At 53.5% G+C, this 115,343-nt stretch carries 100 protein-coding genes, 1 tRNA gene, 1 other RNA gene and 3 pseudogenes (2 of these 105 cut by a window edge); 45 read left to right on the top strand and 60 right to left on the bottom strand.

Annotated elements, in window-relative coordinates; all coding sequences use genetic code 11:
* Together groL and AC5TBW_RS08150 are read left to right on the top strand one after the other, a co-directional pair.
* On the top strand, positions 1 to 505 hold the 3' portion of the coding sequence (gene groL, locus AC5TBW_RS08155; RefSeq protein ID WP_495511573.1) for a chaperonin GroEL. It extends 1,139 nt beyond the left edge of the window; only the last 505 of its 1,644 coding nucleotides appear in the window; its start codon lies off the left edge, out of view; its stop codon occupies positions 503 to 505.
* A gap of 179 nt (positions 506 to 684) precedes the next feature.
* Positions 685 to 1,419, top strand: coding sequence for an RNA methyltransferase (locus AC5TBW_RS08150; protein ID WP_495511572.1), 735 nt, complete (start codon positions 685 to 687; stop codon positions 1,417 to 1,419).
* 62 nt (positions 1,420 to 1,481) lie between these two features.
* Here AC5TBW_RS08150 and AC5TBW_RS08145 read toward each other — a convergent pair whose 3' ends face one another.
* On the bottom strand, positions 1,482 to 2,828 hold the full coding sequence (locus AC5TBW_RS08145) for a Na+/H+ antiporter family protein (RefSeq protein WP_495511571.1): 1,347 nt from the start codon (positions 2,826 to 2,828) through the stop codon (positions 1,482 to 1,484).
* A gap of 188 nt (positions 2,829 to 3,016) precedes the next feature.
* On the opposite strand from AC5TBW_RS08145, the gene AC5TBW_RS08140 reads away from it, so the two are divergent.
* The 5 genes and pseudogenes from AC5TBW_RS08140 to AC5TBW_RS08120 all read left to right on the top strand — a co-directional run bounded on the left by AC5TBW_RS08140 (position 3,017) and on the right by AC5TBW_RS08120 (position 6,396).
* Entirely contained in the window at positions 3,017 to 4,225 is a 1,209-nt protein-coding gene (locus tag AC5TBW_RS08140; protein WP_495511570.1) for an MFS transporter, read from the top strand.
* Complete coding sequence (locus AC5TBW_RS08135; protein WP_495511569.1) at positions 4,222 to 4,347, top strand: hypothetical protein; 126 nt, start codon at positions 4,222 to 4,224, stop codon at positions 4,345 to 4,347. Before AC5TBW_RS08140 ends, AC5TBW_RS08135 begins: the two co-directional genes overlap by 4 nt.
* A gap of 26 nt (positions 4,348 to 4,373) precedes the next feature.
* Positions 4,374 to 4,823: an ion channel gene (locus AC5TBW_RS08130; protein ID WP_495511568.1), complete on the top strand. Its 450-nt coding sequence runs from the start codon at positions 4,374 to 4,376 to the stop codon at positions 4,821 to 4,823.
* 31 nt (positions 4,824 to 4,854) lie between these two features.
* Positions 4,855 to 5,862: pseudogene (locus AC5TBW_RS08125) on the top strand (cation:proton antiporter domain-containing protein); the annotation flags it as partial.
* A gap of 111 nt (positions 5,863 to 5,973) precedes the next feature.
* Positions 5,974 to 6,396 (top strand): NAD-binding protein, encoded by a 423-nt coding sequence (locus AC5TBW_RS08120; RefSeq protein ID WP_495511933.1) that lies wholly within the window; start codon positions 5,974 to 5,976, stop codon positions 6,394 to 6,396.
* Positions 6,397 to 6,414: 18 nt separating this feature from the next.
* Here AC5TBW_RS08120 and AC5TBW_RS08115 read toward each other — a convergent pair whose 3' ends face one another.
* A complete protein-coding gene (locus AC5TBW_RS08115) occupies positions 6,415 to 6,594 on the bottom strand; it encodes a hypothetical protein (protein WP_495511567.1) in 180 nt (59 codons plus the stop codon).
* A 201-nt stretch (positions 6,595 to 6,795) separates the two neighbouring features.
* Between AC5TBW_RS08115 and mntR the strand changes: the two genes are divergently transcribed.
* On the top strand, positions 6,796 to 7,272 hold the full coding sequence (gene mntR / locus AC5TBW_RS08110) for a manganese-binding transcriptional regulator MntR (protein WP_495511566.1): 477 nt from the start codon (positions 6,796 to 6,798) through the stop codon (positions 7,270 to 7,272).
* A gap of 12 nt (positions 7,273 to 7,284) precedes the next feature.
* Here mntR and AC5TBW_RS08105 read toward each other — a convergent pair whose 3' ends face one another.
* From AC5TBW_RS08105 to AC5TBW_RS08095, 3 genes are all read right to left on the bottom strand, one after another.
* The gene (locus AC5TBW_RS08105; protein ID WP_495511565.1) at positions 7,285 to 7,962 is read right to left on the bottom strand and encodes an RES family NAD+ phosphorylase; all 678 of its coding nucleotides are present in this window, start codon (positions 7,960 to 7,962) and stop codon (positions 7,285 to 7,287) included.
* 11 nt (positions 7,963 to 7,973) lie between these two features.
* Positions 7,974 to 8,372, bottom strand: coding sequence for an antitoxin Xre-like helix-turn-helix domain-containing protein (locus AC5TBW_RS08100; protein ID WP_495511564.1), 399 nt, complete (start codon positions 8,370 to 8,372; stop codon positions 7,974 to 7,976).
* 92 nt (positions 8,373 to 8,464) lie between these two features.
* Positions 8,465 to 9,223: a DUF3750 domain-containing protein gene (locus tag AC5TBW_RS08095; protein ID WP_495511563.1), complete on the bottom strand. Its 759-nt coding sequence runs from the start codon at positions 9,221 to 9,223 to the stop codon at positions 8,465 to 8,467.
* Between the two features lie 610 nt (positions 9,224 to 9,833).
* On the opposite strand from AC5TBW_RS08095, the gene AC5TBW_RS08090 reads away from it, so the two are divergent.
* The 4 genes and pseudogenes from AC5TBW_RS08090 to AC5TBW_RS08075 all read left to right on the top strand — a co-directional run.
* The gene (locus AC5TBW_RS08090; protein WP_495511562.1) at positions 9,834 to 10,193 is read left to right on the top strand and encodes a hypothetical protein; all 360 of its coding nucleotides are present in this window, start codon (positions 9,834 to 9,836) and stop codon (positions 10,191 to 10,193) included.
* Positions 10,194 to 10,255: 62 nt separating this feature from the next.
* Positions 10,256 to 10,714, top strand: a complete 459-nt coding sequence (locus tag AC5TBW_RS08085) for a hypothetical protein (protein ID WP_495511561.1) — start codon at positions 10,256 to 10,258, stop codon at positions 10,712 to 10,714.
* Between the two features lie 274 nt (positions 10,715 to 10,988).
* Complete coding sequence (gene ftsH, locus AC5TBW_RS08080; protein WP_495511560.1) at positions 10,989 to 12,836, top strand: ATP-dependent zinc metalloprotease FtsH; 1,848 nt, start codon at positions 10,989 to 10,991, stop codon at positions 12,834 to 12,836.
* Positions 12,837 to 12,913: 77 nt separating this feature from the next.
* Positions 12,914 to 12,997 (top strand): annotated as a pseudogene (locus AC5TBW_RS08075) (transposase); the annotation flags it as partial.
* Between the two features lie 202 nt (positions 12,998 to 13,199).
* Here AC5TBW_RS08075 and ffs read toward each other — a convergent pair.
* The 3 genes from ffs to AC5TBW_RS08060 form a co-directional block, all read right to left on the bottom strand.
* An RNA gene (gene ffs / locus AC5TBW_RS08070) (signal recognition particle sRNA small type) lies at positions 13,200 to 13,296 on the bottom strand.
* A gap of 54 nt (positions 13,297 to 13,350) precedes the next feature.
* Positions 13,351 to 13,427, bottom strand: a tRNA-Met gene (locus AC5TBW_RS08065).
* Between the two features lie 99 nt (positions 13,428 to 13,526).
* Positions 13,527 to 14,465, bottom strand: coding sequence for a choline ABC transporter substrate-binding protein (locus AC5TBW_RS08060; RefSeq protein ID WP_495511559.1), 939 nt, complete (start codon positions 14,463 to 14,465; stop codon positions 13,527 to 13,529).
* A gap of 204 nt (positions 14,466 to 14,669) precedes the next feature.
* On the opposite strand from AC5TBW_RS08060, the gene betI reads away from it, so the two are divergent.
* From betI to AC5TBW_RS08005, 11 genes are all read left to right on the top strand, one after another.
* Positions 14,670 to 15,290 (top strand): transcriptional regulator BetI, encoded by a 621-nt coding sequence (gene betI, locus AC5TBW_RS08055; protein ID WP_495511558.1) that lies wholly within the window; start codon positions 14,670 to 14,672, stop codon positions 15,288 to 15,290.
* A gap of 25 nt (positions 15,291 to 15,315) precedes the next feature.
* Positions 15,316 to 16,785, top strand: a complete 1,470-nt coding sequence (gene betB, locus AC5TBW_RS08050) for a betaine-aldehyde dehydrogenase (protein ID WP_495511557.1) — start codon at positions 15,316 to 15,318, stop codon at positions 16,783 to 16,785.
* A gap of 9 nt (positions 16,786 to 16,794) precedes the next feature.
* Positions 16,795 to 18,468 carry a choline dehydrogenase gene (gene betA, locus AC5TBW_RS08045; RefSeq protein WP_495511556.1) on the top strand — a complete coding sequence of 558 codons (1,674 nt, stop codon included), beginning with the start codon at positions 16,795 to 16,797 and terminating at the stop codon, positions 18,466 to 18,468.
* Between the two features lie 229 nt (positions 18,469 to 18,697).
* Entirely contained in the window at positions 18,698 to 21,184 is a 2,487-nt protein-coding gene (locus AC5TBW_RS08040) for an acyl-CoA dehydrogenase (RefSeq protein WP_495511555.1), read from the top strand.
* 263 nt (positions 21,185 to 21,447) lie between these two features.
* On the top strand, positions 21,448 to 22,545 hold the full coding sequence (locus AC5TBW_RS08035; RefSeq protein WP_495511554.1) for an ABC transporter ATP-binding protein: 1,098 nt from the start codon (positions 21,448 to 21,450) through the stop codon (positions 22,543 to 22,545).
* On the top strand, positions 22,538 to 23,638 hold the full coding sequence (locus tag AC5TBW_RS08030; protein ID WP_495511553.1) for an ABC transporter ATP-binding protein: 1,101 nt from the start codon (positions 22,538 to 22,540) through the stop codon (positions 23,636 to 23,638). The genes AC5TBW_RS08035 and AC5TBW_RS08030 overlap by 8 nt, the downstream gene beginning before the upstream one ends.
* Entirely contained in the window at positions 23,631 to 24,518 is an 888-nt protein-coding gene (locus AC5TBW_RS08025; protein ID WP_495511552.1) for a carbohydrate ABC transporter permease, read from the top strand. Before AC5TBW_RS08030 ends, AC5TBW_RS08025 begins: the two co-directional genes overlap by 8 nt.
* Position 24,519: 1 nt before the next feature.
* A complete protein-coding gene (locus AC5TBW_RS08020) occupies positions 24,520 to 25,416 on the top strand; it encodes a carbohydrate ABC transporter permease (RefSeq protein WP_495511551.1) in 897 nt (298 codons plus the stop codon).
* Positions 25,417 to 25,428: 12 nt separating this feature from the next.
* Positions 25,429 to 25,701: a DUF2160 domain-containing protein gene (locus tag AC5TBW_RS08015; protein WP_088701628.1), complete on the top strand. Its 273-nt coding sequence runs from the start codon at positions 25,429 to 25,431 to the stop codon at positions 25,699 to 25,701.
* An 83-nt stretch (positions 25,702 to 25,784) separates the two neighbouring features.
* On the top strand, positions 25,785 to 27,551 hold the full coding sequence (locus AC5TBW_RS08010) for an ABC transporter substrate-binding protein (RefSeq protein WP_495511550.1): 1,767 nt from the start codon (positions 25,785 to 25,787) through the stop codon (positions 27,549 to 27,551).
* Between the two features lie 123 nt (positions 27,552 to 27,674).
* Entirely contained in the window at positions 27,675 to 29,318 is a 1,644-nt protein-coding gene (locus tag AC5TBW_RS08005; protein WP_495511549.1) for a glycerol-3-phosphate dehydrogenase/oxidase, read from the top strand.
* Positions 29,319 to 29,390: 72 nt separating this feature from the next.
* Here the strand turns inward: AC5TBW_RS08005 and AC5TBW_RS08000 are convergent, their stop codons facing one another.
* The 5 genes from AC5TBW_RS08000 to AC5TBW_RS07980 all read right to left on the bottom strand — a co-directional run bounded on the left by AC5TBW_RS08000 (position 29,391) and on the right by AC5TBW_RS07980 (position 35,727).
* Complete coding sequence (locus AC5TBW_RS08000) at positions 29,391 to 29,615, bottom strand: hypothetical protein (RefSeq protein WP_495511548.1); 225 nt, start codon at positions 29,613 to 29,615, stop codon at positions 29,391 to 29,393.
* A 498-nt stretch (positions 29,616 to 30,113) separates the two neighbouring features.
* A complete protein-coding gene (gene glpK, locus AC5TBW_RS07995) occupies positions 30,114 to 31,601 on the bottom strand; it encodes a glycerol kinase GlpK (RefSeq protein WP_495511547.1) in 1,488 nt (495 codons plus the stop codon).
* Positions 31,602 to 31,712: 111 nt separating this feature from the next.
* Positions 31,713 to 32,471: a DeoR/GlpR family transcriptional regulator gene (locus AC5TBW_RS07990; RefSeq protein ID WP_495511546.1), complete on the bottom strand. Its 759-nt coding sequence runs from the start codon at positions 32,469 to 32,471 to the stop codon at positions 31,713 to 31,715.
* A 126-nt stretch (positions 32,472 to 32,597) separates the two neighbouring features.
* Positions 32,598 to 34,535, bottom strand: coding sequence for an SLC13 family permease (locus AC5TBW_RS07985; protein ID WP_495511545.1), 1,938 nt, complete (start codon positions 34,533 to 34,535; stop codon positions 32,598 to 32,600).
* Between the two features lie 214 nt (positions 34,536 to 34,749).
* A complete protein-coding gene (locus tag AC5TBW_RS07980) occupies positions 34,750 to 35,727 on the bottom strand; it encodes an NADPH:quinone reductase (protein WP_495511544.1) in 978 nt (325 codons plus the stop codon).
* Positions 35,728 to 35,943: 216 nt separating this feature from the next.
* Here AC5TBW_RS07980 and AC5TBW_RS07975 point away from each other — a divergent pair, with 216 nt between their 5' ends.
* The 3 genes from AC5TBW_RS07975 to AC5TBW_RS07965 all read left to right on the top strand — a co-directional run bounded on the left by AC5TBW_RS07975 (position 35,944) and on the right by AC5TBW_RS07965 (position 39,108).
* Positions 35,944 to 36,699 carry a glycerophosphodiester phosphodiesterase family protein gene (locus AC5TBW_RS07975; protein WP_495511543.1) on the top strand — a complete coding sequence of 252 codons (756 nt, stop codon included), beginning with the start codon at positions 35,944 to 35,946 and terminating at the stop codon, positions 36,697 to 36,699.
* Between the two features lie 47 nt (positions 36,700 to 36,746).
* A complete protein-coding gene (gene nfo / locus AC5TBW_RS07970; protein ID WP_495511542.1) occupies positions 36,747 to 37,604 on the top strand; it encodes a deoxyribonuclease IV in 858 nt (285 codons plus the stop codon).
* A gap of 88 nt (positions 37,605 to 37,692) precedes the next feature.
* Positions 37,693 to 39,108 carry an amidase gene (locus tag AC5TBW_RS07965; RefSeq protein ID WP_495511541.1) on the top strand — a complete coding sequence of 472 codons (1,416 nt, stop codon included), beginning with the start codon at positions 37,693 to 37,695 and terminating at the stop codon, positions 39,106 to 39,108.
* A gap of 71 nt (positions 39,109 to 39,179) precedes the next feature.
* Here the strand turns inward: AC5TBW_RS07965 and AC5TBW_RS07960 are convergent, their stop codons facing one another.
* On the bottom strand, positions 39,180 to 39,614 hold the full coding sequence (locus AC5TBW_RS07960) for a hypothetical protein (RefSeq protein WP_495511540.1): 435 nt from the start codon (positions 39,612 to 39,614) through the stop codon (positions 39,180 to 39,182).
* A gap of 296 nt (positions 39,615 to 39,910) precedes the next feature.
* Here AC5TBW_RS07960 and AC5TBW_RS07955 point away from each other — a divergent pair, with 296 nt between their 5' ends.
* The gene (locus AC5TBW_RS07955) at positions 39,911 to 41,629 is read left to right on the top strand and encodes a proline--tRNA ligase (protein ID WP_495511539.1); all 1,719 of its coding nucleotides are present in this window, start codon (positions 39,911 to 39,913) and stop codon (positions 41,627 to 41,629) included.
* Positions 41,630 to 41,744: 115 nt separating this feature from the next.
* A complete protein-coding gene (locus tag AC5TBW_RS07950) occupies positions 41,745 to 42,269 on the top strand; it encodes a transglycosylase SLT domain-containing protein (RefSeq protein WP_495511538.1) in 525 nt (174 codons plus the stop codon).
* Here the strand turns inward: AC5TBW_RS07950 and AC5TBW_RS07945 are convergent.
* From AC5TBW_RS07945 to AC5TBW_RS07930, 4 genes are all read right to left on the bottom strand, one after another.
* Entirely contained in the window at positions 42,266 to 43,270 is a 1,005-nt protein-coding gene (locus AC5TBW_RS07945; RefSeq protein WP_495511537.1) for a PqqD family protein, read from the bottom strand. The genes AC5TBW_RS07950 and AC5TBW_RS07945 overlap by 4 nt on opposite strands.
* A 36-nt stretch (positions 43,271 to 43,306) precedes the next feature.
* Positions 43,307 to 43,486 carry a hypothetical protein gene (locus tag AC5TBW_RS07940; protein ID WP_495511536.1) on the bottom strand — a complete coding sequence of 60 codons (180 nt, stop codon included), beginning with the start codon at positions 43,484 to 43,486 and terminating at the stop codon, positions 43,307 to 43,309.
* Between the two features lie 46 nt (positions 43,487 to 43,532).
* Complete coding sequence (locus AC5TBW_RS07935) at positions 43,533 to 43,856, bottom strand: hypothetical protein (protein WP_495511535.1); 324 nt, start codon at positions 43,854 to 43,856, stop codon at positions 43,533 to 43,535.
* Positions 43,857 to 43,946: 90 nt separating this feature from the next.
* The gene (locus AC5TBW_RS07930) at positions 43,947 to 44,105 is read right to left on the bottom strand and encodes a hypothetical protein (protein WP_495511534.1); all 159 of its coding nucleotides are present in this window, start codon (positions 44,103 to 44,105) and stop codon (positions 43,947 to 43,949) included.
* An 88-nt stretch (positions 44,106 to 44,193) separates the two neighbouring features.
* Between AC5TBW_RS07930 and AC5TBW_RS07925 the strand changes: the two genes are divergently transcribed.
* From AC5TBW_RS07925 to AC5TBW_RS07910, 4 genes are all read left to right on the top strand, one after another.
* Positions 44,194 to 44,874 (top strand): cupredoxin domain-containing protein, encoded by a 681-nt coding sequence (locus tag AC5TBW_RS07925; protein WP_495511533.1) that lies wholly within the window; start codon positions 44,194 to 44,196, stop codon positions 44,872 to 44,874.
* A 50-nt stretch (positions 44,875 to 44,924) separates the two neighbouring features.
* Positions 44,925 to 47,270: a bifunctional diguanylate cyclase/phosphodiesterase gene (locus AC5TBW_RS07920; RefSeq protein ID WP_495511532.1), complete on the top strand. Its 2,346-nt coding sequence runs from the start codon at positions 44,925 to 44,927 to the stop codon at positions 47,268 to 47,270.
* Positions 47,271 to 47,408: 138 nt separating this feature from the next.
* On the top strand, positions 47,409 to 48,194 hold the full coding sequence (locus AC5TBW_RS07915; protein ID WP_495511531.1) for a DUF3034 family protein: 786 nt from the start codon (positions 47,409 to 47,411) through the stop codon (positions 48,192 to 48,194).
* A gap of 10 nt (positions 48,195 to 48,204) precedes the next feature.
* Positions 48,205 to 48,666 (top strand): group I truncated hemoglobin, encoded by a 462-nt coding sequence (locus AC5TBW_RS07910; protein WP_495511530.1) that lies wholly within the window; start codon positions 48,205 to 48,207, stop codon positions 48,664 to 48,666.
* Here the strand turns inward: AC5TBW_RS07910 and AC5TBW_RS07905 are convergent.
* The 4 genes from AC5TBW_RS07905 to AC5TBW_RS07890 all read right to left on the bottom strand — a co-directional run bounded on the left by AC5TBW_RS07905 (position 48,650) and on the right by AC5TBW_RS07890 (position 51,304).
* Entirely contained in the window at positions 48,650 to 49,798 is a 1,149-nt protein-coding gene (locus tag AC5TBW_RS07905; RefSeq protein WP_495511529.1) for a GGDEF domain-containing protein, read from the bottom strand. The genes AC5TBW_RS07910 and AC5TBW_RS07905 overlap by 17 nt on opposite strands.
* Positions 49,795 to 50,304, bottom strand: a complete 510-nt coding sequence (locus AC5TBW_RS07900) for a hypothetical protein (RefSeq protein ID WP_495511528.1) — start codon at positions 50,302 to 50,304, stop codon at positions 49,795 to 49,797. The genes AC5TBW_RS07905 and AC5TBW_RS07900 overlap by 4 nt, the downstream gene beginning before the upstream one ends.
* A 218-nt stretch (positions 50,305 to 50,522) precedes the next feature.
* Entirely contained in the window at positions 50,523 to 50,645 is a 123-nt protein-coding gene (gene ccoM / locus AC5TBW_RS07895; protein WP_008956688.1) for a cytochrome c oxidase subunit CcoM, read from the bottom strand.
* A gap of 140 nt (positions 50,646 to 50,785) precedes the next feature.
* Complete coding sequence (locus AC5TBW_RS07890) at positions 50,786 to 51,304, bottom strand: FKBP-type peptidyl-prolyl cis-trans isomerase (RefSeq protein WP_495511527.1); 519 nt, start codon at positions 51,302 to 51,304, stop codon at positions 50,786 to 50,788.
* A 126-nt stretch (positions 51,305 to 51,430) separates the two neighbouring features.
* Between AC5TBW_RS07890 and AC5TBW_RS07885 the strand changes: the two genes are divergently transcribed.
* The gene (locus AC5TBW_RS07885; protein WP_495511526.1) at positions 51,431 to 52,792 is read left to right on the top strand and encodes an AmpG family muropeptide MFS transporter; all 1,362 of its coding nucleotides are present in this window, start codon (positions 51,431 to 51,433) and stop codon (positions 52,790 to 52,792) included.
* Positions 52,793 to 52,811: 19 nt separating this feature from the next.
* On the opposite strand, the gene AC5TBW_RS07880 is transcribed toward AC5TBW_RS07885, so the two are convergent.
* Together AC5TBW_RS07880 and AC5TBW_RS07875 are read right to left on the bottom strand one after the other, a co-directional pair.
* Positions 52,812 to 54,629: an SEC-C metal-binding domain-containing protein gene (locus tag AC5TBW_RS07880; RefSeq protein ID WP_495511525.1), complete on the bottom strand. Its 1,818-nt coding sequence runs from the start codon at positions 54,627 to 54,629 to the stop codon at positions 52,812 to 52,814.
* Positions 54,630 to 54,735: 106 nt separating this feature from the next.
* The gene (locus AC5TBW_RS07875) at positions 54,736 to 55,977 is read right to left on the bottom strand and encodes an ABC1 kinase family protein (protein ID WP_495511524.1); all 1,242 of its coding nucleotides are present in this window, start codon (positions 55,975 to 55,977) and stop codon (positions 54,736 to 54,738) included.
* Between the two features lie 209 nt (positions 55,978 to 56,186).
* Here AC5TBW_RS07875 and AC5TBW_RS07870 point away from each other — a divergent pair, with 209 nt between their 5' ends.
* Positions 56,187 to 58,103 carry a DNA topoisomerase III gene (locus AC5TBW_RS07870; protein ID WP_495511523.1) on the top strand — a complete coding sequence of 639 codons (1,917 nt, stop codon included), beginning with the start codon at positions 56,187 to 56,189 and terminating at the stop codon, positions 58,101 to 58,103.
* 109 nt (positions 58,104 to 58,212) lie between these two features.
* On the opposite strand, the gene AC5TBW_RS07865 is transcribed toward AC5TBW_RS07870, so the two are convergent.
* Positions 58,213 to 58,827 carry a TetR/AcrR family transcriptional regulator gene (locus AC5TBW_RS07865; RefSeq protein WP_495511522.1) on the bottom strand — a complete coding sequence of 205 codons (615 nt, stop codon included), beginning with the start codon at positions 58,825 to 58,827 and terminating at the stop codon, positions 58,213 to 58,215.
* Positions 58,828 to 59,067: 240 nt separating this feature from the next.
* Here AC5TBW_RS07865 and AC5TBW_RS07860 point away from each other — a divergent pair, with 240 nt between their 5' ends.
* A complete protein-coding gene (locus tag AC5TBW_RS07860; RefSeq protein WP_495511521.1) occupies positions 59,068 to 60,015 on the top strand; it encodes a homocysteine S-methyltransferase family protein in 948 nt (315 codons plus the stop codon).
* A 110-nt stretch (positions 60,016 to 60,125) separates the two neighbouring features.
* On the opposite strand, the gene AC5TBW_RS07855 is transcribed toward AC5TBW_RS07860, so the two are convergent.
* Positions 60,126 to 61,031, bottom strand: coding sequence for a LysR substrate-binding domain-containing protein (locus tag AC5TBW_RS07855; protein ID WP_495511520.1), 906 nt, complete (start codon positions 61,029 to 61,031; stop codon positions 60,126 to 60,128).
* A gap of 118 nt (positions 61,032 to 61,149) precedes the next feature.
* Here AC5TBW_RS07855 and AC5TBW_RS07850 point away from each other — a divergent pair, with 118 nt between their 5' ends.
* Complete coding sequence (locus AC5TBW_RS07850; RefSeq protein WP_495511519.1) at positions 61,150 to 61,851, top strand: FMN-dependent NADH-azoreductase; 702 nt, start codon at positions 61,150 to 61,152, stop codon at positions 61,849 to 61,851.
* A 55-nt stretch (positions 61,852 to 61,906) separates the two neighbouring features.
* Here the strand turns inward: AC5TBW_RS07850 and AC5TBW_RS07845 are convergent, their stop codons facing one another.
* The 12 genes and pseudogenes from AC5TBW_RS07845 to AC5TBW_RS07790 all read right to left on the bottom strand — a co-directional run bounded on the left by AC5TBW_RS07845 (position 61,907) and on the right by AC5TBW_RS07790 (position 70,097).
* A complete protein-coding gene (locus AC5TBW_RS07845; protein ID WP_495511518.1) occupies positions 61,907 to 62,227 on the bottom strand; it encodes a DUF1330 domain-containing protein in 321 nt (106 codons plus the stop codon).
* Between the two features lie 66 nt (positions 62,228 to 62,293).
* On the bottom strand, positions 62,294 to 62,929 hold the full coding sequence (locus AC5TBW_RS07840; RefSeq protein ID WP_495511517.1) for a LysE family translocator: 636 nt from the start codon (positions 62,927 to 62,929) through the stop codon (positions 62,294 to 62,296).
* A 77-nt stretch (positions 62,930 to 63,006) separates the two neighbouring features.
* A complete protein-coding gene (locus AC5TBW_RS07835) occupies positions 63,007 to 63,468 on the bottom strand; it encodes an AAC(3)-I family aminoglycoside N-acetyltransferase (RefSeq protein WP_495511516.1) in 462 nt (153 codons plus the stop codon).
* 43 nt (positions 63,469 to 63,511) lie between these two features.
* Positions 63,512 to 63,997: pseudogene (locus tag AC5TBW_RS07830) on the bottom strand (VOC family protein).
* A 187-nt stretch (positions 63,998 to 64,184) separates the two neighbouring features.
* On the bottom strand, positions 64,185 to 64,697 hold the full coding sequence (locus AC5TBW_RS07825; protein ID WP_495511515.1) for a DinB family protein: 513 nt from the start codon (positions 64,695 to 64,697) through the stop codon (positions 64,185 to 64,187).
* A gap of 16 nt (positions 64,698 to 64,713) precedes the next feature.
* The gene (locus AC5TBW_RS07820; RefSeq protein WP_495511514.1) at positions 64,714 to 64,953 is read right to left on the bottom strand and encodes a hypothetical protein; all 240 of its coding nucleotides are present in this window, start codon (positions 64,951 to 64,953) and stop codon (positions 64,714 to 64,716) included.
* Positions 64,954 to 65,022: 69 nt separating this feature from the next.
* Positions 65,023 to 66,402, bottom strand: a complete 1,380-nt coding sequence (locus tag AC5TBW_RS07815) for a S8 family serine peptidase (protein WP_495511513.1) — start codon at positions 66,400 to 66,402, stop codon at positions 65,023 to 65,025.
* A gap of 105 nt (positions 66,403 to 66,507) precedes the next feature.
* Entirely contained in the window at positions 66,508 to 67,314 is an 807-nt protein-coding gene (gene map, locus AC5TBW_RS07810) for a type I methionyl aminopeptidase (protein ID WP_495511512.1), read from the bottom strand.
* Complete coding sequence (locus AC5TBW_RS07805) at positions 67,307 to 67,513, bottom strand: ParD-like family protein (protein ID WP_495511511.1); 207 nt, start codon at positions 67,511 to 67,513, stop codon at positions 67,307 to 67,309. The genes map and AC5TBW_RS07805 overlap by 8 nt, the downstream gene beginning before the upstream one ends.
* Positions 67,514 to 67,598: 85 nt before the next feature.
* Positions 67,599 to 68,501 (bottom strand): CHAD domain-containing protein, encoded by a 903-nt coding sequence (locus AC5TBW_RS07800; protein WP_495511510.1) that lies wholly within the window; start codon positions 68,499 to 68,501, stop codon positions 67,599 to 67,601.
* Positions 68,502 to 68,555: 54 nt separating this feature from the next.
* Positions 68,556 to 68,957: a DUF2784 domain-containing protein gene (locus tag AC5TBW_RS07795; RefSeq protein ID WP_495511509.1), complete on the bottom strand. Its 402-nt coding sequence runs from the start codon at positions 68,955 to 68,957 to the stop codon at positions 68,556 to 68,558.
* 276 nt (positions 68,958 to 69,233) lie between these two features.
* Complete coding sequence (locus AC5TBW_RS07790) at positions 69,234 to 70,097, bottom strand: hypothetical protein (RefSeq protein WP_495511508.1); 864 nt, start codon at positions 70,095 to 70,097, stop codon at positions 69,234 to 69,236.
* A gap of 378 nt (positions 70,098 to 70,475) precedes the next feature.
* Between AC5TBW_RS07790 and AC5TBW_RS07785 the strand changes: the two genes are divergently transcribed.
* Positions 70,476 to 71,063 (top strand): NAD(P)H-dependent oxidoreductase, encoded by a 588-nt coding sequence (locus AC5TBW_RS07785; protein WP_495511507.1) that lies wholly within the window; start codon positions 70,476 to 70,478, stop codon positions 71,061 to 71,063.
* A gap of 123 nt (positions 71,064 to 71,186) precedes the next feature.
* Here the strand turns inward: AC5TBW_RS07785 and AC5TBW_RS07780 are convergent, their stop codons facing one another.
* From AC5TBW_RS07780 to AC5TBW_RS07765, 4 genes are all read right to left on the bottom strand, one after another.
* Positions 71,187 to 72,515 (bottom strand): HlyD family type I secretion periplasmic adaptor subunit, encoded by a 1,329-nt coding sequence (locus AC5TBW_RS07780; RefSeq protein ID WP_495511506.1) that lies wholly within the window; start codon positions 72,513 to 72,515, stop codon positions 71,187 to 71,189.
* Positions 72,516 to 72,524: 9 nt separating this feature from the next.
* The gene (locus AC5TBW_RS07775; protein WP_495511505.1) at positions 72,525 to 74,462 is read right to left on the bottom strand and encodes a calcium-binding protein; all 1,938 of its coding nucleotides are present in this window, start codon (positions 74,460 to 74,462) and stop codon (positions 72,525 to 72,527) included.
* Positions 74,459 to 76,207 carry a type I secretion system permease/ATPase gene (locus AC5TBW_RS07770; RefSeq protein WP_495511504.1) on the bottom strand — a complete coding sequence of 583 codons (1,749 nt, stop codon included), beginning with the start codon at positions 76,205 to 76,207 and terminating at the stop codon, positions 74,459 to 74,461. The genes AC5TBW_RS07775 and AC5TBW_RS07770 overlap by 4 nt, the downstream gene beginning before the upstream one ends.
* A gap of 88 nt (positions 76,208 to 76,295) precedes the next feature.
* Positions 76,296 to 82,286: a peroxidase family protein gene (locus tag AC5TBW_RS07765; protein ID WP_495511503.1), complete on the bottom strand. Its 5,991-nt coding sequence runs from the start codon at positions 82,284 to 82,286 to the stop codon at positions 76,296 to 76,298.
* A gap of 687 nt (positions 82,287 to 82,973) precedes the next feature.
* Between AC5TBW_RS07765 and AC5TBW_RS07760 the strand changes: the two genes are divergently transcribed.
* Genes AC5TBW_RS07760 through AC5TBW_RS07745 form a run of 4 tightly spaced genes read left to right on the top strand, consistent with a single transcriptional unit; the run spans position 82,974 to position 89,543 of the window.
* Positions 82,974 to 84,608 (top strand): GAF and HD-GYP domain-containing protein, encoded by a 1,635-nt coding sequence (locus tag AC5TBW_RS07760; RefSeq protein WP_495511502.1) that lies wholly within the window; start codon positions 82,974 to 82,976, stop codon positions 84,606 to 84,608.
* A gap of 44 nt (positions 84,609 to 84,652) precedes the next feature.
* Positions 84,653 to 85,426, top strand: coding sequence for a 3',5'-cyclic-nucleotide phosphodiesterase (locus AC5TBW_RS07755; RefSeq protein WP_495511501.1), 774 nt, complete (start codon positions 84,653 to 84,655; stop codon positions 85,424 to 85,426).
* Between the two features lie 8 nt (positions 85,427 to 85,434).
* A complete protein-coding gene (locus AC5TBW_RS07750) occupies positions 85,435 to 86,769 on the top strand; it encodes a tetratricopeptide repeat protein (RefSeq protein ID WP_495511500.1) in 1,335 nt (444 codons plus the stop codon).
* A gap of 11 nt (positions 86,770 to 86,780) precedes the next feature.
* Positions 86,781 to 89,543, top strand: coding sequence for a FecR family protein (locus AC5TBW_RS07745; RefSeq protein WP_495511499.1), 2,763 nt, complete (start codon positions 86,781 to 86,783; stop codon positions 89,541 to 89,543).
* Between the two features lie 14 nt (positions 89,544 to 89,557).
* On the opposite strand, the gene AC5TBW_RS07740 is transcribed toward AC5TBW_RS07745, so the two are convergent.
* From AC5TBW_RS07740 to AC5TBW_RS07725, 4 genes are all read right to left on the bottom strand, one after another.
* Entirely contained in the window at positions 89,558 to 91,738 is a 2,181-nt protein-coding gene (locus AC5TBW_RS07740; RefSeq protein WP_495511498.1) for a CHASE2 domain-containing protein, read from the bottom strand.
* A 443-nt stretch (positions 91,739 to 92,181) separates the two neighbouring features.
* Positions 92,182 to 92,673: an arsinothricin resistance N-acetyltransferase ArsN1 family B gene (locus AC5TBW_RS07735; RefSeq protein ID WP_495511497.1), complete on the bottom strand. Its 492-nt coding sequence runs from the start codon at positions 92,671 to 92,673 to the stop codon at positions 92,182 to 92,184.
* 47 nt (positions 92,674 to 92,720) lie between these two features.
* Positions 92,721 to 93,347 (bottom strand): LysE family translocator, encoded by a 627-nt coding sequence (locus AC5TBW_RS07730; protein ID WP_495511496.1) that lies wholly within the window; start codon positions 93,345 to 93,347, stop codon positions 92,721 to 92,723.
* A gap of 230 nt (positions 93,348 to 93,577) precedes the next feature.
* Positions 93,578 to 93,760 (bottom strand): hypothetical protein, encoded by a 183-nt coding sequence (locus tag AC5TBW_RS07725; RefSeq protein WP_495511495.1) that lies wholly within the window; start codon positions 93,758 to 93,760, stop codon positions 93,578 to 93,580.
* A gap of 135 nt (positions 93,761 to 93,895) precedes the next feature.
* On the opposite strand from AC5TBW_RS07725, the gene AC5TBW_RS07720 reads away from it, so the two are divergent.
* Both AC5TBW_RS07720 and AC5TBW_RS07715 read left to right on the top strand, forming a co-directional pair.
* Positions 93,896 to 94,651, top strand: a complete 756-nt coding sequence (locus tag AC5TBW_RS07720; protein ID WP_495511494.1) for a phosphatase PAP2 family protein — start codon at positions 93,896 to 93,898, stop codon at positions 94,649 to 94,651.
* A 216-nt stretch (positions 94,652 to 94,867) separates the two neighbouring features.
* Positions 94,868 to 95,398 carry an invasion associated locus B family protein gene (locus AC5TBW_RS07715; RefSeq protein WP_495511493.1) on the top strand — a complete coding sequence of 177 codons (531 nt, stop codon included), beginning with the start codon at positions 94,868 to 94,870 and terminating at the stop codon, positions 95,396 to 95,398.
* 468 nt (positions 95,399 to 95,866) lie between these two features.
* Here AC5TBW_RS07715 and AC5TBW_RS07710 read toward each other — a convergent pair whose 3' ends face one another.
* The 3 genes from AC5TBW_RS07710 to AC5TBW_RS07700 form a co-directional block, all read right to left on the bottom strand.
* Positions 95,867 to 96,229 (bottom strand): hypothetical protein, encoded by a 363-nt coding sequence (locus AC5TBW_RS07710; RefSeq protein WP_495511492.1) that lies wholly within the window; start codon positions 96,227 to 96,229, stop codon positions 95,867 to 95,869.
* Entirely contained in the window at positions 96,213 to 98,810 is a 2,598-nt protein-coding gene (locus tag AC5TBW_RS07705; protein ID WP_495511491.1) for a CHAT domain-containing protein, read from the bottom strand. The genes AC5TBW_RS07710 and AC5TBW_RS07705 overlap by 17 nt, the downstream gene beginning before the upstream one ends.
* Before the next feature lie 372 nt (positions 98,811 to 99,182).
* Positions 99,183 to 99,812: a hypothetical protein gene (locus AC5TBW_RS07700; protein ID WP_495511490.1), complete on the bottom strand. Its 630-nt coding sequence runs from the start codon at positions 99,810 to 99,812 to the stop codon at positions 99,183 to 99,185.
* A gap of 924 nt (positions 99,813 to 100,736) precedes the next feature.
* Here AC5TBW_RS07700 and AC5TBW_RS07695 point away from each other — a divergent pair.
* On the top strand, positions 100,737 to 101,336 hold the full coding sequence (locus AC5TBW_RS07695; protein WP_495511489.1) for a tyrosine-type recombinase/integrase: 600 nt from the start codon (positions 100,737 to 100,739) through the stop codon (positions 101,334 to 101,336).
* Positions 101,337 to 101,480: 144 nt separating this feature from the next.
* Here the strand turns inward: AC5TBW_RS07695 and AC5TBW_RS07690 are convergent, their stop codons facing one another.
* From AC5TBW_RS07690 to AC5TBW_RS07675, 4 genes are all read right to left on the bottom strand, one after another.
* Positions 101,481 to 103,211: a hypothetical protein gene (locus AC5TBW_RS07690; protein WP_495511488.1), complete on the bottom strand. Its 1,731-nt coding sequence runs from the start codon at positions 103,209 to 103,211 to the stop codon at positions 101,481 to 101,483.
* Positions 103,208 to 104,947, bottom strand: a complete 1,740-nt coding sequence (locus tag AC5TBW_RS07685) for a hypothetical protein (protein ID WP_495511487.1) — start codon at positions 104,945 to 104,947, stop codon at positions 103,208 to 103,210. Before AC5TBW_RS07685 ends, AC5TBW_RS07690 begins: the two co-directional genes overlap by 4 nt.
* A 496-nt stretch (positions 104,948 to 105,443) precedes the next feature.
* Positions 105,444 to 105,605 carry a GNAT family N-acetyltransferase gene (locus tag AC5TBW_RS07680; RefSeq protein WP_495511486.1) on the bottom strand — a complete coding sequence of 54 codons (162 nt, stop codon included), beginning with the start codon at positions 105,603 to 105,605 and terminating at the stop codon, positions 105,444 to 105,446.
* 513 nt (positions 105,606 to 106,118) lie between these two features.
* The gene (locus AC5TBW_RS07675; protein WP_495511485.1) at positions 106,119 to 106,244 is read right to left on the bottom strand and encodes a LysE family transporter; all 126 of its coding nucleotides are present in this window, start codon (positions 106,242 to 106,244) and stop codon (positions 106,119 to 106,121) included.
* Between the two features lie 1,123 nt (positions 106,245 to 107,367).
* Here AC5TBW_RS07675 and AC5TBW_RS07670 point away from each other — a divergent pair.
* Positions 107,368 to 108,288 carry a ketopantoate reductase family protein gene (locus AC5TBW_RS07670; RefSeq protein WP_495511932.1) on the top strand — a complete coding sequence of 307 codons (921 nt, stop codon included), beginning with the start codon at positions 107,368 to 107,370 and terminating at the stop codon, positions 108,286 to 108,288.
* A gap of 57 nt (positions 108,289 to 108,345) precedes the next feature.
* Here AC5TBW_RS07670 and AC5TBW_RS07665 read toward each other — a convergent pair whose 3' ends face one another.
* The 7 genes from AC5TBW_RS07665 to AC5TBW_RS07635 form a co-directional block, all read right to left on the bottom strand.
* Positions 108,346 to 108,972 (bottom strand): glutathione S-transferase family protein, encoded by a 627-nt coding sequence (locus AC5TBW_RS07665; RefSeq protein WP_495511484.1) that lies wholly within the window; start codon positions 108,970 to 108,972, stop codon positions 108,346 to 108,348.
* Positions 108,973 to 109,169: 197 nt separating this feature from the next.
* Positions 109,170 to 110,078 carry a 3-hydroxyisobutyrate dehydrogenase gene (gene mmsB / locus AC5TBW_RS07660; protein ID WP_495511931.1) on the bottom strand — a complete coding sequence of 303 codons (909 nt, stop codon included), beginning with the start codon at positions 110,076 to 110,078 and terminating at the stop codon, positions 109,170 to 109,172.
* A 21-nt stretch (positions 110,079 to 110,099) separates the two neighbouring features.
* Positions 110,100 to 111,215: an enoyl-CoA hydratase/isomerase family protein gene (locus tag AC5TBW_RS07655; RefSeq protein WP_495511483.1), complete on the bottom strand. Its 1,116-nt coding sequence runs from the start codon at positions 111,213 to 111,215 to the stop codon at positions 110,100 to 110,102.
* 38 nt (positions 111,216 to 111,253) lie between these two features.
* Positions 111,254 to 112,408: an acyl-CoA dehydrogenase family protein gene (locus tag AC5TBW_RS07650; RefSeq protein WP_280106561.1), complete on the bottom strand. Its 1,155-nt coding sequence runs from the start codon at positions 112,406 to 112,408 to the stop codon at positions 111,254 to 111,256.
* Positions 112,409 to 112,604: 196 nt separating this feature from the next.
* The gene (locus AC5TBW_RS07645; protein ID WP_495511482.1) at positions 112,605 to 113,597 is read right to left on the bottom strand and encodes a branched-chain amino acid ABC transporter permease; all 993 of its coding nucleotides are present in this window, start codon (positions 113,595 to 113,597) and stop codon (positions 112,605 to 112,607) included.
* Positions 113,598 to 113,599: 2 nt separating this feature from the next.
* Complete coding sequence (locus AC5TBW_RS07640; protein WP_495511481.1) at positions 113,600 to 114,487, bottom strand: branched-chain amino acid ABC transporter permease; 888 nt, start codon at positions 114,485 to 114,487, stop codon at positions 113,600 to 113,602.
* Between the two features lie 80 nt (positions 114,488 to 114,567).
* Positions 114,568 to 115,343: the 3' portion of an ABC transporter substrate-binding protein gene (locus AC5TBW_RS07635; RefSeq protein WP_495511480.1), read on the bottom strand. Its footprint extends 448 nt past the window's final position; 776 of the gene's 1,224 nt are visible here — the last part of the coding sequence; its start codon lies off the right edge, out of view; the stop codon is at positions 114,568 to 114,570.

Below are 115,343 nucleotides of genomic sequence, written 5' to 3'. Positions count from 1 at the left end.
CGTCGGTGCTGCCACCGAAGTGGAAATGAAAGAGAAGAAAGCCCGCGTTGAAGACGCTCTGCACTCTACTCGTGCAGCCGTTGAAGAAGGCGTTGTACCTGGTGGCGGTACCGCACTGGTTCGCGTCATGGCGAAAGTACAAGGCCTGACCGGTGACAACGAAGACCAGAACCACGGTATCAACATGGCGCTACGTGCGATGCAATCACCGCTGCGTCAAATCGTTGCTAACGCTGGTGAAGAGCCCGCCGTTGTTATCAACCGTGTGAAAGATGAAACTGGCAACTTCGGTTACAACGCACAAACGGGTGAATTTGGTGACCTGTTCGAAATGGGCGTTCTGGATCCGGCTAAAGTTACCCGTACTGCGCTGCAGTCCGCTGGTTCTGTTGCTGGTCTGATGATCACCACCGAGTGCATGATCGCTGAAGATCCGGAAGAGAAAGAAGCTGGCCCTGACATGGGTGGCATGGGCGGAATGGGTGGTATGGGCGGCATGATGTAATGCACCCTGAGCCCTCTGCTCAAGACTGCTAGCGATTAAGGTAGTCACCAACAACCCCGCCTTGTGCGGGGTTGTTGCGTTTTTGTGAGTCGTTAGACCCATTGCCTCCGTCCCATTGCGCAGAGCTAACGTGGTACTATCAGCGCGATTTTTATAAGGCTATAGGGCGAAATCAGCGCATGTTGCAGCATATTCGTATCGTACTCGTTCAGACCTTCCACCCGGGCAATATCGGCGCTGCGGCGCGCGCCATGAAGACCATGGGCTTAACCGAGCTGGTGCTGGTCAACCCACGCATGTTTCCTGATGAGGAAGCGACTCGCCTTTCCGCAGGGGCCACTGATGTTCTGGACAATGCACGGGTAGTGACAACACTGGAGGAAGCGGTTAACGACTGCGTTCAGGTGGTTGGTGCCAGCGCACGCTTGCGCAGCCTGCCCTTGCCCCACTTTGACGAACCCGATGAGATGGCGGCAGACGTTATTCAGAACGCACAAACAGCGCCAGTGGCACTGGTGTTTGGACGCGAGCGTTCCGGGCTGACCAAAGATGAGATCCGCTGCTGCACGCATCAGGTGAGTATTCCCGCCAACCCAGATTACGGCATTCTAAATTTATCCCAGGCGGTGCAGATACTGGCTTATGAAGTACACCGTGCCTGGCGTAAATGTGAGGATAGCGGCTTTGCTTATCAGCGCCCGCTAGAAGCAACGCCGCCTAGCCGCGAACAGTTCTTACACTTTCAGGCGCACCTGGGCCGCTTAATGCAGGAGAGCGGCTTTTTAACCCAGCCCCATGCCCGCACCGAAGAGCAGCTTCAAGCCCTCTTCGCCCGCGCCCAACCCAGCCGCAAAGAGCTTTCGCTACTGCGAGGACTATTAAGCGCGTTTGAAAGCCATCTGCCTAAACAGTAAAGTATTGAAAAGCAAAAAAAGGGACAACAACGTTGTCCCTTGTTAGTTTTGCACGTTCTCACTTACAGCATCATCGCCGCTAGCCAGCCAAAGCCTACTAATGGAATGTTGTAGTGCAGAAACGTCGGCACCACGCTGTCCCACATATGATCATGCTGACGATCAACGTTTAGGCCCGATGTTGGCCCCAAGGTTGAGTCTGACGCCGGGGAGCCCGCATCACCCAATGCTGCTGCGGTGCCGACCAACACGACGGTGGCCATAGGCGAAAAGCCAAACTGTACCGCCAAGGGCACAAAAATCGCCGCAATAATCGGGATGGTTGAGAAAGACGAGCCAATGCCCAGGGTAATAAATAGCCCTACCAGCAGCATTACTAATGCGGCTAAGCCGCGGTTATCACCGAAAAGTGCAAAAGCCCCCGATACCAATGCATCAATTTCACCGGTAGTTTTCATTACCTCTGCAAAGCCCGCCGCAGAAATCATGATAAAGCCGATCAGCGCCATCATGCGCATGCCGCTGGTAAATAGATCGTCAGCTTCACGCCACTTAAAGATGCCGCCCATTGAAAGCAGGCCAATCCCTACCAAACCACCCAGTATCATTGAGCCGCTATAAAGCTGAAGTCCGAGTGCTGCGACAATCGCAACCCCCGACATCACAAGCCCCAGCATATGCGGCTTGGCGGGCTTATGGCCTTCACTAACGTTGGCGTTAGCGATATCTTCGGCTTGGTATTCACGCGGGCGACGGTAACTCCATAGCAGCGCAACGATTAGCCCTAGCGCCATGCCCCCGACCGGTATGGCCATGGCCATCGGCACCATGCCACGGGTAATCTCCAAACCTAACGGTTCGCCAGCGCTATTTAAGTTTGCCAATAGAATATCGTTTAGAAAAATCGCCCCAAAACCTACCGGCAGCAGCATATAGGGCGCGGTTAGACCAAAGGTCAGCGCACATGCCACCGCGCGACGGTCGAGCTTCAAGCGGTTCATCACGGTTAGCAGCGGCGGAATCAGCACCGGTATAAAGGCGATATGTACCGGGATAGCATTCTGCGAAGAGATAGCCACCAACAACACAGCTGTTAGCAGCAGCATTTTGACCCGCGCCTGATGCGTGGCAGTGGTTTCTTTACCTAACAGAGTTATCAATCGGTTTGCCAACATGTCCGGCAGCCCCGAACGGGAAATAGCTACCGCAAATGCCCCTAAAGTAGCGTAAGCCAGTGCCACTTGAGCCCCTCCGCCAACGCCTTCATTAAATGCATCCAGCGTTTGCTCAAGCGATAACCCACCCACTAAACCACCGACTAAAGCGCCCACCACAAGCGCGAATACTACTGATACACGGGCTAGCGACAGGAACACCATCACCAGTACCGCAAGAATTACTGCATTCATGAAGATCCCTAGAGCTATTGAGAGGTCATTAAAGGCGAAGGGAGCGGATTTTAGCAGATTAAAAATGCAAAACTAACATCACCCACCGATTCTAGAGATTACTCTTGGCATGCTATTTGGCAGCTTCTAAAAGCGTACAACCCATGCGATAGTGACTCGACTGTTAGCCTGCCAATAAAGAGAACACCATGGCTCTCGTCCGACATCACTCGCTACTGCTAATTATTTTAGGAAGTTTGGTTATTTCGACGGCCATGGGCTTACGCCATGGCTTCGGCCTATTTATGGAGCCGCTGAGCAGCGACTTAGACTGGGGACGCGGCGTGTTTGCTTTTGCGCTCGCGTTGCAAAACCTAGTGTGGGGCTTGTCACAGCCTTTTACCGGGGCTCTGGCTGACCGCTTCGGTGCCACTAAAATCATTGTCGTTGGCGGCTTGCTGTATGGGCTGGGGCTACTGTTCATGAGCCTCTCAACCTCGGTGTTGGGGATGACTCTCAGCGCCGGACTGTTGATAGGCCTAGGTTTATCAGGCACAACGTTCTCCGTCATTTTGGGCGCTGTTGGCCGCGCGGTAGCACCCGAAAAGCGCAGCATGGCCATGGGGATTGTGAGCGCCGCAGGCTCGTTTGGTCAGTTTGCCATGTTGCCCGGTACGCTTGGTTTAATCGAATGGCTAGGCTGGGCGGCAGCACTTATGGCCATGGCGGCCATTGCCACTATTATTATTCCACTGGGGGCCATGCTACGCGACAAACCTTCGGCCAAAACCGCCTCCGATTTAAGCCTAAAAGACGCCCTTAATGAGGCAGCGGGCCAAAAGGGTTTCTGGCTGCTCTGTTTAGGCTTTTTTGTGTGTGGTTTTCAGGTGGTGTTTATTGCCGTACACCTACCCGGCTACCTGTTTGATAACGGTCTTGCCGTTCAGGTAGGAACAACGGTGCTGGCCTTAGTGGGTTTATTTAACATAGTTGGCACCTATACCGCAGGCTGGATGGGCGGCATTTGGTCCAAGCCCAAGCTGCTAACCTGGCTCTATTTGGTTCGCGGCGTGGTGATTACGGCGTTTGTTTATTTGCCGTTAAGCCCTATAAGCGCTTATGTATTTGGTATCTCCATGGGGTTACTATGGCTCTCCACTGTTCCGCTAACCAATGGCATTGTGGCTTCGGTATTTGGTGTGCGCCACCTCTCCATGCTGGGCGGCATTGTATTTCTATTTCACCAGTTAGGCTCTTTTATGGGCGTTTGGCTTGGCGGCTATTTTTACGACCTTACCGGTCACTACAATACAGTATGGCAAATTGCTATCGTTCTCTCTGTGGTGGCCGCTGCGCTGCATTGGTTTATTAGCGAGAAGCCGCTAGAGCGCTCGCAGGCAACAACGGTGACCCCATGACAATCCATCATTTGCTCAAGCTAATGGCAGCCCTTCTGCTGCTTATCTTTTTATTGCTCGCCTGGTGGGGATGGCAGCACGCGGATGCCAACTTGCTGCTTCTAGGCACACGTTTATGCTAACGAGCAAAGGTTGATAACTTGTTAAGATGACTATTCCTTACCCTGAGCATATCGCCGTGGTGGTAACCACTTTTGTTACCGTGGTCATTGCGGTGCTGCTTCACTATGAAGCCCTGTGGATTATCTCGCGCCAAATAGAAAAATCTCGAAGACCACATCGGCAACGCATCCTAGTGATGGCGTTTGGGGTATTAATGACCCACATTGTCGAAATTTGGCTATTTGGCATCACTGGCTGGTGGCTTACCGAGCAATTAAGCATTGGTGCTTTACATGGTTACGACAGCTTCAACATCCTTGACTATATCTTCTTCTCTGCGGTGACCTATACCACCGTGGGTTATGGCGATATATATGCCATTGGGCCGGTACGTTTTCTCTACGGCACGTTAGCTTTGACAGGCTTTGTATTGATCACTTGGTCAGCATCGTTCACTTTTATAGAAATGCAAAAGCACTGGCGAGTTGGAAGATAGTCGGCTCTATTGCATATTCTAGGGACCCAGCATGTTTGAAGTGGTTATTCTATCGGTAGCGTTTATCTTTGGTATCGCCGCACGCCAGCTAAGTTTACCGCCACTCGTGGGGTTCTTATCAGCAGGGTTTGCACTCAATGCCTTTGGTCCCAGTATTGGGCTCCCAAGTGATGCGGGGCCACTGCTTGAACACCTTGCCCATTTGGGGGTTCTGCTACTGCTGTTCACCATTGGTCTTAAACTCAATATCCGCAGCTTGGCAGAACCCGTTGTACTGGGGAGCGCCTTTATACACTTGACAATTACCTGCCTGTTGTTTACCTCTGGTTTTGTCATTTTCCTATCGCTACCCCTGGATAAAGCAATCCTGCTGGCCACTGCACTGTCTTTTTCAAGCACCGTATTAGCGGCCAAGGTACTCGAAAGCAAACGCGAATTACGTGCCCTACACGGCCGAATTGCGATTGGCATTCTGATTATTCAAGACCTGGTGGCTTTAGCGGTTCTCAGCATCTATAGCGGTGATTCCCCTAGCCCCTGGGCTGCGCTGGTATTTTTGGTGCCTCTATTCAGGCCAGTACTTTATTGGCTTATGAACGCGGCGCAGCACGATGAACTATTGGTGCTGCTAGGCGCTGTACTGGCGATTGCCGTTGGCGGCATGGGCTTTGAAGCAGTGGGATTAAGCTCAGAAGTAGGAGCCCTGGTCATGGGCCTGCTGCTGGCCAAACACCCACGCGCGCAAGAATTATCTAAGGCGCTATGGGGGCTGAAAGAAGTACTGTTAATCAGCTTCTTTCTACAGATAGGCATGGCCGGCTTACCCGATAAAGAAGCACTTCTATTTGCAGTCATCCTGGCTATTCTGCTGCCACTTAAAGGAGTGCTGTTTTTCGCCCTACTGATTGCTTTTCGCATCAGAACACGCAACGCCTTTCTGGGTGGATTGAGCCTGACGGCTTATAGTGAGTTTGGCCTGATTGTAGCTGCCAGCATTTTGCAAGAGTGGCTTGTTCCCTTGGCAATTACCGTTGCCTTGTCGTTTGTCATCGCCGCACCGCTGAATCGCGCTGCCCACCAGCTTTTTGATCGCTGGGAGAAACGCCTGTTACGTTTTGAGCGGTACGCACGACATCCTGACGAACAGCCAGTGGATTTAGGTAACGCCACCGTCTTAGTGCTAGGCATGGGGCGAACCGGTAACGCCGCCTACGACTTTTTTACCGATAAAGGCTTGTCTGCCGTGGGAATCGATTCAGATCCCAATAAAATCAATACTCAACGGCATGTTTTTTATGGTGATATCGAAGATGTGGGATTTTGGCATCACCTGCCTATTGCGCAAATAACCGCTGTAACGCTGGCCACGCCGGAACTTGAGAGCAAGCTTATAGCCACTCGCGAACTGCGTAAAGCAGGCTTCACTGGGCACATCATTGCAGGAATTCACTTTCAAGATGAAGCCGAACCGCTGCATACCGCTGGAGTAGATCAAACGTATTTGCTGATGACCGGTGCTGGCATAGGTATTGCCGAGAAAACCTGGGAATGCCTGCAGTCACCGCCGCTTTAAATGCTTAAGTACGCAATACTAACCCATTTGACGATGGCGCCAAAAACGCATCAGCACCACATGGACGACGTGATGGCGGGCTCCCGGCATGTTGTGAGTCACCCTAATCACCGTTCGCCCGGCTAAGCGCTCGCGGGCCAATACCTCTATAATTAACCGGCCTCCGTCTGAGCAGTAGCCATCGCGGCGCTTAGCCACAGCGTTAGGCTCATGGCCATACAAAGATTGCGCTTGTTCATTATTACCCTCCCTTATTGCGTTACCTATCAGTAGACGGCATCTCAATAACAAAGCTCTGTGCAAACAGTTTAGCCTTGGCTAACAATTATGCTCAAAAATAGGCTACTATCCCACGTACGATCCAATGATTATTACCACTGCTTCCGATATAATTCGCCAATGACTGATTTTAATCCGAACGCTTCATTGACCACCCCAAGCATTCCTGGCGATGCCCTGCCTCCCGTGGAGCAGCATGCTCAACAGTATGCAACGGTGCGCAATGCCCACGAAACCGAACTGATCGAAGACTACGTTGAGTTAATTGGCGACCTGCTGGCACACCGCGGCGAAGCGCGCGCGGCGGACATCGCCAACCGTATGGCGGTCAGCCAGGCGACGGTTTCAAAAATGATTCGGCGCTTAAATGAGCTGGAGTTGGTCACTAGCAAGCCCTATCGCTCGCTGTTTCTCACCGAAACGGGGCAAAAAATGGCGGAAACGTCACGCGCCCGCCACGATATCGTGCTGCACTTTTTGCGCGCCCTTGGCGTGAGAGATGCTACTGCACGTATTGACGCTGAAGGCATGGAGCATCATGTGAGCGATGAAACCCTCGCCATCATGCAGCGCTTTACAGAGCAGCAACACAACTAACCCCGCGGCTCGTCATCGGTGGGAAAAACGCAGATGATTCACTTGAGTAATGGCGCCGTTCCAAATCATTTCCAGATGAGTGGTTTGGATAATGTCAGCCACACAGCTTGGTGTCATTAGCGCCCAACAGTTTGCATTAAACTTGCGAACAGAGTGGTAGCGAAGCCCAACCCCACACCGGCGTATGTCGGCACCGAATGGCTGCGAGGTTGAGTAATCATCGAGCGTATAAATAGCATGCTCAATAGGTAAAACGAGCGCATCGTAAAAACCACCCTGATCAAAAATGGCTTTTAAACCACGAAAGACGAACCGTTCGTAGTGCAATTCTGGCACATTTTGCCAATACACCTGCTGGTGATACTTTACTTCGGCAATCGCCGTTTCAAGCGTATCGGCAAAATAGAGCACGCCAAAACTGCCATCGCTAAAGCGAGAACCCTGCGGGTTTACATGGGTAAAAGGCGCAACCGCATATGAGCACCCACGTATTCCAAAAGGAATTTGCTCCGGTGGTAGCAGCGCTAAATTACCCACTTCATTTTGTAAACGCGGATTGGTTAATGCCTGTAGCGCATGGAGCGCGGCAAACTCTTCAGCGCTCGCCACATCATCGAATAGGTCAATCGGCGGAAACTTACTATTGACTAAGCGATAACCGGTGACGTTTCCAGGGGGCAGAGTCTGCAAATCAGCGACCTTTACCACTGGCTTCCCCGCAGGCTATCGATACGCTTAAAGGTTTCGTAGAGCGCCGCAAAATCACCGGAGCCGATAATTTCGAGCGGCGTGCGGCCATTAAAGTAGGGATTGTGATTCATCAAGTTGACGAACCCATAAAGGTTTTCTGGGTTATCAAATATCATCCGCAGCGCAGCGTGGATGTTGAGTAAGTAGCTGATCCGAGTTAGCTGGTCGCTATCTAATTTGATCTCGACAAGATCCCCCCGCCGGGCACGCGAGTAAGTGCTATGCGAAACGCGCAAAATCGCTTCACCCTGCTCGCCAGATGCTCGCCACTTATCCAGAATGCGCACAGCCGCTTTCAAGCCTGCCGCCGCGGCTGCCCTGTTTTGGGAAATGTCGTGTGCCGTTTGCATAGCTACCCTCTTAGCCTTCACTCTTCATCCACAGATACTAGTTGAATAAAAAAGTATCTGCAAATACATTGGCGCAGCTTTTACTAATAGGGTCAGCCTCCCAACACTTTTGCGGGCATACCCAAACGACCTATGCCCGGTAGCTTCACAGCCGGTCGCATAACGTCGATACCAAAGCTCAACCCTAAGAGATTGAGTTCAATACCCTCCTCCCGCGCCACCATTAAGCCTACCACCCCACCCAATGAGAGCTGATAACCGGTACCGCTGGGCGCAGCCGCAAAAACGCCATTGAAAATATAGTCCTTGCCGATAGCAGTCACCGGGAGCGTCACCTCAAAACCGGGTACTTCGCGTATTACCCAAGCGATAAAGCTATTGCTATTCGGCCCAGGCCATACGCGATATAAGTGGAATTGGGGATAGCCTGCGGCGGCGGACTCTATCTGCGGTATCATCTGAGCAGCGGCATCACCACGATAGTCAGCCAGCAGTGTAGGCGGATTGCCAAACCAAGCCCGATCAGGCGTATCGATGGAAGAGACCACCGTAGGGCGGCGCCAGCTCAGCACTTGATGAAGTCGATAGCTATCGGCGTTTTCCGCCTTGGTCGCAATCCATATATGCTCGCCAAAAGCCCCGCGCCAGTTATAAGCACGAGCGGAATAGACTTGAACCACGGCTTCAGAACTCTCCGCGGGATCTGGCGCTATGCCAGCGGAAGTGCGATCAAGCGAGGACCAGTGTCCATCGATTACGACTTGGTTACTGGCCAATAACCAGACAGGCCCCATTAACAGCAGCGCTAAAAGCGCCGCGAGGCTCACCAGCCATCGCAGTAGCATTTTCATTGTGAGCTCTCCGTTCACCAAAGTTAGCTGGAAATTTCATCGAGTTCATGGTGTTAATTGCGGGGGGGAAGGTCACAAAGTGCTGCGGTTATTCTATGAATCCAGAAGTAATCGGGCACCTCAGTATGAGAGCAAGCTCATTTCCCATAATACCTGTCATTTTTTTATATCGATATTGAAAATATCAATATCAGCTAAAATATGATCACCTTTATAATTAACCGATCATCCATGCTTTATCACTACAGCACTAAGTAGAGCTCTAGCTCTTTAAGATAGCATTTTCAAAAACAACTAGGTATAGCACTCTTAGAAGCAGCACTCACCTTTAAAACAAGCATCCTATTCATAAAAAATTTCAAGCTATAAAGCTGTCCACGGTCAAGTTTTTTGCGTGCTCATCTCATCTATACTACTTGAAAGTCATTGCTGGGCTCTAGCTTACTGTCTGTATAGGAGTAATAAACCAACGGTGTCGGCTGACCCATGTAATCATGATTTTCAACAATACGATTCAATAATAATCATAATATTCAACTAGTTGAAAAAGACAATATTACAATGACATTAAAACTGTCTATAGGGTCTTATCTTCAAAGAGGACAAGAAAATGATAACGTCAGATCTTACAAAACACCCTTTGCAAGCGCCCGTCACAGAAAATTTGCTCGTTTTGTGGTCTCAACCTTGGATGGAATCCACTAACACTGCGATCAAGTTACAGCGTATCTGGTTAGAAACACTGAATGACGCAACGCGTCACGAACTCGATTTCTTTTCAACCGTGACGATTTCCTGCGGCAAGCTGACAAGTTACATGCTGGGTCTTGAGGGTCTGCTAACACCTTCCTCTATGGCGTCCTGCTATCACGAAATCACGGGTGATATGACGGAAGCAACTTTAAAACGCGTGCGTAAGGTATCAAAGCTCAGCGATGACTTAAGAGAACGCATTTGGTGTGAAATCTAAAGATTCAGCCCAGTATCGCATCACTTTTTACAACAAGAGCCAACCTGAGCTAGGCAAAGGGCATGACGGTTGAAACCATCAAAGACATACTGGAACTGACCCGGCGGTTGCATGCCAACCTGGCCGATAAACTGAAGTGCGCCGCAAGGGACGCCCAGCAAGAAAAGCTTCACATGTTATTTGACTATCTTTCCCAACATGAACAAGAGCTTAGCCGGGTCATAGCGCTGAGTGAGAAAGATGCCGAGAAAGCCGCGCTCCAAACGTGGTGTGCAGAATATTTTGACAAGCAACCTTTCAAGCTTGAAACATTGGGAAATTTAAACTTTGCCAACATGAATGCTGGCGAAGTGATGCGATCTTTATTAGCAGCACATGAACGCATCATTGATCTATATCGCTATTTATCAACGCGGGCTGAAGCATCGTCCTCTGAGGAATTATTGAAAGGCCTCCTCGCTTTAGAGCAACATGAAATCATGCGCATGATAAGAGACATGGAAAAATTGGAAGATCTTTAGTCACAGCCACGATGTTCAGCGTTGATGTTGTTTGATCTTGCTCAGACTGCAGTAATGGCATAGCGCGCCCGTCGCTCCGATTAAAACAAGTGTGAGCATAACGCGATTTGTATCAATGTATTAGATGTCATATACCGATCAATCTCAACAGAGCAACTTACTAACCAACATTAACGGATACATCATGTCTACTCAGGAAAACAGTGGCGCTCTGAATAAAGATCTTGATGATCAGGCGCTATAAAGCCTTCTAGAAAGCCGCATTGAGGTTAGCATGGACAAACGTTACCAAGCATATATCCTCTTTTTTATTTTCGCCTATATTTTTGTCCTGTTGGCTCAGGATTTCATTGCGGAGGGGCGTTCCTACGAACCGATTCCCTATTCCGAATTTCGTCATCATCTTGAGCAAGGCCTCATCAACACGCTGGATATTAGTTCAGAGCGGATCAAAGGCACCTACAATACGCCACTCTCCGACGGTACTACTGGCTTCACCACCTATCGCATTGACCCGACCTTGGCCAATGAACTGGACCAATACGATGTCACGTTCAATGGCGCGCCTAGTAAGTCATGGCTGACCTCTCTACTTTCTTGGCTCTTGCCATTCCTGCTTTTGTTCGCTATCTGGGGATTTTTCCTGCGCCGCATGGTATCAAGTCAAGGAGGCCTCGGCAGCATGATGACATTGGGCAAATCGAAAGCCCGTGTTTATGTTGAGACTGAAACCAAGGTGACCTTCGCCGACGTGGCTGGCATTGACGAAGCCAAGGACGAACTCAAGGAAGTCGTGGCCTTTTTGCGCGACCCGCAGCGTTACGGTCGGCTAGGGGCTCACGTGCCGAAGGGCATACTTTTGGTCGGCCCACCAGGTACCGGCAAGACGCTGCTGGCTCGTGCCGTGGCTGGCGAAGCCGGCGTTCCATTCTTTTCGATTTCAGGGTCCGAATTCGTAGAGATGTTCGTCGGCGTGGGGGCTGCCCGAGTACGAGACCTCTTTGACCAAGCTGCAAAAGCCACACCGTGCATCATTTTTATTGATGAACTAGATGCGCTTGGCCGCGCCCGAGGGCTGGGCATGCTCGGTGGCGGTCATGACGAAAAGGAGCAGACCCTCAACCAGCTATTAACTGAACTAGATGGCTTTGATACCTCATCCGGGATTGTACTTCTGGCTGCGACTAACCGTCCCGAGATCCTTGATCCTGCCCTACTACGTGCAGGACGCTTCGACCGTCAAGTCTTGGTCGATCGACCCGAGCGTCGGGGACGTATTGACATTCTCAACGTACATCTCAAGCACCTAAACAAGCTAGCGTCCGATGTCGATGCCGAGCAGATAGCCGCCCTGACCCCAGGATTTACCGGTGCTGATCTAGCCAACCTAGTCAATGAGGCGGCTCTACTAGCCACGCGCCGTGATGCCGATGCGGTGACACTAAGCGATTTTACACTCGCCGTAGAACGTATCGTTGCAGGACTAGAGAAGAAAAGCCGCGTGCTTAATGAACATGAGCGACGCGTGGTAGCGCATCATGAAATGGGGCATGCTCTCGTCGCCGCTTCGTTGCCTGGAATGGACCCCGTACACAAAATCTCTATCATTCCACGTGGGGTTGGCGCCTTGGGCTACACAATCCAGCGCCCCACAGAGGAGCGTTTCCTGCAAACGGTTTCCGATCTGAAAAGCCGCATGGCGGTGCTGATGGGCGGTCGTGCCGCCGAGCGTATGATCTTCAACGAAATCTCCACTGGAGCGGCTGATGATTTGGCTAAGGTTACCGATATTGCCCGTAGTATGGTCACCCAATTCGGGATGAGCGAGGAAGGCGGTCAAGTCATTTATGAGGAAGACCGACAAGCCTTTCTAGGCGACAAATTTGGTCTCGCAAAGCCCAAGAGCTATTCCGAGGAAACCGCCCGTGAAATCGATACCGCCATACGCAGGCTGGTCGACGACGCTTTTGACAGCGCCACCCAGATCCTGACCCGCCGTCGTAAGGTACTGGAGACCGGCGCCGCCATGCTGCTTGAGCGCGAAACGCTGACCGCCCAAGACTTTCCGCCCATTGGAGAAGTAGCAGAAATAGCTGATAGGCCAGCGACGGACCGAATATAAATGACTCTCGCGACGCCCCCGCCTGTTTGAGTAGCGCTTCGCTTTTGAGGCTTATCCCATGGGTAAGGAGACTGGACATTAAAAAGCGTTTCAGCGAAGAACAGATCATTGGATTCCTGGGCGAAGCAGAAACGGGACTGACAATTAACGAGCTATGTCGTGAACAAGACTCAAACGTAGCGGGTTCAAAGGGGTATAAAGCAATCAAAGCCGAAACAGATGCTTCTTGCCGAATTAATGCTGGGGAAGGTGCTTACTGGAGGGGCGTAATGAAAAAGCGCCGAAAAAAATGAGGTTTATTTAGTGGGGAATTATGCCGAGCATACATACATAATAGGTGAGAGCGTCAACAAATGGAGGCGGCCCCAAAAGCCACATCCCGGCACACGCAGCCACCACTACCGTTGCTCCCTTCCGGGCCTGGCGGGGTTCGCAGTTTAGCGTTGCGGGAGGACCTAAGGGGCCACCATAACGGCACGCTCTAGTTCTATAAGTAAGTGCGCTAATGCTGATGTGGTGGCTACGCCCTGATTTGAACAGGGGACCCCATCATTATGAGTGATGTGCTCTAACCAGCTGAGCTACGTAGCCTTTCCCTCATCAACGGGTGCAGATTATGCCTACCTTAATGATGAAAGGCAAGCCGGATACGGCTTGCCCTGCTAGTCAACAATGCGTATCGAATTTGACTTACTGAATAGCGGCGCGCACCGCCTCTGCTCCAGGCTCGCCGTCACGCGTTGTCACGCCCTCCAACCACTCATCCAACAGACCATCGTTGGCTTTCAAGTAGTCTCGCGCAGCATCACGGGGATCTTCACCATCATCCATAATAGCGCTCATTAGCTGGTTTTCCATTTCCAGCGTAAAGGTCATATTGCGTAATAACGCGCCCACATTGGGGCACTCCTCTACGAAACCAGCACGTGTATTGGTGTGTACCGTCGCGCCACCCAAATCTGGGCCGAAATAGTCATCGGCATCCGACAGATAGGCCATTTCGAAATTAGAGTTCATGGGGTGCGGCTCCCAGCCCAAAAACACCATCCACTGCTCATTGGGTACCCGGGCGCTTAGCTCAGCCAGCATCCCCGCTTCGCTGGAATCGATTACCTGCCAATCACCTAAACCGTAAGCATCGTCATCAATCATCTGCTCGATTAGCTCATTACCATCGTTACCCGCTTCAATACCGTGCACGCTGCGCTCAAATTGATCCGCATGCTCTGCCAAATCATTAACCGACGTCACACCCGCATCGTAAACATATTGCGGCACCGCCAAAGTGTATTTGGCCCCTTCCAGATTGGCTACCAAACGCTCGACTTCACCGCGCTCGATGTAGGGGTCGCTAATAGACGCCATTGAAGGCATCCAGTTACCCAGAAAAACATCAAAATCGTTGTTTCGCATACCGGCATAGGCAATCGGTACGGAAACCGTGTCGACACTTGGTTCATAGCCAAGCCCTTCGAGGACTTCACTGGCTAAAGCCGTGGTTGCAGTAATATCGGTCCAACCGACTTCTGCAAAGCGCACGCTGCTGCACTCATTTGCAAAAGCTGCCGCTGGCAAGCCCGCTGCCAGCAATAAAGCACCTGCGTAGCATGAAGAAGTTTTGCTCATCATCGTTGTCCCCTTGATTAGATTGTTGCCCATTACATAGATACGAACACTCAGTAGCTGCCGTGGTCGCAGTAAATAGAAATCTTCAGCGCCTTTTTGTTGATTGAACGTTCAATAAAAAAATGCCATCATTGTTAGGTAATCATGTCTACGACTGGGTTTCAAGCAACGACCCACGTATGGCATTCAACGAATTAGGAGAACGCTGTGCCAAAGGTGGGAATGGAACCGATACGCCGCCAACAGTTAATTACCGCCACCATGGCAGCCATTGATGAGGTCGGTCTGGCCGAAACCACCGTCATGCGCATTGCCCGCCATGCAGGTGTTTCAGCAGGCATTATCAGCCATTATTTTGGTGGTAAAGATGGCCTTCTAGAGGCCACGATGCGGCAAATCCTAACTGACCTTGCGGATGCCGTTGCCGTCCGCCGTCATGCGTTGGAAGACGACTCCCCGCGTGCTCATATCGGCGCCATTATCGAGGGTAACTTTGACCGTACTCAGGTCACCGGCCCTGCCGCCAAAACGTGGTTAGCCTTCTGGGCCAGCAGCATGCATAAACCCATGCTGCAGCGGTTGCAAAACGTCAATGATCGCCGTCTTTACAGCAATTTATGTGACCAGTTTAAACGCGTGATGCCCCGCTCCAAGGCACGTAACGCGGCTCGCGGTCTGGCTGCCATGATTGATGGTTTATGGCTGCGCGGCGCTTTGACACCAGAAGGCCTTGATGCGGAAGAAGCCCGACACCTTGCCCACACCTATCTCGACCAGCTTTTTGCTCATCATGGATACACCAAAACAGAATCCAACATTTACAGCTAATTTTTACACTTATTAGGAGAACTGTATGACCGATCAAAACGTACAGCCACTTTACATTGATGGTCGTCAGGTAGACGCAACTTCAGGCGATACTTTCACCGTTACTAATCCTTTTGATGGCAGCCTGCTAGCCACTATTGGCCAAGCCAGCCAATCAGATGTCAATACGGCTGTTGAAGCCGCTCAGCGTGGCCAGCGTGAGTGGGCTGCAATGACAGGCATGGAGCGTTCGCGCATTTTACTGCGCGCTGTTGCGCTGTTAAGAGAGCGCAATGACGAGCTTGCCGAGCTTGAAACCCGTAACACCGGCAAGCCGATCAGTGAAACCGCTAGCGTAGATATCGTTACCGGTGCAGACGCCCTGGAATACTACGCTGGCCTAGCGCCTGCCATCGAAGGCAGCCAGATCCCATTACGCGATAGCTCCTTTGTCTACACTCGCCGCGAGCCGTTGGGCGTGATCGGCGCTATTGGTGCCTGGAACTACCCGATTCAGATCGCCTGTTGGAAAGCGGCGCCAGCACTAGCCGCAGGCAACGCGGTAGTATTTAAGCCCAGCGAAGTCACCCCGCTTACCGTGATGAAACTGGCGGAAATCTTTACCGAAGCCGGCCTGCCCAACGGCGTTTTCAACGTCGTTCAAGGTGATGGCCGAGTGGGCGTCATGCTCACCGAGCATCCTGGCATCGCTAAAGTCTCGTTCACCGGCGAGGCGGGCACCGGTAAAAAAGTCATGGCTGCCGCCGCCAGCTCGACACTAAAAGATGTGACGATGGAACTGGGCGGAAAATCGCCACTGCTGGTTTTTGCAGATGCCGATCTCGACCGTGCAGCTGATGCCGCCATGATGGCTAACTTTTACTCCAGCGGCCAAATCTGTACCAACGGCACGCGGGTATTTGTTGAGCGCAGCGTTAAAGAGGCCTTTGAAGCCAAGTTGGTAGAGCGCGTCAAACGTATCAAGGCAGGCGACCCGATGGACCCTAGTGTCAATTTTGGGCCGCTGGTCAGCTTTGAGCACCAGGAAAAAGTGCTTTCGTATATTGCCCTGGGCAAAGAGCAAGGTGCTCGCCTACTCGTGGGTGGTGACGACTGGAATACTGGCAGCTTCGCCGATGGCGCCTGGGCCGCACCGACGGTCTTCACCGACTGCACCGACGAAATGAGCATTGTGCGTGAAGAGATCTTCGGCCCCGTGATGTCGGTACTCGCCTTTGATGACGAAGCAGAAGTCATTCGCCGCGCCAACGACACCACCTATGGCCTTGCCGCTGGGGTCTTCAGCGAAAGCCTGAACCGTGCTCACCGCGTTATTCATCAGCTGGAAGCGGGTATTTGCTGGATCAACACCTGGGGTGAGTCACCTTCCGAAATGCCGGTAGGTGGTTACAAAGAGTCTGGCATTGGTCGTGAAAACGGTATCGAGACGCTTAATCACTATACCCAAACCAAGTCCGTACAGATTGAAATGGGCCCGTTTGAGTCGGTGTTTTAAGGAGTTTTTATGTCTCAACCACGCGAATTTGATTACATCATTATCGGTGCAGGCTCGGCGGGCAACGTGCTCGCTACCCGCCTCACCGAAGACAGCAGCGTCAGCGTACTGCTGCTGGAAGCGGGTGGGCCGGACTACCGCTTCGATTTCCGCACTCAAATGCCGGCGGCTCTCGCCTTCCCATTACAGGGTAAGCGCTACAACTGGGCATTCGAGACCGACCCCGAACCGTATATGGACGGCCGCCGCATGGAGTGTGGCCGTGGCAAAGGCCTGGGTGGCTCCTCACTGATTAACGGCATGTGCTATATCCGCGGCAATGCACTCGATTACGATAATTGGGCCAAACAGCCGGGCCTTGAAGATTGGGACTACCTGAGCTGCCTGCCCTATTTCAAAAAGTGCGAAACCCGCGACACTGGCGCCAATAGCTATCATGGCGGCGATGGCCCGGTTAGCGTGACCACACCGAAAGCGGATAATAACCCGCTTTACCGCACCTTTATCGAAGCCGGAAAGCAGGCAGGCTATCCTGAAACCGAAGATGTCAACGGCTACCAGCAAGAAGGCTTTGGCCCCATGGATCGGTTCGTTACGCCCAAAGGCCGTCGCGCCTCTACTGCTAGAGGCTACCTGGATACCGCCAAACAGCGACATAACCTCACCATCGAAACTCACGCCGTTACCGACGTTATTGAGTTTGAGGGTAAACGTGCAATGGGTGTGCGCTATGAGCAGAAAGGCGAAAAACAGCAGGCCTACGCCCGCCGTGAAGTACTCCTGTGCGGTGGCGCCATCGCTTCCCCGCAAATTCTTCAGCGCTCGGGCATCGGCAACCCGGAACTGCTGAAGGAGCTGGGTATCGAGACGGTACACGCCCTGCCCGGCGTCGGTGAAAACCTCCAGGACCACCTGGAGATGTATATCCAGTACGAGTGCAAAGAGCCCATCTCGCTCTACCCAGCGCTAAAGTGGTACAACCAACCCAAGATTGGTGCCGAATGGCTATTCAATGGTACCGGTGTAGGTGCCAGCAACCAGTTTGAATCCTGTGGCTTTATCCGCAGCCGCGATGAAGAGGAGTGGCCCAATCTGCAGTATCACTTTCTGCCCATCGCGATCAGCTATAACGGTAAAAGCGCGGTACAGGCCCACGGCTTCCAGGCCCACGTAGGCTCGATGCGCTCTGAAAGTCGCGGTCGTATCCGTCTGACGTCAAAGGATCCCCACGCGGCGCCCAGCATTCTGTTTAACTACATGGCCAAAGACAAAGATTGGCAGGAGTTCCGCGACGCCATTCGCCTCACCCGCGATATCATCGCCCAGCCAGCGTTTGATAAATACCGTGGTCGTGAGATAGCACCTGGTCCGAACGTACAGACAGATGCAGAGCTGGATGCTTTTGTTAAAGAGCACGCAGAAACCGCTTACCACCCTTGCGGTAGCTGTCGAATGGGCGAAGGTGAGATGGCCGTCACCGATGGTCAAGGACGTGTACACGGCATTGAGGGTCTGCGCGTAGTCGATGCCTCACTGTTTCCAGTGATTCCTACTGGCAACTTAAATGCGCCCACCATTATGTTGGCGGAGAAAATCGCCGACCGTATCAAGGGTCACCAGCCGCTCCCTCGCGCCAGCGTAGACTACTACGTCGCCAACGGCGCACCGGCCAAACGTGCCTGAACATTGAGACCGACTAACGCTCCAAACGCCATGCTTGATTGTCATGGCGTTTTTTTTGCTCGGAACATCTCATTAACGGCGCTAAACATGGCTAAATACTTGCACGAGGCGGCTTTCATCTGCCAATATTCAAACAAGTGTTCGATTAACGGTTTCATTGCCGGTTTTACGACCATATTCACTAACAACAGCTGGCCAACAATAAAGGCCTGAAACAGAGAGAGACACTATGCTCACCCTACTCCTTATCGTGCTCGCCATTATTGGCCTGCTCGTGGTAATGCGTCGTGAAGCAGGCGCCCCTGCCGCGATAGCGGTGCTTGGCGTATTGGGCCTTGTCGGCCTGCTGTTTGACGCGGAAGTAATCGGCGTACTGCTCTTGATTGGCACCGCTGCCGTTGCCGCAGCGGGCTTGCCCACACTGCGTCGCAAATGGCTAACGCCGCGCCTATTCGCCACCTTTAAAAAAGTGGCACCCAAGGTTTCCGCCACCGAGCGCACGGCCCTGGAAGCGGGCAGCGTCTCTTGGGACGGTGAGCTGTTTTCAGGCAAGCCCCAGTGGGAAAAACTGCTCGCCTTTAAAGACGACGGCCTACGCGACGATGAAAAAGCCTTCTTGGCCAATCAGTGTGCGAAAGCCGCGGGGATGTGTAACGCCTGGGATATCGCCCAAGAGCGCGCCGACCTGCCCCAGCAGCTGTGGGACTACCTGAAAAAAGAGGGCTTCTTCGGCATGATTATTCCGAAGGAGTACGGCGGCCTGGGCTTCTCAGCCAAAGCGCAGTCCATGGTGCTGCAAAAGCTTTCCGCCAATGAAACCCTGATGGTCACCGTAGGCGTACCTAACTCCTTGGGCCCTGGTGAGCTTTTGCTTAAATACGGCACCCAAGAGCAGAAAGATCACTACCTGCCACGCTTATCCGATGGTCGCGAGATTCCCTGCTTTGGCCTGACCGGCCCCCGGGCAGGTTCTGATGCCACTTCGCTGCCTGATACCGGCGTTGTCTGCAAACAGACCATTAACGGCGAAGAAGTGATTGGCCTGCGCCTTAACTTCGAAAAACGCTGGATCACCCTGGCGCCTATCGCCACGGTCGTCGGCCTTGCTTTCCGTCTGTTTGACCCTGAAAAACTGCTGGGGGACGAAGAAGATCGCGGCATTACCCTGGCGTTGATCCCTCGCGATACCGATGGCATGGATATTGGCCGCCGTCACCATCCTATCGGCAGCCCGTTCATGAACGGCCCGATTATCGGTAAAGATGTCTTTGTTCCGTTGGATACCATTATTGGTGGCCCGGACATGATTGGCCAGGGCTGGCGGATGCTGGTCGAGTGCCTCTCAATCGGCCGCTGCATCACGCTGCCCTCCGGCGCGACGGGTACCGCACGCTACGCCTTGGGTTGGAGCGGCGGCTTCACCCGAGTACGTCGCCAGTTCAACGTACCGGTTGCCGAAATGGAAGGTGTTCAAGAGCCTCTTGCCCGTATGGCGGCGCTTGCCTATATCTCCCAGGCAACCGTGTACCAAACCGCCAATATGATCGATCACGGCGAAAAGCCTGCCGTGCCTTCGGCAATTCTAAAAAGCCAATTGACCGAGTTCCAGCGCGTGCTGCTCAGCGATGCCATGGATGTTCACGGCGGCAAAGCGGTGACACTCGGCCCGCGCAACTACCTCGGTATCGGTTATAGCGCCAACCCGGTCGCGATCACGGTGGAAGGCGCCAATATCATGACCCGCAACCTGATGATCTTTGGTCAGGGCGCTATTCGCTGCCACCCTTACGTGCTTGATGAGTTGGCCGCCAAAGACGCCAATGACATGAAGGCGTTCGATAAAGCCTTCTTTGGTCATGCAGGCTTGATCTTTGGTAACGCCGCGCGCGCCTTTACCCTGGGCTTTGGCATCGGTAAAGCCAGCGTCCCCTTCGATGGCCCCGCCGCCGCCTATGCGCAGGATATAGCCCGTCTCTCCGCTGGCTTTGGCCTATGTGCCGACGCTGCCATGGCAAGCCTTGGCTCAGCGCTGAAGAAACGCGAAATGATCTCCGCACGGCTGGGCGATGTGTTGTCTAACCTTTACCTAACGTCGATGGTGCTCAAGCAGTGGCAAGCGGGCAGTAAAGTAGAAGGTGAAGAGGCGCTGCTGCACTACAGCTGTCGCTTCCTGCTTCAGCGTGCCGAACAAGCGTTTGTGGAGATTTTTGATAATCTACCCAACCGTGCGCTGGGCAAAACCCTGAGCGCCGTAGTGATGCCCACCGGTCGCCGCTGGAACAAACCTCACGATGACCTGGCCCGTGATATTGCTACGCGTGTATCAACTCATAGTGCCCTACGTACCAAGCTACTGGAAAACACGTGGGACACGGATGACGGTGAACAACGTAACCCGCTGGCGCGCTACAACGCTCTATTGATCGAGTATGATCGCGCCGAGGCGCTTTACCGCACGGTGAACAAAGCCTATGCCAAGGGTGAGCTACCGCAAACAGCACTTCATCCTGAAGCTCGCATTGAGGCTGGCTTGGAAAAAGGCCTTATCAGTGAAGAGGATGCCGCCTTCATGCGCACCTTTGAAGCTGAGGTTCTGGAAATGCTCACGGTGGATGACTTCGCCTATGATGCCTTCGCCAAGAACAAGTCCACACTAATCGATCACAACGGCAAATCTGTTCCTGCACCGAAACAGGCGGAAGAAAACATTAAGTAATACTATATTTTCAGTAAGTTACCTCAACATTAGCCGACTTCTGTGCGACAGGGGTCGGTTTTTTTGTGTTCGCTTTCTACGCCTAAAAGCGTAGTCAGATGGCCTAAAAACGCATTGCAAGTTCGCAAGTGATCAACTAGCCTTTCGTAAACGAAAGCGATTAACCTTATTTAACTGGATTGTTAACAGCATTCTCCGAGAGCGATCCCCAACAGCTTCTCAATATAGCTTTCTCCAATAACAATGACGCTAGCGAGATCGGCATGTCCTTACATTTACAAAATATCGATCACATCGTTAACGGTGTGCCCCATATCAGTGGGATAGACTTAGCCTTAGAGCCAGGATCTTTCAATGTGCTGCTTGGGCGAACACTCGCCGGCAAAACCACCTTAATGCGCTTAATGGCTGGGCTTGAGCCACCCACCCGCGGCAAAATCATTATGGATGGCAAAGACGTTACGAATGTTTCTGTGCGTAAACGCAACGTCTCCATGGTCTACCAGCAGTTTATCAACTACCCCAGCCTCACCGTTTACGACAACATTGCGTCGCCGCTTAAACTGGCCAAACAGCCAAAAAGTGAGATTGAGAAACGGGTTGGCGAAATTGCTGAAATGCTGCATATCGAACACTTGCTGAACCGTTATCCTCAAGAGCTCTCTGGCGGCCAACAGCAGCGTACCGCCATGGGGCGGGCGTTAATCAAAGATGCTGACTTAATTCTTTTTGATGAGCCGTTGGTCAATTTGGACTACAAACTCCGCGAAGAGCTACGTGATGAGTTGCGTGACCTATTTAAAGCGCGTAACTGCATTGCTGTATACGCCACCACTGAGCCCAATGAAGCGCTAGCGCTTGGCGGCAACACTGCCGTTCTTCATGAAGGTAAATTACTTCAATACGGCCCCACCGAGCAGGTCTATCGCGAGCCTAACGGCCGCTTTAGCGCAGAAATGTTCTCTGAGCCGCCAATTAACATCATTCCCGGCCAGCTTACCGAGACCCAAATCACCTTCGACCAAACGTTACACTTTCCCTGCGATGACAAGCTAAAGCGTCTTGAACCGGGTGATTACGACTTTGGTGTGCGCGCTTCCCACCTCACCCTAGAACCGCAGCAAGCCGATGACTTAGGGCTGGATGTACAGGTCGATGTAGCGGAAATTAGCGGCTCTGAAACTTTCCTGCATGTTCACCACGAACACTTCCCCTTAGTGCTTCACTTAGCGGGCATACATCAGTTTAGTGTTAATAAACCTTTGAAAGTTTACTTCCCAATCCACCAACTTTACGCCTTCGACAAACAGGGTCATACGGTCCATATTCCTGCGCGTCAGGGAGGAGCTGCCCATGGCTGAGATCACGTTAAAGGGTCTGGCACACTCCTACGAAAAAACGCCCAAGGGTGAGTCGGATTATGCTATTCGGCAGATGGATCACGTGTGGCATCAAGGCGGCGCCTATGCACTATTGGGGCCATCGGGTTGCGGTAAATCGACTTTGCTCAATATCATTTCCGGCCTGCTAGAACCCTCTGAGGGTGACGTGCTTTTTGACGGCCAGCGGGTGAATGAGCTGCCTCCCGAAGAGCGCAATATTGCCCAGGTTTTTCAGTTTCCGGTGATCTACGACACTATGACAGTGTTCGACAATCTCGCCTTTCCCCTGCGCAATATGAATACCCCCGAGTATCGAGTGAAACCCAAGGTTCTGGAAGTCGCTGATATTCTGGAGCTGACGCCGCTACTGAACCGCAAAGCGAAAAACCTGACCGCGGATGAGAAGCAGAAAGTCTCCATGGGGCGCGGGCTGGTACGCGACGACGTGACGGCCATCCTATTTGATGAACCGCTAACCGTTATCGACCCGCAGCTAAAGTGGAAGCTGCGCCGCAAGCTTAAGGAGATTCACGAGCGCTTCAATATCACCATGATCTACGTGACCCACGATCAGCTAGAAGCGTCCACTTTCGCAGATAAAATCGCCGTGATGTATGAAGGTCAGGTGGTGCAATTCGGCACGCCGCGAGAGCTTTTCGAGCGACCTGCACATACCTTTGTGGGCTATTTTATTGGCAGCCCCGGCATGAATTTTATGGCTGTGGAATACCGCGATGATAACGTCATGTTCGGCTCACAGCCGCTGCCGGTTAGCGAGCCAATGAAACGAGCAGTTGCTAATGCCAGCGCTAACAATATCAAGCTGGGTATCCGCCCCGAATTTATCGCCATTTCCTCAAGCAAACTCGAAAATAGCGTGCCGGTTCAGGTAATCAGCGTTCAAGACTTGGGTACCTACTCGCTACTCACCTTCAAGCTCAACGAACAAACCTTTAAAGCACGCCTGCCCGAAGGCCATCCACCGGTGAGCGAAGCAGCATTTGCGCGCTTTGATGATGCCCAGGTGGCGCTCTATATCGATGAATACTTGGTGGAGGCTGGCCATGAATAACAAAGTACCCAATAACAGAGCCTGGCTACTGGTGCTTCCCATGCTGGTGCTGGTGGCATTCTCGGCCATCATTCCGCTCATGACCGTAGTCAACTACTCAGTGCAGGACGTGCTTGGCCCGAATGCGAGCTTTTTTACCGGCACCGAGTGGTTTAAAAGCATGCTCAACGACGATGCTCTGCAGGCGGCATTTCTGCGCCAAATTTCGTTCTCGTTGATCATTCTGGCCATTCAAATACCGCTAGGTATTGGCATCGCGTTGATTATGCCCAAACGCGGCTGGCAGGCTTCAGCGGTGCTGATACTGATTACTCTCCCTCTGCTAATCCCCTGGAACGTAGTGGGCAGTATCTGGCAAATTTTTACCCGTGGCGATATAGGTTTAATGGGCTGGGGCCTACGTGAGTTAGGCGTCGAATACAATATCACCCGTAATGCAGGCGATGCCTGGGTAACCATCATCTTAATGGACGTTTGGCACTGGACGCCGCTGGTAGCCATGCTGTGTTACAGCGGCCTCCGCTCGATCCCCGAAGCCTACTATCAAGCAGCGCGCATCGACCGTGCGTCGAAATGGGCGGTGTTCCGCTATATTCAGCTCCCCAAGCTCACCAACGTGCTGGTCATTGCTGTGCTATTGCGCTTTATGCACTCATTTATGATCTACGCCGAACCCTTTGTACTGACGGGCGGCGGACCAGGCAGCGCCACCACTTTCTTAAGCCAATCGCTAACCACGATGGCGGTGGGACAACAAGATTTAGGCCCTTCTGCTGCGTTCTCGCTGATCTACTTCCTGGTCATTCTCTTAGTGAGCTGGGTGTTTTACACCACCATTATGAACATGCAGAAAGACAAGCCGCCGCACGGAGGTGCTTAACATGAGCTATCAACTCGAAAACACTCAGCGCGGTGAAAAGTACAACACCATATTCAGCAAGGTATCACCAGCCAAGCGGCGTAACCGAGCCGCCCGTGCGCACTGGCGCTCGCGTATCCTGCTTGGCCTTTATCTGGCGCTAATGATTCTGCCCATTTACTGGCTGATCAATATGTCGCTCCAGACCAATAGTGAAATCCTGGGCTCCATGACGCTATGGCCGCAGAACCTTACTTTTGATAACTATATCGGCATTTTCACCAACTCAAGTTGGTACATGGGTTACGTCAACTCAATGCTCTATGTCGCGATGAATATGCTGATCACCATTTGTGTCGCGCTTCCGGCAGCATACGCCTTTAGCCGCTACACCTTCATCGGAGACAAACATCTGTTCTTCTGGCTGCTGACCAATCTTATGGCACCGCCTGCGGTATTCCTGCTGCCCTACTTCCAGCTTTATTACTCAGTAGGCCTTTTCGACACCCACATTGCCGTCGCGCTGGCTCACTGTCTGTTCAATATCCCCCTCGCTATCTGGATTTTGGAAGGCTTTATGAGCAGCGTGCCCAAGGAGATCGACGAAACCGCTTATATTGACGGCTACAGCTTTCCGCGTTTCTTCGTCAAGATTTTTATCCCCATGATCCGCTCAGGCATCGGCGTCACGCTGTTTTTCCTGTTCATGTTCTCCTGGGTGGAGCTGCTGCTGGCCCGCACGTTGACAGCGACTGATGCCCAACCCATTGGCATGATCATGACGCGCACATCGACCGCTTCCGGAATTGATTGGGGCACCCTGGCCGCTGCTGGGGTACTCACCATCATTCCTGGCATTCTAGTGGTCTATTTCGTTCGAAACCATATTGCCAAGGGCTTTGCCCTGGGCCGTACCTGAGGAGATCTCACTATGTCTTGGATGGTATGGACCGTACCCACCGCCATATTCTTTTCATCGATCGCAGCCATGCTGGCGGGGATGACAATTTGGGAGATTCTATCTCCCACCATAGAGCGTAAAGGGTTTTTACCCATTGCCACCACTCGCGGGGATCGGCTGTTTATCGGACTGCTCTCGGCGGCCTTTATCCATTTGGGAGTGATCGGTTTCACGTCTCTTTCCATTTGGATCGCACTAGCGGTATCAGCCTTATGGCTGCTGGTTTTAATGCGCTGGGGATAGCCCTTGGGGAAATGCCATCAGCGTTTAATCGGTATCAAGGACGGCTAAGCCATCAAGGAAGAACACAACAAAACGAGGTCAACATGCAAAAGCACTACAATAAATCCAAACAGACTAAATTCAAGCTGACGACCCTTGCTGCCAGCTTGCTGCTGGCATCGGGCACGCTGTCAGCGCAAGAAGAGGATACGCGCGCCATCGCTGAACGCTTGGTCGATGAGCACTTCCAAAACTCAACGCTGAGCCGGGAAGAGCAGATCGAAGAGCTGATGTGGTTTGCTAACGCTGCCGAGCCTTTCCGCGGCATGGATATCCAAACAGTGGCTGAAGGCCTCACGACTCACGTTTATGAAAGCGAGGTGCTTGCAGAAGCCTTTAGTGAGCTGACCGGCATTAACCTGACCCACAACATCATCGGTGAAGGTGATGTGGTTGACACCATGCAGAATCAGATGCAGTCGGGTAACAGCATTTATGACGGCTTCGTCAACGACACCGACGCCATCGGCACGCATATCCGCTATGGCACCACCATCAACCTTTCTGAAGCGATGGAGAACGAGTGGGCCGACTATACGTTACCCACCCTGGATTTAGACGATTTTATTGGCCTGCAGTACGGTACCGGACCAGATGGCAGCCTCTTTCAACTGCCTACCCAGCAGTTCGCGAACCTCTACTGGTTCCGCCATGACTGGTTTACCGACCCAGACCTGATGGCACAGTTCGAAGAGCTCTACGGTTACCCACTGGGCGTTCCCACTAACTGGACGGCCTATCAAGATATTGCTGAGTTCTTTACCAAGCACGTCGGTGAAATAGATGGCACCAAGGTGTATGGCCATATGGATTACGGCCGCCGCGACCCGTCGCTAGGCTGGCGTTTCCACGACTCCTGGCTTTCCATGGCAGGCATGGGCAGCCCCGGCGTGCCGTCTGGCAACCCGGTGGATGACTGGGGTATCCGCGTCAATGAACAAAGCCAGCCGGTAGGCGCCAGCGTCAGCCGTGGTGGTGCTACCAACTCGCCTGCATCGGTATTTGCGATGCAAAAAGCGGTTGATTGGCTTCGCGATTTTGCCCCGCCTGAAGCACAAGGCATGACCTTTGGTGAAGCAGGTCCTGTTCCAGCACAAGGACATATTGCTCAGCAAATCTTCTGGTATACCGCATTTACTGCCGATATGACCGACCCGGCCGTTGCCGTGACCGATGATGAAGGCAATCCGCTTTGGCGTATGGCGCCTTCCCCCACCGGCCCGTATTGGGAAGAGGGTATGAAGGTGGGCTATCAAGACGTAGGGGCATGGACCTTCTTTGACTCAACGCCGGAAGATCGCCGCACCGCTGCTTGGCTGTTTGCCCAGTTCACCGTGGCGAAAACCACCTCACTGGAAAAACTCATGCACGGTTTAACGCCGATTCGTGAATCTGACATCTTCTCTGAGCAGATGACCGAAATGGCGCCGAAGCTCGGTGGTTTAGTTGAGTTTTACCGCAGCCCCAACGAGTCCAACTGGACGCCTACCGGCACCAACGTACCTGACTATCCACGCATGGCGCCGCTATGGTGGCAAAACCTTGCACCGGTCATGAGTGGTGAAGTCACACCTCAGGAAGGCCTCGACAAGCTGGCAGCGGACCTGGACAGCACCATGAACCGCCTGGCCCGTGCCAACGTTTTCGACAGTTATGCCCCGGTTCTCAATGAAGAAGAGGACCCGCAGGTCTGGCTGGATCGCGAGGGTGCCCCGAAAGCCAAGCTGGATAACGAAATGCCGCAAGGCACCACGGTTCCTTATGATGAAATGATGGAAGCCTGGATGGCGGCAGGTACACGCCAAGAGTAACAACGCGTATCGCTAACAGGGCGGGCAACCGCTCGCCCTGTTCAAAGGTTTCATTGGCGGTATGCCAGAGCATAAGAGAACACCCACTTAAACGGGGCTATTTATTGGTTAATTGGATGCGCTATGAAACTGCGAAATCGAAACATTGAAAAACTACCCACCGAAACTTTTGATGCCCTGATTATCGGGGGTGGTATTAATGGCGCGGCCTCCGCAGCGGCGCTGGCGGGCAAAGGCGCGAAAGTTGCCCTGATTGATCGCGGCGACTTCGCTGGCAGTACCAGCATGCACTCCTCCAACTTAGTGTGGGGAGGTATTAAATACATGGAAAGTAATGATTTTGCACTCGTTCGCAAACTGTGCAAAAGCCGCAATCACTTGATCAAGAGTTATCCTTCTACGGTGCAGGAAATTCGCTTCCTGACCACTATTTCAAAAGGTTTCCGTCATTCACCTCGCTATCTTTGGGCGGGCACCTGGCTTTACTGGTTGATGGGCAACGGTTTTACCAAACTGCCGCGTTTACTCACGCCCAATAAGATTAAACAGGAAGAACCCATTATCGATATAGAGGGCTCTGTGGGTGGCTTCGAGTACTCCGACGCCTACCTCCACGATAATGACGCACGATTTGTGTTTAACTTTGTGCGTCATGCGCTTAACTATGGAGCTATCGCTGCTAATTACGTCGAATCACTCGGCGCCGAGCGCGAAGGTGATCTATGGGTAACCAAAGCGCGTAATGTCATGGATGGCAGCACCTTTGATATACGAGCAAAAGTCCTCATCAATGCTGCCGGGCCATGGGTGGACCAGCACAATGAGTTGACGGGCCAAAAAACCACGCACCATCATCTCTACTCTAAAGGCATTCACCTCATCGTTCCGCAATTAACTGATTCCCAGCGGGTGCTGGCGTTTTTTGCCGACGATGGGCGACTGTTTTTTGTTATCCCCATGGGCAATCGCACCTGTATCGGCACCACCGATACACATATGGAGCACCCAGAGGTGGATGTCACCACGGACGATATCACTTTCGTGCTGGAAAATATTAATAAGCGCCTGACATTGGATAAACCGCTCACGCCGGAAGATATTATCTCAACGCGCTGCGGCGTGAGGCCGCTTGCGATCAAAGCCGATCAAGGCAGTGACCGTGATTTTTTGCAGCTTTCTCGCAAGCACGTTGTCGATACCAATACCGAAAGCGCCCATATAAGTATCTTTGGTGGCAAGCTTACCGACTGCTTGAACGTCGGTGATGAGATTGCCGAAGAAATGGGTCGCCTTGGCGTTAGCCTGTCAGACCCCAACTTTCACTGGTACGGAGAACCCCCTAACCCGGTGAAGCAGCAGTTTATGGATCAAGCCAAGCGCATGAACTTGGATGCCATGACGGCGCCCACCTCTTCAGAACCGCTCTCTACTCGACTCTGGCGACGTTACGCAGACCAAGCCATTAAAATGCTGGAAGAAATTCGCCAGGATCCCGCTCAGGGCGAAATTTTAATTGAAGGCACAGAGTATATTCGCTGCGAATTAGAGCACGCCCGTGATTATGAAATGATCACCCAGCTCGAAGACTTTCTACGCCGCCGCGCTAAAGTTTCACTCGTCGTGCCTCATGAGCAGTTACGCCAATCCAACGGATTAAAAGAAGCCTGTCGGGTGTTATTTGGCGATGATGCGGATGAACGCTTTAATAACTATTTTGAACAACATAGAGATACGTCTCGTCCGTATACACCCACGGCCAATGTTTAAGTTTTGAAAAGATTAAAAAGCCCCCTCAAGTTAATGAGGGGGCTAAAGGTTAGTTAAGCTAATTTATTTATTTTACTCTTCATCTTCAATACGAAGTTGAGAGTCTCCCGCGAGCACTTCATCCCAGGCTTCTTCCACTGTGCAGCCTGAACGGCTTCCCACTGTGTCGATAACCTCAACCGCATGCTGCAATGACTCACGCTTACCCTTCAGCGCCACGACGAGTCTGGCGAGATCTTGCTTGCTGAAGGAGCTGGCGATACTGTCGGCTTGTTGGCTTAGTTCGATGCAGTTCATTAGTACTACCTCATGGTATGGTCATCCGCTGCCTAACCACCTACTGGTTTAAAAGCAGCCATCTTAATTAACGACGAATGGTGACGTTGCTACTCATGCTGGACCGGATAAGTGCCCAGTTCGGTAACTGCGAAACGGTCACAAGCTTTTCAAGACCTTCGCCCTTAAGCGCTAGGGTAATACTGAAGCGCTATCGTTCTGTAGCAGGGAACAGTTAAGTGATTCGGGATAACGAAGCACCTTGCTGATCCATGGCTTTACTATGGTCCACGGAAGCTATGCCCACAATGCGTCATTGGCCGCAGGCGTGGTTGTAACTCGACTACATAAACACTTATTAAGTGTTAAGTGTGTTAAAGACTTTCATGAGGGGCGCTAAAAGCGAAGAAAGGCGGCCAAAGGTTGAATTGGCCGCCACATTATAAAGAAACGAAAGAGACAATAGATAGTGTGCTTAAGTAGGGGTGCTGCACTGATTAGTTGAATTCAGGTCATTACCTAAGGCGTAGAGCGGACCCTCGACACCGCGTCCAACCAGCCCTGGTAAAGTTGCTCACGCGTGGCTTCATCCATGGACGGTAAAAAGCTCTTCTCGCAGCGCCACAACTGCTCGATGTCTTCCAGGGTTTCATACCAGCCCAGGCGCAGCCCCGCCAAGTAGGCAGCACCCAGAGCGGTCGTTTCAAGAATGGTGGGCCGATCGACCTTGACGCCGAGCATATCGGCCAGAAACTGCATCACCCAACTGTTCTTCACCATACCGCCGTCGACCCGCAAGGTACCTGGAGGCGCTTCCATATCGTCGTTCATACAATGTTGAAGATCGCGGGTCTGATAGCATACCGCCTGAAGCCCAGCAGCCACGATTTCAGCAATGCCCGTATCTCGGGTCAAACCAAAAATTGCCCCACGCGCTTTTGGGTCCCAGTGCGGGGCACCTAAGCCGGTAAAGGCAGGCACTAGATAAACGCTATGGCCGCTGCGAGTTTTCTGCGCTAACGCTTCGGTTTCCGAGGCATCGGCAAACAGGTTCAGCCCGTCGCGCAACCACTGTACCGTTGCTCCAGCCACGAAAATGCTGCCCTCCATGGCGTAAGTTGGCTTGCCATTAAGCCGATAGCCGATGGTCGTTAACAGACGATTCTGTGAAAGCGATGGTGTTTCACCAGTGTTCACAATCATAAAGCACCCGGTGCCATAGGTGCTCTTGCCCATGCCGGGCTGAAAGCAAGCCTGGCCGACTAACGCTGCCTGCTGATCCCCCGCCACGCCCGCTATGGACAGCGCTGAGCCAAACCAGTGCGCTTCAGTGGTACCAAAATCATCGCTGGAATCTTTTACCTCGGGCAGCAGATTGGCGGGTATGTTGAATAGCGTCAGTAACTCTTCATCCCACTCTTGGGTATGAATATTGAACAGCGCCGTGCGTGATGCATTAGTTGCATCGGTCACGTGCTGCTGAGCCCCGGTTAGTCGCCAGATCAAAAAGCTATCTACCGTACCAAACGCAAGCTCGCCTTTCTCGGCTCGCTCTCTTGCGCCCGTTACATTTTCTAATATCCAGGCCAGCTTGGTGGCTGAAAAATAGGGATCAATCAGCAGGCCTGTTTTAGCCTGAACGATTTCAGTATGCCCTTTATCGCGCAGCAACTGGCACAAGTCCGACGTGCGGCGGTCCTGCCAAACGATAGCGTTATAAAGCGGCTTACCTGTTTTCCGGTCCCATAAAAGTGTCGTTTCCCGCTGATTGGTAATGCCAATACCGGCAATTTGGTCAGCGGAAATGGCCGCGTTATGCATAACATCCCGACAGGTCGCAATGACCGTTTCCCAGATATCTTCGGGGTTATGTTCAATCCAGCCGTCGTGGGGAAAGTGCTGAGTGAATTCTTGCTGGGCCACCGCCGCAACTTGACCTTGGCGGTCAAACAGAATGGCGCGCGAGCTGGTCGTACCTTGATCAATGGCGAGTATATAAGAGGACATAACAAGTTCGCTTTGTTGTAGGTTCTTTCGATTTTGTATGCTTGTTTTCGCTTTATTATAATCCAAGGCTACTCCAGCTGCTGACATTGCTCAAGGATGAAACTACCCTTCTCAAGCGATATGCAGCGAGACGTCGTGCTGAGTTAGCAAGCGCTGAATCGACTCAGGTGGCTTCCGGTCGGTAAATAGCGCATCCAGCTGAGCCAGGTTACCTTGCCGAACGACCGGATTACGGTGAAATTTAGAGTAGTCTGCGGCCAGATAAATACGCCGCGAATTAGCAATGATGGCTTGGGCTACCCGCACTTCCTGGTAGTCAAATTCCAGCAGTGAGCCATCCTCATCAATACCGCTGATACCGATAATGCCGTAATCCACCTTGAACTGATTGATAAAGTCGATGGTCGCCTCCCCGATAATACCGCCGTCCCGGGAACGCACCTGTCCCCCGGCAATGATCACGGTAAAATCTTCCTTATGCTGCAAGATAGCCGCAACATTAAGATTATTGGTAATAATCTCAAGGCCCTGATGCTCTAACAACGCTTGAGCAATGACTTCATTACTGGTGCCGATATTGATAAACAGCGAAGAGTGATGAGGAATGTGCTGCGCTAGGCAGCGAGCAATCCGCTCTTTCTCTTCAAGATGCAGCGTTTTGCGCGTGCTATAAGCGGTATTCACCGTACTAGACTCAATGCCCACGCCGCCATGAACGCGACGTACCCTGCCCTCATCAGCCAGGGTATTTAAATCGCGACGGATGGTCTGCGGCGTCACTGCAAAATGATCAGTGAGCTGCTCAATACTCATGTAGCCGTGCTGGCGAACTAGCTCGACAATGGCGTCCTGACGAAATTGTTGATTCATAAGCCCGGCCTGTTCGTTTTTTATTGATATCTGAACGTAATAGGTTAGCAAAATTTTCGAAAGCTAATAGCATTCATCGCCTCCTTCGCTAAGCACTAAATCAATCGGCCGGGCAGTGTCGACGGTTTACAGCGGCCAAACCAAAAGAATGAGTGGAATAGCGACCGCTAGTACCACAAGTGAAAGTGGCAGGCCCAACTTCCAATAATCGCCAAAACGGTAGCCCCCCGGACCTAGCACCAGCGTATTCGACTGGTGACCGATAGGTGTTAAGAAAGCACAGGAAGCGCTTACCGCCACTATCATTAAGAACGGGTCGAGGGAAACATCAAAGCCATTGGCTAGACTCACCGCAATGGGTGCCATCAGAAGCGCTGCCGCAGCATTATTAACCACATTCGAAAGCAGCATAGAGAGTAGAAAGAGGCCCACCATGGTCACGACAACCGGCCAGTCGCTACCAAAGCGTAGCAGCGTGTCAGCAATCAAATCCGCACCACCGCTGGTTTCTAGCGCCTCACCCACTGGTATCATCGCCGCTAAAAGCACTATTACGGGTCCATCAATGGCTTGATACCCTTCGCGTAATGGCAATACCCCGATTAGAAGCGTGATCAATGCAGCGGTACTCATGGCCACAGCGGCGGGGAGTAGATCAAACAGCATGGCGATAATCGCCAGGGCAAAAATGGCAATCGACATGGCGAGCTTGCGTGGCTGCCCAAGGTGCAGTTCACGGCTGGCCAGTGGTAGGCACCCCAACGAGGCCAGGCTGTCTGCAATCTCGTTTTCACTGCCTTGCAAGAGTAAAACGTCGCCGTTCTTAAACCGTATATCCCGCAACCGCTGCTTCAAGCGACCTCCATCTCGCGCCACGGCCACCAGGTGCAGCCCAAACTGATGGTTCAAACGCAGTTGGCGCACGCTGCGGTTAATCATCATGGAATCATTTCGCACTACGGCTTCTATTAGCTGTAAGCCCTCGGTATCCACGGGCTGTTGATCTTGTGCAGGATCTTTCTTCTTGGCTGTATCGGCGTCGTTGGCGGGATGCTCAGCGTCTTTCACTTCTGGATCATCCCCTGAATCCTCCTCCAGTTCAGCAATCGCGCTAAGACCCACTTTGTCTTCCAGCATTTGGAGCTCATCGGGGCCTGCTTCTAATAGCAGGATATCGCCCTCTTCCAAGGCACCGTGAAAGTTGTAACCCGCTCGACGGTTGTCATCGCGAACCACCGCTAACACGGGAATCGTTTCGTCCAGCTCATCACGGAGCTGCTGCAGCGTTAAGCCTTTGGCTTTGGACTCTTCACCCACCTTCAACTCCACCAAATAGTTGGCGGTATCGAACATCTCATCCGTAGAGGCTTGTCCGCTACGCTTGGGCGTCAATCGCCAGCCCACCAGAACGATAAAGGCCAGCCCCGCCAGCGCTACCGCAACCCCCACGGGCGAGAAGCTAAACATACTAAACGCCTCGCCCGTTACATCGCGTCGGTAGCTGGAAATAATGATATTTGGCGGTGTGCCAATAAGGGTTGTCAGGCCACCAAGCAGTGAGCCGAATGCCAGGGGCATAAGTAGTAAAGAAGGCGAGGTATTATGTTCTCGTGCAAGCCGCATGGCCACAGGTAACAGCAGCGCCAGGGCGCCCACATTATTCATAACACCCGACAGTAACACCACGGTGCCGACCAACACTAAAAGTTGCAGCAGCAGGTTCTCGCCCACTTTAAGCACTTGGTTGGCGATAATATCGACCACCCCAGAGCGCTCAAAGCCTCTACTAAGCACCAGCACCGCCGCAACGGTGATCACTGCAGGATGGCCGAAACCGGTAAACGCATTTTCGGCTGGCACAAGCCCAAGCATGACTGACCCCAGCAATGCCGCCAATGCAACTAAATCGTAGCGGAATCGTCCCCATATGAACGCGATCAGCGTCAGGCCAAGTACGATAAACACCAACGTGCTTGGCGAAAGCGCCAACCATTCCAAACCTATCGCTTCAAGATTAAGACTCTCAACACCTGAGCCCTCAGCACTCGCGCCCTCAGCCGACATCCTTTTCCTACTCCCTTGCCACCGCTTGATAGGGGCAGCTTTCGATTAACGCACGCCATGCTTTTGACATGGCCATTTCTGTTGCACATTAGACGTTTACTATACAAAGGTATAGCCCCTGCATATGAACAGCTCCGAAAACATTTCTGCTTTAAATATAAAACAACCCGGCAATGCCGGGCTGTTTAGGGAGTGTCTATAGAGATGAACAGATCTAAGGCAACAGAATAGTCGAGCCTGTGGTTTTGCGGCTTTGCAAAGCGTCCTGGGCTTTGCCCGCCTCTGCCAACGGGTAGCGATTGGCGATATCGATGTTGATCTTGCCGCTTTTAATCATGGCGAAGAACTCTTCACACATCATCTCCAAACGTTCTCGGGTATCGGCGTAACCGTTCAGGCTGGGGCGAGTCACGTAAAGGGCGCCCTTCTGGTTAAGAATGCCGATATTGACGCCATCCACTGGGCCAGAGGCGTTGCCAAAACTGACCATCAATCCACGGGGCTTTAGGCAGTCGAGGGATATTTCCCAGGTGTCTTTACCCACCGAGTCATACACCACATCGCACATATCGCCATGGGTGAGCTCGCGTACACGCTCAGCGACGTTCTCTTCGCTGTAGTTGATCGTTGCCCAGGCGCCATTGGCCATGGCTAGATCCGCTTTTTCCTGGGAGCTAACGGTGCCGATCAATTTAACGCCCAGTGACTTCGCCCACTGGCAGGCAATCGACCCTACCCCACCGGCAGCGGCGTGGAACAGAATAGTTTCGCCACCTTTCAATTCATAGGTTTGGCGCAGTAGATACTGAACGGTTAATCCCTTCAGCATACTCGCCGCGGCAGTTTCAAAATCGATGAAGTCAGGAAGCTTGACCACTTTCGCTGCGGGAAGCGTATGCAACTCTGCATAGGCACCCAGGGGGCCCTGGGCGTAGGCCACTCGATCTCCCACATTCAGGTGCGTTACTCCTTCGCCCACAGCGTCTACAACGCCTGCACCTTCGGTGCCTAAGCCAGACGGCATGGTAGGGGCGGGATAAAGCCCGGTACGAAAATAGATATCAATAAAATTAAGGCCAACGGCTTTATTAGCGACGCGAACCTCACCCTGTCCGGGTTCAGCCGGGGTAACGTCGACCAGTTCAAGAACGTCCGAGCCGCCGGTACGAGCAAATTGGATACGCTGAGACATGTCGATTTCCTTATTAATTATTTAGCGTGTGAGTGATAAGCATGACAGCAGGTGCCGCTATACAAGCGCGTCATGACGTTTAAATCAAGCTAGCACGCTAGTCTTTTTCCTCCCACAAGCTGTTTCACTCATAGGCAGTTGAGTGGTGAAATCTCGCTGTCATCCACCCATGCTAGAATTAATACTCTTTTATCGTCTAAGGCTTAGAGATTTGTCATGACGCATCCCGCTATTCAAGTTCCCGCGCTAATTGCCCACCGTGGATACTCCGCTGCGGCCCCTGAGAACACGTTAGCCGCCGTTCGTGCCGCCCATCAAGCGGGAGCCACTTGGGTAGAGTTGGATGTGCAGCTACTTGGTGATGGCACCCCGGTTATTTGGCACGATGCTGACGTGGCGCGATGCTCAAATGGCCGTGGTGAATTAGCCGCCATGAACTGGTCAACGGCGCAAACGCTGGATGCAGGCAGCTGGTTTGGTGATCACTTTGCGGGGGAGAAAATGCCCAGATTAGAGTCCATGCTAGCACTGCTTAATGAGCTGGAAATGGGCGTCAACATGGAAATAAAGGTCAATAAAGGCCGCGATCCCATCGCGCTGGTTGATCGCGTCTTGCCAGAGATGCTGGATACACTGCCGCCAGAGCGGCTGATTATATCGTCGTTCAATGCCAGCGCGCTGGCTCACTGCCGACAGTTCGCCAACAAGCAACGCCTTGCGCTTGGGGTGCTATTCGGCAGTGTGCCGAAGACCTGGCGGGCACAGTGTGAAGCCATTGAGGCCTTCAGCGTTCACCCTGACTGGCCACGTCTAAAGCACGCACAAGCCGATGCCATGCAGCGCGATGGCTACCAGATACTCTGTTATACCGCCAATGACCCAAGCGCTTTTCATAGCCGCTGGGGGTGGGGCATCGCCGGTGTCATTACCGATGAACCCGCCGCGTTTAAACGCTTTTTAGATAGCCATTGATTCATTCGAGTAATTGAATACATTCAAACACTGACAAGGAGTCTGTTGTGAAATACCTGGGAGCCCACGTGAGCGCCGCTGGGGGCGCAGACCAAGCCGTTCACCGGGCGGTGGAGATCGGTGCCGATGCTTTTGCGCTGTTCACCAAAAACCAGCGCCAATGGAAAGGCAAGCCGCTCACCGATGCTGCGATTCAAGCTTTTCGTGATGCCTGCGCCGAACACGGTTTTTCACCTGGGCAGATTTTACCCCACGACAGCTACCTGATTAATCTGGGTCATCCCGACCAGGAGGGCTTAGCCAAGTCCCGGGACGCTTTTTTAGATGAAATGCAGCGCTGCGAGCCGCTCGGTCTGACGCTGCTTAATTTCCATCCTGGAAGCCACTTAAACAAAATCAGCGAAAGCGATTGTTTAAAGCGCATTGCTGAATCCGTTAATGAGGCGCTGGCGCGTACCAACAATGTCACCGCGGTGATTGAAAACACCGCTGGGCAAGGCACTAACCTCGGCTGGCGCTTCGAGCATCTGGCCGAGATCATCGACTTGGTCGATGACAAATCCCGAGTGGGCGTATGCATCGATACCTGCCACGCATTTGCAGCTGGGTATGATCTGCGCAGCGCGGAAGCCACACAGGCAACGCTCGATGAGCTTGGCAGCGTGGTAGGATTTGAGTACCTGCGCGGCATGCACTTAAACGATGCGAAGAGTAGCTTTGCCAGCCGCGTGGATCGCCACCATAGCCTCGGCAAAGGCAACATCGGCCTGCACGCTTTTACTACCATCATGCAGGATACGAGAATTAGCGATATTCCAATGATACTGGAGACAGTCGAGCCCGAGATATGGGCAGAAGAAATCAGCTGGCTTCGCGCTCAGGTACACACAGCTTCAGGCAAATAATCCCACCTGTGGTTTTTTGCACGACTGGCAATACTTGCCTACCCTTAAACTCCGTTACCCAAGCCCCAGCCCACGTAAGGAGTGTGTAATGAGCGATGCCGATCTAGGCAGTTTGGATGCCCAGGCCTTAGCTCGTTTGTATAAAAGTAGAGAAGCCTCACCGCTAGAAGCGACCCGCGCAGCCCTTGAGCGGATTGACCGCTTCAATCCAGACGTTAATGCTTATGTGCATATCGATGCAGAAGGGGCAGAGTCAGCGGCCAAGGCTTCTGCACGGCGTTGGGGGCAAGGCAAACCGCTAAGCCCCATAGATGGGATTCCGGTGTCGCTTAAAGACCTTACCCAAGTGGCGGGAATGCCGTGTCGGGAAGGCTCGCTAACCTCGTCTAAAGGTTTATGTGAAACCGATGCGCCTCCGGCACGCATGTTGCGCAAAGCCGGAGCGGTCATTCTGGGTAAAACCAACACCCCCGAATTTGGCTGGAAAGCCGTTACCGACAACCGCGTGTTTGGCGCCACGGCGAACCCCTGGGATACAAGCTTAACCCCCGGCGGCTCTTCCGGTGGCGCCGCCGTGGCCGCCGCACTCAACATGGGCGTGCTGCATCAGGGCGGCGACTCAGGTGGTTCGATCCGTATTCCCGCTGCGTTCACCGGGGTGTTTGGCTTCAAACCCACGTTCGGATGGACGCCCCAATGGCCGCCCGCTAAAGAACCCAGCCTTTCACATATCGGGCCTTTAACGCGCACCGTTCGCGATGCCGTGAGTATGTTGAACGTGATCGGCCGCTATGATTATCGCGACCCCTACGCCACTCGCGGGCAGCCAGACTGCTGGGGCGTCGATTTAGATAAAGGCTTAGCCGGACTGAGGATTGGCTTCTCCGCCGACCTTGGCTATGCCAATGTCGACCCGCAAGTCGCCGAACGCGTGCGCGAAGCGGCAGGCAGGTTAGAGGCATTAGGGGCAGAAATAGTCGAGGTAAACCCCGGTTTTTCATCGCCTATCGACACCTTTCGTAAGCTTTGGTTTACCGCCTCTTTAGAGCAGTGGTCACAGATGAACCAGCATCAACGCACCCAACTGGACCCAGGGTTAGTCGCCAATGCCCGCGAAGCGGAACCCTGGAAAGCCGTTGAGCTATTTCGCGCTTTGGCAGATCGTGCGGAATTGACTCAGCGTCTGGAGCACTTTAATCAAGAGTATCATTTGCTGATGACGCCTTCGGTGGCAATACCGCCGTTTGAAATTAATCAGGAAGTTCCACCCGACAGTGATATGCAGGATTGGGAAGAGTGGGCGCCCTTTAGCTACCCCTTCAACCTTAGCCAGCAGCCTGCGGCATCGGTGCCCTGTGGATTTACCGATAACGGTTTGCCGGTGGGCTTCCAGTTAGCTGGCGGTAAGTTTGATGATATCCGCGTACTGCGTGCCTGCAACGCCTATATGGAAGCGCATCCTCCGCGTTTCCCCAGCGTCCCCAATCCGGCTCAGTACGCGTAGCAAATGACGCTGCATAAAAAACCCCAGCCCGACTTTTTGCCAGGCTGGGGTTTAGTAATTCACGCTCAACGTTACATCGCGGAAAGCTTTTCCTCGTCCAGCACGCCCGACATACGCACCATGGCGAGGGCTTCGTCCAGGCTGGCCATCTCTTCGATCATGACCAACTCGCTCTCTAGACTGACCGGCTGGCCGGCTTTCTCAGACAGCAGTTTTTCCAGGGAAGCGACATCCATAGCGTCGTCTAAGTGGTGAACATCGACTGAGGCGCTACTGCGGCCCGGCAGATAGATGGTGCCATTAGAGAAATCCACGGCGTAAGCAATCACCCCAGGAACGATAAAGAACAGTAATCCCACTCCATTGGCAATGGCGATAACGGGGTCAATATCACCGCTCAACTGGCCTTTGCGCTCAGGATGAAAAAGCGTACCGCAACCACTTAATGACACGATGGAAACGCCAACCACGGCGCCTGTCAACCAGCGACGAACTGCTTGATGCATGAAGGTTCCCTCAATCAGAATAGTAACGATAATCGGCCTAACGTATTGTGTTGAAGCATTATTTTCATGTCTGGTTATTACCGACCATCGCACCCAAAACCAACCTAGTTTAGCACAGCCTTGCAAAAGCATAGATGATTTGACGATAAGCACTATTTTGCCGCTTTAAGCGCTAGGCCGTACAATGGCCCCATTCAACGCTAACGGAGCCAACGCGCTGTTGTTTAGCGCTACGTTTTCTACGCTTTGCTTTTTATAAGCACGATTTCTTTTAAGCACAAGGAATGCTCACGCCCATGCGCGCCAGCCAATTATTGATTGCCACTCTGAAAGAAACTCCGGCCGATGCCGAAGTCATTAGCCACCAGCTAATGCTTCGTGCCGGTATGATTCGTCGTTTAACGTCAGGGCTTTATACGTGGCTGCCGCTTGGCCTGCGCACGTTGCGTAAAGTAGAAGCCATTGTGCGCGAAGAGATGAACCGCGCAGGTGCTCAAGAAGTGCTCATGCCCGCCGTCCAACCCGCGGAGCTATGGCAAGAGTCTGGCCGTTGGGAGCAGTACGGCCCGGAGCTGTTACGTTTAAAAGACCGTCATGACCGCGATTACTGCGTTGGCCCGACCCACGAAGAGGTCATTACCGACCTAGTGCGTAAAGAGATTGCCAGCTACAAGCAACTGCCGGTCAATTTCTACCAGATTCAAACCAAATTCCGCGATGAGATTCGTCCACGCTTTGGGGTGATGCGCTCGCGTGAGTTCATTATGAAGGACGCCTACTCCTTCCACCTGGATGAAGCGTCTCTGAAGCAGACCTATCAAGATATGTATGATGCCTACACGCGCATTTTTACGCGCTTAGGGCTTAACTTTCGTCCCGTTATCGCTGATAACGGCTCGATCGGCGGCACCGGCTCTCACGAATTCCACGTACTCGCCGATTCCGGTGAAGACGATATCGTGTTCTCCAACTCCTCCGATTACGCGGCCAATATGGAGAAAGCCGAAGCGTTACCCGCTCCGCTTGGCAGCCAGGCAACCCGTGCCGAACCCAGCGAAGAGCTGCGCCTGATCGATACGCCTGATGCCAAAACCATCGCTACATTGGTGGAACAGTTCGAGCTACCGATTGAAAAAACCGTTAAAACGTTGATGGTTCATGCAGCCGAAGGCGGACTGATCGCGCTGTTAATTCGAGGCGATCATGAGCTGAACGAAGTTAAGGCAGAAAACTTGGCCACCGTCGCTGCGCCGCTAACCATGGCCAGTGAAGAAGAGATTCGTGCAGCAGTGGGTGCCGGTCCCGGCTCACTAGGCCCGGTCGGTCTTAAAATGCCGGTCATTATTGACCGCAGTGTGGCATTGATGAGTGACTTTGGCGCCGGTGCCAATGTGGATGACAAGCACTACTTCGGTATTAACTGGGAGCGCGATGTGGCCCTGCCCGAGATTGCCGATTTACGTAATGTCGTTGAAGGCGATCCGTCTCCCGATGGCCAAGGCACGCTCTCCATCAAGCGCGGCATTGAAGTCGGTCACGTTTTCCAGCTTGGTCAAAAGTACTCCCAGGCGATGAACGCTAACGTGCTGGGTGACAACGGCAAAACCAGCCATCCGTGGATGGGTTGCTACGGTATCGGCGTGACCCGCGTGGTCGCCGCGGCTATTGAACAGAACCACGACGAATCCGGTATTATCTGGCCCAATGCGATTGCACCCTTCCAAGTGGCGCTGGTGCCAATGAATGCGCACAAATCCCAACGTGTTCGCGAGGAGTCGGAACGTCTTTATCAAGCGCTAACCGCTGCAGGCTTAGACGTACTGCTGGACGATCGTGATACCCGCCCTGGGGTCAAGTTTGCCGATCTGGAATTAATGGGCGTACCCCATCGTCTGGTGATTGGTGACCGTGGTTTAGACAACGGTGAACTGGAATACAAAGGCCGCCGGGATAGTGAAGCTACGATGGTGCCTGCCGATCAAATCATCGATTTTTTGTGTGAGAAGTCCCGCTAAGGCGGCAAAGTTTGCCACTGCGCGTCGGGCTATGAAATGTGGCTCGCGGTGGATAATAACGGCACGACGGCCAAGCGTTGCTATCACGCTTAGCGTGCTTTTGCTGGCAACGGCTGTGCCATTAGCAGCACAGCCGTTGCCACCTGCCCTGCGCCCGACCCTCGAATCGGCCAACCAGCAGCATCAAACCGCTCAACAGCAGTGGGCAGCCAGCCAGTGGCGCATGCAAATGGATGCGCCACTGGCGCGTTTTATTGATGATGCGGCCCAACGTCAAACGCTACTCACGCGTATTTACCAAGAAGCCAGGCTCGCAGCTTTGCCGCCGGATTTGGTTTTAGCCTTAATTCAGGTCGAAAGCGCGTTCAAAGCCGATGCCATTTCATCGGCGGGTGCTGTTGGCTTGATGCAAATCATGCCTTTCTGGATCAGCGAGCTTGGGTTACCGATTGACGACCTCACCCACCCGCGGCGCAATCTACGCTATGGCTGTACGATTCTGGCGCACTACCTAGCCATTGAGAGTGGCGACTTTACTCGTGCCTTGGCGCGATATAATGGCAGCTTGGGAGAAACATGGTATCCAGAACGCGTTATGCATGCCTGGCGAGATACTTGGCGCCAGCCTAGACCGCGTTAAGAGGCGTTCGCAGCTGGCTCAATTAAGCCCACGGCTAAGAACTGCCCCAGCAGCTCAGCCATATCGCTGCGTACCTGCTCAAGCGATACGGGCATAAAAAATGCCACTAGCGTTTGGCTTAGCTCCTCGATGGTCAGTGCTTCATGCTGCAGTAATGCCCACGCCGCTCGGCTAGTAACGTTCATACGATGAATCTCGCCACCCTCCTCCACAATCACGAATAGCTCATCGCCTAGAGGGTACTCGTGCGCCGTTGGACGCGCTCGCCAGTGACGCTGGTCGTTTCGATCCAACGCTACAGTCTCAGGCATTGCAGCCGCTCCTGAAGGCAATGTGTAAGTAGCCGGCTGAGCGTGAAGCGCCTCTTTTAGCTCGCGCCCTACAAACGCGGCGGCTTCGTATGCATCTGCATAGCGCAGCAGGAAACAGGGCATGCGCTGCACCAGAGGCCAGAATTTATCAATCAGTTCCTGGTCGGAAAGCATGTCGGCAAAATTCTGCTTTAACAGTTGCCATAACCCTTCTCCATGTTGCAGTGAAGTAAGCTGGGGGCTGGCAACACTGTTATCACGGTCAATCAATATAATGGCACCGACCGGGCACTGCTCTCCGTGGCGGGCCAGCAACGTTTCGTCCAACGCGACATAGCCATAGCGATCATCGCTCGGCCCTCTGTGCCGATGAATAAAGTCCTGCAGCTCGTCTGCAATCGTGGTGGGAAGCGGTAAGCGCAAGCGTGGCGCGACACCCAGCGAAACACCCTTTCCTTGAGGCGTTAGCGCCACCACATCATCACCAAAAACACGGTATCCAGCGGCAGCAAATGCACAGGTCAGCGTACTTTTACCGGCACGGTGAGACTCAGGAAAAATAACTAATTGACCCTCTATCTCAGCCGCACCGCAGTGCAATCCAATGTAGTCGGGATGCTGGCGCAAATAGGCCCCAGACATATCTGCAATAACGCTGCACGCCGTGCTTACCGGGGTTTCGAGCCACATACCACTGGGCAACGCCGGTGCCTGCTGCCAAAACCCCTACTCCTGCTGCCAAACACAGATATCAGGCTTGTTTGACTGGGGCGGACACGGGGTTAGCGGCCAGCCAGGCATGGCAGCCTGAAGAACCGGCAGCAGTGGCTGCGCATTCACCAGACGGATACACGGGCCCAGTCCGGTGAGCGCATAATCAACGGCTTCGGCGTCAGACGTCATCATCGTCTTCACCAGCCACGTGGAAGTAGGCGGCTGAAACGCAGCTCAATCACTCCATCACGCTCCCAACGTGGACGTTCGTCATACCGCTGAGGACGCGAATAGTCGTTGCGTGAATATTCAGGCTGAGAATAATCTGGCCGGTCGTAGTTGGGTCTGGAATAGTTGGGCCGGTCATAGTCGGGTCTGGAATAGTCGGGCCGGTCATAGTTGGGTCTGGAATAACCGGGCCTTGAATGGTCCGGCCGTGAAAAGCTGGGCTTTGAATGACCACGCCTTGAATGATGTTGATGTTGGTGCCGACCCTTAGGGCGAGAGCGCCCTCTTTCATGGGCTTCAGCTTGACCCGTTGAAAGCAGTGTGGGAGCCACATAAAGCGCCGCTGCACCTAGCCCTAAGCTAGCCAATACCTGTCGGCGTGAACGCCGCTGTTTTAGCATTGTGGTGACGTCATCCTGAGTGCTCATATCACTTCTCCGCAGTTATCGAACACCGTTTTCTCAGTATTCACTTTAACCACCGCTTCAACAGAGCGCCACTGATCAGGGCTGCTTTCCCCATTGTTTACTCTTTTTTGCAAGAGTTGGCTTACCGTTAAGCCAAAAGCATGACTTTCTTGCATAATCCTTTCATTATTAGCCTCAACGCAGCGCCAGCAAAACACGTTGCCAATGACAAATATGCCCCCTCAACGTGAGATGCCGACTCCAATGCCAATACAACGTTGCCCTTATGGTGGTTTTATCAGCACATACACCGCTGCGCTCGCTGGGCTGGCAATAACACTCTTTAGCACCACCTCTAACGCTGCGCAGATCACCGTCAACAGCGACGAAGGCTTACCGCTTGAGAATGCCGTTGTGGAGGTCTACTACGACACAGCCGCAGTGGCTAGTCAGCCACAAGTACAGAGTATCTCTCAACGCAATGCGGCCTTTCATCCCAGGGTGCTAACGGTGCCCACAGGCAGCTATGTGGCATTTCCCAATCAGGACACCACACGCCACCACGTTTATTCATTCTCATCGGCGAAAACGTTTGATTTGAATTTGTACCTACAAGAAACACCCCCTCCCGTTCATTTTGAACAGGCAGGGGTCGTCGTACTGGGATGCAATATCCATGACCATATGCAGGCATTTATTGTGGTTAGCAACGCCCCTTACGCAGCGACAACGGACCGAGAGGGTGTGCTTACCCTGCCTGCCTTACCGCCTGGCCAGCATCGCATTCGTGTTTGGCATCCACGCCTTGATGACAGCCAGCAAGTCTGGTGGGAAGGCGTCGTTAGCGAGCCAGACCAACTGGAAGTCCAATTAGAACTCAACGCGCTGCCCCCTCCCGAGCCAACTCTCTCCCCCCTTCAGAAGCGATTTAAAGATGCCACTTAAGTCCCTGCCAGGGTTCAGGAAATGGCGATCAGCCACTTAATGAGGTTGCTATGCGCTTTAGAACGCGACTGATGCTAGTACTGCTGACAGTGGTGATTGTCTCGCAACTCGCCACTGGGGCAGCGTTTCTTCGTGCGACCCAAAACGACGTCATTGCCAAAGGTTCACAGCGTTTAGAAGTGGGCGCCAATGTGTTGGCACAACTGCTGAGTGCTCGCGGTGAGCAGTTAGCCAATAACGTCGCCATCCTAGCTGATGACTTCGGTTTTAAAAGCGCTGTTTCCATCCAGGATACCGAGACTCTCTACTCCGTACTGGCCAACCATGGTGATCGAGCAAAGGCAGACATTGTGCTTCTCAGCGGCCTCGATGGGAATATTTTGGCGAGCAGCCACCACGCGCAAAATAGCCCGATGCCATTCCCGCAGCTGTTGCGGCGGGCACGCCAAGAGGGTTCCGCGGTGGGCGTTGTGATTGCGGAAGATAAGCCGTATGAGTTTGCTCTGCTGCCCGTGCGTGCGCCCAACTTGATTGGCTGGGTGGGTATGGGCTTTTTGATTAATGAAGTGATAACGGGGGAGATAAAATCGCTCACAGGGCTGGATATCAGCGTAGTCAACTACCGGGACAACGGTGAAATCAGCTACCTTGCAAGCTCTCACCGTAAGCAATTAGCGATGCAGCTTATGAATGGCAGCAGCAACGAGCTCATGAAAGGCGAATACTCTTACAGCAGCCAAATGACGCCCGATGCTGAATACCTCTCCTATGCCAGCTCGCTCTATGCTGACGATACCAATCAAACCTACGCACTACTGCAACTTTCCCGTAACGATCTACTGGGTGCCTACCGTTCATTGCAGTGGCAGTTGCTGGGTATCGTTGCATTAATCCTGCTGTTTACCATATTGGTTGCCATGTGGAGCGCGCGGAGCATGAGCAAACCGCTAATGGTACTCGCTAATGCGGCACAGCGGATTGGTCAAGGCGAGCGAGTCACCCACTTGCCTATTGGCGCTGAGCGCAGTGAAACAGGACTTTTAGCCTCGACACTACTCTCCATGCAAAACGATATCGCGCAACGCGAGGCCATACTCCATCACCAGTCCCGACACGATTTACTGACCGATCTACCCAATCGAATCAGCGCCCAGGAAGATATCCGTCTTTTAATCCAAAAGGGCGAACCCTTTACCTTACTACGCCTAGCGATAAATAATTTTCGCGATATTAATGACACCTTTGGCTACGCGCTGGGGGATCATATGCTGGTCACGCTGGCCAAGCGTTTACAGCATTTGCCTGCACCTGAGAACAAAGCCTATCGGCTGGACGGCGATGAGCTGCTGCTACTCGTCAAACAGCCGAGCATTAGCCTTGGTTGCCGCACTCAGCTGTTTAGCCTCCTAAGCCAGCTTATTGACCTGGATAAATCACCTATTACCCCTTCCCTTTCAGCGGGTGAAACCAACTACCCTGATCATGGTGATAGTCCTCAACTCTTATTGCGCCGTGCCGATATCGCGTTAGACATGGCGCGCCGACATCGTCATTCACATCAACACTACCTGGAAGGACAAGACGAGCATCATTTGCGCCAGCTGACGCTTATTCGTGATCTACAGGATGCCGTCGACAATAGCGAGCTGTGGATGGCGTATCAACCCAAGGTAAATAGCCGCACCGGATTAGTGAATCAGTTCGAAGCGTTAATGCGCTGGCGTCACCCGTCACTGGGATTTGTACCGCCGGATGAATTTATAGGGTTAGCCGAACGCTCGGGCAATATTCGGATGCTCAGCCAGTGGATGCTAACCCACGTTTGTGCCCAGCTGCAGATGTGGCAGCAGCGTGGTTATTACCTATCCGTAGCCGTTAACCTATCTGCCAGTGATGTGGTGGATCCGCAATTAGCCACCCACCTAGCGGACCTCCTGGCTCGTTACCAGCTCACACCAGAACAGCTGAGCCTGGAAGTCACTGAAAGTGCGGTGATGCAAGATGTTGATGCGGCCATGGCGACACTGTTGGAACTTAACCGCCTGGGGCTGCGAATCGCGATAGACGACTACGGCACCGGCTACTCCTCGCTGGCACAAATCAAACGCCTGCCGGTTGATGAACTCAAGATCGACAAGTCATTTGTACTGGCCATTGATTCCCAAAAAGATGATTTCACGATCGTCCGCTCAACCATAGAGATGGGGCACAGCTTAGGGCTTCGCTTGGTCGCTGAAGGTGTAGAAAATCACGCCAGCGCCGAGCTGTTAAGTAAGCTCGGATGTGACTATTTACAGGGGTACTGGATTGCCAAACCGATGCCCAGTGACGCGCTTATCGACTGGCTGGACAATTTCGCGCCGCTGGTACTTCCCCGCCCCGCTATATCGCCATGAGAGAACTAACTAGAGAACACCATGACGTTACGCCACCCCCATTCGCCGCATCAGCCCTTTCTACCCCGGCCCTTATGGAAGGGCTGGATTCACCATCTTATGGCCGTCTGTATTGCCACTTGTTTGGCGTTCGCAGCAATGCCAACCCTCGCCGGCAGCCGTATTTTAGGTACCGGCGGGGTCAGTGCGATAGAGGGCGCAGCAGGCGGCGGGTTGTCACCCTGGGCAATGCTATCCGGTACTGTCAGCGAGCAGGAGGTAGGCGTGACCGCTAGCGCTACTCGCGCCTGGGTAGACGACTATCGGCTGACAGTGACTGGCGCCAGCCTGAATATTGCGGATCGTGTTGAAGTCTCAGTGGCTCGACAAACGCTTGATTTAGAAACCCTGGGTGGCGAGCTAGGCCAGGATATTTACGGCGCCAAAGTACGAATACTCGGCGATGTGCTCTACCACCCCTGGGGCATTTGGAGTGCGGGAGTACAGTATAAGCGATTGGTGGATGGCACTATTCCCACCGCCCTGGGCGCCGATGATACGCGCGGTACCGATATGTATCTTAGCGTCAGCAAGCTACTGTTTAGTGCGTTTGCGGGTCGCAATGTGCTGCTTAACGCTACCCTGCGTAACACCGATGCCAACCAGGGTGGCCTGCTAGGCTTTGGCGGCGATCAAGGTAGCCGCTCCTGGGTTGGCGAGGGCAGTGTGGGCATTTTTATTACCCCGCAATGGGTTGTCGGAACCGAATATCGCCAGAAACCCAATAATTTAAGCGTAGCGAGAGAAGACGATTGGCAAAGCCTCTACAGCGCCTACTTCTTCAATAAGCACTTATCGCTAACGGGCGCATGGCTAGATTTAGGCGACATTGCCGGTCTAACCTCACAGCGCGGCGGCTATCTTTCCCTTCAGGCAGCTTTCTAAGCGGAGCGCTATGACCTTTCCTCACAAACTTGACCCCGCGCGACGCTGTTTAATTGCGCTCTCTTTTCTAGCCGTCGTCTTGACGCAGGCAGGCTGTGCTTATCACTCCACACCTACGACGCTCTACGAGCGGCTGGGCGGAGAAACCACTATTGATGCGGTTGTTGAAAATTTTCTGTACCGAATTGCAGATGACGACGATATGGTGGGCTTTTTCGCTAACACGAATATTGTTTTTTTTGCTGACTCACTGGCCAGCAAGCTTTGCGATGTTAGCGATGGTCCCTGCCACTATGGAGGTCCGCCGATGGATCGTGCTCATCAAAACATGGGGCTGACAGACGTACACTTTAATCGCCTAGTGGAGCATCTTGATGCCGCTATGCAGGAAGAAAGTATTGGTCTTGGCGCACGAAACGAACTGCTGGGTAGACTAGCCCCTATGTATGCAGAGGTTATGCGTCTTCAGTAACCTGCCAGCCATCACGCCCCGCCGCTTTGACCCGGTAGAGCGCTTTATCTGCGGCTTCGTACGCTTGGGCGAAGGCATGTTCACCAGCTACAAAACGGCTCCCGCCTACGCTCAGGGTCACGCCTTTTTTGTCAGGGTGGGCGGGGTGAGAAAAACCTGCTTCACGCAACCCTTGAATCAACTGGCGGCAGTAGTTTTTCAGCGTTTCGGTGTCAGGACAGTGAATTAACGCTGCGAACTCATCGCCTCCCAGGCGGTAGAGCTGTGCGTCATCATTGAGCGTTTGACCTATTAGTGTCGCCAGTTGGCGTAAAAGTGTATCGCCTTGTGGGTGCCCATAGGCATCGTTGTACTGCTTGAAAAAATCAATATCGACCAGAATGAGCCCCAGCAACTGATGCTGTTTCGCCAACACATCCTGGTGCAAGGCACTACGATTACCAATGCCGGTTAACGGGTCGCGCATAGCACGCTGCATCCACTCAAATGTTTCTTGCGTAGCATAATCGGTGCGGCGTAGTTGACGCTCATGCAGCCACCAAAACACTAGCCCCATGATAAAAATCAACAGGCTGGAATACGTTAGTACTTGATTATGCTGGCGGGTGCTTTCTGAAAAATCATTAATTGCCATCCCGCGGCGGTCTAGCTGGCTCATCTCAATATGTGTCAAGCACTGAATGGGCCCGAACAGCTCACCTACCGCCGCGACGCGATCAATTTCCCCCAGCTCCAACCACTCTACCAGGCGATTTATATCCCTCAGACTTGGCTCGGCGCACTCATATTGGCGTCGATAGACGTGAACATCGAATAGTCCATAAGCGAGTTCGATGTTAATAAGAGCAGCCTCAATGGCCGCCTGCTCAGACTGGTCGTTCAATAGCTCGGACTGGGCATTTTGCAGATAAATACGCGAACGGGTCGACAATTGCTGACCTGTCAAACTACCGGTCTGGCTGAAGTAAGCCTGTATTTCAGGGTAGACCCAGCGCGACTCATAGACAATCAACACCATCAGTCCTAAAAAACTCATCAAACTCAGTGACAGCCAGGTTAAATAGCGATATTGACGCTCAATAGTACGCGGCTGCATGGATGGCTGAACAGCAGGCTTGATTTTGGATGTCACCACTTCGCCTCTATGCTACGAATCATCCAGATCCAGTCGTTGAAGTCACGAAGGTTCTCAACATCGCGATCGCCCTGCTCATTATAATCACGCTCAACTAACCGAACGGGGCCTCGTGTACGAATAGTTAGCGGGTCGCCATCTTCTGTTGTAATTAAATACCAGCTGGGGTTATCCCACCCTTCCAGGGTAACTTCATAATCGTCCCAGGCGACAAAGTGCAGCGCTGGCGGTATCGCGCCAAACTGATCGATCAAAAAGCTACGGAACGCCACACCCTGCATTTCTACATCGCGCCCTTGGTAGGGGTCATAGAGAGTAAACGTGGTGTCTGAGATAGCGCGCAAATCACTTAAAGCGATCTTTTCCGTAACATCGCCGTTGATGATGTTGAGCGCCTGGGCAAAGGCCGCCGTAGGGAGAGTTATGCTTACTATTATCAACACGCGCGCTAACCGATCACGTGCGCGAACCCATGAGCTGCGATGTAAGGCTATTGCGTACATGGTTAAGCTTCCTGGTGAGTTCATTCCTTCAACGAACTTTACCAGAGCACGACCTGCATTGCTCTTCAACGCACACTAGATGCTTTCAACTTACTAAGTGTTTAGCAACTTTTCGCTATTTAACAGATAAAAAAGCCAGCCCAATATGGGCTGGCAAAAGGAAGTTTACTAAATTAGCAAACCCCCTCCCCTGACAAGGTTTACAAGAACGGGAAAAACTACTTTTTGCGCTCATCTTTACGCAGATGATCGCGAATCACGAAGCCGACCCAGCCCACCATAAAAGCGATAACTAACGCGACGGTGGCCAAGCCGAAAACAATTGTGTCATCCCAATACATGGTGAATCCTCCCGCCGTGATGTATGCGTTGATACTAGTCACTCAATGGCGGAAGAATGCTGATCCAGGTCAAGTTACGGGGGCCGGGGATAGCGGTTAGATAAGAAATTGATACCGATCAATTTTTGGGACTATGAAGGTTACAGAACCTTGCGGTCTTCCACTTTGCTATGCTCGGTTCCTGGTGGTAACGGGTGACCTTTGGCTAACTCTGCTCGGGTAGCTTCGCGCACGTCTAAAATAGTCACTTTATAATTCAGTGTGCGGCCTGCCAGCGGGTGGTTGGTATCCACAGTAACCCGATCGCCATTGATTTCCAGGACGGTGACAATTTGCGGCCCCGCTTCACCTTCGGTTTGAAAGCGGCTGCCAGGCGTCAATTCTGCGTTACCAAAAGAGCCGCGACTTACTTCTTGAATCAGCGCCTCGTTGCGCACACCGTAGGCATCCGCAGGCATGATTTGAACGCTCAGCTCGGCGCCAACGGTTTGGCCCACTAACGCACTCTCCAGCCCAGGTAAAATATTGTCGTGCCCATGCAAGTACTCCAACGGCTTATTGCGCGCCTGGGAGTCATCCAATACCTGCTTGCTGCCATCGTTGAGCACGTCGCTGAGGACATAGTGCAAGGTAACTACCTGATGCGCCGTAATCGACATGGAAAACTCCTCTCCGGTAAGCTGTCGGCTTTGTAATAGAACTTTGTAATAGAACTTTGTAATAGAACACTGCATCAGTTTATCACTTGGCCGTTGCCAGCGTCTTTCCACCAGGAGTAGCGTTTAATGTTAACCCCCCCCCCCCAGCGCAGTTGGCTTGCTGCACTGGCTATTTATTGCCGTGCGCCCGTTATTACCATGCTGTTTTTGGGGTTTTCTGCAGGCCTACCGTTTCTGCTGGTATTTTCCACGCTCTCCGCTTGGCTGCGCAGTGATGGTGTCGAAGTCGCAGCCATCGGCTTTTTTGCCTGGATTGGCATGCTCTACTCAATCAAGTTTTTCTGGGCGCCGGTGGTTGACCGATTAGCACTACCACTGTTGACCCGCGCGTTTGGTCAACGCCGCGGCTGGATGCTGTTAGCGCAGGGGACGATTGCCGCTGGGCTGGTAGGACTGGCCGGTTTAAGCCCTGTTGGCAACCTGGGGTGGGTCGCCCTATTTGCTCTGCTGGTCGCCTTTGGCTCAGCAACGCAAGATATTGCGATTGACGCCTACCGGATTGAATCCGCCGACGACAATGTTCAGGCTGCCATGGCTTCGACTTATATTATTGGCTATCGCGGCGGCTTACTGGCTGCTGGCGCTGGAGCGCTCTATATCGCCGCTTCCGCGTCGTGGAACGTTGCCTACCTCAGCATGGCGGCGCTAATGAGCATTGGCGCACTGACGGTATTGCTGCGCCCGGAACCCAAGCGGGCTTCGCTCTCCATTCAGCTTATTCATGAGCCCAAGGTTCGGGCATTTATTCGCGCCAGCCGCGGCAAACCGAAAATCATACGCCGCCTCGGGGCCTGGAGCATTGGCGCGTTGGTCTGCCCATTCACTGACTTCTTCAGCCGCTATGGTGTAAAAGCGCTGGGGATTTTGGTGTTTATCGCGGTGTTTAGAATTAGTGATTTGGCCATGGCCTCAATGGCCAATCCACTCTATATCGATCTGGGATTTTCGCTGGCAGAGATTGCTAACGTGACCAATATATTTGGTATTGCCATGAGTATTGCCGGCGGCATTTTAGGTGGGCTTTTCGTCGCGCGCTACGGTATCGGCCCTTTGCTGATCTTTGGCGCTGGGTTGGTGATGGTAACCAACTTGCTGTTTGCCTTACTGGCTATCGTGGGAAATCAGCTACCGATGCTGGTAGTCACGATTATTGGCGATAACCTCGCCAACGGTTTAGCCAGCGCGGTGTTTATCGCCTTCCTTTCCAGCCTCACATCACGCGCCTATACCGCAACGCAGTACGCGCTGTTCTCATCGCTAATGACACTACCAGGAAAGTTTTTGAGCGGATTCGGCGGGCTGGTTGTTACTTCTCAGGGCTACCCAAGCTTCTTTGTCATCGCAACATTATTAGGTCTACCCGCCATTGTCTTGGCGATTTGGATCAGCCGAGACAAGCAGTTAGTGCCGACCCCCAAGCCTGCTTAAAGAGGCTTGAAGGTTTAGGCTAACGGTGCATTTCGAGCCAAGCCAAGGCCCCTGGCGTAGTGCGCCACTGATCGCGCATCAAGGTGCGGTACTGCCACGCTTCCGCCCGTGAGCCGGGGTCAACCTGGCCATCGGGGTGAGGCATGGAAGGCCGCGGGCTCTCTGCGCAAAGTAGCTCTAACGCGTAGCGGTTATGGCCAAGCACATCACCAAGGGCGGCTTCTGCTGCCTCATGCTGCTCTAACCGATAGAGCGCCAGGGTTTTACCCATTAAAAGCCCCAGCACCAACGAGCCATCGTCGTCATTCTCTTCGGCTAACGCCAGCGCTTCTTCGTTGCGGTCATCGCGCAACAGTTGATCCAGCACCAGCTCGCGTAGCCCTAAACTATCTTCCTGATCGATCAACAGTAGCTCTTCGGCTAACTCCCGAGAGTGCTGACGCGCGCCGCGCTCCATACCCACTACCAGCGCCAAACCCGTGCGTAGAAGCATAGCGTTGTTGGCATCGTCCCAGCATAGGTTACCGTCGCCTTCGGCGCGGGCTTGCTCCAACCAGCGCGAAAGGCGCAGTGCTAGCGGCTGCAAGAGGCTTGGCGCCATCCACGGCAGGCTGCCAAAGCGGCTAGTCAGTGCCAGCGTTAAGTCTTGCACTACCTGCGGGGCGTCCAGCCACTCCGGGTGCGCGCACAGCGCCGACATCCACTCGATGGCGTTACCCCATGGGTCATCGCGAAAACCCAGCGCGACGTCTTCATCCACTAACACCTGAAACTGCTCATGCCAGCCGGCAAACAGCGTGGCTTCCCGGGCGCTAGTGTTATACAGCAGACGGCCACTGTCAGGGTCGGCGCTGACATCGATTTTAGGCGCGGTAGGCAGCGCGGCCAGTAGCGCTTGAAGCGCCACAAGCGGTGTGGCGAGATCTTCTTCTGCGCTAAGCAGTTGATCAGCCAGCGTCGCGCCGGGGTTATCGGCCAGCGCGGCTAGAAACTCCAATTGATCTTCATCCAGTTCGCCTTGGCGAACCAGGCGGCGATACCAGAAGTTGGCGCGCTCTTTGGCTTCCTGCTCGTGGCCTTCATGCAGCAGGAGCATGGCTTCAATGTAAGCCAAGGTCGGCGAGTCAGGCAGCGCCTGCTGGGCTTTAACGAATGCCCCGCGAGCGCTATCCAGATCATCGTTATCGAGGTGCATCAAGCACAGTCGTTCAAGGGCAACACCGCGTAAGAACAGCGGCCCGCGCTCCATCACTTCGTCGAGTAGATCGGCGCGCTTGCGGGTGAAGCCACGCTCTTGATAAATATCCAGGAGAATTTCAAACGCGGGTTCCGCCTGCTCCGGCAGCCGTGACCAGTCGCTACCGTCGAACAGCGATTCAAGAATTTGCATCGCGCGGCCTGTTTGGCCGCTTTCAGCGGCGATTAGCCCAGCTTCAAGCAGCGCTTGAGGAGGCGCTTGCTGGCTATCTAATGCAGCTTTCAGGGTGGCGCCTTTCCACTCACGGAGCGACAGCATCCACATCATCTGATCAGGGATATCGGTGGGAAATTCAATCTTGTAGCAGCACTGCTTGAACTTTCGCCCAGAGTCACACCAGCAAGGCTCATTACGCCCCGGTGTAGCGAGCGGTTCACAGGCAAAATCGAGCCGCTCCAGCGGCGTTTGCGACCACAGCACGGGCGCCAATGCCTGAGCCATTGCCACATCGCCTTCGAATGAGTCCGCACCTTTGGCGCGCACCCAGGTCATGAAGTCCGGATAGTGTTCTTGTTGCCTAATTGCCGAGAGTGCCCCGGAGGCAAATCCCAGCAGTTGATCGACCCATACCGCCAGCATTGCCGTCTCCACTGTGTTTTACGATGACCCGTAATCGATGTCTAAAATGAAAGCGGCATAGTTTATCACGAAGGCCGACGCCCCCGCAGCGGCAATCGGTTTATCGTCAATGGGCCCGTTGTAACAATGGGGTCGTACGCTCATTCATATCCAATCGCGCGCCTAAGCGCACTAGATTCCAGTAGTGACCGTTGAGTGCGCGTGACAGTAGCAGTGTGTCCGCTGGGGGTTGCAGGCGGTCCATGGCCGCCCACACCTTGGGCGTGAGCTCGCGTAAACGACGGTGAACACGCACGTCGCTGAAATCCTGCTCACCCGGTGCGAACAGCGGCGCGATACACTCCGCCGATTCGCGATAGAGCGCTAACGGCGCGCCCTGCCCCTGGCGACCGCCCATCTGCATCAACGCCTCATCCATGCCCATGGGATCATGCTTTAACGTGGCATCAAGCAGTTGCATCATCGCTTTGATGCGTGCCTCCGGCACGGCGATCACCGCGCCTAAATCGTAAATAACCAGTCGCCCTTGGGCATCGGCAGCGAAGTTACCCGCATGCGGGTCAGCGTGCAGTTCGCCGTAGGTAAATAGCTCCTGGGTAATCCAGTCGGCTAATGTTTTGGCAATGCCTTGGCGCGTTGCATCATCGGCATCAGCCAGCTCTCGCAACGGCGTGCCGTCGACAAAACGCATAGCCAACACGTGTTGCCCGGAAAGCGCCAGCAGCGGCTCGGGAATGACGAGCCGCGGGTCATCTTTATAACGTTCACGGTAACGGGCCAAGGCATCGGCTTCAGCGTGATAATCCAACTCGCCCCTCAGGCTTTCGGCGAGCTCATCAAACAGGGCATCCAACCGCGCCTGGGGAACCTTAAACCAACGGCCTAACCGCATAATGCGTCGCACCTGAACCAAATCACTCTCTAATACATCGGCAAGGCCCGGATACTGCACCTTGAGCACCACCGTTTCGCCCTCGTGGGTGGTGGCACGATGCACCTGCCCCATGGAGGCACTGGCAAACGGCCGCTCCTCGATTTCGCTGAAGTAGTAGTCGAGATCGCCATACTGCAGTATCAACGCTTCTCGAATCCGCGGCCACGGCATGGGTTCGGCTTGGCGCTGAAGGCGAGCTAACTCCTCAGCAAGATCCGGAGGCAATAAGTCATCCCATTGAGACATGATTTGCGCAAGTTTCATGGCCGGACCTTTAAGCTCTGAAAGCCCTTCAAACAACGCTTCGCCCAGGGCGCGCCAATCCGCCTGACCGCCCAAGCGGGTTTTCAGCAACGCCCCACCGGTGCGTGCGCCCAACCCCATCAAACGTCGTGTTCTGCCCTGTTCACGCATGCTTATACCCCTTTAATAACCATCCCGATGTTCCAACGCAGTGTCATTACAGCCAATTATTTATACAAACTTTGTACAACTTAACAGCATTGGCAATTTATCGCATCACTCTACTGCCTTCCTGCTCCACTCACCAATGTCAGTCACTAACCGTGAAAGCGTCTGCTACCATAGGCACCATCAAAGGATACGATGAAGGCTTTGCTGCTATGCGCCTGATAATTGCCGAAAAACCCAGCCTCGCCCAAGCCATTGCCGAGGCATTACCGGGCACTAGCCGACGCCAGGAAGGCGCGGTGGTATGTGGTGACACCACGGTCACCTGGTGCCTGGGGCATTTACTAGAGCAAGCGCCGCCGGAGGCCTACGATCCCGCCGATAAACAGTGGCGTTTAGACCGCCTCCCGATTGTGCCGCACCAATGGAAATTGATGCCTCGTTCTAAAGCACGCGGCCAACTGGCGGTGATTCGCAAACTGATCAAACAGGCCACCGATGTGGTACACGCTGGCGACCCCGACCGCGAGGGCCAGCTGTTAGTGCAAGAAGTCATCGAGTACATGAAGTATCGCGGCCCGGTGCAACGGCTGCTGATTAGCGACCTTAACAAGCCCGCCGTCAGCCGGGCGCTTACCAAGCTAAGCTCCAACACTGAGTACCAGCCGCTCTTTCTAGCAGCCCAGGCACGTTCCCGTGCCGACTGGCTGTATGGCATCAACCTAACCCGTGCATGGACACTCACCGGCCGCCAGGCGGGGCACGATGGTGTGCTTTCTGTCGGCCGTGTGCAAACCCCGGTATTGGGATTAATCGTGCGCCGCGATAACGCCATCCGTGATTTTGTGCCCCACCCGTTCTATCCGCTGTGGGTGGATCTCAAGGTTGCCCAGGGCCAACTGCGTGCTTGGTGGGCGCCCCAAGAGCACCAACCTCTCGATGATCAAGGCCGCTTGATTGATCGCGCCCCCGCGGATGCCCTCGCGGCACAGTTACCCGGCGCATCCGGCCAACTGACCAAACTCGACCAGCAGGAGAAACGCCAGGCACCGCCGCTGCCCTACTCCCTCTCTGCCCTCCAGGTAGACGCCGCCCGCCGCCATGGGCTTTCCGCGCAAATGGTGTTGGATATTTGCCAACGGCTATATGAGCGCCACAAACTGATTACCTACCCTCGCTCAGACTGCCGCTACCTGCCGGAAGAGCACCTTCAGCTTGCCCAACGCAGCCTGACCAGCGCCTGCCAAAACGATGAAGCCCTTCAGCAGTGGCTGAAGGGCGCAGACTTCACCCTTCGTTCCAAGGCGTGGAACGATAAACAGGTGGGCGCACACCATGCGATCGCCCCCACCGGCAAACCGGCAGATTTCAGCCAGCTCTCCGCTACCGAAGGCCATGTTTTTAGATTGATCGTGCGCAACGTGATGGCGCAGTTCTATCGTCCGCTTCGCACTTTCGAAGTCAAAGCAGAGTTTACGCTTCTGAATGAAGCCTTCCGTGCCCGCGGGCAAAGCATTCTCGACCCAGGTTGGAAGCCGCTCTTCACGACCCGCGATGAAACCCCGCCGCTGCCACCACTCACCCAAGGCGAGACCTGCCAGGCTCTTGGCGCAGGCGTTGAAGAGAAAGAGACCCGTCCACCGGAACCGTTCACCGATGCCAGCCTGATCAAGGCCATGATGAACATCGGCCGCTACGTGGATGACCCGGAAGTGCGTCGTACGCTTCGCGATACCGACGGCCTGGGCACCGAAGCCACCCGTGCGGGCATTATCGAAACCCTGGTACAGCGCGGCTACCTGGTTCGCCAACAAAAAGCCCTGCGCGCCACCAAGCTGGGCACCGCCCTGATCGCCGCCCTGCCCAGCGCTGTCAGCACGCCTGAACGCACCGCGCTATGGGAGCAGCGCCTGCGGGCGATTTCCGAACAGCAGGACGACCCCGGTGCCTTTCAGCAGGCGTTACTGGATGATTTACGCGGTTTGCTCACTCACAGTGATGCGGCAAAGTTAAGACAAAGCCTGCAGGCCGCCGGGGGTGAAACTGGCTCGCCAGCGAAGCGCACAAGTAAGCCGAGAAAGAGCTATACGAAAAGGAAAAGTACCGCAGCCAGGAAGAAAACAAGCTAAAGGTGGCATTGTTAAGTCGGCCAGTTAAACAGTCGTTAAACAGCGAGCGGGCAATTGAAAAATTATCCTGGCAGGATCACACATGGCTGCCTGAGCGTATCGGCTCTTATCAGGAGGAACGATTAAAGAGCAGCTTGATGTAAGAGCGTAAAAGGATAATCTGCTCGCTTAGCACCTTAGGCTCGCCAACCGCTCTCGATAGAACGATCCCACCCTCAACAGTGCTTGATATCATGTCTGCGACCGCTCTGAGATCGACGTCATCCCGAGGGGGATAGATCGCCGCTATCTCCTGCAATATAACCAGAAAGCGTTTTCGCCAGACCAAGATGGCCTGCTGATTGAGCGTCCTAACATTGCGGTCGAACATTCTCTCGGAATACGCGACTGTTGCCACCAGACATCCCGGATGTCCCTTGGGGAGATCCATCATCATTTCCGCCAGCAATTTCAGCCCTATGAGGAAAGCATGTAAGGGATCGTCGTGCAATTCACGTGCTCGACTAAAAACATCATCCAAAATAGCCTCTTCAGTATCAAGGTAGCGTTGCAGGAGAGCTCGAGCGAGTTCGTTCTTGTCCTTAAAATGGTAGAAAAAGCCGCTTTTGGTTATTTCCGCTTCAGCAATAATTTCGTCAATCGACGTAGCCCCGAACCCTTTAGACAGAATACCTGCCTGGGCTATATCAAGAATCAACTCACGTTTTGATCTGACTCTAGACATTCGCCACCTCCCGATTCGCGACTGTACCGCGAGTACAGTTGTCGCTCTCACTAATACTCACCATCTCACAAATTCCATCTTAACCAATTGAAAATAATAATATTTTTAAAATAAAAATACCTGCCCTCAAGTAGCCTATCGCCGCTGGGGTGGCTCAGCTATTTTCAGGACATGGGGACAAGTGTCTCCTTGAAAATAATAGCGCAATTCATTAACGCCATTACCAATCGGAGATAACCAATGAAAACAACGTCATTTCCTGAGCCCATCCCTGGCCGCTACTTTCTCACTGAAGGCGGAATCGAAACTGAAATTATGTATAAATGGGGGTTCGATTTACCTGAATTTGCTATGTTCCCACTTCTAGAAAAAAGCGATGCTGCCCAGGCCATACGTGGGATGTACCGTCGCTATTTAGATGTGGTAGCCAGTCACAAGCGTTCTGCTCTGATCGGCGGCTTTGATTACCGCGCGAGTCCAGATTGGGGCGCAAAGCTTGGCTATTCACCCGCGGCCCTCGCCGAAGCCAATCTGCACTCAATCCAATTTCTACGCGACGTCGCAGCTGAATATAGGGAAGATATTCCACTAGCATTGTTCAGCGGCTATGTAGGGCCACGGGGAGATGCCTATGGCCTCAACCGTAACATGACGGCTGAGGAAGCCGAGGACTATCACAGCGTCCAGCTGGAAACATTGAAGCGTGCGAAGGTAGATCTGGCGTGGGCAGTCACATTTAACAATCCTGTTGAAGCAATAGGTGTTATCCGAGCTGCACAACATATCGGGTTGCCGGTGGCTATATCATTTACGCTGGACTCATCTCACCGCCTAAAGAGTGGGGTTTCACTCGCTGAGGCTATAGCCATCGTTGATGCGGCAACAGAGAGCTCCCCGGCATTCTATTCGCTGAACTGCTCACACCCGTATGAGTTTGAACCGGCACTGGATGGTGGAGAGTGGATACGTCGAATTCGCTCGATTCGACCAAACGCGGCCAAGATGGACAAGATTTCACTGTGCAAGCTTGGACATCTCGAAGAAGGCGATCCGAAGGAGCTGGGCGAGTTAATGGCAGATGTTGGTCGCCGTTATCCTCACATGGACATCTGGGGCGGCTGCTGCGGTACGGGACATGTGCACCTGGAAGAAATAGCTCGCCATTTACCGCAGTTAGAGCCAGCGTGAAATTTGGATACCTTTCAGCAGCTAAATAACTGGTTTGTTCGCCATGCTTCCTTCCCCTCTCTGGAGAATTAAAGCATGGCGACTGCGCTAAGGGCCCCCCGTTCACACTGTCACCGCGATAACGTGCATAGCCCGCCTGGCACCGCCAACACCCACTCCCGAATAGCCAGTATCGTCGGATCATGCCGTCGGCTTTCTGGGTAGACCAGATAAAACGGTTTGCCTTCAAATTCCGGCCCGAAAGGCTGCACCAAGCGCCCTTCCTCCAGCTCATCCTTAATCAACTGCCGGCTCATCAGCGCCACCCCTTGCTCACCGATGGCGGCCGAAATAGCGTGGGTCTCATCTGAAAATACCAGGCCGGCACTCACGTCCAAACCGGGCACTTTTGCCAATTTCTGCCAAACAGCCCAATCCAACGGCGAAGATACCGCCCCTTGATTGCGAAAGTGAATCAGCGGGTGCGCCGGTAGCTGTGTTACATCGTGCAAGCCAAGGCGTGGGCTGCAGGTTGGGATGAAGGTGTTATCAAACAGTTTTTCCGCTACCAGCCCTGGCCAACGGCCATCGCCATAACGAATGGCAATATCGGCGGTTACCCCATCGAGCGCTACTGGCTCATGTGAAGCATGAACGCGCAGATCAATATCCGGATGAGAGTCGCGCAGCAAACATACCCATGGCAGCAACCAGCGCACCGCAACCGCTGGCGTCGTTGAAAGGGTGACGGTTTGGCGAACTGGTAAAGCACTCAGCCCCTCGACAACAGTGTTAATGCTATCAAATGCGGTTTCCAGTACCTGTAACAGCTCGCGACCCTGAGATGTTAGTTCCAACTGACGGGGCTTACGCACAAATAGAGAAATACCCAGCGACTCCTCAAGTCCCCTAATCTGGTGACTGATGGCAGTTGCGGTAACGGAAAGCTCCTGGGCTGCCTGCTTGGCGCTTTCATGGCGAGCAGCAGCTTCGAAAGCGCGAAGTGCCGAAAGTGAGGGTAATTGTCGATGGCTCATGAATGAGTTTTGCTCATCTATCAAGGCAAGAAAAGATCGTTTGTTTGGCCCATTAATAAAGACCTACGCTAAGTCTGTTGTTAATCATAGATGAATTTATCTCAAAAAGGAGATGGCCATGACACACATCTTGCAACTAGACGCTAGCGCCCGCCCCGGTATAGCGGGAAAAGACGAGCACGGATCCCACAGCCGTCACCTGACTCACCACTTTATAAATCGGTGGCAATCCAGCCGTCCTCAAGACACCGTCACCTACCGGGATATAGGTCAATATCCACCCTCTTTTATCAACCATGACTGGGTTGCATCCGCCTTTACGCCTGAGGAACATCTAGAGCCTTGGATGAAAAACGCGCTAGCAGAAAGCGATCTATTGGTAGATGAACTGATTGCATCGGACATTCTCGTGATCGGCACGCCACTCTACAATTTCGGCATGCCTGCCCCCCTTAAAGCATGGGTCGACCAAGTGGTACGCGCTGGCAGGACAGTGGAAATCGATGCGAGCAACCCAACCGACCCTTACGTTCCGAAACTAACAGATCGGCCAAGGCATGCGGTTATTCTTACGGCCAGGGGTGGTATCGGCTTTGACCCTGGCGGTGAAATGTCGCATATGAACCATTTAGAACCTAACCTAGCCACGGCGCTGGAGTTTATTGGGATTACCCGCCTTCACTACATTGCCATTGAAGGGCAGGAAGTGGGTGGGGAGGTGTTGGCTAAGTCGGTAGCTGAGGCATTACGCAAAGTTGAAGCTCTGGTCGATGAATTACAGGAGGCGTTCAAAGTCGCACCAGTAGCCGAATCGGCCTAAATAGAGGAAAAGGCACTAAGGTCATAAATAACCAGCTTGTTCGGTGCGGAGATCGCTAGCACAGGATGTCCGCACCTTTATGGCCTTCTGGAACGCCCTGAACCAACAGCACATCGCCCTCGGTATGCCGAATACGCAATGGGCGAATCGCTTTATAAGCAGCCGAGTCGTACCACTCTTGGGCTTGTTCCATTGTAGGGAACTCAATGACCACCATATCGCCAGACCAGGAACCTTCGAGTGGAGTATAGGGCCCGCCGTGAATAAGATATTTACCCGAGAAAGGAGCGAGCGTCTCATCAATGCGCTCTAAGTACTGTTGAATCTCAAGATCGAATCGAGTTTCGCGGATCAGAGCAACAGCATAGGCGGACATCATCAACTCCCGGGGCTATATAGAAATAAGTGCCTAACTCTCGAAAGCCAGGAGTAAACACTTCACCTACTTAGCACTAGCAGCAAGCCTTGCCCCCAAAGCTATGAAAAGTGCCCCAAGGCTTCTATCCATCCATAAGCCAACGCGTGGTTTTCTCTTCAGCAAATCACCCAATTTTGCACCTGCAATTACTAAAGGAGGCTCGATGCCTGCTGCCACTACAATAATCAGGCTTCCATGTAATAACAGCTGAGCTTCTGCTGGGCCAGCGCCTTCTACGATAAATTGCGGCAGAAAAGCCAGGAAGAATATAGCCACTTTAGGGTTCAGTGCTGACACAAGCATACCCTGCCAATAAACGGCAGATAGGCTCTTGTTGCCTTGCTTTTCGGCAGAGACAAACTGATCTCCCCGTGACAGCAACATTTTCACGCCAAGCCATATTAGATAGGCCGCCCCGGCCCATTTAACAATCGAGAACGCCAGCGCTGATGTTGCTAGAATGGCCGAAAGGCCAACTGCAGCCATGACGACATGCATTGCTGCCCCAGTCCAAATCCCCAACATAGCGGCAAACCCTTGTCGTCGTCCGCTACGTAATGTTTGTCCTAATATGTAGGCAATATCCGGCCCAGGAGAAATATTCAAAAGCACAGCCGCGGTCAGAAAAGTGATCCAATGAAACAACGTGTACTCAAACACACCTGCTCTCCTTTATTACGCTGCTATAGCGGCTTGGCAGTGAAGTTCCACACCGGACAAACTATCGCGAGTCTTGGCTATTGGTGAGAACGCAGTACGGGAATATCGAAATGCAGAACATTTTCTTTGTTTCCAAGTTTGGAATATAAGGCAATGGCTGCTTCATCGGCTTGAACAAAGATGACATACGCACCACGTTTCGCCGCCAACTTCCCGAGATGCTGTATCAATGCAGTTGCAATCCCTTGTCGCCGGTGTGATGCCGAAACAGCGAGGTCGTATATATAGATTTCACTTCGTTGCTGCTCAAATTTCTTGAGTTCGTAGGCAGCAAGAGCTGCCACAACCTGCTTCTCTTTTAAGGCTACGAGTGCAATAAAGTTATCGCTGCCAAGGAGCTGTCGCAAGTAGTCAGGGGTAGGTCGATTTCCGACATAGGTAGCCATTTCATCGAAAACCTCCTCAAAGGTTTCCAATAAAGCATCCATTAGATACAAATCGTCCTGGGTGATTTGTTTGATCTGGCAGTCGGGGTTCATCAGCTGGGCCAACTCCTAAATCACGCATAAATCAGCCCAACCTTCAACCGCGTAGCGCCGCCTCAATTGCAGCGATGTCGATTTTCCTCATCTGCATCATCGCCCCAAACGCACGCTGGGCCGCGGCAGGATCAGGATCGGTGACCGCTTTTATCAGTGCGAGCGGGGTAATCTGCCAAGAGACTCCCCATTTATCTTTACACCAGCCACAGGCACTTTCCTGTCCGCCGTTGCCAACAATCGCATCCCAATAACGATCCGTTTCGGCTTGATCATCGGTTTAGACCTGAAACGAAAACGCCTCGTTGTGCGAAAACAAAGGCCCGCCGTTGAGCCCGAGACACGGAATTCCCATCACAGTAAATTCAACGGTTAATACGTCCCCTTGCTTGCCTGATGGAAAGTCTCCCGGCGCACGATGAACGGCCCTGATAAACGAATCGGGAAAGGTAGCAGTGTAAAAACCGGCGGCTTCTTCTGCGCTACCATCGTACCAAAGGCAAACGGTATTCTTTGCTGGGGCTGTCATGTCGCTTCTCACTCAAGGTGGAATTCGCACCATTCCGGCATGTTTTATGTGCTTCGTTATTCGCGTTCTTACATCAGCCTCGCACCAAGGAAGCACTTCACTGTTTTAGCTCTATTGAGAGCTTAGTCTTGGTAACTAAACGTTGCCAAGAATTGACCATTACCAACTGGAGAGCGGTAGCCATTTATTAAGAGTTGAGCTCTTCTATAGTCTTCCTTCGAAATGGTTCTAGCTCATGCAAGAATCTTGAAAAAGTATCCTTGGGACGTTCAAGTCCATTTGACGCCAATACACGTGATGCCATGCCACGATGATTGCTGCCATGCGTTAATAAATGCAGAAGAATTTCATCAATGGACAACCGACCATAATCACCATCGGTAAACTGAAATGCGATGCTCCGCTCCAGGTCAGTTGAGGATGCCGACTCTGCAAAGTTCACAAGCCACGAATCATTTTCTTCCATCCTGCCCTTGAGTTCAGAAAGAGAGGGCGTTTCAACCGTATTATCAGCGGCAAATTGCTCTTTGGTATTTGAAATGCGACTAATAAATAAGCTATCCACAACGGCGGTATGGTTCAGTATGCGAATGAAAAAATTCGCATCGTCTTCAGGGAGTAAATGCAGTTGCCGCTCCCCGAAAGCGAGAAGCTCAATGTTGGCCCATTTTTTATAACTGAATGCGCTTGCATACTGCATCTCTTTTCCCCTCTATTTACCACGCCTCATCCGCCCCCGGCGGCCCCATATCAATTTGCATATCGGGCGCAATATCCACCACGCCTTGTATATGTTTAAGCCGTTCCGCCGTGACATCGTCTGCCGAGCCGGTTATACAGCCAATCTCTTCGAGGATATCCTTGATGGTCAGCCCTTCCTCGCTGAGGCGTGCGGCCATTTCATTTATCGATTGATCACTGGAAATAGTGATCAACCACAGCGCTACCGATGGCATCTGGTATATCTCCACAGTGAGTGTGCTGGGCGGCCTGAAAGGAGAGACTGCCCAGCGCGTCGCCCAACGTTAGGGCGCTTGCACCAACCCGGCTCCCACGCTGGATTCCGGCGATGGCAGCGCTTGCACCGACCACATCAGCTGTTGCCACAGCTTCCTGCCCCGCAATGTGTCATCAGACTGTGCCCAAAGGGCTGCGCAGCCTGCCACATGTGGCGCCGCCATGCTGGTGCCACTGATCGCCTTATGACGAGTCGGCCGTGGCCAGGAGGAGAAAATATCGCGCCCTGGCGCAGCAATCTCGATCTTGCCATGATTGGAAAAGCTGGAGGGCTTCAAGTTCGGATCGAGAGACGCGACTGACATCACGGTAGGCGAGTTGGCGGGCGCGCCCGTATTGGTTGATGAATTTCCCGCCGCGGCGATAATGAGACACCCATTACGCAGCGCCGCTTCACCCGCATGGGTGTAGGCTGCTTGCACCGGGCTCTGACTGCCAAGCGACATCGAGATCACCTCACACCGGTTGGCGATGGCCCAGTTCAAGCCAGCCAACACGCCCGCCCCGGTACTGCTGCCCGAGTTGGTCAACACCTTCCCGACGAAGACCTCCGCTTCATACGCGATACCGTAACGCTGGGTGTGTTCACCGGGCACCTGGGGGCCGCAGGCCGTGCCGATACAGTGCGTACCATGTCCATTCATATCTTGCACCGGCTCCCCGACAAATGAACGAGTAATGAATTCCCGGCCAGCGAAATCCGGGTGGCCAAGATCCATTCCGGTATCCAGCACGGCCACCTTAATGCCTGCGCCGCTCCAACTGCTTTGGGGCACCCTGCAACGGGTTAGTCCCCATGTTGACGGCTGAGGTTCAGTCTCAGGGCCCCCAGTAGTATCATCCATATCAAGGTCGACACCAAGATCACGCGCGATGGTGCTCGCTGCCCGCAAGAAGCCGCGAAGGTACTCCGAGTTTTTAGAACCAGAGTTTTTAGAACCAGAGTTTTTAGAATCAGCGTTTTTAAAATCAGTGTTCTCGGAAAACGCAAAATACTCCGGCTCAATGATTTCAATAGGACTATCTGCTGACACCTTGTCCAAGACACTCATGCCATGTTTTTCCAGGGCATCACCACCCAACAGTGCCACGCCTAGTTCCGGAAACACCATTGCTTCGGCATCCCCGGCATCTTCCAAACTGACGGCTTGATCGGTAAAGTCACGAGCATCAGCCACCCGAAAGTTTTGGGCTTTTAACGACTTGATACCCTCTTCCATCCATCCTTCACGGAAGCTGATAAGAAAGCGCCCAGTTTCCAGACAGCTACCACCTCGTTTCAGGGCCGCCAACAGAAGTTTTTCGGTACTACACGAAACGGTGGCAAGCTCCCCGTTTGCTCCTGTAGGTGTGCTGCCGTTTCCGCGGCTTGTCGGTTTTTTAGCCATCGCTGATCTCCATTTCATCTGGCTTTCAAACGTTGCTGCCCAAGTGCTTAACCATAGAAAGCAAAGCCTCTCAATGCAGAAAGTCGTGCTTTCAGCTTAACGCACCTAATGATCTTCGCCAGATTGATTGAGTTCAGGAGGAATGTGCTCGTCATCCCTAAGGGTGAGCACTTCAAACCCAGAAGCGGTGACGGCAATCGTGTGCTCCCACTGTGCAGACAATTTCTTGTCACTGGTCACCACCGTCCAGCCATCCCGCTTGGTTTTGATCTTGGCTCTGCCCTGGTTAATCATGGGCTCGATGGTAAACACCATGCCCTCTTTTAACACCAAGCCCCTGCCTCTCTTTCCGTAATGCAGCACCTGGGGCTCTTCATGCATTTCTCGGCCAATGCCGTGGCCGCAATACTCACGAACCACAGAGTAGCCATACTTCTCAGCATGTTGCTGGATCGCATAACCCACATCACCCAGGGTGGCACCGGGCTTTACCGCGTGGATTCCTTGCCACATGGCCTCGTAGGTCTTGTCGACCAGCCGCTTTGCATAGGGAGTGACTTCACCGATTAGGTACATTTTGCTGGAGTCGGCAATAAAACCATCCTTCTCCAGGGTAATGTCGACATTGACGATATCGCCTAATTTGAGCGTTTGCTTATCGGAAGGAATGCCGTGGCACACTACGTGGTTCACAGAAGCATTCAAAACGTAAGCGTAATCGTATTGCCCCTTACTGGCCGGGCGAGCCTCCAATTGATCGACAATATAACGCTCGGCCCAGTCGTTAATCGCCATGGTGGATACGCCGGGCGCTACCCGTTGGTCAAGGTGGCTGAACACCAATCCGAGTAGCCGGCCGGCTTCACGCATTAAGCGCAACTCCTCCGCGTTTTTCAGCGTTACCTCACTCACCGACTACCTTCCTTACTTGAACGTCGGCTTGTTTCATTTGCTCACGCATAATCTCAGAGAAAGTCATGGTCGGATTGGCCTCCGCAAGCATACCCACTTTTATCCAGTACTCGGCTTGGGCATTGATAGAGCGCACCATCACCGAGCTCGCTTTGCGAATATCCTCGTGCAGCTGATCATTGATTTTTACGATACCCATCACAGCACCTAATATATGAATCGAATATAAAACGCATACGAATCATATATCGCGGATCTGATGGCGGCAAGGCTGCCTTGTGCCATCAAGCTGCTACGTTGCCCAGCGGCTTCAACGCCAATACTTCCTTGCGCAGCGCCAGCTTTGGCTTCTCTAATGAAGTACGCCAATCGAGACACTCCTGCTGATGCTGCGGGTTGTTACCGGGGGTTGTGCAGAAAGCATCCAGTAATGCCTGATGGGAACACAGGTCTTGATACTTCCCGAGCAGGCGCTGACGGTGCTTCAATTCAGACAGCAATGGTTCGGGGGTCTGCGGATTTAGATCAGCCAGGTAGCGAAGCCGCTTCACGCCTTTACGCAGTTCATGGAACTCGGTGTCGTGGGCGTCCAATGAGAGTGCCGTCAGCCCCTCATCGTGGCGTGCAATGCGCTCATCGAGTACTGCTTGGATGCGTTTTGGGGTGAGTTTCGAAAGCGCCTTTCCAATCTCATCCGAAGCGATGAAGTGCTGCCACTCCTGCATCTCCTCAGCATACGCCGGCGCGCGTAATTGCTGGCACAGCGCCTGGTGCCGTTCTCGCTGGTTAACCTGCAGCCACTGCGTCAATCCCTGGCGAGCAACCGGAGAGAGCGGCGATGGAGTTTTGCCCATATCCTCCAGAAACACATCAATATCGCGGAGATCACTGGTAGCCTGGGCGCGGCGCTTGAGCAGCTTGAGCCTCTTCTTCAGGCCTGGCACTCGGATAATGGCGTGCACGGACTCCCCCACTGCCCGGCTACGACGCAGATTGACCCGGTATTGGTGCAGAAATTCAGGATCAACGCCCGCGATTACGTCTGGCTCCAAGGTCCTGATCCTCAGATACTGAAGCGCCAGCATGTTGCGAATATGGCTAGCCGTTTGAGGCTTACCACGCTTATGCATAGGCCGTTGGTGTTCGACCATGTCATTCTTGGGCTGTTTAACCTTGGCTTCTCGCATGGGATCGCCCCCCACTCGCGGTGTGTGACGCAAAGTTTAGTACACGCCTATCATCTAGGCAGCGCGCTTACGAGGCGTCACTACAAACCAGCTCGCCAAGACTAAGCTGCCAAACAGGGTATAAACGACCACAAAGACCCACTCCGGAAAAGTGAAATAGAGCAGGCTATGCAGCCAGTACTGAATAAATGAGCCCGAATAGATGACGGCACCCGCCTCTGCTCGCAGGGCCATTTCCCAGATGGTCAACGGGCAAACTATACCCAGCCAGGCCTGTACCACCACATATCCAATAGCGCAGAGGTGCACGATGCGAAAAACGCGATTGCGCACCCATCGCCACTTCAGAAAATAGCCCGCGTATACGGCAAATAAACCAAGCACCACGAAGGCCACAAACAGCACGTGAAGAATGAGGATAGCGTCGGCGAGCAATAGGAGCAGTGATGGCGGCATAGGGAGTGGCTACCTGCTATTGGGCGCAGACTTGTAACTTCGACAGCCGGGATTGACGGGGTGTTCGCCGATCGTGCTGCGCTAGTCCTTTTCTCCTCCATCGCAACACACGCCTACCTGGTTGCTGCCGCCCCGCTTGCCAACGTAAAGCTTCTGATCAACAGTCTGACAAAGCTTACAAAACCTTAGCGGTTAATGAGGCGACGACCTCCCCGTTTCATTAACGGGGAGATACGTCTAAAGCGCTGCGAGGTGGAGTGCGTTAAGGCGTGGCAATCATTCAGGCGTTTGCGCTTCGTCGCGCATCACTCTAAGCGAAGTGATTTCAACGGTGAGCGCATCACGCGTGGTTTCTAACTCACTTACCCGATCACCGACCACTGAAAGTTGATTATTGGCCTCTTCAACCTGAGTATTCAGCGCTTCAAGGTCAGCTTCCACCTGACTGCGAGCGGCTTCGGCCTCTTCAATCTCGGTGTTTACCGCTTCAAGATCAGCTTCAACCTGACTGCGGGCATCCTCTGCCTCTTGACGAGCCTGTTGAGCCTCATCGCGAGCGGCTTCGGCCTCTTCAATCTCGGTGTTTAGCGCTTCAAGGTCTGCTTCAACCTGGCTACGGGCCTCTTCAGCCTCTTGAAGAGACTGCCGAGCCTCATCGCGGGCGGCTTCGGCCTCTTCTTTTTCAGCTTCTACGTCAGCGTATGTCTCATTCAGCTCTTCAAGGCGACTCTGCCTTTCATCTATCTGCTCGTTGAGGGTGCCCATTTCCTTTTCGCGGGTTTCACGTTCACCCCGTAAAGCGGTTAAATCTTCTTCAGCATTGGCAATATCTGCGCGGGTTGAAGCAAGCTCGGCTTCAGCTTCAGCTTGTTCAACCTTAAGCGCTTCCATTCGCTGCTGCAGAGTTGCCAAGTCCAGCTCCGCGGCTTCCACCTCAGACATCTGCGCCTGAATCTGTTGATGCTCACGCTCGGTTTCGGCCAGTTTCGTTTCGAGTGCTTCCAAATTGTCTTGCCGCGACCCTGCAATGATGTGTGCCACAGCGGCCCAGACCACGGCAATAATCGCGATGACCAAGAGCACCTTTACGCGGTTATCGCCCAACAATGCTGTCGTTGATGGTTTATTAGTCCCTGCCATTGGTGCAATCCTCTCGCTTAATCGCTATCGCTAAACATTAGCTGACATATCATCATCAGCGGGTCGTCGTCTGACCCGCTGTTAATATGGAGGAAAGTTCCTGATTCGGCTAGAAACGATCATTCAACACATGCCTATGTAGTGGCTGGATTAACCGGCAAAGCGGTTCACTTTGAACCATTCTAACGGTTCCACTACCCGTAACTTTAAGCAATTCGATCGGTTTGCAGCTGGGTAGCCGAAACATGATAAAAACCATATTGCGCCGCACAATAAGCGTTGCTATTGAATAAATATAAACGCAAAGGCTGATTAATAACGGTCAACCAAGGCATCCCCTGACGACGCTCTACTCTGCTTGCAGCGAGAACCCGACGAATGAGCCAGCGAATACTAATCCTGCAAGGGCATCCCGATGCCAGTAAGGCGCACCTTTGCCATACGTTGGCTGATCACTACGGTGAAGGCGCCCAGGCCAGCGGCCATGAGGTGCGAATGATCGAAATCGCCTCGCTGGATTTCCCACTGCTGCGCAGCCAGCAGGAGTGGCAAACGGCCTCGCTGCCCGCTTCACTGACGGCAGCGCAGGAATCCATCGGCTGGTGCCAGCATCTGGTGTTGTTCTTTCCATTGTGGCTTGGCGATATGCCCGCTCTGGTCAAAGCGTTCTTGGAACAAGTGCTGCGCCCTGGCTTTGCCTTCGAGTACGTGGAAGGCAACCCGCTGGGGAAAAAGGGGCTGACCGGACGCTCGGCACGGATAGTGGTGACCATGGGCATGCCAGCGATGATCTATCGCCATCTCTATCGGGCGCACAGCGTCAAATCGTTGGAGAGCAATATTCTTGGTTTTGTCGGCTTCTCCCCGGTACATGAAACGTTGATCGGTGGCGTGGAAACCATGAGCGAACAAAAACGCAACGAGTGGTTTCGCAAGCTGCATGAACTCGGTACAAAAGCCCAGTAAGACCGGCAGTGGCAATGTCATTTCTGAAGTCTGAAAGCGCAGTGGCCAGCCAATAGGCGGCTTCCCATAAAGTGCTCATTAGCACTTTATGATTTGGACAATACCTAGCGTCGATGCACGCGACTACTCTTCTCGGAAAGCCCGGCTGAACTGGTCGGTAATAGGCTTAACAAAATATGTCAGCGCGGTGCGCTCTTCGGTGGTGATAAAGACTTCAACCGGCATACCTGGCAGTAGGGTGGGAACGCCAAGCTTCTCGAGTTCCTCTGCAGAAACGCCCACATCACCACGGTAGTAGATCTCCCCAGTCGTGTCGTCGCTGGTCGTCGCCGCGGAGACATAAACGATCTCCCCTTTGAGCTCCGGGGTGGTTCTCTGGTTGAAGGCAGTGAAACGGAGCCTGACCGGCTGTCCGACCCAGATTTGGTCGATGGTTACCGGAGCAAGTTTCACTTCCACCTTCAGTTTGGCGTCCTCCGGAACGATGGTGACAAGCTCTTCAGCCGGCGTGATGACGCCTCCTACCGTGTGGATGTTGAGTTCATTGACGGTTCCAGAAATCGGCGCACGAATGTCCGTACGCGCCAGCCGATCCTCGATGGCGATGTGTCGATCACGCAGTTCCGAGTACTCCGCCTCCACGGTACTTAACTCCCGCTGGGCCTCGGTACGGGCGTTCTCGTCGATTGCAATAATCTGAAGGCGGATTTCGCTCATGCGGGTTCTCGCTCTGGCAATGGAGGCTTGAATCTCACCACGCTCCCCCGAAAGCCGTGCTCTGTCGCGGGCGATCGGAACGAGGTGGGTGCGAGCAATCACCCCTCTCCCGACCAGGCCTCGGTTCGCCTCGTATTCGGTTGCGACTAGATGGAATTCCTCGTCTTTCGATTGCCCCTGCGCTTCCAAGCCTTTTATCTCCTCTTCGATTTGCGCGACGCTGAGTTCGAGCTGCTGCTTCTTACTTTGGCGACTTGCCCGGTTGCCGTCGAAGAGGCGTGTTTCGCCGAGGAAAACATCGGGAGAGTCGTCTGCGTTTAAATCGGACGGGAACTCGATTGCCGCAAGCCCGTCTCGCTCTGCCAGAAGGCGTGCTCTCCTGATGGCTAATTCCACGAGTTTAGAACGCACAATCGAAAGCTCCGCCTTCGTCTGTGTATCTTGGAGTCGCATCAGTACGTCACCTTCTCGAACGAAGTCCCCTTCCCTGATGCCTATCTCGCTGACGATGCCGCCGTCACGATGCTGTATCGACTTAAGGTTCTGGTCCACCGTCACGGATCCTGGCGCGATGACGGCCCCACTGAGTTGAGCGCTCGCAGCCCAGCCACCGGCGCCCAATAGCAGAAACAGGGCGAGCGCCGAGCCTACAAAAACGCGTGGACCGAGCCGAAAAGCGTTTTCTGGATTCGGCAAAAGCTTGCCTGCACCGTCGTAAAGATTATTTGTGCTCATTGTGCGCTCCTACGATAACCACTCAAGGCCATCATCACGTTCTATCGACCACGAAAGCGTATGCTTTCCGTTAAGCGTGACGGTCGCCGCCCACATATCGTCGTCATCAAAGTCACTCTCGATAACGGTCCACTCGCTGGCATCGTCCCGATCATGACGATAGCGTATCGGCGAATCGTCATCGTCGGCACCGTGGTAGATATGTTCGAAATGGCCGCTCTTCTCGTCGTCGGCCTTCCAAAAAATATCGTATTCCGACACCCTGATACGGTCTCCGACCCCAAAGTCCATGATCACGGGCGAAACGACGTTCGATTGACCCCCACCGGCGCTGGCGAACGCAAAGATGTCATCACCCGCACCACCAGCGAGCGCAACTGACTCACCGCCGAGGATGAACTGATCGGCTCCCCGGCCTCCAAGCACTCTTTCGAATCCGGTGATAGCGTCATGGCCGATTTCCACGCCGCTGGCGACGCCGTTCACAAGATCAACCTGCACCCCTTGCGTCGCGTGGCTGTAGTCGAGAGTGTCCGCGTTCTCGCCGCCGTCGTAGACGTCGTCATCCCCGTCAAGCGACGCCACGACCCGATCGCTGCCCATGCCGCCGAAAACATTATCGCGGCCCGCGCCATCGATAATCACGTCGTCGCCCGCGCCCCCAAGCAGCAAATCGTCGCCGTCTCCACCGCTCAGGTGATCCTCACCAGTGTTCCCGAAGATCACGTCATCACCGTCACCGCCGAATAGCCTGTCGTCGCCGGCACCACCGAAAAGATGGTCGTTTCCCGCGCCGCCGAAAATAATGTCATTTCCATCACCGCCGAACACCACGTCATCACCATCTCCCGCGACGATATGGTCGTCGCCTGCGCCGCCATTGATGACATCGTCACCGGCACGCCCATCAATGTTGTCATCGCCACCTGCGCCGTCGATCTCATCGGCACACAGGCTGCCAAGAAGCATGTCGTTTGCCGCGGTTCCTACGATAACGGGCTGCTCGACAACGGAGAAATGGGCAACCGCATTGGTCGTTAGCTCGCCGTCGGAGACTTGATAAGTCAGGGTTACCGGCCCCGGTTGCCCGCTGCCGCTCTGGAACACCCAACCGCCTTCCGCTTCTGTCAGCGTGCCGGAGGACACGGCCAGGTTTTGCACCAAAAGGACATCGCCGTCAGGGTCTTGCGCCTTGCTCAAAAGGTCGACCAAGGCGATGGCGAGAATCGCGCAAGGTGAAACATCTTGCAGATAAACGGGGCCCGACACCCGAGGAGCACGGTTGCCGCCGGGTGGCACCTCGGCATCGTCCTCCTTAGAACTATCGTCATCCGTAGAGCTATCGTTATCAGTAGAACTATCGCTATCTTTGGAATCGTCGCTATCCGTAGCACCATCGCCGTCAGTGGGGTCATTGCCGTCTGTGGGTGTACTGCCTCCGGTGGGCGGGTTGTCGGTCGTAGGTGAAGGGAAACGATTACCGGCGGGATTAGCAATGTCGATAGGCTCTCTGCCGGGGCTGCCGCCCATTCGATCCATGTCAGCGACGGCATTGCCGCTTGCTGGTCTGACGACAAAGGGTGCATCTTCGCTCTCGCCCAGAGTGCGTAGGAACGACGACCGCGGCGCATCGGTGAACGGGGGCATTGCGGCGTTGGGAGGTTCGGGAACGGGCATATCAGGCGATGTTTGCGGTGAGGCGATAACGTCAACCACGCCCTCTGGGCTTTCGGCCTCCGCTAAACCGGCGACCGGCTGTTCCGGCTGCGATTGAGGTTTGGGCTCCCTGCCCCAGGAAAACAACGAACCCAGGTAAGCAGCGACCCCCATCAGTAGACCGCCAACAATGAGAGGCTTGCGAGAAACCTCATCACCGCTTTTCAGAACGTAGCGCTGAGAGGTGTCAGTGTCGGGTAAGGAGTTCTTGGTGCCTTTAACGTTAATCATGATCCGACCGATGCCTCCTTCGTTGTCGGCTTGGCAGAATGCACCGCTCGCACGTTGGACTTACCGATAACATCGTCCTTCGGTCCGAAGGCGGCCAACCGGCCGTTCTGAATAACTGCCACAAGATCGACGGCCGCCAGAGCGCTTGGGCGATGGGCAGCCACAATGGCGATGCCGCCACGCTGCTTCACGCCTTGAATGGCCGCCGTCAGCGCTGCTTCGCCTTCGGCGTCGAGGTTGGAGTTGGGCTCGTCCAGGACGACGATGAAGGGATTGCCGAAAAGTGCGCGGGCGAGCCCGATCCGTTGCCGCTGGCCGCCTGACAGGGAGGCACCGAGCGAGCCAAGCTGTGTTCGGTAGCCGTTGGGCAAGCGCACAATCATCTCGTGGACACTGGCGGCCATCGCCGCCGCCACAATGGCCTGGGAATCCGGTGTTTCCTGAAACCGCGAAATGTTCTCTTCAATCGTGCCATTGAGCAGCGCGACCTCCTGCGGCAGATAGCCGATGTACTGACCGAGAGCTTCGTCCTGCCATTGCGAGAGCTCCGCATCATCGAGCCGCACGCTGCCACGCAGCACGGGCCAGATGCCTGTCAACGCGCGCAGCAATGTGGTCTTGCCGCCACCGCTAGGACCGATGATCCCAATCGCCTGGCCGGCCTTGATGTCAAAGCTGAGCTCGCTGAGCAGGACTTGTCCGGAATCGGGGGCGGCGACGGTGATGTTCTCGACCTTGAGGGATGAAATCGGACTGGGCAGTTCCATCGGTTCGTCAGTCTCTGCCAGCGCCATAACGGTTTCCTTCAGCCGTGCAAAGGCGGTTCGCGCAGCGACGACGCTCTTCCAGTTACCAATCGCAAGATCGATGGGCGCAAGCGCCCGCGCGGAGGCAATGGAAGCGGCGATGATCGCGCCCGCGCTCAGCTCGCCCTGAATGGTAAGCAGCGCTCCAAGACCCAGAACGGCCGACTGCAGGACCATCCGCAGGACCCGTGCGATAGCGCCGAAAGTGCCGCTGACATCGTTCGTGCGCGTCTGCAGCTCCAGATGTTCGTCGTTCGCCCGATTGAAGCGTGCCACCGCGCGACCGGCGAACCCCATTGCCTTGAGGATTTCTGCATTGCGAGCATTGGAATCGGCGATGGTATTGCGGGTGACGGCAGCCTGCTGCATGGCGTTGCTTAGCTTGGACGTCTTCAGTTCCGTGACGATCGCCAGCATGGCCAGGATGAATCCCCCGAGAAACACCAGCGCACCAAGGTAGGGGTGCAATATGTAGACAAACAACAGAAAAAGCGGCATCCATGGTAGGTCCAGCAGCGCCACGGGACCCTGGCTTCCCAGGAAACCGCGCACCGTATCCACGTCGCGGCCACGCTCCAGTGATTCAGCTGTCGAAAACCCGAAGCGCGGCATGTCGATAGCGACCCGATGGGCCATTGGCGCGATTTTTTTGTCGAGCCGCGCGCCGACGCGAACAAGGATCTGGGAGCGGATGATGTCGAACATCCCCTGGAAACAATAGAGGCCGAGCGCCAGAACGGAGATGGCGACCAACGTCGAAATGCTCCCGCTGGTCAACGCCCGGTCGTAAATCTGCAGCATGTAGAAAGCACCCGTCAGTGCCAGGATGTTAATGATCCCCGACATGCCGAACAGGAAGAAAAAAATTCCTCGGAAACCTTTGGTCAGCTGTTCCGCGCTCTTGCGCTTAGCCGACGTAGTCGCGTCTTTTTTGCGCATGTGAACTCCCCCTGCACCCTACATTGAACGGGTGTTCCCCGCGGGCGGGTAAGCCCGCGGGGTTCGTTATTGTTATCGTTGTCGTTCGTTATAGGTTGAAGTCGCTCACTCCCAGCTCATGCCGACCCTTGATGCTGATTGAGAAATCGGCATCATCGTCTCCGGTCGTGTTGCCCTGGACAACGGTGTAGTCCTCCCCGTCGCGCGTTTGATGACTGAACATGAGCTGACCGACGCCGGTGAAAGCCTCCGTCACCAACGTGAAGCTCTGGTTCCCCGCTGCACAGCCATTCGCGTCCAAACCGCCGAGGTCGATACGGTCACCCGGCTGAAACCCCATAATGGTATCGCCGTCAGCATCCGCCACGGAGAGGAAGCGGAAAGTATCGTTTCCCGCTCCGCCGTCCATTACGTTGACCGCGCGGCTCGCCGTGATCGTGTCGTCTCCCAATCCCGTGACGATGTTCTCGATCCCCCACAAGCCATCATTGCCGGTCTCGGCGCTCGAGACGCTGCCACGTCCCATGAAGCCGGTACCAAGATCTGCCGTGATCGCTGCCGCAATCGCTGACATGTCCAGCGTGTCACTGCCGCTGCCTCCCACCATGTCGTCGCCGTAGTAGGTGTCGTCGCCGTCCCCGGCTTCGGCCACGAACATATCGTCTCCGGCGCCGCCAAAGACCGTGTCGTCGCCAGCACCAGCATTGATAAAGTCGTTGCCGTCCTCGCCAAGAATGCGGTCGTCGCCATCATCGCCGTAGAGCATATCGGCGCCGTCGCCGCCGAGGATGTCGTCGTCGCCGTCATGGCCGAAGACGACGTCACGACCGCCCAAGCCCATGATCGTCTCACCTTCCGCCGTTCCGACCAGCGCATCAGCACCTTCACTGCCAGCCATGGCTGCTACCGGTATGGGAGCGACGATATCCTCCTCATCCTCCTCGACCTCCGACTCGTCATTAGATTCGTCATCCTCCTCGGTAGCCTCGTCACCGCCGCTATCGCTCTCGCCTGGCTGCTGCGCCTCGTCGGCGATCTCGAAGCTGACGGAGTTCTCGTCGTCGCCCACTAGAGCCTCGCCTGCTTCATTGGCCTCTACTGAATGGTCAGCGAGCGTCGTGCCGTCGGCAAGTTCGACGACATCCTGCTCCCTGAGCTCGCCCACGACCGTGTCGTGGCCGCCCTTGGTCTTGAAAACCACCCGGTGGGCGGAACTGAGTGCCGAGATGTCCAAGACATCGTCGTCCTCAGACCCCATCACGTGGATGGTGCTCATCGCCAGGCTGGTCCCGGTGAAGTCGCCGGCAATCGTAAACGTGTCGCCGCCACCCTGTCCGTCGATGACGATTTCCTCGATGTTGGCGAGTTCCGCCATCACCACACCGTTGCGAACGATGACAATCTCCGTCCCAGCGTCGAGGTCGGTAAAGCCCTGCGCCTGTGCATTGGCCCGATCAAGGACCGCGAAGGATTCGGCTGCATCGGCGCTGCCGAGGATTTGTGCGGTATCGACTTGATTGCCGCCATCCAGGATGTCGCGCCCGCCATCAGCCTCGGTGATCAGCAGGTCATCACCCGCACTGCCAAACAGGACGTCGTCGCCGATGCCTCCGTTCAGCACATCGTTGCCACCGCCACCGTTGAGGTCGTCATTACCGGCACTTCCTTCGAGGATGTCGTCACCGGCTATACCGAAGAGAATATCGTCCCCCTCTCCGCCCTCAAGGACATCGTCCCCAGTCCCACCGCGAAGGTCATCCGCGCCGGCGCCGCCCAGTAACGTATCGTCGCCCGCCCCACCGTTGAGGAAGTCATCCCCTTCGCCGCCGTCGAGGGTGTCGTTACCGTCGGCGCCGATCAGACGATCGTTGCCAGCACCGCCGAAGAGAAGGTCGTCCCCCCCAGCCGCGAGCAGGTTGTCGTTACCGGCCAGGCCGATCAGGATGTCGTCCCCCGCGGAGCCCTCAAGGCGCGTGGCGCCAACGTCGTTTCCGCTGGTGCCGGTAATAACCCGCACATCGACATCGCCGAAGGACAGCACTTCAATGTTGCTGACGAGGTCGGTACCGTCCGAGAGCCGGTTCTTGCCGGTCACTGGGTCCACCGCCGCATCGTCCACATCGACATGCGCAACCGTGAGCCGACCGGACTCTTGGTCCACCGAGATCTCATAAGCGTCACGGTCGCCCCAATAGAGGGCCGTATCGATACCGGAATCATCCTCGAGGATCTCGCGGACGATCTGCAGTTGCCCGGGGTTAATCCGCCCCTCGACCATCCAGGCCGACAGCGGACGCGTCACATCCGTACCGTCGATGGTGAGTGTCAACGGCCCGTCCATGCTGTCGACCGTAGCGATCTCTTCGCCGGTACCATCGCGGTTCGCCATGATAGCGATGCGCACGTTGAGCCACGCATCGCCGTCGATCACATCATCGCCGCCACGCCCCTCAATCAGGTCGTTGCCGCCACCGCCAAGCAGGATGTTGCCCCCGGTAAACACCGACTTCTCAGCGCCGGAGCCATCGGCCCAGTATTGCGCGTTGCGCATCATATCTGAGGTGATCAACTGGTCGAGGCCATTGATCCGGTCGATACCCGCCTGGTCGAGCTCGTTATGCATGAAATTGCCTTCGGGCGTCGGGTCGGCAATGAGGGGCGTCACTGCCTCCTCTTCGTCGCTCCGGTCGTCGCCGCGCAGGATGTCGTCGTACACCCAACCCGACATCGCCTCTACCTGGCTGAAGCGATCCCGCAGCACTTCCAGCGGCAGAGTGGTGAATACTTCCACGTTCATGTCGGCGTCGGCCGCCACATTCTGGCCTTTATGAATGACCCAGTCGTGACCCCACATACCGATATTCTTCTGTATGCCTTCTCCGGCCACCATGATGTCGTCACCTGAGTCGGCGTCGTAGTCGGTATCGCCCCGCCCGCCGTTGAGTACGTCGTGGCCGATCACTGTGGAGTTGAAGAACAGCTCGCCGTTATCACCCGCGATGTACTCGAAGCGCCCCTTGCCCTCGGCCCAGTCGTTACCCTCGTTTCCAAACAGTGCGTCCGGGCCATCGCCGCCGAGGAGGAAGTCGTCCCCCATGCCGGCGCGAATCTCGGACCCGTCCGGGCCGGTGATCAGAAAGTCCTTGCCACGGCCACCGAAGATCAGCGCCGCGCCGCTGCCGCCATGGATGACGTCGTTACCCTCGTCCCCCTTGAGCATGTCGACTTCGCCGATATCGGTCCCGGCATTGGTGATGATGTCGTCACCCTCGCCGCCGTTGATCATGTCGACACCGTACCCAGCCTCGATCCGGTCGTCGCCCGCGCCCCCCCAAACGGTATCGTCGCCACCGCCAGCGACGATCCGGTCGTTGCCGTCCGTACCCTGGACGACGATGTGGTCGGCGCCGTTATAGCGCAGATAGGCGCCGTTACCTTCCGCGTCGGGCACCCCGCGCTCAACCAGCTGAGAGGCTGACTGGAGGAATGGATCCTCGTGTTGAGGATCTTCTACCCCGGTCATCTGCAGCTGCTTGGCGTAATCGAGATAGAAGATGTGATCCGGGGTCGAGAAGATATCGGCCGGGAGCGCAAAGCCGGTCTCCCCAAGGTCGGTATTTGCCAGCGCCATCTTGGCAAGGGAGTTGTTCTCCAGCTCCGTCAGAAGGTTCAACCCCTGGGTCCGCGACAGGTAGTAGAACCGGTCGGCGTCCTGCAGGTTCTCAAGCTGCATTTCGAAGACAAAGGCGAAGGTGGAGCCGAGCATGCCGCCGAAGGGCATCTTTTTCTCGGCGAGGCCGCCCATCCACAGGTCGATGTCGTTCACACCCGTTTGCTCGGCCGGTGCATTCAGCCAGTCGAGACGCGCCTCCCGCGCGGCCGCGCTCTCACCCGCGACACCCAGAACGAGATCGGTAGCCGCCGCACGTTTACCGGCGATGGTATCCTCAGAGGTGACCGACTCATGGGTACCGTAGGCGGCGATGAAGTTGATGACCGAGGCAGGGTTCTTCATATTCTCGGCGAAGTCGGCCCAGCTCGTGTAGGGCCTGAGCTGCGAGTCGCCATCCGCCATCTCCATAAACTGCGCGCGTGCCTCGTTGAGGGTAGGCATGCCGGTGTCCCGCCCGCGTGCGATGTTGATCGCGGGAAGATCGAGCGGAATACCGAGGAGCTGGTTACGCAGGGTGTTGGTGACGAACTCGTCGATCTCGTTGCCGGTCTGTGCCGTCATTCCGCGCAGGATCGCGCCCGCCGCCTCGTCATGGCTCACAGTGTCCGAGCCGAGAGCCAGTGGATTCAAGAAGGCGTCAAACAGAGCCATGTCATCACGACTGCCATCCGCATTGATGCGGTCGACCGTCTCGTTAAGCATCGAGTGTCCGAACCGGTAGACCACGTGCGCGAACTCAGAAAAAATGACCGGATTCAGCTCGGCGTCGGGCTGCACAATGAAGACATCGATATCCGGCTGGATCTTCCGTGCGAACTCCTCGAAGACGAGGTGCTGATACTCCATTTCGGTCGTGAAGCGGGCTGCCTGGAAGATCCTCTCGCCGTCCCAGGATAGCGCCTCGATCTCGGACGCGGCGGGCCACGAGGTGAGATCCGGACCGCTCAGCCACTGGTTGAGGAAGTCGAGATCTCCGCTATCGAGCACCACCGATTTCACCTGCTCCGCAATGCGATTGTGCTCGGAGTGGAAGATGTGGTGGATCGAGGTCAGGCCGATATTCTCGTTCCCACGACCGTCGCCGTTGATATAGTGCGCATCCAACAGCTCGTTATCATAAGCAGTCTGGCTACCGCGCAGGTCGAAGGCGCCGCTGTAGCCGGTCTCGGAATCGTCGTCCGCTTGCAGTTCGCCGTTAGCGAGCACGGGCACTGCGGCATGGGCGATGTCGTCCAGGAATGCCGTACCGGTGCGTCCCGCGCCGACCACAGACGGGTTGACAGGCTCTGCCAGATTGCCCTCGGTCAGGATGGGGTTGCCCTCGTCATCGAAGCCAGTGATCAGTTGTGGTAGCCCGTTTTCGCCACGCAAAAACTCGCCGTAGGGATCAACCGCGATCAGAGGAACGGCGCCCACATCCATGTCGGTAAGCTCGATACCCAGCATCGTGCGCGCCTGGGCCTTGATGTCAGCCCAGGTCGGCAGGCCGCGCGCGCCGTCGAGCAGGTTACCCGTTGCCACGGGCCGGCCATCGACCATCGCGTATTCGCGCAGGAAAACCTGGTGCGAGGGATGCGACGTGTAAGTCTGGTTCTGATCCACCCACGGCGTAGTGACGTTGCCTGCCGCATCGTCGGTGGTGGCGCGGGTCAACACCATGAAGTTGGTGTTGGGGCTATCAGGGTTGTAAAGCGGGTCATCCGGCGACAGCGGCATGAAGACAGTGCCATTACCCCCTTTCGCGACTAGATCCAGCCCGTGGTCGAAGAACTGGCCAAACAGCGTGAAGACGGAATTGTAGGAGGCCGATAGTCCCTCGTCAGGAGCGACGTTAGGCAGCATCACCGTGGGGCCGTCCATCTCGATCCCGTACTGATCGAGCATTGTATCGAGGTCAGCCTTCGCATTTACGTAGACCGGGTTATCCTCCTCAAGGCCCGCTCCCTCCAATGCCCGCACCAGCGCGTGCTGGTCGCGAATCTCACCTACGGCATCGAGCATTGGCTGGCCGTTCATTCCCGCATGCTGGAGTGCCGTCGCGATCGCCGCCGGGTTATCCAGCGTTTGGTCGACGATCAGGTTAGAGATCAAGCGCGGTTCGGCATCGACCACGTTCCCCTCTTGACCGTAATCGTTGTTGGTGGGATAGCCGAAGCCGTCTGGCAGAGCACCGCTCCCCTGCCCCAACGAGCCCTCGGCAATCGGCCCGAAGATTTCGCCCGCGGCCCCCCACTGCTCGCGGCCGATCCCGAAGTTGTTGTAGCTGCCATCCACAGTGCGTAGGCCAGTGGGCAGAAGCGGACTATCGACCAGCTCTTCAAGCGGCGTTCCCGCGGAATGTGCTTCCGCGACCTTGATCTGATCCAGAATGAATTGCAGATCATGTTGGTTCAGTTTAACGGCCATGTTCCCTCCCAGACCCCACCGGGCGCTGCGAATTGTTCTTTTTTGAATGAAACGTTATTTTGCGGCCCCTAAACGTCACCAGCGGGCTGCTATTTCCTCTCTTTGAAAGCCGACAGGCATGTCGTCTCACCTCATCCGACACATTATCTAAGGTAACTTTTCCAGGCCCATCGCTTACACAAGGTTACGTTCAGAAATACTTTCTTACCTCCTCAAAATTATCATTAGTAAACTTTGAGTAACTTAGTCCATAGGGATCAATCTACTCATCTATAGAGAGGTGGTTTTAGTGGGGAATGAAAGTATTAAAGTCAGCGGCAAATGAGGCTTTAACTTGGTTATAAAACCTTCATTTGCTAATGACACACCTATGCCGCAGCAGACGATGGGGCAGCCCCGTCGCGACGACAGGTAGGTGGTGAATGGCATCTTCTGAAGGGTTTGCTATGGCGGTAATTGAAGCGAGTTTCCAGAGCATTAAGGCTCTGGGCTACCGAAAGTAGCTGATAAAACTCATCGATTTATCCCTTTCAGGTGAGCTGAAAGTGGATAACCAACGTGCCTGCTAATCGCGTCGCCACCCAATTTCGACTATCCAAGTCAGCAATTCGATTAGAATTTACATCTCTTCTGGATTAACCCATCACATCCTATATAATGAATGAAACAAGATGAGTTAGGTGCTATATGAATATGGAGGCTTATGACAATGACATTACCCGTATTCGTCAACTCAACGAGATCGGCATTGCCCTTTCCTCCGAGCGTGATCATAACGCTTTGCTTGAGAACCTCCTCACCAGTGCACGCGAATTAACCCAGGCAGATGCTGGCACGCTTTACACCTATGATGCTTCAAAACAGCAGCTCTCATTCGCTATCGTCCAGAACGACACACTGAACCTCCGCCTCGGCGGGGTTAGCGAACCAGTAGGCGAGCAGTTTCCCATCATTGATTTATATCAGGCTAACGGCTTACCCAATCACCATTTGGTAGTAGCTTACACCGTCTTGAACGACTGTACGGTCAACATTGATGACGCTTACTCCGCGAAAGGATTTGATTTTTCAGGCACACGAAAAATCGACCAGGCAACGGGGTATCGATCGCGAGCGTTTCTCACCGTGCCGATGCACAATCACCACGGTGATACCGTAGCGGTGTTGCAGCTTTTGAACAAACGTACCGCAAAGGGTATTGATGGTACTTTCAGTTCGGCTGATCAGCATATTGCAGAGTCTCTTGCCTCGCAGGCCGCCGTTGCCATCACCAATCATCGATTGGTTGACGAAATGCAGGCTCTTTTCGACAGTTTCGTCCGCGTTATTGCCAAGGCTATCGATGCCAAGTCTGCCCATACCGGCGCGCATTGCCGCCGTGTACCCGATGCCACTTTACTGCTCGCCGAGGCGGCACACCGCTCTAAACACCCTGAAGTAGCCAGCTTTACCTTAACTGACAACGATCGATACGAAATTAAAACGGCTGCCTGGCTGCACGACTGCGGAAAAGTCGTCATACCGCACCATGTCATGGAAAAGTCGACGAAGCTTGAAGGGCTATTTGACCGTCTCCCTACAATTGAAGCTCGCTTCGCAGTCAAGCTTCAAGCACTTAACACGGCACTGTTGCGTGCTGAGTTCGATGCTTATCGCCGCGGTGAGTTATTGACTGACGCAGAACGCAATGACTTCGTAATGAAGCATTTAGCACTTCAGGAGCATCTCGCGCTGGTTCGTCGCTCGAATACAGACGGTGAGTTCATAGATGAACTTGATATTGAAAGGCTCAAGGCGATAGCCCAAGAAACCTGGGAAGATACCGATGGTCAACGCCAGCCTTTATTAACTGAAGACGAGCTAAATAACCTGTGTGTTCGTCGTGGCACACTCAATGATGAAGAGCGCAAAATCATTGAAGGACATGTGACTGCCACTCTCAATATGCTTGATGAGCTGCCCTTCCCGAAACACTTACAGCGCGTCCCTGAGTATGCGGGCGGCCACCACGAGCGAATGGACGGAACGGGTTATCCCAAAGGACTGACCCGCGACCAGCTTTCCCTGCCGGCGAGAATGTTGGGTATTGCCGATGTTTTTGAAGCACTCACAGCGCCAGACAGGCCCTATAAATCCCCGATGAAGCTGTCCCAAGCCCTAACCATCATGGGCCAAATGGTAGAGGATCAGCACCTCGACCCGGCTTTATTCGCTGTATTCATCGAGGAAGGTGTCTACCTCGATTATGCGAATCAACACTTAGAAGATTATCAAATAGACGCTGTTGATATTGAGTCATTACCGGGATTGCGTAACGCGTAATTCAATAAAAACAACCATTAACCTTCTTTAAGATACTTATAATCATGCAAATAACCACCCTGGGTGCAAGTGGGGGGCTTGAACCACAGCAGGGCACTACCGCTTTCCATTTGCCACCTCATACGCTCATTGATGCTGGCACAGGCGCTCAGAGGCTCAGCATTTCAGAGCTAACGTCACTACAAAGCGTACTGCTAACCCATGCCCATCTTGATCATATTGCAAGCCTCCCACTTCTGATCGACATGCAGTTTGAAGCGCTTGCCGACCAAGAGCGCTTCTTCAGTGTCTATGCTCTTCCGGAAGTGCTAGAAACACTTAAACGACATATATTCAACGAGCATATTTGGCCTGATTTCACGCGGCTACCCACATCGGACGCCCCTGTACTACATTTTGTACCTATCACCTTGTGGCAGACATTTACATTACCCGGTGAAGCAAACATTGCGTTACAAGTGACGCCATTCCCCCTCTCTCATGGTGTACCCACTTGTGGCTACTGTATTCGCGATGGGTCCCATCAAATGGCTATCTGTGGTGACACAGGCCTTAGCGAGTCCACCATTGCCTCACTTAACCGCTTAGGACAGCTGGATCGCTTGGTCATCGAATGTGCCTACAGCAACCAATTTGATACGCTGGCAGAAATCGGCCATCACCTAACACCTTCGCGCCTCGCTTCGTTACTTGAGTCTCTGGATACCCCCCCCAAAGAACTATGGATTACACACTTAAAGCCTAAATTGCGTGAACGTATCGCTATAGAGCTGCAACAGCATCTCCCTTCTCATCTGAACTGGTCCCTTCCTGCATGAGGCAGTTGATGCTGATTAATGTACTTCAATGCCTTCTTGGCGCCCTGCTTGGCATGGCGATTGTTCCCACTGTTTGGGCTTACCAAGCAGAACTTAATAGTGCAAAAAACTTATTGGTTCAAGGCGAGAACCAGTCTGCCTACTCTCAACTGCAAGCTATAGAACTCGAAAATAGCGGTGAGCCGGAGTTCGATTACTGGTTGGGGGTTGCCGCCCTTCGCGCGGGTGAGCCCAGTCATGCGTTGATGGCATTAGAACGCGCTATTTTACGCCAACCCAGCCACGCGGGGGCGCGCATGGAGCGCGTAGCTGCCTTGGTCCAGCTCGACCAATACGGGGCTGCCGAAAGTGAAATTGAGCAGTTGCAAGCCCTTTCTCCCCCACCCGACGCTCAGGCCGCCATTGCACGGTTTGAAGCAATGATCGAACAGCGCCGACAAGCCCAGCACGGCCCGAAACACCAAGGCATTTTAGGCGTGGATATCGGTTATGACAGCAACCCACAGCGTTCTCAAGATCAGTTTTATATCGACTTGTTGCCGGGGCTAACTACGCCAGTACTGATATCTGAACGCTCTTCAAGTGTCTACCAGCGTTTACAAGGCAACTATCAAGGTATTTTTCCTATTGATCCGCAGTCCCGCTGGCGTATCAGCACTGTCAGCCAAACTCAGCGCTATATTGAAGAAACAGCGCAAGACTACGATCTCACTATCGCGCAAGCGCAAGTTGGTTATGAGCGTGATCTAAAAGCGCAGCGCACTGTGACGCTTAACGGCAGCGCTCTGCAGGGGTGGAGCGGGCGTAGCCAGCATCGACTGCTTACCCGCTGGGGTAGCGGAGTGGATTTACGCCACCCCATAGGAGTGGACAGCGAACTTACTTGGCAGCTCGACGTTCAGCACAACCGCTTTAGCGCCGCTAGCAATAACTTCGACTCGGGTCGTTTAGGCGTACAGCTAAGCACCAACCATGCAACTTTTCGAACCCGTTTAAACGCGCAAATCGAGCACGAATGGGCCGCCAGCTATCGCGATGGAGGTGATCTTCTTCGCCTGATGTTAGGTGCAGTTGTCGACTATCCTCTTGGTAATCGTCACCTCATTCGAGCCAACCTTAACCATCGAATCCACACCTATCATGACGAGGGCTTCGCACTTTATAACGACTTTGCCCCCACAGCCCGTCGTGATCACATTTGGAATGCACGGCTCTCATGGCTTCATCAACTCAGCACGGACTGGCTGTTTGAAGCAAGTGGTGATATTGAACGCCGTCGCTCCTCTGTCGATTTTGACACATGCCGCTACCAGACACAGTTAGCGCTTCGCTACCTTTTCTAACGGAGATTCTTATGGCCTGTTTTCATAAACGTCCATTAGCTCGCTTTACATCGATCGGCCTGGGTAGCCTGGCGCTACTCCCTTTTCCCTCCTTTGCAGATACACCCGCAGGACGGGTTATGTTTGTTCACGGCGATGCCACCATCGAGCGTGACGGCATCCGACTACCGGCTGAGCGTGGCGACGATTTTTTTGCCGGCGACACCTTTCACACCGCTCAAGCCAGTACGCTACAGCTGCGCTACAGCGACGGCGGTACTAAGGCGATTCGCCCCGATAGCTCCTACATCCTTGAACGTTACGTGCTCGACGAAGAGACACCGGAAAACTCGTTACAAAGTGGTGAACTTATCCGCGGAGGGCTGCGCTCGATTACCGGTGCCATAGGTAAAAATGCACCGCAAAACGTCACGCACAGAACCCCGGTTGCCACCATAGGGATACGAGGCACCAGTTTTCAAATTCTGCATGTACCGGAAGGTGGTACTTCTTCCCTCCCGGGCGTTGATACGGGCAGCTACTTTTATGTGGAAAGCGGCATGCTAGCCATGTCGACGAATGCAGGCGACACCCTGATACGACCTGGACAAGTCTTCTTCACACCATCTTTAGATACCGCACCACAACTGGTTCCCGGCGGTATTGGCATCTTTGAGCAGCTCGATGACAACATGCCTCAGGGGGGTGAGACTGAGAGTGGGGAATCAGCAGCAGCAACGCCCCCAGACAACACAGCTAGCCCCCCAAACAGTAATGTCACCTCAGAAACACAAGTCGAGCCTGACAGCCCGCCCAATGAGGCAGCATCTACTGAAACATCTATCGGCCCCAGCACATCCTTTGCAGGTACTTTTTTTGACAATACTGGACTAACGCCAATAGAAGCCGATAGCTCAATACAGAACACGATTAGCGCAGCTCAAAGCGAGCAACAGCTCCTAGCGCAGCTCCAGGGCGCAACCGAGCGCAGCCAGAACAACAGCACCAACAATGGCGGCGGCAATAGCGCTACCAATAACGGGGTCGGTAACAGCGGCACCAACAATGGCGGCGGCAATAGCGCTACCAATAACGGGGTCGGTAGCAGCGGCACCAACAATGGCGGCGGCAACAGCGGTACCAATAACGGCGTCGATAACAACGGCACCAATAATGGCGGTGGCAACAGCGGTACCAATAACGGAGTCGGTAACAACGGCACCAACAATGGCGGCGGCAATAGCACTACCAATAACGGGGTCGGTAACAGCGGTACCAACAATGGCGGCGGCAATAGCACTACCAATAACGGGGTCGGTAACAGCGGTACCAACAATGGCGGCGGCAATAGCGCTACCAATAACGGTGTCGATAACAACGGCACCAACAATGGCGGCGGTAACAGCGGCACCAATAACGGAGTCGGTAACAACGGCACCAACAATGGCGGCGGCAATAGCGGTACCAACAACAGCGGCGGCAATAGCGCTACCAATAACGGAGTCGGTAACAACGGCACCAACAATGGCGGCAGCAACAGCGGCGGCAACAGCGGTACCAACAACGGAGCCGGTAACAACGGCACCAACAATGTCGGCGGCAACAGCGGTACCAATAACGGTGGCGGCAACAACGGGATCGGTAACAGCGGCACCAACAATGTCGGCGGCAACAGCGGTACCAATAACGGTGGCGGCAACAACGGGATCGGTAACAGCGGCACCAACAATGGCAGCGGCAATAGCGCTACCAATAACGGGGTCGGTAACAGCGGCGCCAACAATGGCAGCGGCAATAGCGCTACTAATAACGGGGTCGGTAACAACGGCACCAACAATGGCGGCGGCAATAGCGCTACCAATAACGGGGTCGGTAACAACGGCACCAACAATGGCGGCGGCAATAGCGCTACCAATAACGGGGTCGGTAACAACGGCAATAAGGGCGTCGGCTCCAGCAGCAGAGGAATCGACTACAGTAATCAGGCTACCGGAACTGGCAATAGCAATAGCAATAGCAATAGCAATAGCGGCCAGGGGAATGGTAATAACGGCCAGGGTAACGGCAATAATGGTCAGGGGAATGGCAATAACGGCCCAGCATTAGATGAAAGTAACAATACTTTCGTCTCTTGGGTCGACTTTGAGCCAACCAGAGCTCAAACGCTCGTAAATGTCGCAGACAGGGAGATTTTTGAAGAACTTTATCGTCAAAATATCACCCCTTCAGCTCAAGGGGCTTATTCTGTTGATAGTGGTGAAATTGTCTGGGGTTACTGGGCGAAAGGCACAGAAGTCCCCGCGTCTGTGGGTAGCTCGAAAGCCCTGGACGAATCCATCGTCTTTATTGCAGCTTCCAATGAAATTTCGGACTCGTTAAGTGCAACGCTAAGTGAATCAGCACTTAATGCCCTGCGCGACCAACTTGCATCGGGCGTGACATTCAATTGGGAAGCAGGCACTGGCTTAGTGCCTAGTGATGGCGGCGAGATTATACAGATCCAACCCAATAGCTCTATATTGCTATCAAACCGTGAAGGTGTGCAGGTCGAGATTCTATTAGATGGTTTTGGCAAGTTGTTAGGCAATAATCCATCAGACACGTTTTCATTGGACGGTATCAATCTGACGCACGAGGGGTGTAGTGGTAATAGCTGCTTCGAAGGTGGTGAGTTCAATGGCCGCTACATAGGAGAAGAAGCCGCTACCATCATGAGCTTGATTGAGGCCTGGGGAGAACAGACCGGTGATTACAGCGGCACCGGTATTTTTGTTCGGCTTGCTCCACAACCTTAAAAGGTGGAATGGCGTTATTTCCGAGTATGCGTCCAGACGCCGTCCCAGCTTACTGGTGGCGGCTCTGCCTTGAAATGCTCGATACGCGCTAGATACATCTGCGTAGGTGGGTCTTCCGGATCAAGTTCACGAAAGGCACGCGCGGCGGCTTCAAAGTCCGCCGCGTGGTAGTGGTTCAGCGCTTGCTCGAATGCGGCATGCCACTCGCACGTCTCTTCTGAAAGTGTTTCCCAGCGACCCAGTGGCTCTAAAATCCACAACGGTGAGTTGCGGCCGTGAACCCGCACTTTATCTAGACGACGATAGCACCACTTCGGCGCCCGAGCAGCGGTATTATCGCTGACAATGACACTGACCCCGTACGTTTTGGTCAATCCCTCCATGCGCGACCCAAGGTTCACATTATCACCCATAACGGTATATGCCATGCGGTAACTTGAACCCATATTGCCTACTCGCATGGGCCCAGTATTAAGTCCAATACCCATCACCAGCGCCGGTCTACCTTCAAGGATAAATTCACCATTAATCCTGTCTAGTGCCTCTAGCATCGCAAATGTTCCTTCAAGGGCGTGATCGGCGTGTTGCTCGTCCTGCAGTGGGGCACCCCAGAAGGCCATAATGGCATCGCCCATGTACTTGTCGATGGTGCCATTACATTGGTAGATAGCACCCGTTAGCGGAGTCAATAAGCGGTTCATGACCTCGGTAAGTTCCGTGGGCGGGATCGATTCACAAAAGGCAGTAAAACCCCGTACATCAGAAAACAGTACGGTGAGTTCTCGCTCTTCCCCTTCCAAGCCGAAGCTTTCGCCGCTTTCGACCATGGCCTTAACCAGCTGGTGCGGAACGTACTGGCCAAACCTCTCTGCCACCCAGCGTTTTTGCTGTGTCTCTCGAAGGAAGTTCATCGTTAAGTGCCACAGCATTTGTGCTACCAGCAATACCAACAGCCCGGCAATAGGCAGCGCGAGCCCTTGATGCCACGCCCATAGATTGCCCCCTACGGATAATAAGAGGAGCACACCGCTTACTATTATTAGTAAGGGTGCGCTTAAACGGGGGTACAGCAGTATCATGATCACGCCTAAAGCAATTAGGCTGACTAATTCCAAGCCCATCACCCAGGGGGGCTGAGCATGTATGCGTTGGTGCAACATCCCAGCCAGCAGGCTCAGATTTATCTCGGGCCCGGGATAGACCGCCCCAACGGGTGTTGAGCGCAAATCCATTAGCCCCGGCGCGGATGCGCCTAAGACAAGTGTTTTACCCGCCAAAGCGCCCGGTTCAATCTGTCCTTTTAAAATGTCGGCCGCTGAGAAGTAATCAAAGTGGCCACGCGGACCATACCAGGGCACCAGCGCGGCCCCCTGCCCATCAACCGGGATCTCGAAGCCGCCAACATTCAGCGCCTCCAACTGAGAGACACCTGCCCCTTCGCCAATTATTGGCGTAATCGATGGTTGCCCCAACAAGGTGAGTAGCATCGCCAGGGGTAAACTGGGATATAGCTCCCCCTCCCAGCGTTGCAGCATTGGGACACGGCGAAACACACCGTCTTCATCCACACGAGGATTATCAAAGAAGCCCGCACTCAATGCATTTTGCTGCAACACCGGTAGGTTGGCGGTATAGCGTTCTGGTTCGGGAAAAGGGAGAGACTGGGATGTTTCGACGCTAACAGGCATGGGTAGCTGCCCTACAGCGGGCGGGTCACTAGGCAGCCGGGATGATTGGAAATAGTACCCCAACACCACCGGGTGATTCGCCAAGACACGTGCCAACTGCTCGTCGCCATCAATGGGCAGGGGTAAATCATTTAACTGGGGATATTCGCGGGTTAGATCTTCCCAGTGCTGTTGCCAAAGCACCGTCTCTGGCTCGGAAAAGACCACGTCAATGCCTAACAGCCCGGCATTGTAATCAGTAAATAGCGTTTCCACCAACTCTGCTAATGTAGCTCGAGGCCATGGCCACTGGCCTATTTCATAAAGGCTGCGCTCATCAATATCAATAATCGCCAATGAAGGGTCGGCCTGTTCGATGAGTGTACCGCGCACCTTCAGGTCATATGCCTGCCATTCAAGGCGTTCCAGAATCGGTAGTGGTACCCAGCCTGCTTTCCCTGCCAACAATAGAGAAGTAATAAGCACACCGCCGATAAATTGAAGCCAGCTCCAATAGCGATTTTCCATGGAAGAATGCTGTAGAGAAGAGACTATCGCCACGCCAAGGCCTCATTACTAATGTAATGATAAAGTACCATGTTCGTTGTATTGAAATCATAAGAGTTGATGGTATTTCGCTTCGATAACACAAGTGCGAAAGCCATTTTAAGAGGTCTTACTCAACGTTAAGGTGCTAACACTCTAAGTAGGAAATCCTCAGCGGGTACGGGGCGACCAAATAAGAACCTGAAGCGACCCTGTTTCGTATTCACTCAATCCCTATTTTTTTCCAATCACGCTGCATTTAAACAAAGTCAAAATAGCCTCACGCTAGCAGATAATAATTGTTGCCGTTATTAGAAATTAATCATCCAATTGATCGCGCTCACCACCGATTTCATCTCACATACGAGGCTAAGACGCTGTTGTTCGAAAGCCGCTACCCAGGCCTGAAAAGCATTGAGTCACGTTCAGGCATGCAAGCTTAGCTGCCAGTAGCCAACGTCTTGCCACTGGTTGAACTTAAACCCGACCTTTTCAAAATGAGCCACTTTCTTCATGCCCATTTTTTCGTGCAATGCGACGCTGGCAGGGTTGGGAAGCGTGATGCCGCCAATCACCGTATGGATTCCGGCTTCTTTGAGTTTGGAAAAGAGTGTTTCATACAGCTTTGCGCCCAGGCCCCTGCCCTGCATCTGATTGGCAAGGTAAACGCTGACCTCAACTGAAAATCGGTAAGCGCTTCTTTCCTTCCATTTAGTCGCATAGGCATAGCCCACTACAGCATCACCTTCCACCGCCTCCATCCAGGGAAGGCCCGCCCCCTGAACACCCTCAATTCTGCTTTGGATGTCTGAACCCAATACTGGCGTTTCTTCAAATGAAATAGCAGTATTTTCAATGTAGTGATTATAAATCTGCGCGATAGCTTCCGCGTCACCCTTAACGGCATTTCTAATCATCGTTTTTTCCGTTTATATTTTGACGGGTTAATCTCACCGAACACTTACTACGCGGGCCGCTTAGCAAGCAGCGCCCATATACCCGCCGAAGAGAGTAGCGCCCCACCCACTACATTAAAACGGCGCTGCGCACGACGCGATGCAAGCACCTTGCGCACTGATGACGCGAATACAGCGTAGATAGTGGCATTCAGCGTTGCCAACGCCACAAACGTGATCGCAAGTATCCAAAGTTGTTGCCCCGCATCAGCGTTCGGGCTGACGAACTGTGGCAAAAACGCGACGAAGAAGATAATGCCCTTCGGGTTGAGCGCAGTCACGAGATAGGTGTTAGTGAAGAGCTTCCAGCGCGAACCTGATACCGCCGGGGTTACCGGCTGCACCGACGATATACCGGCACGCAACAGCTTGATGCCCATATAGAGCAGGTACACACCGCCGATCCACTTGATCACGGTAAACCAAAAGGCCGAGGTGGCTAACACCGCCCCAAGGCCAAGCAGCGAAAAGAGCAGCGCGGTTGAATCACCCAACGCCACCGCAGCAACAAGCGGAATATTAGCGCGCCTGCCTTGGGCGATAGAGTAGCTGACCACGGTCAAAATCGTTGGCCCAGGAATGGCGAGCAAAGCCACCGACGCCAGGGCAAAGGCGAACCAGATTTCAATCGACATGGGAAGCTACCTCACAGATTGTTAATGCTACGTTAGCATAAGCTAAAAAATGATTGGAGTGCCCTGCTATCAACTAAGTGGCTTAAATTGATAGGTACCCGCCATCCAGCTGCGATGCTGCTTCACTTGGCCTTGCCCATGTTGGGCAGCCGCCCGCGACGAGCTAGCCGCCTTCCGCAAGCAACTCAAGGAACGCCTAACGACCTACGCTGCCATCGAACGTGAGCGGTTTAGCAGCCAAGAGACTTTGACAGGCGCCCTGGCATACATTGCGGCTTGGTCAACGCCTTACCGAAACGGGGGTGGAATGGGTCGAGGAAGTGATGGAAGCGGATTAGCTGGTGGTGAAACGGCAGCACCATAAGATCAGCCCCTGCGACTGGCGCAAGACCGTCGGCGACAATACCTGACATACTGCCAAACTCCTTCTGCCAAAACGTCAATAGGCTTAGAATAAAGCGCTTTTCCGCGCGATTGATAACCCTGGCACAATAAGAACGCCTAAATCGACGTTGCGCATCACTTCATCAAAAGCAAAGGAGTTGCAAATGCAGCACCATGAAAAACTCGGACAAGCTGCACGCTATAGCTTCTCCCTGTTGGCTCGGCTCGGCCGCTACGAACTAGCCATGCTGCTATGCGTTGCGGCACTTTCCGGCGGGATTTGGGGGTTCGTCGCGCTGGCCGAAGAAGTTATCGAAGGGGACACCCATAGCGTCGATGAGAGCCTGCTGCTCGCCCTTCGCAACCCCGCAGATCTTAGCGACCCGATCGGGCCGGGCTGGGTTGAGGAAATGGGCCGGGACTTTACCGCACTAGGCGGTGTTGGCGTGCTGGTAATCATCACCTTGGGCGCCCTGGGCTACCTGTTACTCGCCAGACACTATCGCGCGGCTCTCTTTGCCTCCATCGCGGTGCCCGGTGGCATACTACTCAGCAGCGTAATGAAGATGGGCTTTGACCGCCCTCGTCCAGATCTCGTGCCTCATGAAGCCATGGTCTACACCGCGAGCTTTCCCAGCGGCCACTCAATGATGTCTGCCGTGACCTACCTCACCCTGGCCGCGCTACTCATCCGCGTACAGCCCGCGCTGAGACTGAAGGCTTACCTTTTAATACTGGCGATATTGTTGACCCTACTAGTGGGCATCAGCCGCGTTTACCTTGGGGTTCATTGGCCGACAGATGTACTTGCGGGCTGGACAGCCGGGGCAAGCTGGGCAGCGCTGTGCTGGATCGTGATGCACTGGCTGCAGCAGCGTGGGCAGGTAGAGCCGGAAGAGAGAAGTTCGGATACCGAATAACTTAGCTCAAGCAGAGCTGAGCAACAGGGCGAGTGTTTTCCAGTGGCGTGGGAAAAATTTATACTCGACATGAAGCCGGTTAAGAAGAGAAAACTGGGTGGAAAGGTAAACCACCCAACCACGCTCTCTTAACCCAGGGGGCTCGACCTCAAGCGAACAAGCAGGCATGGTGAGTATTATTATCCACCATCAGCGAACCAACAGGAAGTTATGCCAATGCCGAACTCTCTTAATCAAAACCTATGCAGGATGGGACTATTATCGCTCTTGGTGTTGTCTCCCAACGCATTCAGCCAACAACCGGGGACGGCTTCCGGTAATGATGTTTCCATCGAGTCGTTCCAGGATTGGGAAGTCCGTTGCCAGCGTAATGCCGAGGGCCCGACCCCTTGTGCGATGTCGCAATTGATTACTCAACCTGACAGCGACCAGCCACTGATGCAGGTCATTCTCGACTATCCGCCTCAGATCGATGATCCGGTAATGAGCTTCTTCGTGCCGCTGGGGGTACGTCTGGCTCCAGGTTTGCAATTCGGCGTGGATAACGGTGAACCAATTCAGTTCCCCTATCAGGTATGCCAGGAACAAGGCTGCCGTGCTGACGCTCCCATTGAACCGGCGATGCTGCAGCAACTCCGTAGTGGCAATACCGCAACGCTCAGCATGATTAGTCCACGCGGTGAACGCATGGACGTAGATATCTCACTGATCGGCTTTACCGATGCCAGTACCCGCATCGCTCGCTGATCTTAGGGACCTTCCCCGACACAGCCGGCCCGCAAGGGCCGGCAATTCTCCTCAACCGTTGCAGCTGGCTTGAGCTTCCGCATGCTGCAGTGGAGTCAATGCACAAAATACCCTTTACCACTTATCAACCGTCGTTATCGGCCAGGAGCGGACCTTGGCCAGCGCAGGGAGATGCTGCGGCGCGGCCCGTTATACCGGACCATGGCAGGCGAGCGCAGCAATTCGGGGATTCGGATGAGTAAGTTGGGGACAAAGCTGTGGTTCGCTGTCGCTGCATATTTTCGGCTGAGGAATGAGGTCAAGGCGGATACAGATATTTCTCTGCAGGCGGGAACAGGCCGAGTTTCTACAATGCGGGCAGAAAACACTCAGTTCTAGGCTTGAAAATCCCGTTGGCTTTCGAAGCCAAGGCTGATGTCGGCCCGTCGGAATATAGCTCGCCACGGATAAACGATATGCCCCGCGCGCTCAGGTAATAGTAATACGTTCCGCGTCCAGATCTTTGACCTGCTCAATGAGCTTCTTCACTTCTTGATCATCGAGGTACGCGGGGAACTCCAGCCGCTGACCCTTTTTCCCAACGATTATTATCGTCTGGTTCTGGCTTTGCTGTGCCACTTTGAGCAGACCAGTGATGAGTGCCGTCAGAGCAGTGCCAGCCGCACCTACGATAGCTACGAGCACGACCGCGTCGAGTACACGCGTCTTAATCTGTGCGTCTCGCACCTCTAGATCAACGCCCTCCTCGGCCAAACTGGTCTGGGCCTCAAGGTAGTCCTTTAGTTCGGATACCGTCAGGATATCCGGGTCGACATCAATTCTCAGTTCCATTTTCTCTCGCTCCCGACGCTAGCGCACCTGGTAAACCGTACAACAAATATGGTGCCCAATGAACAAGGCTGCATCCATCGAGGTAGGCATTGTTCGACGATCGTTTCGCTATGGTCTTTCGTGCCAATCGAAGGGCCTCCTCGACGCGCGCTCCTTTCAAAACTTCCTCATAAAATTCAGCAGCGAAATCTGAAGCGCTTACGTCGAAAACCGCATCGCTGGCGTGAATGATTGATTTGACGCCGGCTAGAAGAAACGCACGAACCAGGCCGAAAGCATCGTCAACATTGCTAATGCTAGACGCCCCGGAGTGGCAAGAGTTCAGGAACACAAGCGGCGCTGCTTGAAAGCGAATCCGTGCCTCGATCTCGAGTGCGGTCAGGTGTCGTTCATCGTCGGGCAACTCGCGCCCCCCAAGTATCAGAGAGGACATCATTGGGTCGGATGCCGCGAAGTGGCTATGTCCCGCGAAGTGAAGAATTTTGAGATTCGCCCGTTGGCAATCGGCGATGAAACCATCACGACTGAAATCATCGGCAACAATAGCTTTTATGGCGGAACCCTCGGACCTGAGAGTTTTAGCTATGCTTTCGACTTCATGAGGCGTTCCCGGCAGATCGGCAGGTGTGGGACAATAGATGAGCGCGCTCGTGGTTCCCTCGACCTGGGTGTTACCTTCGAGTTCGTCAGCCATCAGTTGTAGCAATGAAGCGCTATAATTCCGGATGATAGCCCACTGGAGTCCAAATTTGGTTCCATCCATCTCGGCGATTTCCCATGGCATGTAATGCAAAGCGCCCTGGGGCAGCAACACAACCGTATCTGGATCGTGTTTACAAAGTAGTTCGGTTAATCCCGACTTGTGAAATGCACCGCCGATCTCGTGAGCAAGGTTGCCAAGGATAGCTTCCATAGCTTGTACATCACCGGCATCCGTTGGTTTAATCGTTCGAAGATCATGCAATTGGGAGAAAATGTGCTCGCGCTCACCGCGCGTGAAATCTGTGGAACGATGTTCTATCGACCCATTGGTTACATAAAGAAACTGCAGATTCTCCCTTTGTGGAAATTCCACGATGTAAAGGAAACCCGCCTTGGCCTCGGGATAGTAGGCTTTTTGCAAATCCATCAGTACTTTTCTTGGATCGGCTCCATCAATCGAACCCGTTTCTACCATTTCATATTCGGTGCGCATCGTTCTCAATTTGAAGACGGCATTCTGATGCGACGCCGTCAGATTCTTGATCTCATCGTCGAACTTCTCTCCCGTTATGAAACCGTTCTTGAGCCGACTTCTCAAACTTCTTCGCTTTTCGGTAGAGAAATTCGTCTGCCAGCGAAGATCAATGCGTTCGCGCAAGGCTTTCAACCAGCTTTCATCGCTCAAATCAAGCCGCCGTCTCATATTTGAAAGATGACGAGTTATTTGATTTGCTTTCGATCTCTCCAGCTGAAGAAGAAAGGAATTACGGCGTTCTTCATCAGATTTCGAGCACGTAGCTTGCGACAGTGCAAATAGATATTCGGACCAAGAGCCGAAGTACAGATCGGCGAAACTAGATTGTAGCTCATCGTGAGCCTGGGCACCGGCGGCGCGATCGAAAAAGTTAGCGGCATGCTCCAGCAAGGGTAAAGCTTCTTCATGCCGACCCTCGGTGTTCAAGACTGTGCCCAAGTTTTGGTTCACCCTGGCCAAACCTATTTGATCATTTATCTGCTGCTTGATGCGGCCAGCCGTATTAAACGCACCTTTCGCATCGTTGAGCTTGTGGGCTTCGACACAAGACGTGCCAAGGTTGAGAAGTGCGCTGGAAAGCGCGGAACCGTGCTTAAGCCAAGAGTACCCGGAGATGGCTTCCCAATGAAGAGCGATCGCCTCATCATATCGTTCTTCATCTCGGCGCAGCAAAGCCAGGCAATCGAGGCACTTTAAGTATTGAGCATACGCTTTATGCTCTTGGAAAAGCCGCGAGGCCAATTGATAGTATTTATCGGCCATCGATCGGCTGATCTCGGCGTCTTCCAGCCCTTCTTTCGCCACATCGGTTAAAAGGTTAGCGCTCGCCAAGTAACACAATCCTAGATGTACAGGCTCATTGGCCTTTTGAAGATGACTTAGAGCGCGATCCACATAGTTGATCGCGGTACGTCTAGCTCCAAGACCACTGTACGCGATACCTATGTTGTCCAAAGTCTGGCCGATACCTAGATTGTTGCCGACTGCTTCGAATGCCACGAGCGCTTTCTCGAAAGCTTCAATCGCTCGAGTCGGGCTTTCTTCGATAATCAGACCACCTAGGTTGAGGTAAGATTTTCCGAGGGCTTCGCTGTCATTCAGGTTGGCGGCTAGCTGAATTGAGCGTTCGAGTAGCTCCCTGGCCGCCGGCATTTTTTCTTCGACTATGCGGCAGTGGCTCAAAGAAATAGAAGCTTGTAGTTCCTCGTCTTCGAAAGCGAGTTTTTGTGAAATCTCTATGGCTTCAGAAAGCAGAGCTTCGGCTGATGCAAGGTTATCGCCAGACAGCAGAACGTTTGCCCTGTTTATTCGTTCCCGAACTTTCTCTCGTTCAGACGCAGACACTGATCTCGAAACCATTGTTCCTAAACATCCACAATCGAACCAGAAAATTTTCTGCGGGCAACTCTTTGCTTCCAAGGGATGCTCACCGAGTTCGGAGCTTAGCTGAATGTCCGTAGAGTAACCGCGCAAACCAACCAAGCCTATGAGTGGCTTCCCGTGTCCGCTTTTTTAATGTCAGAAACTGTCCTATGAGCGAACGCAGCGAAGGTCAGTTTCCCGACCATCGTGACGGTGACGTCGAGGGAGTCAAGCATCTCGACGGCTGTTAGGAGAGGGTCGTCAGCTGTCTTACGCTATTCTTCAGCATAGACTAACATTCCTCATTCGGCCAAAGCGGACTTTTTGGAGCCATTGATATAGCGCTTTAACGCCTCAAGAAGGGGCGCCGCTTTTCGGCGTCCCACTTGCTTGATTTGTTAGTTCCTCAAGCCCGCTGAACGAGCCTAGCTTGGTCGCTATATCTGTTTTTTCTATTTCTATATACAAGCAAGCGATAATTTCATGGCAAGTGAGCCAAATAGCTAGTTTCGGATTTTCTAGAACGAACGTGGTCCTTTGAACCACTACATCTCCGATCACTATTTCGTCTTTGACCCCACTTCCAAATTCGTTAACAAACTTATTCTTTTGGTTTTTATCCAGTTTGTTTACATATTCATCAAAATTGAAGCTGGTATTTTTGACGTTATGGGCTAATAAATTTCTAAGCTCTGCGAGAGAGTACAATACATTAGCTTGATCTTTGTACAGAGCATCCGTTTTCTTCAGTAGCGCCACCCGCCCTACTTTTCGATTGCCCTGCTCTAGGTAGCTAAAGTTATCCTCAAGCTCAGGGTGCCTAAATTTGTAACTCAATATGTGAGTACATGCCGCTTCAATTAATGCGCTTATTTTTATAACAAACGACCAGTCATCCTCATTAAGTAGCTGAGTATAAAAGCCTTGGGGCAAACCAAGTCTTTCTTCGAATTCATCGATTTTTTTCTGGATTTCACTACTCATAGGAACCTAGCAGCGTATTATGCGGCGCGTTTTATGATTGAATGAATGTGCTGGCACTTGTTTCTGGCAAATGCAGCCTGCCGGATTTTCCCAAGCCTATGACCCTTTGGGCTGTTAATTTCCATTAGGCTATATAGCCAAAATTCGCGACCCTGCTGCATTTCCAAGAATGACCGCTTTGGGTCGATAGCACCTATACTCGAGCATTCCTATTTCGGCCAAAAGCGGTCTTTTAGTAAACACTGATGTAACGCTGCCAGCATGCGCGTCTTTGTAGTGGAGGCGAAGCCGCAACGAAAAAGGCGTCGCCGTGCCTGGCCTGGTTATGAGTTACCACGTTCAGCTCAGACACGATCGTTTGAGTTCCAATGCCCGTTTTGCGATGCTCAGATTTCTGGAAACATCTGGCTCCAAACCCATATGCTCAGTCGCTTCCGACAAGTAATTAGCTATTGGCTCCGGTTCACTCTGACCCAGGCAGAGCTAAAAAACCACAGATAGGTAAGAGTAGTATTCGTCTCGGCCTCCTTCCATGGATGAAATGCCGATTGGGTCCCATTCGAAGAACAAAAGCTCATCAAGAGACAGGTATAGTTCTAGCTGATCCAGTGGAAGCTTTTTACCCATAACTACTCATAACAGTGATTATACACCTCTCTACATAACCTCAATTAACCCGACGTCGCGTTCATTCGGGTTATACCACCTTTCATTCACGACCTATCCCATTGAAATCTAAAGAAACTAAGTATAAACAGGCATCATACATAGATTATCGTGCCGACTGCATAACACTGCTGAGCCAGCATGCCGCTTTCGCCGGGAGGGCCGCTTTGGGTCGAGCCCCGACTTTAAATTAACCTTAGCACATGATGTGCACGAATTGATCCATTCTTTGACCTCCACCTGATGGAGGATCATGCCATGAACGTTCCGACTGAAATCTTCTGTACACCTACATCTTGGAATAAAGGCAAGTTGGTTGGACAGAAGGCGCCTCTGCGCCTTCGAGACATCTGGGCCATCCGTGTTCGTCTAAAGCTTGCCAAAAAGACGAGAGACCTCGCCCTCTTCAATTTAGCCATCGATAGCAAATTACGAGGCTGCGACCTCGTCAATTTACGAGTACGGGATATAGCTCATGGTGCGTGTATATCCCCACGAGCGATTGTGATGCAGCAAAAAACGCATCGGCCTGTTCAGTTGGAAATAACCGAGCAAACGCGCATCGCTATTATTGACTGGATACAGCTGGCTCAGCTCCGAAACGAAGACTTCTTATTTCCCAGCCGAATCAATAGCGCAAAGCATCTCTCAACGCGCCAATATGCCCGTATTGTCAAAGCTTGGGTTACCGAAATAGGTCTAGGTGCGTCAATTTATGGCACGCACACGATGCGTCGTACGAAAGCTTCGCTGATATACCGTCGCACGAAAAACTTGAGGGCAGTGCAACTGCTCCTGGGTCATACGAAGCTTGAAAGCACCGTCAGGTATCTAGGGATAGAGGTAGATGACGCTTGAAATGGCAGAACAGACAGAAGTTTGATGAGGGTAAACGACGGCCTATTTCGGGCCGTCGTTGCCCGGCCAAATGCGGACATTGACGGCCCCCGACGGTGCTGCAGCGCAGCTTTCGCCAAAGGGCAAAAAGGCTTCTTGCTCTAACTATGAATGGGGCTCTACCAGAGCCTCATCTGAATTGCTTTGCGGCGGCATCCAAAGTGTTGGCGGGATAGGCAAGCGGTAGTGCCTACAGGCCGTCAAGAAAAGTGGAACCAGTCCTCGCTCCATCGATGTCATTTCAAAAATTGCCCCACACTCCTTGATTGCTAGGTTCAAGGAATCTGCTATCTCCGCATTTCCACGTGCTGGCGACAGGTCAGTCACGCAAATCCCATGGTAGGTATCCCCACGCCAGATTTTTTGGTCTGTCTCCTCATCGGGGAACCACGCCTGATGTGTGCAGTCGGGTATTTTTTGGGAAAGTCGTCTGGAGAATTCTTCAATGAAAACTTGTTCGCCGCAATACTGAAGCCAAGTGAATAGGTAGGGATACAGGACACTGCCAACACAAGCCTCATCACGGTACTCCTGTTCATTACTCGCAGGATGAGCAAGCAGATCGTTGTAGTCGCGAAAACACGTTGGGTATCTGGTATTGGTTAGAAGCGCGAACGATGTGTTCTCAGCCATGGCATGAAACCATGGCATAAATCGCCTGCCTGACGATGTTTGTTGAGCAAGATACATGACCAAGGCTGCCTCGATCATGTGATCGTCCTTGAACGGAGACCCCAAAGTCGGGTTGTTGTTGATCAGGGCCACCAACAAATCGAGCATCTTCTTTGTCTGCTCGTTCAGACTGTGAGCTAACTCGGGGTTCGCCTCCGAGAGAGCTTTCCCGAACAAGTACGTCCAGATTGCACGGGTGGCCGCACGGCCAAGCAAGTCGAACATCGCAAGATTGGCATCGACCGCTTCTCGCGACTTCACCGAAACCGTTAGCGCATGAAGCGTCTCGGCATGAGGATACAGAACCTTCTCAAAATAAACCTCGGACATCATCAAATAGAGCCGGACGTACTGGTCCAAAATTTCCGTCAGAGCGACTTGATGTTTGGTAGGCTTCGTCTTGACGGGTTCTTCGCGCATTGCATCCCAGCAGAACAGCAAGCCCAATTCAGATATCCGATAAACGACATCGAGACTCTTTGCTTCAACCGCCCAGGCGCAAATGGCGTGGAGGCAAATATACGCCTGTCTTAGCCTCAATAGGCGCTCTTTGTCTTTCATGTCCTCTTGTGGGAGAACGATGGCAACAAAACTTCTGGTATATTCATAACAGGTCTCTGGCTCATTCACCATTGCAAGGGCTTTCTGAAAATGCCTGCGCGCCGCTTCGTCCAGCAACTCCCGAGCCAACAAAGATTTTTCCATAAATCCAGCTAACCGGTCTCCATTCCACAACTCAAAACCAATTTTCTCGCTTGCATAAGTCGCTGTGAAGCCGGCCCAGTTTCCTTCAACCGTTTCCTTTAATTCACCCCCCATGCACAGGCAAATTTTGATCGGCAAATCTTGATGTTCTTTGGCAATCTTTGAGCGAATGTACACCTGTAGAATTTCTCGAAGTTCAGGGCCTACTGATTGTGGCCCGGCATCCCAGTCATTGCGCCCAACATCTCCTGCCTTGACACAGAGCAAATAGAGGTATTTCTGCTCATCGTCTGGCAACTGACCGACAGCGGATATATCAACTCCATCTTGGCGGGTTCCGATCATTGGGGTTTTCAGAACCTGCAACCCCATCGCGGAAAGCAGGTTGGGCAACAACGCTTTGTCAAGGTCACCTCGTTCCTTGAGGGACGCCAGATATTCTTTGAGTATCAGTTTCATTTTTCTTTTCTCGGCTCGACCCTGCAAACCAAGAGCAAACGATTAAACCCAACCGGGTCAACTACGGACAAACGAGGAAATTCAACGCTATAGGAGTGTTCGCTCAGGGGGGTGATACTTGGGAACTTTTTGCCATCAGCACCCGTGATCATACTGAAGCTCTTGCGACCGTAGAGCATCGTCGCAGTATGAAACAAATCGCCAAACATAGACATTTTGCGCGCTTGCTTTTGAATATCCGTGTTCCTCTGGTGATCTTTGATCGCCGCCGCTCGTCTCGCTTCATTTGAGGGTTCAAGTTCGCTAAGGTCCTGCGCCTTTTCCAGCCCCTCAATATATGCTGCGTGGTGCGCTATCAGCTCTTGAGCCGCCTTTGCCACATTTGGGGAAGCACTAGACGCTTGTTGCTCAAGATACGGCCTAAGCTCACTAGAGTAGCTAAGGAGCAGCGGTTCCCAAAGGAGATCTTCAATCTCAGGGACAGCATCTGGATGCCCATGTTCGACTAGACTAAGCAGAATTGACGCTGCCGTGATCTCATGCAGCCAAAGAAAGCCGATACATTTTCGGGCTAGAAAGACTTGATCTACCGCTTCTGGAGGTAAGTCTTGCGGCAGGAGAGATAGCGCTGCTCCCTTATCTCCGCCGCTGACCATTTCGGCCAAGAAGCTGCACAAGGAGAAGTCGCCAGAATTAAGCCAGCGCGCGAAAAGGTATGAAGTGTTTGCAGGTTCTTCCCAAACCCATTCGCAAAAGCTATGAAACTGCTTTCTCTTTGCTGGCTGCTCGAAGTGCGGAACCATGGCCTCTATGAACGCGATCACCTCCTTGAATGACCAGCGTTCATCTTTCCAGGTTAGTGCGTTATCTATCCAGTGGCTTGCTGTCTCGAAGCTGGAGGATATGCTTTGTGATCTACTCAATACTGCACTGATAGTTTGCGCTGTGGATGCATTCTTGTGATAGAAAAGCATCGCGCACAGGCGCACCAAGTCGTCATCTGTCGGCTGGGCGAGCAGGGACTTTATCGCTTCGTCTTGCCGATATTTTTCCTTGGTCGCATCATTGTCCCAAATGCGAAAAACGGCCTCAATAGCAGCATTTCGCGCATCATCAGAAGACGGGCTTTGAATTTCCGAAAGGCAAGCATCTATACCAGTTTGGTCGTCCTGTGATGTCATGTTCTTGAGCCTTACTAGGGCGCGAAATCCTATAGATCGGAATTCCGCTCTACTGTCCTCTAAGAAATCTACCAAGTATCCAAAGTCATTGAGACCTTGTAAGGCAAACACACAGGAACGTTGGCAATCCTCTTGGCCGTCTTTTGCGCCTGTAATTATTTTTCTGGCTTGAGAGGGATGTTTTTCGCACCAACGAACGAATGACACAAACGGAGTGTTAGAAGCCCCATCGTTACCTGCTCTCTCGACCAGACACTCAGCAAACTGCTGTACAGCAGGGTAATCATCCACCAAGTGCTCAATTGCGTCAGACAACGCGCCGAACACCATCCAAAAGTCGTTGTGCTCAAGCTGACGTATGGCCACAAGGTTGGCGTCCGAGAGCAGAGCGATCTCACCCGAGTTGTTCAAATCAGCCAAGAAACCGCCAAGTTCCCGTTTTCTGTCTTTGTATTCAAAGTCGAGAATGGTTGGGATAAGGCGTCCGGCGGCATCGCCATCGATAATCAGCTGAGCTAAATCACTTTTTTCTGTCACGCTGCCGGCCTCGTTCACCAATGCATTCTTTGCACAACCATACCGCGCATACCAGTCGTTGGAAACTACTGCCTCTCAACAAGATGCAAGTAATTTTCACACAGACTGTCGCGACTTTTTACCTGCAGCGAACGGCAGCTATCCGCCCTCCACGTCGATGATCCGACATATGCCGCACCCTGCATGACGGTCCGCTTTGGGTCGAAAGCGGACTCCTAAGAAAAGTGTCCCTTAGCAGTAATCCACTGCGTTTAGTCTTATTCAATCAGCATGTAATGGGCCAAATTCGCTTAGCCTCAACGCTACCAGACTATGCTTACTTCCGTCATTAGTAATTAGTCGCCCAGAAAACTGCTTTCTCACCATCGTCCCCTACGCACACGTCGGGCTGGGAACGCGGGGAATTTTCAGAGCCGATGTTTGAGAGCGCCATGGACAGGCGTGAGTTACGATCAGGTATTCAAGTTTAGCTGCCAGTAGCCTACGTCATGCCACTGATCGAACTTGAAGCCTCCTATTCCAAATGGGCTACATTACTCATGCCCATTTTTTCATGCAGTGCGACATTGGCGGAGTTGGGAAGTGTTATGCCGGCAATCACCTTATGAATCCCGCCCTCTTTGAGCATGGAAAAGATCACTTCATACTGTTTTGCGGCCAAGCCCCTGCCGCGCATCTCGTTGGAAAGGGAAATGCTGACTTCGACTGAAAATCGGTAGGCGCTTCTCTCCTTCCATTTAGTCGCATAGGCATAAGCCCAGCATCATCTTCCATTGTCACCATCCAGGGTAAACCCGCCCCCTGAACACTCACTATCCTGCGCTCGATATCGCTACCCGATACTGGCGTCTCTTCAAATGAAATAGCGGTATTTTCAATTTAGTTATTATAAATGTGCGCGATGGCTTCCGAATCGCCCTTTTAGAAATCTCTGATCATAGTTAATTTCGTTTATATTCTGACGAGTTAAGTTTATCTAGCAGCAACATTCAGCCTCCGCTGGAGCGGTCAGCTAGAGTGCCTTTTAAGCTAAAACAAACAGTGATGGCGGCAGTCCCTCATCCCCCCCACCGCGTTGCCAGAAACTCGCCATTACCAATGGGTACAGTGCACGTGGTGAAATTGGGGTCTGCCGATACCAGCGCCATGAATGCCGCTATTTCATCCGCATGGGAATCCAGCGCGAACCTTATTGATCCGGTGTTACCGGCTGCTCCGACGATAAACTGGCACGCAACAGCTTTATGCCCATATACAGCAGGTATATACCGCCGATCCATTTGATAACGGTGAACCAAAAGGCCGAAGTGGCCAAAACAGCCTCCAGCCAAGCAGCGAAAAGAGCAGCGCCGTTGAATCACCCAAGGGCCACCGCAGCGACAAGCGGACTATTGGCGCGCCTGCCTTGGCAATCAAGTAGCTGACCACGGTTAATATCGTTGGCCCAGGAATGGCGAGTAAGGCCGCGGATGCGAGGGCAAAGGCAAAGGCAAAGGCAAAGGCAAAGGGGACATACTCATGAAAAAAGCTTTGAAACTTATGCGCTACTTTTTGTTTGAGAGCACTAGCGTTTGGCTGTTAGAAAAATGTGATTATTAATCCAGTAAATCAATAACCTACTCTGTCTTGAAAGCATTTTATGTCCAATCTTTTTTTATGCGCAGAATCGGATTTTATAGATCAGCATTACTGATGTGACCGGGTAACTGTCAGGTTCAACAATTTATTTAATTTATTTTTATTAGGGTCATCATTATATAACAATGCGCAGTGACGATTTGTGCGCTAATATCAACTCTCAAAAGCTGGCTTTATGCAGCATAATTTTTGTCAACCTATGGATTAATAAAGGTAAATGTCATGAGCAAAGGACAAGACAGTAAAAAAAATACCAAGAAGAAACCACTTTTAACTGCAAAAGAGAAGAAAGCTGCAAAATCAACAAAGAAAAGCGAGACCAATGTGCTAGGGCATTAATTAATCCCTAGCTAACCAAGTACTACGGTGCCCTGCCAAGCCTAATATCGAAAATGCGACATTGTCTAGGCACCGATGTTAATAATCGAACAATTTCATCACCTGTAGCAACTTTAAACTATTACTTTCCGCTTTAGCCTTTCAGCTTTAATACAGCCACACTTTTATAAAAAGCATACCTCTTAGCACCATTATTAACGTTTACCCATATGGTTGAAAACTGTAGACCGTTTCTACCTGTTTGTCTGAAATTGCATAAGTGTTATAACTTTTCAGTGTTCACTGGAGGCTTTAAGCTGTCAACGCCTTGTATTATTTGAAACATTTGGCTTGAGTGATACGTTTTCCTTTTGCGAGACCGCAGTGTAGCAAAGTGTTCTACTGGCCTTTGTCATCTTACCCAGCATTGGCGAACAAGGTATGCTTGGTGGCAATACCACTGAGGAGTAACGTACTCAATGATGGCTTCCCACTGGATACTCGGCCCTGGTGCCATTGGTCGCCTATTGGCCCATTCACTCTCCCCCCTAGCAGCCACCACGCTAATCAGTCGCCGAGCGCTGCCTGAACAGCAAACGCTTACCACGCCTGAAGGCGAACAGTGCGCACTGCCTCTTAATATCCTCACAGTTGCCCAACTGGCTTCTGAAACGCATACGCCCCCTACCTTTGTGCATATCACCACTAAAGCGATGGCCGCTGAGGCGGCGCTTGAAAGCCTCGCTAACGCGATCCCCCCCTCTACTCCGCTGGTGCTGTGGCAAAACGGTTTTTTGGCGCAGCCGCGTATTACCCAGACGTGGCCAGGGCCGGTGTTATGCGCAACAACGACTGATGGGGCTTACCTAAGCGGTGATGATGGCGTGGTACATGCCGGGCGCGGACATACCTTTGTCGGGGATTTGCAGAACCAGCACGACGATCTGTCGGAAGCACTGGCGCAAACATTAGCCCAAGCTGGCCTTGCCGCCACCAAGGTGGATGATATTCGCCAACGTCTGTGGCAGAAGCTAGCGGTGAACGCGGCGATTAACCCACTGGTGGCGTTAAACGGCATTCGTAATGGCGAGCTGCGCGGTGAAGCTTATGCGGGCCGTGTAGTGGCGGTGGTAAAGGAAGTCGCGGCGATTATGTTAGCCGAGGGCATTGCTCCGCCTAATGACGGTATTGGTGAACATGCGTGGTTGGCGTTGGTGTGGCAGGTGGTGGAGAACACCGCGAACAATAAGGCGTCGATGCTGCAGGACGTGGAGGCCAAACGCCCCACCGAGCGCGGGGCGATATTGGGGCCGTTGATTGAGAGTGCCCAGCGCCATGGGTTGGCGTGTGAGATATTGCAGAAGCTGGATGATGACTTAGCGGAGGCTGAGGCAAGCTTTTAGGCCTTACCTAGTGCAGCTTCGCTGCCCTCCCGCATGTACATCATTTAGATGCAAGCATCACGTAACTGGAATCATCACGACCTTTTGGAAGCTAGGTAATTCAGTGAGCTGTTGGTACCAGCGTTCCAGATGGGAATGGGTTTGCCAGGTAAGGCCACTGTTGAGCATGTTGTAAACGAAGGGCGCGATGGCGATATCGCCCAGGCCAAAAGCGTCGCCGGAAAACCAGGTCTGATTCGCCAGTGCGTTATCCATTATGGCAAATAGCACTTCGCACTCTTTCACCGCTGCTTCGATGGCGGCGTTATCGCGCTTTTCGGCGGGTGTTCTGACAAAGCCCATCAATATCTTGCGATGGGCTGGGGTCAACGTGCTGTTAGCCCACTCCATCCATTTTTCCATCTGCGCGCGTTTGGCGGGCGCTTCAATCCATAGCTTGTTCTGGCCATATTGGGCGGCCAGGTAGCGAATAATGGCGTTGGATTCCCACAGCACGCTATCGGTGGCGTCGTCTTTGAGTAGCGGCACTAAACCTGTGGGGTTCATGGCTAGGTACTCTGGGGTGTTGTTGACCCCATGCTGAAGGCCCGCCTGAATCTGCTCAAAGGGCAGTTCCAGTTCTTCTAGTACCCACAGCACTTTTTTGACGTTGGTGGAGTTGTTGCGGCCCCAAAGCGTAATCATGGTTGTCCTTTTTATGTGAGGATAGTGAGGAAGCTGAGTTTGCCGTGTGTGGGGGTGGGTGGCAAGTTGGTTGAATTTGGCTTTATGGAGCATGGAGGGGATGCAGGGGCGGCGTTGCCGCCCATCGCGGGTGCCTCATATCGCTCGTTCCTCACGACATTCGTTACCGCGCGCTACAACCCCTATCCTCTTACTTTTTACGCCTCATCTTGATATAGCTTCATTAGGCTTGAGAAATCGAGCTTGCCGTTGCCTTTCGCTTTATGCAGGGTGAACAGCGAGCGGGCAGCGGAGCCCATGGGGACGGCGGAAGCGCTTTGCTGGCTGACATCCATGGCGAGGCCTAGATCCTTGATCATCAGGTCAACCTGGAAGCCGCCCTGGTAATTTTTGGATGCGGGCGCGTTTTCCATGACGCCTGGGTAGGGGTTATACACATTCAACGCCCAGTTGCCGCCGGAACTCTGCTTCATGATTTCTGAAATCACCGCTGGGTCCAGTCCGTTTTTAACGCCCATATTGATCGCTTCGCAGGTGCCCGCCATCAGAATAGAGAGCAGCATGTTGTTGCAGACTTTGGCCACCTGCCCCGCACCATGGTCACCGGCGTGGAAGATGTTTTTACCCATCACGTCCAGCACCAATTTGGCCTGTTCGAACTGGGGTTCTGAGCCGCCGACGATAAACGTCAGCGTACCCGCCTGAGCACCGCCTACCCCGCCGGAAACCGGCGCATCTACAAAGCCGATGCCTAGCTTCTCGCCTTCGGCCGCGACGCTACGGGCGGTATCAGCATCAATCGTGGAGCAGTCGATCACCAGCGCGCTTTTTTTAATCACCTCAAAAAGCGGCGTATCACCCTCAACATACAGCGCGCGCACATGCTTACCTGCGGGCAGCATAGAGATGACAAAGTCCGCGCCAGTGGCGGCTTCTTGGGCCGAAAAAGCGACTTCGCAGCCGTTGGATTTGGCTGTTTCCAGTGCGTCTTCCGAAAGGTCAAAAGCGCGAACGTTAAACCCTGCTTTCGAAAGGTTGGCGGCCATCGGGCCACCCATATTGCCTAAGCCGATAAATGCAACAGTCGTCATCTTTATTGTCCTTATTAGCGTATTTGGAGTATTGAGTTAGCGTAGATCCGACAAAGGATTGTGCAACCAGGGAGAATCGAGTAGCTCGTTGATAAAGTGCGTCTCTACCGAGGCCACATCCGGGTATGTCCAAGCTGGCTGGCCGTCTTTATCGACTAGCAGCGCACGAACACCCTCGGGAAACTCGCGGTGGCGGCAGCACTGTACAGATAGCGCCATTTCAGATTGGAACACTTCCGCTAACGACATATATTTGGCGCGCTTTAACTGCGCATCGATCAGTTTGACCGACACCGGGCTACCGTGAGCGAGCGTTTTCTGTGCTTTGCTAAACCACTTATTGTCGCTTTTTACCGCCGTAATAGCGGCGACAATTTGCTCCACGCTGTCGTGATCCATTAACTCGCGAATCAATGGTGAGTGCTGGTAAACGGGCGCTTCCAACTCGGCGAACACAGGCTGCGATGTTTGCTCAAGCTCACGCATAATGCGGTTAACCACGCCGCTGGCATCGGTGTTTTCACCGGCTCCCCAGCGTGCGTCAGTCAGTTGCTGCAACAGGGCATCGCGGTGATGGCTGGCGATACAGCGGTCAGCCAAGCCGAGGTGTACGGCATCTGGCGCATTGATTTGGCAGCCGGTCATGGCTAGAAAACGCCCCGCGCCGTTAGGCAGGCGGTTCAAGAACCAGCTGGCGCCCACATCCGGGTAGAGGCCGATAGTGACTTCAGGCATTGCCAAGCGCGATGTCTCGGTCACGACACGGTGGCTGCTAGCACTTAATAACCCCATGCCGCCGCCCATCACAATGCCATTGCCCCAGCAGATCACCGGTTTGGGGTAGGTGTGCAAGAGGAAATCAAGCCGATACTCGGTTTCGAAAAAGCGCTCTGGAAAGCTGGGGTCGCCCTCGCCGGTAATCGTTTTATACAGATTCACCACGTCGCCGCCAGCACAAAAGGCTTTTTCGCCTGCGCTATCCAACAAAATTGCGACCACCCGCTCATCACTGGCCCAGGTGTGAAGACGGGGCAACATCTCTTCGCACATCTCAAGCGTTAACGCGTTCAGCGAGCGCTCGGCGTTGAGCTTAATCTCAGCAATCACGTGACCGTCTTGGGTGGCATGTTCGGTAAACAGTACGCTGCTCATTGGCCTTCCTTATACGTCGCTATCTTATTCATCATTGTTTACAGCTCGGTGGCGCCGTCTGCTAGTACCCGGCGAGAGATGATCAATCGCATGATTTCATTGGTACCTTCCAGTATCCGGTGTACCCGGGTATCGCGCACATAGCGCTCCATGGGGTACTCCTTGATATAGCCGTTGCCGCCGTAAAGTTGAAGCGCTTCGTCACATACCTTGAAGCCCACATCGGTCGCGAAGCGTTTGGCCATGGCACAGTAGGTCGGTGCGTCTGCATGGCCTGCGTCCAGCTTGGTAGCGGCCATGCGCACCAGCTGCCGCGCCGCCACCAGCTCAGTGACCATATCGGCCAAGCGGAACTGCAGCGCCTGGAACTCGGCTAAGCGTTTACCAAACTGTTTACGCTCGAGCATATATTCGCGCGCCTTATTGATCGCCTGCTGGGCGGTGCCGATTGAGCAGGTAGCAATGTTGATCCGCCCACCGTCCAGGCCCTTCATGGCGATTTTAAAACCATCGCCTTCGTTGCCCAGTAAATGATTAGCGGGCACCCTCACATCTTCAAAGGTGATCATGCGGGTTGGCTGGCTGTTCCAGCCCATTTTTTCTTCCTTGCGACCGTAGCTAATGCCATCGCTCTTGGCATCGACTGCAAAGGCGGAAACGCCGCTAGCACCTTCGCCACCGGTACGTGCCATCACCACCAGGAAATCGGTGCTACCAGCGCCTGAAATAAACATTTTGCTGCCATTAATTACATAGTCGTCGCCATCGCGCTTGGCGGTGGTTTTCAGCGAGGCGGCGTCAGAACCTGAATTGGGTTCGGTCAGGCAGTAAGAACCCAGCAGCTCGCCCGTGGCCAGCCTTGCGCCCCACTGCTCTACCGCTTCCGGGGTGCCAAAATCCGCCAGCATCCAGGTGACCATATTGTGGATCGTCAGATAAGCAGTGGTCGAGGTGCAGCCCATGGAGAGCTGTTCGAAAATGATGCTGGCATCCAGGCGCGAAAGGCCCAACCCACCCACGCTTTCAGGTGCATATAAGGAGCAAAAACCCAGCTCACCCGCTTTGCGAATCACATCAACCGGAAAGAACGAGGTTTGGTCCCATTCGGCAGCATGGGGCTCTAACTCGTTTTGGGCAAAGGCTCGCGCCATATCGGCAAAGGCGACCTGGTCTTCGTTGAGTTCAAAATTCATGGCGTATCTCCGCGAATGCGCGTGCGCACTGCTGTTGTCGTTATAATTGACGTTAACGTTAACTTATCCATTTAGCTGCCCACAAGCAACCTGCCAGCGCTTGCGACCTTAGGCGTAGACTCAGTAAAGAAATCAAAAAAAGGGCGCCAAACGGCGCCCAACATCGGGAAGAGAGTCTGCTCTTTTAAAAAAACGCTTACTTAAAGTTTTTGCGATACATCTTGTCCAGCTCACCGATTATCCCGCTGCGGAAACTGAGCACACAGATCACAAAAATAATGCCAAGAATTACGCTCACCCAGTTGCCCAGGGGCGACTGAGCCAGGATATGCTGCAGGCTGACCACAATACCTGCCCCCATTAAGGGGCCCAGCAAGGTGCCCACACCGCCCAGTAGTGTCATCAAAATCACTTCACCCGACATATGCCAATGCGCATCGGTCAGTGAAGCCAGCTGGAAGACAACGGTTTTGGTCGAGCCTGCCAAGCCTGCTAATCCTGCAGAGATCACGAACGCCACGAGTTTGTAAGCATCGGCGTTGTAGCCCAGCGATACGGCGCGGGGCTCGTTTTCACGAATCGCTTTTAGCACCTGGCCAAACGGTGAGTGCACCGTGCGCTGAATCAACGCGAAGCCAAAGATAAAAATCGCGAAAACAAAGTAGTACATTGCTAAATTGCTGCTCAGGCTGATAAATCCAAACAGCTCACCGCGGGGTACGCCGTGCAAGCCGTCCTCGCCGCCGGTAAACGGCGCCTGCACAAACATGAAGTAGGCCAGCTGGGCGATTGCCAGGGTCACCATGGCAAAATAGATGCCCTGGCGGCGAATGGAGAGCACCCCAAACACGACTCCAAGCAGCGTGGCCAGCAACGTCCCGGCGATAATACCCAGCTCCGGCGTTAACCCTGGATAGCTCGCCAACAGGTAACCCGTTACGTAACCGCCGGTAGCCAGGAAGGCCGCATGGCCGAAAGACAGCAGCCCCGCATAACCAAGCAGTAGATTGAAAGCACAGGCAAACAGCGCAAAACAGAGCACTTTCATTAGGAATACGGGGTAGGCCAAAAATGGCGCTACCAGCCCCACTACGATGAGCGCCAGATAGAACATATTGCGGCGGAACTTCGCCCGCTTCTGGCGTTCCTGTACCGCGGATGGTGCCGCGATTGTTTGAGATTCCGTCATGCTTATGCCTCCTTACCGAACAGCCCCGCAGGGCGCAACATGAGCACGAGGATCATGACAAGAAAGATCACCGTATTAGCGGCTTCCGGATAGTAGACCTTGGTCAGCCCTTCGATAATGCCCATACCGAGACCGGTAATAATGGCGCCTAGAATCGAGCCCATACCGCCAATGACTACCACCGCAAACACCACGATTAACAAACTCGAACCCATGGTCGGCGATACCGGATAAAGCGGCGCTGCCAACACACCGGCAAAGGCTGCCAAACCAACCCCAAACCCATAGGTTAGCGTGATCAACAGCGGCACATTAACGCCAAACGCCTGCATCAACTGCGAGTTTTCAGTGCCCGCGCGCAGGTAAGCACCCAACCGCGTACGCTCGATCATAAACCAGGTAAACAGGCACATCGCCAGCGCCGCCACCAGCACCCAGGCGCGGTAAGTAGGTAAGAACATAAAGCCCAGGTTCAAACCTCCCTGAAAAATTTCCGGCGTAGCGTAGCGCGCACCGGAAACACCGAAGAAGTTGACCAGCGTGCCCTCAAAAATCAGCGCTAAACCGAAGGTTAACAACAGCCCGTAGAGGTGGTCTAAATGAGCAATACGGCGCAGTAAAAAGCGCTCTAGCAGCACACCAAAACCACCGACGACTAGCGGCACTAAAAACAGCGCCAGCCAGTAATTGATACCCAAATAGCGAAAGCCCAACAGCGCGGCGAAGGCTCCCAGCATGTATTGCGCCCCATGGGCAAAGTTGACGATCTTCAACAAGCCGAAGATGACCGCCAGGCCCAAGCTAAGCAGTGCGTAAAAGGCGCCATTCACTAGGCCCAGCGTTAGCTGACCCATGAAGACGGCCATTGGCACGCCGAATATCATCATCATGATACGACTCTCCTCGCCGTCTAACAGTTGGCGGCCACTTGCCGCCAACCGGTTCTACACGCCACTCTCAGTGGCTCGGCTTAGTTCTGCACCAGCTTGCACTGGCTTTCAGACAGCGGGCGATAGGCTTCTTCGGCGGGAATAGTGCTGAGGATTTCGTAAAGATCCCACTCACCGGTGGACGCTTCCGGCGTTTTCACTTGGGCGAGGTACATGTCGTGAATCATGCGGCCATCTTCACGGATAGTGCCGTTGCGGGCAAAGAAGTCTTCAATAGGCATTTCAGCCATTTGTGCGCGCACGGTTTCAGGGTCGTCGGTACCCGCCGCTTCAACGGCTTTTAGGTAGTGCATGGTGCTGGAGTAGATACCGGCTTGCACCATGGTGGGCATGCGGCCTACTTCATCAAAGTAACGCTGCGCCCATTCGCGGGACTGCTCATCCATATCCCAGTACCAACCGGTAGTCAGTAACAGGTTCTGGGTGGCTTCCAGGCCAAGGGCGTGCACGTCATTCAAGAAAATCAATAGACCTGCAAGCTGCTGCCCGGATTGGGCCAGGCCAAACTGACTGGCCGTGGTGATCGCGTTAACGGTATCGGCACCGGCGTTGGCCAAGCCAACAATTTTCGCGCCGGAGCCTTGCGCCTGCAGGATGTAGGAGGAGAAGTCGTTAGTGGGGAATGGGTGGCGCACGCCGCCGACAATTTCGCCGCCGCTCTCTTCGACGACTTTGGTGACATCGGCCTCCAGCGCATGGCCAAAGGCGTAGTCAGCGGTCAGCATAAACCACGTATCGCCGCCCTGCTCTACGACGGCCTTGGCGGTGCCGTTGGCCAGCGGGTAAGTGTCATACA

The organism is Vreelandella sp. ssv, from assembly GCF_059448525.1.
The sequence above is the reverse complement of the archived record's forward strand: the minus strand, read 5'-3'. Positions and strand labels throughout refer to the sequence as shown.

What these genes read in the sequence shown, in the direction of transcription:
- AC5TBW_RS07985 (WP_495511545.1), bottom strand. Translation starts at nt 34,535, where the DNA reads ATGTCGGCTGAGGGCGCGAGTGCTGAGGGCTCAGGTGTTGAGAGTCTT.
- AC5TBW_RS07900 (WP_495511528.1), bottom strand. Translation starts at nt 50,304, where the DNA reads ATGTACGCAATAGCCTTACATCGCAGCTCATGGGTTCGCGCACGTGAT.
- AC5TBW_RS07920 (WP_495511532.1), top strand. Translation starts at nt 44,925, where the DNA reads ATGCGCTTTAGAACGCGACTGATGCTAGTACTGCTGACAGTGGTGATT.
- AC5TBW_RS07825 (WP_495511515.1), bottom strand. Translation starts at nt 64,697, where the DNA reads ATGCAGTATGCAAGCGCATTCAGTTATAAAAAATGGGCCAACATTGAG.
- AC5TBW_RS07710 (WP_495511492.1), bottom strand. Translation starts at nt 96,229, where the DNA reads ATGGAACTGAGAATTGATGTCGACCCGGATATCCTGACGGTATCCGAA.
- AC5TBW_RS08025 (WP_495511552.1), top strand. Translation starts at nt 23,631, where the DNA reads ATGAATAACAAAGTACCCAATAACAGAGCCTGGCTACTGGTGCTTCCC.
- AC5TBW_RS07740 (WP_495511498.1), bottom strand. Translation starts at nt 91,738, where the DNA reads ATGGAAAATCGCTATTGGAGCTGGCTTCAATTTATCGGCGGTGTGCTT.
- AC5TBW_RS07790 (WP_495511508.1), bottom strand. Translation starts at nt 70,097, where the DNA reads ATGGCAGGGACTAATAAACCATCAACGACAGCATTGTTGGGCGATAAC.
- AC5TBW_RS07940 (WP_495511536.1), bottom strand. Translation starts at nt 43,486, where the DNA reads ATGATGACGTCTGACGCCGAAGCCGTTGATTATGCGCTCACCGGACTG.
- AC5TBW_RS08060 (WP_495511559.1), bottom strand. Translation starts at nt 14,465, where the DNA reads ATGATGAGCAAAACTTCTTCATGCTACGCAGGTGCTTTATTGCTGGCA.
- AC5TBW_RS07765 (WP_495511503.1), bottom strand. Translation starts at nt 82,286, where the DNA reads ATGGCCGTTAAACTGAACCAACATGATCTGCAATTCATTCTGGATCAG.
- ccoM (WP_008956688.1), bottom strand. Translation starts at nt 50,645, where the DNA reads ATGTATTGGGATGACACAATTGTTTTCGGCTTGGCCACCGTCGCGTTA.
- AC5TBW_RS07645 (WP_495511482.1), bottom strand. Translation starts at nt 113,597, where the DNA reads ATGACGGAATCTCAAACAATCGCGGCACCATCCGCGGTACAGGAACGC.
- AC5TBW_RS08140 (WP_495511570.1), top strand. Translation starts at nt 3,017, where the DNA reads ATGGCTCTCGTCCGACATCACTCGCTACTGCTAATTATTTTAGGAAGT.
- betA (WP_495511556.1), top strand. Translation starts at nt 16,795, where the DNA reads ATGTCTCAACCACGCGAATTTGATTACATCATTATCGGTGCAGGCTCG.
- AC5TBW_RS07935 (WP_495511535.1), bottom strand. Translation starts at nt 43,856, where the DNA reads ATGTGGCTCCCACACTGCTTTCAACGGGTCAAGCTGAAGCCCATGAAA.
- AC5TBW_RS08090 (WP_495511562.1), top strand. Translation starts at nt 9,834, where the DNA reads ATGATAACGTCAGATCTTACAAAACACCCTTTGCAAGCGCCCGTCACA.
- AC5TBW_RS07760 (WP_495511502.1), top strand. Translation starts at nt 82,974, where the DNA reads ATGAATATGGAGGCTTATGACAATGACATTACCCGTATTCGTCAACTC.
- AC5TBW_RS08100 (WP_495511564.1), bottom strand. Translation starts at nt 8,372, where the DNA reads ATGCAAACGGCACACGACATTTCCCAAAACAGGGCAGCCGCGGCGGCA.
- AC5TBW_RS08095 (WP_495511563.1), bottom strand. Translation starts at nt 9,223, where the DNA reads ATGAAAATGCTACTGCGATGGCTGGTGAGCCTCGCGGCGCTTTTAGCG.
- AC5TBW_RS08130 (WP_495511568.1), top strand. Translation starts at nt 4,374, where the DNA reads ATGACTATTCCTTACCCTGAGCATATCGCCGTGGTGGTAACCACTTTT.
- AC5TBW_RS08135 (WP_495511569.1), top strand. Translation starts at nt 4,222, where the DNA reads ATGACAATCCATCATTTGCTCAAGCTAATGGCAGCCCTTCTGCTGCTT.
- AC5TBW_RS07945 (WP_495511537.1), bottom strand. Translation starts at nt 43,270, where the DNA reads ATGTGGCTCGAAACCCCGGTAAGCACGGCGTGCAGCGTTATTGCAGAT.
- AC5TBW_RS07880 (WP_495511525.1), bottom strand. Translation starts at nt 54,629, where the DNA reads ATGCTGGCGGTATGGGTCGATCAACTGCTGGGATTTGCCTCCGGGGCA.
- glpK (WP_495511547.1), bottom strand. Translation starts at nt 31,601, where the DNA reads ATGTCCTCTTATATACTCGCCATTGATCAAGGTACGACCAGCTCGCGC.
- AC5TBW_RS07640 (WP_495511481.1), bottom strand. Translation starts at nt 114,487, where the DNA reads ATGATGATGATATTCGGCGTGCCAATGGCCGTCTTCATGGGTCAGCTA.
- AC5TBW_RS07820 (WP_495511514.1), bottom strand. Translation starts at nt 64,953, where the DNA reads ATGCCATCGGTAGCGCTGTGGTTGATCACTATTTCCAGTGATCAATCG.
- AC5TBW_RS07965 (WP_495511541.1), top strand. Translation starts at nt 37,693, where the DNA reads ATGAGCGATGCCGATCTAGGCAGTTTGGATGCCCAGGCCTTAGCTCGT.
- AC5TBW_RS08035 (WP_495511554.1), top strand. Translation starts at nt 21,448, where the DNA reads ATGTCCTTACATTTACAAAATATCGATCACATCGTTAACGGTGTGCCC.
- AC5TBW_RS07860 (WP_495511521.1), top strand. Translation starts at nt 59,068, where the DNA reads ATGAAAACAACGTCATTTCCTGAGCCCATCCCTGGCCGCTACTTTCTC.
- AC5TBW_RS07695 (WP_495511489.1), top strand. Translation starts at nt 100,737, where the DNA reads ATGAACGTTCCGACTGAAATCTTCTGTACACCTACATCTTGGAATAAA.
- AC5TBW_RS07930 (WP_495511534.1), bottom strand. Translation starts at nt 44,105, where the DNA reads ATGCAAGAAAGTCATGCTTTTGGCTTAACGGTAAGCCAACTCTTGCAA.
- AC5TBW_RS07745 (WP_495511499.1), top strand. Translation starts at nt 86,781, where the DNA reads ATGGCCTGTTTTCATAAACGTCCATTAGCTCGCTTTACATCGATCGGC.
- AC5TBW_RS07960 (WP_495511540.1), bottom strand. Translation starts at nt 39,614, where the DNA reads ATGCATCAAGCAGTTCGTCGCTGGTTGACAGGCGCCGTGGTTGGCGTT.
- AC5TBW_RS07680 (WP_495511486.1), bottom strand. Translation starts at nt 105,605, where the DNA reads ATGCGCGGCAGGGGCTTGGCCGCAAAACAGTATGAAGTGATCTTTTCC.
- AC5TBW_RS07690 (WP_495511488.1), bottom strand. Translation starts at nt 103,211, where the DNA reads ATGAAACTGATACTCAAAGAATATCTGGCGTCCCTCAAGGAACGAGGT.
- AC5TBW_RS07975 (WP_495511543.1), top strand. Translation starts at nt 35,944, where the DNA reads ATGACGCATCCCGCTATTCAAGTTCCCGCGCTAATTGCCCACCGTGGA.
- AC5TBW_RS07670 (WP_495511932.1), top strand. Translation starts at nt 107,368, where the DNA reads ATGGCTTCCCACTGGATACTCGGCCCTGGTGCCATTGGTCGCCTATTG.
- AC5TBW_RS07845 (WP_495511518.1), bottom strand. Translation starts at nt 62,227, where the DNA reads ATGTCCGCCTATGCTGTTGCTCTGATCCGCGAAACTCGATTCGATCTT.
- AC5TBW_RS07720 (WP_495511494.1), top strand. Translation starts at nt 93,896, where the DNA reads ATGCAGCACCATGAAAAACTCGGACAAGCTGCACGCTATAGCTTCTCC.
- AC5TBW_RS07770 (WP_495511504.1), bottom strand. Translation starts at nt 76,207, where the DNA reads ATGCGCAAAAAAGACGCGACTACGTCGGCTAAGCGCAAGAGCGCGGAA.
- AC5TBW_RS07665 (WP_495511484.1), bottom strand. Translation starts at nt 108,972, where the DNA reads ATGATTACGCTTTGGGGCCGCAACAACTCCACCAACGTCAAAAAAGTG.
- AC5TBW_RS07885 (WP_495511526.1), top strand. Translation starts at nt 51,431, where the DNA reads ATGTTAACCCCCCCCCCCCAGCGCAGTTGGCTTGCTGCACTGGCTATT.
- AC5TBW_RS07915 (WP_495511531.1), top strand. Translation starts at nt 47,409, where the DNA reads ATGCCAACCCTCGCCGGCAGCCGTATTTTAGGTACCGGCGGGGTCAGT.
- betB (WP_495511557.1), top strand. Translation starts at nt 15,316, where the DNA reads ATGACCGATCAAAACGTACAGCCACTTTACATTGATGGTCGTCAGGTA.
- AC5TBW_RS07955 (WP_495511539.1), top strand. Translation starts at nt 39,911, where the DNA reads ATGCGCGCCAGCCAATTATTGATTGCCACTCTGAAAGAAACTCCGGCC.
- AC5TBW_RS07865 (WP_495511522.1), bottom strand. Translation starts at nt 58,827, where the DNA reads ATGTCTAGAGTCAGATCAAAACGTGAGTTGATTCTTGATATAGCCCAG.
- AC5TBW_RS07910 (WP_495511530.1), top strand. Translation starts at nt 48,205, where the DNA reads ATGACCTTTCCTCACAAACTTGACCCCGCGCGACGCTGTTTAATTGCG.
- AC5TBW_RS07980 (WP_495511544.1), bottom strand. Translation starts at nt 35,727, where the DNA reads ATGTCTCAGCGTATCCAATTTGCTCGTACCGGCGGCTCGGACGTTCTT.
- AC5TBW_RS08010 (WP_495511550.1), top strand. Translation starts at nt 25,785, where the DNA reads ATGCAAAAGCACTACAATAAATCCAAACAGACTAAATTCAAGCTGACG.
- AC5TBW_RS07715 (WP_495511493.1), top strand. Translation starts at nt 94,868, where the DNA reads ATGCCGAACTCTCTTAATCAAAACCTATGCAGGATGGGACTATTATCG.
- AC5TBW_RS07775 (WP_495511505.1), bottom strand. Translation starts at nt 74,462, where the DNA reads ATGATTAACGTTAAAGGCACCAAGAACTCCTTACCCGACACTGACACC.
- AC5TBW_RS07815 (WP_495511513.1), bottom strand. Translation starts at nt 66,402, where the DNA reads ATGGCTAAAAAACCGACAAGCCGCGGAAACGGCAGCACACCTACAGGA.
- AC5TBW_RS07805 (WP_495511511.1), bottom strand. Translation starts at nt 67,513, where the DNA reads ATGGGTATCGTAAAAATCAATGATCAGCTGCACGAGGATATTCGCAAA.
- AC5TBW_RS08085 (WP_495511561.1), top strand. Translation starts at nt 10,256, where the DNA reads ATGACGGTTGAAACCATCAAAGACATACTGGAACTGACCCGGCGGTTG.
- AC5TBW_RS07650 (WP_280106561.1), bottom strand. Translation starts at nt 112,408, where the DNA reads ATGAATTTTGAACTCAACGAAGACCAGGTCGCCTTTGCCGATATGGCG.
- AC5TBW_RS07750 (WP_495511500.1), top strand. Translation starts at nt 85,435, where the DNA reads ATGCTGATTAATGTACTTCAATGCCTTCTTGGCGCCCTGCTTGGCATG.
- AC5TBW_RS07730 (WP_495511496.1), bottom strand. Translation starts at nt 93,347, where the DNA reads ATGTCGATTGAAATCTGGTTCGCCTTTGCCCTGGCGTCGGTGGCTTTG.
- AC5TBW_RS08040 (WP_495511555.1), top strand. Translation starts at nt 18,698, where the DNA reads ATGCTCACCCTACTCCTTATCGTGCTCGCCATTATTGGCCTGCTCGTG.
- AC5TBW_RS07990 (WP_495511546.1), bottom strand. Translation starts at nt 32,471, where the DNA reads ATGAATCAACAATTTCGTCAGGACGCCATTGTCGAGCTAGTTCGCCAG.
- ftsH (WP_495511560.1), top strand. Translation starts at nt 10,989, where the DNA reads ATGGACAAACGTTACCAAGCATATATCCTCTTTTTTATTTTCGCCTAT.
- AC5TBW_RS07700 (WP_495511490.1), bottom strand. Translation starts at nt 99,812, where the DNA reads ATGAGTAGTGAAATCCAGAAAAAAATCGATGAATTCGAAGAAAGACTT.
- AC5TBW_RS08005 (WP_495511549.1), top strand. Translation starts at nt 27,675, where the DNA reads ATGAAACTGCGAAATCGAAACATTGAAAAACTACCCACCGAAACTTTT.
- AC5TBW_RS07795 (WP_495511509.1), bottom strand. Translation starts at nt 68,957, where the DNA reads ATGCCGCCATCACTGCTCCTATTGCTCGCCGACGCTATCCTCATTCTT.
- AC5TBW_RS08020 (WP_495511551.1), top strand. Translation starts at nt 24,520, where the DNA reads ATGAGCTATCAACTCGAAAACACTCAGCGCGGTGAAAAGTACAACACC.
- AC5TBW_RS08150 (WP_495511572.1), top strand. Translation starts at nt 685, where the DNA reads ATGTTGCAGCATATTCGTATCGTACTCGTTCAGACCTTCCACCCGGGC.
- AC5TBW_RS08145 (WP_495511571.1), bottom strand. Translation starts at nt 2,828, where the DNA reads ATGAATGCAGTAATTCTTGCGGTACTGGTGATGGTGTTCCTGTCGCTA.
- AC5TBW_RS07835 (WP_495511516.1), bottom strand. Translation starts at nt 63,468, where the DNA reads ATGAACCCCGACTGCCAGATCAAACAAATCACCCAGGACGATTTGTAT.
- AC5TBW_RS07785 (WP_495511507.1), top strand. Translation starts at nt 70,476, where the DNA reads ATGAGCCAGCGAATACTAATCCTGCAAGGGCATCCCGATGCCAGTAAG.
- AC5TBW_RS08000 (WP_495511548.1), bottom strand. Translation starts at nt 29,615, where the DNA reads ATGAACTGCATCGAACTAAGCCAACAAGCCGACAGTATCGCCAGCTCC.
- AC5TBW_RS07780 (WP_495511506.1), bottom strand. Translation starts at nt 72,515, where the DNA reads ATGAGCACAAATAATCTTTACGACGGTGCAGGCAAGCTTTTGCCGAAT.
- AC5TBW_RS07870 (WP_495511523.1), top strand. Translation starts at nt 56,187, where the DNA reads ATGCGCCTGATAATTGCCGAAAAACCCAGCCTCGCCCAAGCCATTGCC.
- AC5TBW_RS07890 (WP_495511527.1), bottom strand. Translation starts at nt 51,304, where the DNA reads ATGTCGATTACGGCGCATCAGGTAGTTACCTTGCACTATGTCCTCAGC.
- AC5TBW_RS07855 (WP_495511520.1), bottom strand. Translation starts at nt 61,031, where the DNA reads ATGAGCCATCGACAATTACCCTCACTTTCGGCACTTCGCGCTTTCGAA.
- AC5TBW_RS07850 (WP_495511519.1), top strand. Translation starts at nt 61,150, where the DNA reads ATGACACACATCTTGCAACTAGACGCTAGCGCCCGCCCCGGTATAGCG.
- AC5TBW_RS08030 (WP_495511553.1), top strand. Translation starts at nt 22,538, where the DNA reads ATGGCTGAGATCACGTTAAAGGGTCTGGCACACTCCTACGAAAAAACG.
- AC5TBW_RS07735 (WP_495511497.1), bottom strand. Translation starts at nt 92,673, where the DNA reads ATGATTAGAAATGCCGTTAAGGGTGACGCGGAAGCTATCGCGCAGATT.
- AC5TBW_RS07875 (WP_495511524.1), bottom strand. Translation starts at nt 55,977, where the DNA reads ATGCGTGAACAGGGCAGAACACGACGTTTGATGGGGTTGGGCGCACGC.
- AC5TBW_RS07925 (WP_495511533.1), top strand. Translation starts at nt 44,194, where the DNA reads ATGCCAATACAACGTTGCCCTTATGGTGGTTTTATCAGCACATACACC.
- mntR (WP_495511566.1), top strand. Translation starts at nt 6,796, where the DNA reads ATGACTGATTTTAATCCGAACGCTTCATTGACCACCCCAAGCATTCCT.
- AC5TBW_RS07755 (WP_495511501.1), top strand. Translation starts at nt 84,653, where the DNA reads ATGCAAATAACCACCCTGGGTGCAAGTGGGGGGCTTGAACCACAGCAG.
- AC5TBW_RS07725 (WP_495511495.1), bottom strand. Translation starts at nt 93,760, where the DNA reads ATGTCAGGTATTGTCGCCGACGGTCTTGCGCCAGTCGCAGGGGCTGAT.
- AC5TBW_RS08015 (WP_088701628.1), top strand. Translation starts at nt 25,429, where the DNA reads ATGTCTTGGATGGTATGGACCGTACCCACCGCCATATTCTTTTCATCG.
- AC5TBW_RS07655 (WP_495511483.1), bottom strand. Translation starts at nt 111,215, where the DNA reads ATGAGCAGCGTACTGTTTACCGAACATGCCACCCAAGACGGTCACGTG.
- AC5TBW_RS07800 (WP_495511510.1), bottom strand. Translation starts at nt 68,501, where the DNA reads ATGCGAGAAGCCAAGGTTAAACAGCCCAAGAATGACATGGTCGAACAC.